We start from the raw sequence: 115,343 nt of genomic DNA, 5'->3' as shown, positions 1-115,343 counted from the left end.
TATAAAATAGTAGATCATCTGTTCAAAGAGCTTCAACTGGAGCCCAATCAAATGGATTCATCCCAATTTAAAAGCACTCTACAAGAACGTGATCCAGAGGAACTTGCAACTAAGCTGGACGTGGGTGTGCCAACGATGAAGGATATTATTGAAAGCTTGCAAAAACCAGGCAGAGACCCTCGTGAGGATCTCCCAGCTCCTATTTTAAGAACAGATGTCTTAAAGTTGGAGGATATCAAACCCGGAATGGAGCTCAAAGGAACAGTTAGAAATGTGATAGACTTTGGTGCATTTGTTGATATCGGTATTAAAAATGATGGGCTTGTGCATATTTCAGAGCTGAGCGATAAATTTGTTAAACATCCATTAGATGTCGTATCCGTTGGTGATGTTGTCACTGTATGGGTATTAAAAGTGGATGAGAAAAAAGGAAGAGTGAGCTTAACGATGAAGCAGAATGGTTAAGCTTCTATAGTGAAGTGTAAACTTATCCTAAAAATATTGATTGAATGAATAAAAACACCTGGTAACTATCGTGAAAAACGAATAGTTATCAGGTGTTTTTAAATGAAAGAATCCATATTATTCTGTTTTTTTCTCGAGTTGGTTGTAAAAAAACCAGCATTCATTCAACAGCTGAACTTTTCGTTTATCCTTATTTCGGTAAGCGCGTATTAATTGATTATAAAACCAATTTGGCATATCACAATCCACCTCCAAAAAGTTCTTATCCCGTAATAACTTACTTAAACTCTCTTTTTATTGGAGAAAATTTGAGTCAAAGGAAGAAATAGTGTATTAAAATTAATTTATGGGATCAGAGGCGGATTGTGCATGTCTGTATAATAAGTTTTAAGCTTCAACTTCTTCTTCATACCACTGTTCTAGCTGGGCTAGGAGAGCTCTTATTTCAGTAAGAAGAGAAATTAATGGATAGGAGGTTTCCTCTGTACTTGAAAACTCCTTTTCTAATCCAGACATATATGTTAAACCATCCGTAATCTTAATTCCTTCCTGAATGGATTCTAGGTTGTCACATTCAGCAATAGCGATAGGAAGTTTAGGTGCATTATCAGCTGTTAGCTTATCAAGTTCCTTATGTAGTCTACGATTTAATGCACTTAACTGATATGCATGAGTAGAAGGCATTTCTACAAATTCAATTTTTTCATCTAATTGCAAAATCACATATTTGAACTGAGTCATCAGTATTCCCCTCTCACGTTAAATCCTTTTACTTGACAGTTTAACTTAGTTATAAGTTAAAATTCAAGTATACACACTGAAAAAAAGTTGCAATAGTTTTGGGAGAATAGAATAACAAGCATTTGACTTCAAATCGGAGTATTTAATATTTCTTGTGTATAGTTAGCTAAGTATAGGTTGTATATAAATTGTAGGAAATTTTAGAAGCGGGGGAGATGTGTTGGACGATAAACAACTACAGAGCTGGATTGAGCAAATATCGCTTCAATTTTTTGGACGACCATTTTTACATAAAGCTACATTCAATCGTAGGCTGCGAGCTACTGGTGGCAGATACTTTATTAAATCTCACAATATAGATATTAGTTGGCAGTATTATCATCAATTTGGAAAAGAAGAGACTGAAAAAGTGATTAAACATGAACTTTGCCATTATCATCTGCATTTATTAAATAGAGGATACAAACATCGTGATGCTGATTTTAAACAATTATTAAAAGAAGTTGGAGGAACTAGATATTGCCGACCTTTAAATGATGCTCGGGCTAAAAAGGCTTACCGCTATCAATTAACCTGTTTAAAATGTGGGACAACCTACTTGAGAAAAAGAAAAATGGATGTCTCAAAATACGTCTGTGGAAAATGCAAAGGAAAATTGAAGTTAATCCCACTTGACTATAATCAAAAAACATGATAAATTATTTATTGTCCTTCCCTGATAGCTCAGTTGGTAGAGCACTCGGCTGTTAACCGAGTTGTCACAGGTTCGAGTCCTGTTCGGGGAGCCAAGGAGAGATACCCAAGTGGCTATAAGGGGCTCCTCTGCTAAGGGAGTAGTCGTGTAATGCGTGCGTGGGTTCGAATCCCACTCTCTCCGCCACTTATACATAAAGTAACCACTGACAAGTCAGTGGTTTTTTTGCGTTTATTTTTTGCAATATAAGATTTGAGATTAGTGCAACCTTTCTTGAAAAGATACCGTCTAGGATATGTCTAAATAAAATTTCTTGAAGGGAAGAAAAACATCATGAAACATGCAAAGCTGTTTAGTATCACTTTATTAGGTACACTTTTAACGATTGGAAATAGTACATATGCCAATACAGGAAACATAAATCCAATTTCTAATTTGAATGAAGAAGATTTTCAAATTGAACTTTATACAACTCAAAATATGCCATACAAGGTTGAAGTAAATGGAAGTTTTCTTTCTAATGAAGCAACTCCTTACTTAAACAAGAACAATATTTTGATGATTCCTTTAAGAGCTGTCGCCACTGCACTTGATTACGAGGTAATCTGGGATGATCAGCTAAAAACAGTAGAATTATTAAAAGAAAATAATAAGTTAGAGTTAATTATTGATCAAGAAATACAAAACTTCTCATACGAATTCAGATCAGGAATAGTTTATGTTGATATAGATTATATTAAGAGCAAACTGCTTGCTAGTCTTTCCATTTCTGATACAGGAATTGTATCAATTCAGGAGGTAGATCAAGATTCAGAACAAGATGTGAATACTGAAACAGGAGTAATTACTAGTATTTCAACTCAGAATGATCAAACGACCTTAGTTGAAATAAATGGGTTTGAATATGGTGTTTCGTTGGTCATTTCAGATCAAACTCAGATTATTTCTGAAGATGGAAAAAGATTAACTATCAACGACTTGTCTTTAGGTGCAGAAATTCAGGTAGAACATGATCTTATCATGACAATGAGTATACCTCCAATGACAAATGCACAAAAAATAATTGTGAATGGGACCGTGATAGATCAGCAGCAAGGTACAGTTGGAACGATTTCTGAAATGAAAATTGTAGATGAAGTACCTCAATTCACTGTATTAGGCCAAAAGATAGGGGAACATGGATATGATGAAATCAAACTAAATATTTCTGAAACTACAGTTATAATTAATTTAGAGGATCAGAAGGAACTCTCGTTTGATGAACTTAGTGAAGGTACAAAAGTATACGCTTTTTTTGGACCTAGAGTAACAAAAAGTTTACCTCCAATAGGAACAGCTGATGTCATTTTAATTGAAAGGTAAATTTATCACGAACACACTGTAAGACACAGCCTGATTTTTTTCCATGATATGCTCATCTAACTTTCAGTGGGAATATAAAAACGCCACTGAAAGTTAGGAATTTCTTTTTTAGTAAAGGATTTAACCATGTTACTAAATAATATAGTTAGACAAAGTTTAAAAAAAACAAAAAAAAATTTAAATTTTATCTAGACAAGATCTTTTGTATGAGTTATAATAATCCTTGTCGTCAAAAACATGGCCCGTTGGTCAAGCGGTTAAGACACCGCCCTTTCACGGCGGTAACACGGGTTCGAATCCCGTACGGGTCACCAACAAAATTGACATTAGGGATGAAGAATCCCAGGGTTCGTCGGAGTATAATCTTCAATAGAGATTACATCAAAGTCTCGAAATGAAATGGAGAGTATCCCGTACGGGTCACCAACAAAATTATCATCAGGCATATAATTTTCTAAAAGAGTACGGAAGGTTTATCGGATATATTCTTCGTCATCATGATTCAGTGAAACAAGAAGAATATTACCGTAAGATCACCGTTATTTTTTTTCTTATCAACCTTTTTATGCGGTCGTGGTGGAATGGCAGACACGCTACCTTGAGGGGGTAGTGGGCGTACGCCCGTGGAGGTTCGAGTCCTCTCGACCGCACCATACATATTAAACGTTAGAACCCTTTGTTTATAAGGGTTTTTTTGATGTTTTCTGTCGATGTTTCTTTTAGTGGTTTAATATATTCGAATGATAAAATACGGTAATGGGGACGAATTGGGAACCTCTTTTTTGTAAATGGATTTAACGAGTCGAATTTTTCCGCAGTTTGTCTGCTTATTTTTTTTGTAATATGAGCATAAGTATCTGTTGTTATTTTATAATTAGAGTGCCCAAGACGTTCTTGAATAAAAATTTAAAATCTAGGTTGATTTTTGGAGAGAATACTTTGAAATTTGGAATAGTAACTAAATTTGATACTCAGCTTAGAAAAATAAAATTAGAATCAGAAGATGATTCGAATGGATCAAGTTTAATGATATAGTGGGGTTTCATGATGCTTACCGACCTAGAGAGAAAAGGATTACGAATCTTATACAACTACTCAGATGCAAGACGCAGAATGCCAACCAGATTTTATTTATAGGTTAATTTTGACAAAGAAAGAACCACCAACCAAAGTCAGTGGTTAGGCTTCATCCCTAGTGAAACCATTTTCCATAAACAGCATACTAGTTTTGTCGTATAAAGTACTATTCTAGCATATTAAACTCCTAATATTTTACAAATTTATTTAACAGTAAGATAATAATTGCTCCATGTTTCTTTTTATTTTTAATTTTTTACATTTATTATTGCAAAAGTCTTGTTTCTTACTAAGCTTCTTTTTACAGTATAAACATTTCATTTATCATTTCCCCTTTTCATAAATTCCAAAATTGATAAGTTTTCATCCCCATAAATCTTTTTCTCTAACTTTAGGATCTATTTTCTTTGCATGCTTTATGACCTTATCCCTGGTTTTTTGTTGTGGCATGAAATCATCATCATTACATAAATTAGACATCGTATGTCTATGTATATTAGCCTCTTTGGAAAACTGAATTTGTGTGATCTTTTTTTTATCCAACCATTTCCCTAATCTTGTGCGTTTCCTACCTGTTTTTCCCCATGCTCCTAACATGCTATCACCTCTCTTATTTTTCATCATGGACAAAAACAAAAATTTTTATACTTTTTATGTACAAAAATTGTACATAATGGACAAGCCGTAACTCAGACACTGTTAACAAATGCGAAAAGATATTATCTATCTAATATGTAGGGAGCGAGTTAAATGGTTACGGTTGGTTTAGACATTGGAAGGACAAAACTAAAGTGAAATGGGAAGGAGGGTGGCATAAATCAAACCTAGTGATACAAATTAATCTAAAAGTTAGAACAAGAGGAGATCAATGTACATTTAACGGAAGAAGGGAGGGGACTACTAGAGGTTGAAGCCCTCCACCCCTACCGAACATAAACTAGTTGTTATGATGTCATGACATCTTCCAGTGTTGATACGTAAGTGGTTTTAATATAATGTAAGTGAGGTTACGTACATATTTAAGCCCTTTTTTAGACACCCATGGAAAAGTAAACTAACTTGTTGAAGTCATAGGAGGTCCTATGGCGTCTAACAAGCATGTAGAAGTTATAGCAAAGGGTGTGATTGGTATACCGTCGCCCATATCAATATTTTCTAATAAAACAATGCCTTCTCCAACATCTTTTACACCTGCTGATATAATGCCGTTAGGTCCTCCACCAGAAGGTATAGAGATGTTTGTTCCAATCTTACCTACTAACAAATTCGTCATCGGATCTTCACAACATGCGCATTCTCCACCGATGTCCTTTCGAACAGGTTTTAACTTAAAATTAGTTGGAAGAGTTTGAAAACCAACTGTAATTATTTTACATATTGCGATATCTATTTCCACACTCGTAGTTGCAATGAAATCTTTGATTTTTGTTAACGTAAAAGTTCCAAGGAGGATAGATATAGAACCAAGTGTAGTGACTATAACATTAATTTGAGTTTGCGGTTCGACCAACTGCTCTAAAACACTCTGCATCGGACAGGCGCAACAATCACAAATAGATTTGTTAAAGACTCCCATATTAACACGACCTTTTAGTTTTTAATAGTGTATTCAAATTGCAATTACGATGATTGGACGCGTGTACTGTATCGAGGAATATCCGCTAATGGGTACTTGAAATGTGACAGAGAATATCAAAAAAAACCTTATCAACAAGGGATATAACGCTACAAACGATTTTAAAATATTCTAATATTAGCGTACATTCATCTTAATTGGTGAGTATGTAAAATAAAAAAAAGCTTGACTGATAATCTAATATAGTATATATTTTTAATTGTCGCTTTTAGATTGCGATATGAAAATTTTACATATGGAGCTGTGGTGTAGAGGCCTAACATGCCTGCCTGTCACGCAGGAGATCGCGGGTTCGAATCCCGTCAGCTCCGCCACTAAAACAAGAACCAAGAAAGGTTCTTTTTTTGTTGCAAATGATGGGATGAAGAATCCAAGGGGTTCGTCAGAGCATAAGCTTCGAAAAGAAAACATCGCAGTCTCGAAACGAAGTGAAGAGTATCCCGTCAGCTCCGCCACTAAAACAAGAACCAAGAAAGGTTCTTTTTTTTTGTTCCTAAAAACCAAACAATGAATTGTGTTATTGCATATAGTCATGTACCTCTTATATAATAAGAACAAATGTTCTGAAAAAGGGTGATATGATGCTTACAGACTTAGAAAGAAAAGTATTAAGAATCCTCTATAATTTTTCCGCAACTAGAAGAAGAATGCCAACCATTCAAGAGTTAGAAATCAAAACAGGTAAAGGTGAAAAAACAGTTCGTTCAGTATTAAATGGACTTGTTAAAGATAAATATATAGAATGTCCAGATTCTAATACACAAAATATAAAAATTATAACAACTCGAGATTATGATTCTCCTTATTAAGAAGAAAATCAACATAGTAGATGATTTTTGATATGTTGAAGTCGATCTCTCATTACATTTGATCAATCATCTTCTAGACTAAAGTCTAGGAGATGATTTGGTCTTTAGCCCATATTGGAATCCAATGGAAAAAACTACAATAATAAAGTGAATAATGAAATATAAAATAAAAGGGTTGATTAACGACACTTATGTCGTTATAATTGAAAATGAAAAAGACAATAGTGTCGTTATTATTGGAGGGGAAGATCATTGGATGTACGTTTAGGGAAAAATAAAGGTTTTATCATTTTGATGATAGCTCAATTAATCTCTGGTCTTGGAGACTGGTTAAGTATTGTTGCGATCATTACTTTGGTAGGATTAAATTGGAATGCATCAGCTATGGAGATGTCTTTTATTATTTTGTGCTTGGCTGTGCCTATGGCTCTTTTAGGACCTATTGCGGGTACGGTTGCAGACCGAGTTAGTCGGAAAATGTTAATGATGATATCAGATTGGGTAAGAGCTGGACTTATTCTTTTACTTGCATTTGCTGATTCTATTTGGACAGTTTATGTTTGCTTGTTTTTAATTGGTATGTTATCGGCTGTATTTATTCCAGCCAAAAATGGAAAGCTGAAGGAATTGGTACATGAAAATCATATGAAAAGTGCAATGTCTATAACATCTATGATTGATTCGGGGACTAAGGTATTAGGACCTTTACTGAGCGGTTTGCTGGTAGCAGCTTTTGGAACAAAGCTCGTATTTTATATAGACTCAGCAACATTTATGATATCCGCGCTGCTCATCATCCTATTACCAAAAGGAGTTAATGTTATAAATGAGCAGAAGGATTTCAAAGAGTCTGGTACAACTTCTTTTAAAGAAGAGTTTTTAGAAGGGATGTCATTCATTAAAGGTAATCGTTTTTTTATGACTGGGATGTTGGTTTTAGGAATTAGCCTGCTTATTTTACAACTTTCAGATTCTCAAATTATCGTTTTAATCAGAGGATTATCTGATGTCTCTCCAGATTTGTTTGGGTATATTGTAACAGCAGCGGGACTGGGCATGTTCTTTTCTGGATTGTTATTGGCGAAAAAAACGGACTACAATACTCTTCAATTAATGTTTATTGGTGTTTGCGGAATTGGATTAGGATTTGGTATGATGGCTGTATTAACAGGACTAGATTTGGTACTATCTAGTATATGGGCACCAGCTATGGGGTTGATAGCAGGTTTTGCTGCTGGATTAGTATTTATCCCTTTTCAAGCGACTGTTCAAACTGATACACCTGTACATATGACAGGGAGAGTATTTGGTGTTATTAATAGTGTGACTACAACCGCGACTATCATTGGACCTTTATTAGGAGGTATGCTTGTGACTGTATTGGGTGTGATTCCAACATTTTTACTCACCGGATCTCTTTTAATCGCAACGTCAATTATTGGCTACACGTTTAAAAGTAAAATAGAGCGGGGGAAGATAGATGTCTCCGAAAGTCAGCAAGGAGCACAAGGAGCAGCGCCGAGCTAACATATTGAATGCAGCTAAGAACGTTTTTATTGAACTTGGTTATGAACATACAACAATGAAACACATCATGGATGAAACAGGTGTGAGCAGAGGTGGTTTATATCAATATTTTTCAAACAAAGAGGATGTGTTCGAATGCATTCTTGAAGAAGAATTAAACCATGAATCAATTGAAATCTCTGAGATATTAAAAGGGAGTGTTCAATCTTATTGGGATTTGTTGCTGGAATCCATTTATGGTGAAGAACGAAAACCAGATGATGAGATGGATCCTCTAGCCCCTTCAAAATTAGAGTTTTTCATAACGGGAAGAAATAATGACCGAAGAAAAGAATATTGTAAGAATCGTTATTACAATGGTTTTAAAATATATGCTGATATTATTGAGCAGGGACAACAAGATGGTGAATTCAGCGACAAGTTTGACAGCGAAGTGATAGCTAGATCCATTATTACGTTTATAGATGGATTATCTGTAGATCAATCTATATTATCAAAGGAAGATTTGAAATCGAAACAACAGTCTGTTTTGTTTTTGGAATATTTAAAAATGATCCTTGAAGTGAAATAAAAACTGTTAAACTATTTGTGAATGAAACAAACCAACACATCAAAAAAGTTGGTTTGTTTAGGTTCAGGTTTTCAATTTAATTAATAGTTAATATAACAACAAATCTATCAATTACAATTCATTGTTTAACCAATTCTCTAATTTTGGGGTCATATCTGAATATTGATTTATAGCATTTATTGTGCTAATGACTTGAGAAGTCCCTAATTGCTGTTCTTCTTCGTCTGAACATTCTATCCATAGAGATCTCTTTAAATTATATTCAAGCCATCCTAGTTTTCCCCAGAATCCATTTGCTAACACCATTTTCCAATTTGCTTCTAGTATTCCAGTTCTCTTTTTATATCCATTTATAAATGCAAAAAACCTTTTCTTATCAATGTCCCCTACTTTCATTTTCGACCAATATATTGCTGTTTCTATCAAGTCTTGCAATGGATTTATATGGCCGGCTGATTCCCAATCAATTAGAATAGGATTGTCAAAGTTCCACATCACATTTTTGGGATCTAAATCCCTGTGACTAATCACATGATTGGATGCAAGCAGCTTTACTGATTCATTTGTTATTTTAGTCCAAGATTTAAGTTTCTTCATGTTTTCAAGCAGTAGTTTAACCCATTCGGAATTACTTTCTTTTCCTTTATGTAAATAGTGATCCCAATCAGTTTGCATTTCATAATTTGATCTTTCATCCAATATATTTAACTCTGAAAAGTCAGCTTTATGTATATCAGCAAGAATAGTACCTATTTTTTCACAATGGTCAGTTTCGATTTCATTAGGTTTAAGACAATGGCCATCTATCCAATCGAATATTAGATAGAAAACATTTTCGAACTCTTGTATAAAAGTATGATTACATTTTTTTGCTGGTAGAGCAGGAATGGTGTTTGATAATAAATTGGCGATTTTTTCAGAATGGATATAGTTCTGCATCGCTTCGGCTCTCATCATGATTTGAGGGTTTAATATTTTTATTGCATATTTCCCCTGTGAAGTTTCTATGACATACATTTTGTGTAAAAGCCCGCCCGATACGGCTGCTGGAGAACTAATTATTTCACCAAGCTGCGATTTTCCACACAGTTTTTTAAATTGTATATTACTCATCTTTTACCTCATTATTGCTCTTCATCATTTTTCATGTTATGTGAACTGTACAAAGAGTATAACATAGTCTATTCTGAGCAAGACAACACTTCTTCTTTTAATAAAGGAAAAATAAAAAAACTTCTTCAATGATTAAAGAAGTTTTTTTGAACAACTTTAAATCTTAAGTTTTAGTTTTTCCTTCCTTCTGTTCCTCCCAAATTTCATCAAAAGATTCAACTTTACCATGAGGTTTTGGGTTTTGCTTTTTCATTTTAAATTCATTTTCTTTTGTGCGGTTTGTTTTAGCCATGATTTAATGTCTCCTTATTAATCTAAATATAATGAAACCCTGTTGTTAAACAAGATTCTCTTTATTGGAGCACCTTTATTATGGCAATTTTTAATTGAAATTATTATTGATGTGTTTTTCAATATACCGATTTAAATTTTATGTTTCTGGCATCTTTTACAAACCTTTAAATTCTCTCCATCTTCGTTCACAATATCATAAAGTAATTTAATGCGAGTGGAATTGCAGATAGGACAAGTGCCTCTACTTCTAGCAGGTGTTTTCCACAAAGCTTTACCTCGTTTAGATTTTGCCATTATTATTCCTTCCTTTCCGAATCTATTTTGAGATGAACTATAAATCTAGATCTACTTCATGTCTATGCTAATCTATTAATTTTTTATAACTAAAGAATTAAAAAATATAAGTTTTAATGAAAACAGCATAAAAAAAGAATCTCTCCAATCGGAGAAATTCTGCTTTATAGCTAAATAAGAGAACCTGCTGCCCCCTGCTTTTGAAAAACAGATGAAGCTACACTCACTGACAAAATAGCTGTAATAATTAATAAATACGAATGTAACAGATAGAGTGTATATATCGTAAATAAATGCTATGAGCTTTTTACCAAAGAAAAATCGTCTTTTTTTATGTTTGAAACTCCTATTATAGTTTTAGATTTTATGTTTTGTTTCTTATGTATAATTTGTGGGTCAAGTTGTGTTTCTAATAAGTTCTCTATTCCTTTGGATAATCCGTTCAATAGCAATATCGTTAATGCGAAGAAAAACATAGGACCTAAGAAAATCCAGGCTTTATTGTACAATTCTAAGTAATTGGTTCCCATGAAACCAGCCCACTCATTTACATATGGTGCAGGTGAACCTCCATATTCATGATCTACAGCTGTTCCTCCAAGGAATAAATTAAAAAAGCCTAAGTGTGCCAAGATCAATAGTACTTGAATGATAATTTTAGGATATATAATAAACAATCTTAATTTTAAGTGGGGTAATAGATGTTTTCGTAAAATAAAAAAACGACTCGCTCCTAAAACTTTAGCACTTGTAATATATTCTTTTTGTAGTAATTGTACAGCTTCATTAGAAATTAAAATGGCTGTAGTAGGAAGTGTTAGTATGGATAACACAACAATTTGCAATACAATTCTTTCCGTCAATGTTGTGGTGTAACCCCCTGGAGGCTCCCACAAAAATGGAAATAACAAATTATACGCAATGATGGATTGCGGAATGAAATAAAACGAAGTGAAGAGTGTTTGCGTGATATATTTTGACTTTGATTTAGTAAATGCTCCTATAATTCCAAAAACAAATGCAAGGGCAAAGCTAAGGCATGAAATAATAAGAGAAACACCTATAGTATACATAGCACCTTTTAAAATGACATAAAACATGTCGTTGCCATCTCTATCTGTTCCCATAGGAAACTGGAAGGAAGGTGGAAATGGTGCAATGGCAATCAAATTACCTGAATCATCATTTAAAACTCTGGTTTGTGGGATTTCTCCGTTAAATACAACATTAAAAATCAAACTGCCTACAACTAAGGATAGAATGATCGTAGAACATATGAATATGACAATAATATGTTTAGTTTTTGGATTCATAGATTGAGTTCACTCCCTATCTTCTGAGAAAAGGTAAACTGTAATGTTTTTAAAATTAAAAATAAAGGTACGAATAGTAAAATGCAGGTTACAGTAAAAATAGAAGATGTATTATATGAAAACAAAAATGAAGTAACACCGAACACATTAAATAGATACTCTAATACAAGTAAATTGGATAACATGAACCAAGTAATATGTTTTCCGTGAGTTGTTAAACTAATTAAAATGTTTCTCATCATATGGATAAATAAGATTCTATATTTTTTTAATCCTTTACTTTTAGCAAGCTCAACATAAGCCATTCCTTCTTCCTCTCGTAAAATAGAGATCATTAAGCTGAAAAAAAAGAAGGTAGGCAGCACACTCAATATGATAGCTGGAACAAGGACGATATGATTGTCCATCGTTGCAACAAAATCAAACACCAAAATACCTGTTTGTTTAAAAAACCAAACAACGAAAATTTGAGTGATCACGATAAGAAAAATGTCTGGCAAAGAGCTAATGATAAAACCAATTCTTTCTATTGATTTTTTCAAGCGATGACTTGCTGAAAAGTATAAAACGATCATCGATAAAGATATAAATAAGGATATGATTAAGGCTAGAAAAAATATTTGTGCACTACTAAAGTATGCATTTAAAATAATAGGGAAGAGATTTCGTTCAACATCAGATATTGGATTGATATAAACTAGATTTTGAGGGGAAATGATGTCAGTTGTAATTGTAACGAAATTATTCCCAAAAGTGAGTAGAGAGAAATCCTTCATTTGAAAGAGAGAGATCGTTGTACTAACAAGTATGATTCCTATTATAATTAATATCATTTCAAACATCGTTTTTGATACAAACCTCACCAAATCTTTCATCCTCCCTATTGAACCAAAATCGATGTTTTTTTATTCATAATAATTGAATATTTTAACATAAAAAAACAAAACTATAAAACCTTTTTTTACCAATGGTTAAAACAAAAAAAACTCCTACTGGAGTTTTTTTTGTTAAGGTGGGCTTATTTGTCTTTTTAAATCATGAGTCATGAATGATGGACTAAACCAAAATCATTTTTAGTTAAGTTTGAAGCCTCTTTTTCTTTTTTGGATGTATTTAAAATCTTCTTAGATTTCATTTGTGTCTTCGAATTTATATCCAGCAATCCTTCCATTCCTTTCGAGATTCCACTTAGCAACAGAATAGTAAGTGTTAAAAATAACATAGGACCTAAGAAAATCCACCAAGAATTGTGCAGATTTAAGTAATGCAAACCGATCATGCTAGCCCACTCTTCAATAAATGGCTTTGGTGGATCACACGGGAAATCATCATAACAAATATCTGTGCCTCCAAAGTAAAGCTTGAAATAACTTAAATGAGCGATTATAAGTAAAGACTGAATGACAATTTTAGGATAAATAATAAATAAACGCAGTTTTATGTGAGGCAGAAGGTGTTTGTAAAAAATATAGAACGTACTTCCCCCTAAAACCATAGTGCTTGTAATAAAATCTTTCTGAAGAATCTGCTTTGTTTCATTTGAAATTAGAATCGCTGTTGTTGGTGCAAGAATAAGAGCCATGATTACGATTTAAATACTGTAAAGATTAGACTTCCAATCATCATGAATAAGACCAAGGACGAACAGATTGAAATGATTAGAATACTTTTTGTTTTTTTACTCATAAGTTCATATCACTCCCTATTCTTCGTTCAAATGTAAATTCTAATATTTTTAGTAACATGAAGAATGGTAAAAAAATGAATATAGAAGTGACTGCAAAGATAGACGGTTCCCCATACGAAAATAAAAAGGGAGTAACTCCAAAAACATTATACAAATATTCCAACATTAATAAATTGGATAACATAAGCCACATAATATGTTTGCCGTGGTTGGTCAAGCTGATTAAAACATTTCTCATCATATGCATAAATAGAATTCTGTATTTTCTTAAACCTTTGCTTTTGGCAAGCTCAACATAAGACATTTCTTCCTCTTCTTTTAAAATGGTAACCATTAATATGAAGAAAAAGAAGGTAGGGAGTACACTTAGCGTGATGGCTGGGAGAAGGACGATTGGATTCCCCATGGTTGCAGCAACATCAAGGATCAATATTCCAGTTCTTTTAAAAAACCATACAATGAAGATTTGAAAAATACCGATAATGAATATATCAGGTAATGAACTAATTACATATCCTATACCTTCAATTGATTTCTTAATACGTTCACTTACAGAAAAATATAAGACTAATAAAAATACGGATATAAACAACGATATGATTAACGCTAGAAAAAAAATTTTCATACTATTGAAATAAGCCTCAAATATAATAGGGAATAGATTTCTTTCTTCACCAGACAATGGATTAATATAAATTAAATCATGTGGTGTAGCTAATTCCTTAGCGATTCCCCAAACGGTCTTTCCATAATTCAATAGAGAGATATCATTTAATTGAAAGAGGGGTATGGCTGCACTGACTAACATAATTCCTGCGATAATTAGTGAAATTTCAAAAAAAGTTCTTGTGAAAAATGTTTGCTTCATCTTTGTCATCCTCCCTTATAATATAAATAATGAACTTGCCCTCTTTAAGAACGATGGACTAAACCGAAGTCTTTTTTAGTTAGGTTAGAAGCCTTTTGTTCTTTTTTTGATGAATTTAAAACTTTACTTGATTTGACATGTTTTATTGGTTTTATATCCAGCAATCCTTCCATTCCTTTTGAAACTCCACTTAGAAGCAGTATAGTTAGTGTTAAAAATAACATTGGACCTAGGAATATCCACCAATAAATATGCAAGTCCGCGTAATACATACCTATCATACTTGCCCATTCCTCTATAAATGGTTTCGGTGGGTCGCATAAGAGATCATCATAACAAATATCTGTACCTCCAAAGTAAAGCCCGAAATAACTTAAGTGAGCGATAATTAGTAAAGACTGAATAACAATTTTAGGGAAAATGATAAATAAACGCAGTTTTAAGTGAGGCAGCAGGTGTTTGTAAAAAATATAGAACTTACCTCCCCCTAAAATGATCGTACTAGTAATAAAGTCTTTCTGAAGAATCTGCTTTGTTTCACTTGAAATTAGAATCGCTGTTGTTGGGGCTAGGATGCCTGCTAATATTATGATTTGTAAAAGTATTCTTTCAGTCAATGTTGTAGTAAAACCTTCATAAGGTTCCCATAGTAAAGGATGTAACATGTTATACGCAATGATGGATTGTGGAATGAAATAAAATGAAGTAAACAAGGTTTGCGTGATGTATTTTGATTTAGATTTTGAGAATCCAGCTAGAATTCCAAATACAAATGCAAACAAAAAGCTTAACACAGAGATTAGCAGGGCAACACCTAACGTAATTTGTGCACCTTCTAAAATACGATAAAACATATGATTTCCGTCTCGGTCTGTTCCAAATGGGATTTGTAATGATGGTGGAAATGGCATAGACCCAATAATTTGATCTGGATCATCCTTATCATATAATATGTTGGTTTTCGGAATTTCCCCATTAAACGAAAAGGTAAAAACTAGACTTCCAATGAGCAGCAATAATATGAGTGAGGAACAGATTGAAATTAGTAGAATGCTTTTTGTTTTTTTACTCATAAGCTCAACTCACTTCCTATGAATGCCTGAGATCATTAGTGAAAATTCAAAAAAAGTTTTAGTTAAAAATTGTTGCTTCATCTCTGTCACCCTTTCTTACATGATATCCAAATGTGAAATTTGGTTTTTTATTCATATCAAATGAATATTTTAACACATTAAGAAAGTTCTTCAAAAACTTTTTTTACCAGTGGTTGAGAATTTTGAGATTAAAATACAAAAAATCCTCTTCAATGAACTGAAGAGGATTCAAAGTAATGATGGTGTTTCATCATGCTTTTTTTAACAAATGTTTATAAGCTGAATAATCAATTTTATTTTTTTCAAGAAAAGTGATTAAACTTCGATAATCTCTTTTCGGTGTTGCTAATATATAACCTTCAATACAATGTTCTCGTGTAACCTCAGATGCATTATGTTCAAGTGCAACCTGTCCTATTTTAGCAGCAATAGTATGTTTTGCAATATCACGAAAGGCAGTAGGAACAGGAGAAACTAATTCTTCTAAAAAGTCCTTGGATTCCTCAGTCCATAAATGCCTGCTTTTTTCAACATAGTGGTTTTGCCAATCCAATTTGGATTTGCCATCAGCCTGTGGAAGTACTTTTAAAAATTTTCTAAACATGAAATATCCGCCAATTGACATAAAGCTGATCAGAATAAATACCCATACAAAAATAAACCATGAAAACCCTGTTGACATTAATTTTTTCACCTCATAACAAAAATACACTTGCTGATTAAAATTATATCTTATTTTTTCGCAAATTTCGAGCATAGCCTTTTTGATCATTCATCCTACGTTAACGATGTGTTACAATAAAGTGAATCTTGCTTTCAGTGGGAGTTTTATCTCCCGTTGAAAGTTAGATGGTCTTATCAGGTGAAAAGCAAGTTGTTATCTCCCTCTTGAAGAAGAGGGAGTTTTACAGCATGTAGAACGTGGTAAATTGAAAAAATGACATGTATCGTTGTGAAAGGGTAAACAAATGAGAAATGCAATCATCATAGCTTTATCTATTGGGTGTCTTGTGACAATGGTCATCTCTGCTTACTTTATTATTAATATGTATCAGGATAATTCAGTCCTTTATTCAGATCTTAATGAAAACGATTTAAATAAATATCGAATTGTGTTAATATCGGATCGCTTAGGTAACGTATCTTGGGATGAGCTTGTCGCCGGTGCTGAATTTATTGCAGAAAATAACAATACTGCTTTGGATGTTTGGGGAACATACCGTACCAATCAGAGTGAAGTCATCAAACAAATTGAAATTGCAATCGCTTCAAAAGTGGATGGGATTCTTGTACAAGGCATAGACCATCCAGATTTCACTGAGGTTGTAGATCAGGCCTCTATTAAAGGGATTCCGGTGATTACCATTGGATCAGATGCACCAGACAGTCTAAGAAGGACTTATGTGGGTGTTGATCATTATAAGGAAGGAATACAGATAGCGGAGTATATTGAGAACACTGTAAATACACCAGCTAAAGTATGTTTTGTGGCTGGAGAAGATTCGATAAACTTACAGAAAATGAGACAACATGGGGTTTTGGATACTTTATTAGAAAATGACGGAATTGATTTGGGAACACCTTATGCGTTTACTGACTCTATAAAATCTGATCAATATGAGGCTATTTCTGTTTTAAATGAGAATCCAAATTGCAAACATATTGTAGCACTAAATTCAAATGCAGCGAGCCAAATTGTTAAAACGATTAAGATGAGGTCGAGAATCGATAACTACTCTATTTATACTTTTGAAAATAATTCGGAAATAATAGATTTGTTAAAAGATGGGGTGATTAAGGCGACATTAGAACATCATCCAAAAGAGATCGGAGTCAATAGCATGGTGAAGATGCTGAAATGGTTAGAAGGGAAAGAAATACCGCTGGATAAATATTACTATACTCCTAGCAAAGTGATAACGGAGTCTGACTTATGAATACAATCCAAAAAAAAATCATATTATTGTCTCTATTTATATGGGTTATGATGTTGGGCATATGGCTGTTTATGAGCTATCATAATCAAAAAACGATTGAACAGTACAATCAAATATTGCAAAGATATTTGCTTATGAACCAAGCTTCACATTTAAGTGAAAATCTGATCGCTAATTTGCACCAGTATATTCTAGACCCTACAGATGAACAGCTTTATTTATATGAAAATAAAAAAATAGAAATGCAAATTACGAAGGGTCAATTGAAATCGTTGCGAAATGCAGATAATTACATGGAGTTAATGGATTATGAAAATATGATCGACAGTCAATTAGAGCTGACAGAGTTGGTGTTAGTCTCTCTTGAGAATGAACGTCAGGAATTAGCAGCATCACATCTAGATCAAGCAACTAAAATATCGGACTATATTTCTGAAATGACACTCACCATTTTGAACAAAGAGTTGAAAACATACAATCAGTTTTATCGCTCTATTATTGAACAAAGTTCCAATTTAGAAAAAATGGGGTTTTGGGTTTTATTAATGACCTCTTTTCTTCTGTTGCTGTTTTCGTATTTGTTCACAGGCAGTATCACACGTCCTATTTTAAAATTAACCTTAGCTTTCAAAGAGATTTCCAGAGGAAAATTTGATCGAAAAATTAACATAAACAGCAATGATGAAATTGGATTTTTAGCCAATGTATTTGAACACATGCGAAACGACATAAAAAAACTGATCGGAGAAATGAAGGAAAAGGCTAAAATTGAAAGAGATTTGAATGAACATAAACTGCTTTTAAAGGAAAGTGAATTAAAAAGCTTGCAAAGCCAGATTAATCCTCATTTCTTATTTAATACTTTGAATACGTTATCTAAAAAGGCTTATTTAGAGGAAGCGTATGAAACTAGTGATCTGATTACTTCTGTTTCGAATTTATTGAGATATAACTTAAGGCAAATGGGGACAACCGTAACTATACTCGAGGAAATGAAAGGCGTGCAGGAGTATTTGGCGATTCAAAAAGCGAGATTTTTTGATCGAGTGCAGTATGGCATTGATATAGACGGCAAATGTTTTTCTTTTGAGATACCCTCTTTAACGATTCAACCTTTTGTTGAGAATGCTTTTATCCATGCGATTGAACCCTCTGAGGAAGGTGGAGAAATTCACATTATCATCAAGGATCAACCAGAGCACGTTATGATTTGTATTGAAGATATAGGAAAAGGAATGTCGGAGGAACAAGTAAATGCGATATTAAAGGGTAACCTGTCTAATGAATATAAGGGACATTCTACTGGAATTGGGACTAGCAATGTGATTAACAGATTAAGGCTGCATTATGGAGTGCATGATGTTATACAAATTTCAAGCATTCCAGATAAAGGGACCAAAATCACACTCATGCTACCAAAGAGGAGGAAGGATGATACAAAATGAATAAAATCCTCATCGTAGATGATGAAGCAATAGAGAGAATGGCATTGCAAAAAATTCTAGAAAAGCATATTGATAATATCCAGATTGTTGGACAGGCTAGCAACGGTAAAAAAGCAATTGAAATGGCAGAGCAGTTAGAGCCAGATCTTATCATGATGGATATAAGAATGCCAGAGGTTGATGGATTGGATGCTGTAAGAAAAATTAAAGATTTTTCACCTTTTGTCCGATTTATAATGGTATCGGCATATGATACTTTTGAATATGCAAGGACTGCTCTTCGATTGCAGGTGAAAGATTACATACTTAAACCCAGCAGACCTGTTGACATTGTGAAGGCTGTAAAAAAAGTATTAGAGGAAATTAATTGTGAAAAAAAGGAAAGGGAGGTTCGACTGCAAAGTGAGGAGCGTCTTGAAAAGGTATTGCCTATAGTAGAAGCGGACTTGGTCACACAATTGTTGTTTGAGCATATGCAAGAAATACAATTGGATGAAATGCTAGAGTTGCTCGGCATGTCTGACATTGAAAATACATACGTGCTTTTGCTTGTCATTCAATCGGAAGCATCAGATTCAAGTCGCTTTTTGGAGTTATATCGAGAAATGAAACATTTTTTTCATCAAGAAGAGAACGGTTTCGTAGGTGCTTTGTCTGGTAAACATATACCGATTATTGTGATTCCAGATCAAGATAAAACTTATCGCTCTCATGCGTCTAGTTTAATTAGAAGATTGTTTAATTTTTCAAATCGCTTTGAAGGCATGCATTTTTTTATTGGTGTTGGGAAACCCTGCGTTCAAATTGAAAACATTCAAAGCTCCTATCATGAAGCGTTATTAGCGTCAGCAGATTTAGATTTACCTGCCAAACATTTATTTTACGAGGATTTGAATAAATTAAGTTCACATTCAAGTACTTTAGATCTAGATTTAGAAAAAAGCATTTTAGAAGAAACAAGAAAAGGTAGCGTAAATCAATTGCTTGAATTAATGAATCAGTTGATTATAAACTATGAATCGAGCAAAAGGCCTTTCATTGAAATCCAACAAAGAGTTTTACAAGTATTATGGTTGATTAGTCGAAATATGAATGAAATGGGTTTTGATGTTGAGAGTCCTCTTATTTTTTCTCATATTGAAAATGTGCAACAATTAAAAACAGAAGCCAATGTCATCTTAAGAAAAATGATTCAGCCATTTGAAGAGATGAGTGCACCTGTTGCACCAGATTTACTGTCAAGAATGAAGAACTACGTTTATGAAAATGCGAACCATGAAATATCCTTAGAAATGCTTGCAGACTATGTGAAATTAAGTCCTTATTATGTAAGCAAGCTTTTTAAAGAACAGTTTGGAACCAACTATATTGATTTCCTAACACAATGTCGGCTTGAACGTGCAATCCAATTAATGAAAGACCCACAAATCAGTTTGAAAGAAATTACATATGAAATTGGCTATAAAGATCCAAATTATTTCAGTAGGGTTTTTAAAAAGAAATACGGTGTTTCTCCTACGGAATATAGAAAAAATAAGTGACTGCACAATAGAATAGAATGAGAGGGGAAGGTTGTTTGAAGAATGATAAGATGAAAGCAAAGCTATCTATTCGAATTAAGCTAAGTATCGCATTTGGGTTGTTATGTCTCTTTATTATTTTCGGTGGACTGTTTTTCTTATTATCAGGCAATAAGTCTAATGAAAACACAAAGATTATCACAAACTTTTGGATGCCGACTGTTTCAGAAGCATATCAAATTAAATTAATTGCACAAGAGTATAGGGAGATAGAAGGATTATACCTTGCAAATCAGACCGCTGATGTAGTAAGTGGAATGGAGGAAAAACAACAAGAATTAACGGAAGCTGTTGACTCCTATTTATTACATTCGTTATCAGATGAGGGTAAAAAAACAGCTTCTGTGTTTCAGATGCAATTTGAAGCCTATCAAGCTACTCATATGAACATGATAGAGCAAGTTCAGAATGGGAATGCAGCGGGTGCACAATATATTTATGAGACAAATGCTTATCGTAATTATATGGATCTTCATGTACTTTTAGATGAATTAATTGAGATTAGCTTAGATGGCATGAATGGTGTGGTGCAAAGCAATCAGTCTCAATATGAGTTAAGCCGTAGCTTTACGTTGATTTCTATGATTGTAGTTATTGTTTTATCTGTTTTCCTTTCTATTTGGACAACTCGTTCCGTTATGAATCCGATTGGTAAAATAAATGAAGTGTTGAAGGATTTAAGTGAATCAAAAGGAGACCTTAGTGAACGTGTGAACATTCATTCTGGAGATGAAATTCAGGATACTGGGGATTATGTTAATAAAATTTTAGAAACGATCAACAATATGGTGTCTCAAATTCGCAATTCAACGGAACATGTTGTATCCTCTTCAAAACAAATCACGACTCATTGCCAGGAACTGTCACTTGCTTCCAACGAAATATCATCTGCGGCAGTTAACATGAGCGATCAATCGATTATACAGAGTGAAAAAACGCAAGATACTAAAACTTCATTACAACAATCTTACGACAAGTTAAGTTCTGTTGCTTCCTATGCAGAGGAAACTTATGGATTGGCTAAAAATGCGGATGGATACTCTGAAAAAGGGAATAAACAAGTTCAAGATTTATTAAATCAAATGGAGCAAATAAAGAAGCAAACAAATGTAACTAACCAATCCATCCAGTATTTCCAACAAACTTTACAGAAAATAGAGGAAATTAACACCATCATTGAGGAAGTGTCTCGTCAAACTAATTTATTATCAATTAATGCAGGCATAGAAGCTTCACGCGCTGGAGAGCATGGGAAGGGGTTTGCAGTAATCGCGAAAGAAATTAGGGGGCTGTCCAAACAAACGAGTCATTCATCCGTAAATATTGTAGCTTTAATTCAAGAAATACAGGAGAAGTTAATCGAAATTGTTCAGCAATCAGATCAAAGTACTGAAATTATACGACAAGGAAGCAAAAGCATGGAGGAGCTGCAAGATACGTTTAGTTTGATTTTTGAATTGAACAACAAGGTGAAAACGAATGGTGAATTAACGAAGGAAGAAGCAAGTTTTGTTTTGGAAAATGTGAGAGAAATTGTTGTTATTTTTGATAATATCAATGGTCTTGTGCAAGAACAGTCTGCTTCTAATGAAGAGGTTGCAGCTTCATCTCAGCAACAGCAAGCGAATACAGAACATATTTTAGATCAAACAAAACAACTGTCTCATGAGGCAGAATCTCTTAGAAAACTAGTAGCACAATTTAACAATAAATTGTAGTAGAAGAAATCCTAGAATTGATAATTACCCATCTGTCTTTTCTATCTTTGCCTATAAGGCTCGCCAATCGGCGAGTTTTCTTTATGTAATAGAAGTCTAATGGAGTGTTGATTCAGTACAAAACTTCATTGAAAGCAAGATTCTCTCTATATGAACTTAAAAAAATGCTGGATATACCAAAAAAGTACAGACGATTGAACATCACAAGAAAGCGATTTCTTGATAATCTTAATTGTGTAAATACTTATATTAAAAAGGAGAGGTACAAATGAGCACAAAGTTTAAAAAGTTTGGGGTATTGTTGCTTGCTTTAGTTTTTGTATTTTCATTAGCTGCTTGTGGTAACAGCGATGAAGGAACAGAAGGCGGAGGAAGTGACGATGGTGAATCAAGTGACGATAAGATTGTAATCGGTTTCTCAATGGATACATTACAAGAAGAGCGCTGGCAAAGAGACCGTGACTTCTTTGTTGAAAAAGCAGAGGCGTTAGGTGCTGAAGTATTAGTTCAATCTGCAAACAGTGACGATGCAAAACAAATTTCTCAAGCTGAGAATTTAATAAGCCAAGGGGTAGACGTATTAGTTGTTGTTCCTCATTCAGCTAAAGCAGCAGCAGCAATTGTTGAAAAAGCTCACGAAGCTGGAATCAAAGTTTTATCTTATGACCGTTTAATTAAAGAAGCGGATGTAGATCTATATGTTTCTTTTGATAACGAGCGTGTAGGTGAAATGCAAGCTACAGCAATCGTAGAAGCTGCACCAACTGGAAATTATGTATTAATCGAGGGTGCAGATACGGATAACAATGCACACTTATTTAAACAAGGTCAAATGAACATTCTTCAACCATTAGTTGATAAAGGTGATATTACAATCGTTTATGAGCAGTTTACTGAAGGTTGGGATCCTGCAAATGCATTAGCAAATATGGAAAATGCATTAACTGTAAACGAAAACAACATTGATGCAGTAGTTGCTGCAAACGATGGTACAGCTGGTGGAGTTATCCAAGCATTAGAGCAACAAGGATTAGCGGGTCAAGTTCCTGTATCTGGGCAAGATGCTGAGCTTGCTGGAATTCAAAGAATCGTTGAAGGCACACAAACAATGACTGTTTATAAGCCAATCAAAGATTTAGCTTATAATTCTGCTCAATTAGCAATTGACTTAGCAAACGGTAAAACTATTGAAACTGAAAAAGTTGTAAACAATGACTTTAAAGATGTTCCATCTATTCTTTTAGATCCAATCCCAGTTAGTAAAGATAACATTGATGAAACTGTTATAGCTGATGGGTTCCACTCTGAAGAGGATGTATACGCAGAATAATCTTTAATCTTTTAGCGGGGAAAATGAAGGATTAATTCCTTCACTTCCCCCCCTTTTTTAGAGGATAGGAAAGGAATAGGATAAAATGAACATGCCTTTTCCAATCAGAAGGATTCTTAGGATAGGTGGCTATTGTAAAAGATTCTATCCTCAAAAAAAGGCATGAAATGAATAAGAATATTATTACTGATCTTCTCGAGGTTAAAATCGAGTTTTTTGCAACAAGTACTATACAGAGGGGAGAACAAAAATGACAATTGCGTTGGAAATGAAACAAATCACCAAAGAATTTCCTGGTGTAAAAGCTTTGGATGAAGTGACATTTAAAGTAAGCAAAGGTGAGGTTCATGCATTATGTGGGGAGAACGGTGCAGGGAAATCAACCTTAATGAAAGTCTTAAGCGGCTTGTATCCAGAGGGAACCTATGAGGGTGAAATCCTCGTAGATGGGGAGAAAAAAGCCTTTACGAATATAAGAGATGCTGAAGAAGCTGGGATAGCGATTATTTATCAGGAATTGGCGATGGTAAGAGGGATGACGGTTGCAGAGAATTTATTTTTAGGAAATGAACCTCAAAAGCTAGGCGTCATTCAATGGGATTATGTGTACAGTGAGACAGAAAAATGGTTAGCTCAAGTAGGATTGGAAGGAATTAGACCTGACCAAATTACGGGTGAATTAGGAATTGGTCAGCAGCAGCTAATTGAAATTGCAAAGGCGCTATCGAAGAATGCAAATATTTTGATATTAGACGAGCCTACCGCAGCACTTACAGAAAAAGAAGTTGAGATATTATTAAATATACTAAGAGAGTTCAAGAAACGCGGTGTAACTTGCATATATATTTCTCACAAGTTAAATGAAGTATTTGATATTGCAGATTCCATTACGATTTTACGGGATGGGCAAACAGTAGCAACACATGACACAGCGGATATTGATGAAGACAAGGTGATTTCATTAATGGTTGGACGTGAATTAACGGAAAGATTCCCACGTGTAGAAGCCAATCCAGGGGATGTAGTACTATCAGTTAAAAATTATTCTGTGAAAGATCCCGATCAAGCAGGTAAATACTTGATAGACGATGTGTCCTTTGAAGTGAAAAAAGGGGAAATATTAGGTATCTCTGGTTTGATGGGAGCGGGTCGTACTGAATTAGTCATGAGTCTATTTGGAACCTACGCTGGTTTGACAAGTGGCGAGGTTGAAATTGATGGAGAGAAAGTAAAGATTAAAAATACCGAACATGCGATTAAAAAGGGTCTTGCATTAGTATCAGAGGATCGTAAGAAATATGGTTTGGTTTTAGGCATGAGTATTCAAAACAATATTACCCTTCCAAGCTTAAAATGGATTTCACCGTATGGTGTGATTAGTGAAAATGAAGAGATCAAGCATTCAAAATTATACCATCAATCATTGCGAATCAAAGCCCCATCTGTTGAAAGTATAGTCGGAAACTTAAGTGGTGGAAATCAACAGAAGGTCGTTTTAGGGAAATGGTTGATGACCGAACCTAAAGTGCTTATTGTGGATGAGCCTACACGTGGTATTGATGTTGGTGCTAAATTTGAGATTTATAATATCATGAATGAGCTGATCAAAAAGGGTGTAGCGATTATTATGATCTCATCTGAATTGCCAGAAGTACTAGGAATAAGCCATCGAGTTTTAGTATTAAATGAAGGAAAACTCACAGGTGAGTTTGATTATAAAGATGCAACGCAAGAGAAAATAATGGTAGCAGCAACAGGAGGTAAGTAGAATGAGTACAAATACAGAATTGGTACAAAACAAACAAAAAGTGAAGTGGATTGCATTTGATCTTAGGGCTTATACAATGATTGCAGCTCTAGTATTAATTTGGATATTATTCACATTCCTTAGTGGCGGTAGTTTTATAGAACCTCGAAATCTATCGAATTTATTCAATCAAATGTCTGTTACATCCGTACTAGCAGTTGGAATGGTTTTAATTATTGTCGCAGGTCATATTGATTTGTCTGTTGGTTCATTGGTTGGTTTAACAGGTGGAGTTGCGGCTATCTTAAATTCAACCTATGACTGGAACGCAATAGTTGTTTTTGCTGTAACCATTGCTTTTGGTGCATTAGTTGGATTATGGCAAGGTTGGTGGGTTGCTTATCGTGCTGTACCCGCTTTTATCGTAACATTAGGTGGTATGTTGATTTTTAGAGGTGTTTTATTAGGAATTAGTGATAGTAGAACGATCTCCGGATTGTCAGATGGATTTAAAACGGTAGGTACAGGTTATGTTCCTCAAGAATGGGGAATAGTTGTTGGAGTACTAGCTGTTGTTGTGTTTACTTTACTTCTAGTTTTAAAAAGAGTTTCTCGTAAGAAGTTTGGTTTTGACATTGAGCCGATGGTTCTTAGCTTGTTGAAAATTGTATTAGTATCTATCATTGTCTTTACTTTTGTGTTAGCGATGAATGACTATAAAGGAATCCCAATTCCAATTTTTGTTGTTATCTTCCTAGCGATCATCTTTACGTTTATTGCTAAAAATACAGTGTATGGAAGACAAATTTATGCAATAGGTGGAAATCCAGAAGCCGCTCGTTTATCAGGGATTAATATTAAAAGAAGAACATTGATGTTGTTCGTATTAGGAAATACGTTAGCTGCAATTGCAGGTATTTTATTGACAGCTAGGGTTGGTTCTGCAACGGTGAATGCTGGTACTATGTATGAGTTGGATGCAATCGCTGCTGCTGTAATTGGTGGAACGAGTTTACTAGGTGGAGCAGGTACGATTTCGGGTGCGATTATCGGTGCCTTAGTTATGGCAAGTTTAGATAATGGTATGAGTCTAATGAGTGTTGAAACGTTCTGGCAATACATCGTTAAGGGTGGTATCTTAATTCTTGCAGTCTGGATGGATATCTACAGCAGACAAAGAAAAAATAAAGGGTAGATTTACCCCAAAAAAGTGAAGTGATTTCATTGAAGGAGTTTCCTAATACTTTCCGGGGACCTCAGGTTTTAACAACCCTCGTAACATCCAATTGGAGATATGAAAAGTTATAAATATTAAAAGTAAAAGCATTGGGAAATTCTCCAATGCTTTATTTTTTTGAGAAATCATTTCCTATAATACACCTTGTGTTATACAATTGAAAAATACTAAAATTTCATATCTTCATTTCATATATTAGGATAGTTTTGAAGTGAATTTTTATAACATTCACACCATAAGGTAGGTGTTTTTTTGAGTCTTCTATTACAACGCTCTAAAAAATCTATGGCTACGATAAGTATGATCATAGCTATGTCTATTTTCGGTTCCATTGGGTTTATAGCAGTACAAACAGGACTTCAAGCATTTGAGTTGGTTTTTGTCCGTTGTGTTTTCGCCTCTTTATTTTTAGGTGCTTTTTGGTTGTTGACTGGGAAATTTAAAGATGAAAACTGGGACATGCAAGAGATAAAACGTGTGTTATTATGCGGTGTAATCCTCGTATTAAATTGGGTGTTTTTATTTAAGGCATTTGAAATGATGTCGATCACGGTGGCTATTTCCATCTACTATTTAGCACCTGTCATTGTTCTTCTCCTGGGAAGTTTATTTTATAAAGAAAAACTGACTTGGATAGCCATCAGTTCTATATTGATCTGCTTTATAGGAACGATGTTAATATCTGGTTTGGGCACAGATACACCGTTTCATCAATTGTTATCATCAGGACTTGTTTGGCCTTTTTTAGCAGCTATTCTTTATGCTTTGCTTACGCTCCTTAGTAAAGGTATTCAACAGTTGTCTCCATATGCTGTGACTGTGATTCAAACAACACTAGGTTCCATTTTGTTATTTCCTTTAGTTAGCTTTGGTGCTTTTTCTGGACTTCAATTTCATCATTGGATTGCGATTACGATTATAGGAGTCATACATACAGGTGTGGTATATTTATTGTTTTTTGGAAGTGTTCGATTCTTACCAACGAGATTGATCTCTGTACTTGTCTTTTTAGATCCTATAGTTGCTATTTTATTAGATACAATGATCATCGGTTTTCGTCCAAGCATATTACAAATGATTGGAATATTACTTACATTTACAGGAATGGGAGTCATAATAACTCGTAATCACCATTCAAATACAAAAACTTAAATTCAACTATGGTGTCGGTGTTAGCCACAAGGAAGTGGTGACTTAAAAATATATTTACGAGGCTAGTAACAAAATAAGCTAACCCTGGATATTATCATGGGTTAGCTTAAGTTTTTTAAAAGTTCCGGAATGCGATTTCACTATCCCAAGCTACATAAGCAATCGAAATATCATCTCCATCTACAGATTCCGCACCATCTGTCCAAGCTTCAACTAGATCAGCGTTTTCTGACACCCATTGTTCTGCTGCATCTTCAGGAGATGTTCCTTCTTGAATAGACACCATCACATTAGCCATATCATCAGATGTCCAATCAAACTGATCTAAAACTTGATATGCAGTTGGAAGATCTTCAGCTAGACCATTTCTCACAATCGTATGAATATTCTCATCCTCACCATATATACCTAATGGATCTTCCAAATATTTAAGGTCGAATTTAGAAAACATCCAGTGTGGTGTCCAACTTGTAACAATGATAGGTTCCTTTTTATCGTAAGCTTTTTTTAGTGCTGCAGCCATTGCCGCGCTGGAACCTTCGACTAATTTCCAATCCTCTAATTCATATTGATCGATTACATCAGCCGTTGCTTTCATCAGTCCCGCACCTGGATCAATACCTATAATTTGATAGTTTACACTTTCACCTACGGATTCGCTATCAGTCCCTGCACCTTCACCTGATTCTTCGTTAGATTGAGCACATGCAGATACAACTAGTGCTAAAACTAACATTAAACTTAAAACACTCATTTTTTTAAACATTACTTATTTCCCTCTGTTTTATTTCTTCCTATATTATGTGTTAATCGATCAAGAATGATCGCAATCACTACGATGGATATACCAGCCTCAAACCCAATGCCTATTTTCAGTTGTCCCACTGCGCGATATACATCTGCTCCTAAACCTGGAGCACCTACCATAGAGGCAATTACAACCATGGACAATGCTAACATGATGCATTGATTAATTCCTGCCAATATCGTTGGCATGGCCAAAGGTAGTTGAACTTTAATTAAGCGTTGAGCAGTTGTGGACCCGAAAGCTTCTGATGCTTCAATAAGATCCTCTGGTACTTGTTGGATCCCTAATATGGTTAAACGTATCACAGGTGGTATCGCAAAAATAATAGATGCTACTATACCTGGAACTTCACCAATATTAAAGAAAAAGATAGCAGGCAATAAATATACAAAAGCTGGTTTGCATAAAATCTAAAACTGGCATGGTAATATTTCTGAAAAGTGAACTTTGTGAAGCCCAAATTCCGATTGGAATACCTAATAGAATAGTAATAAATACGGCAGTTATGACTAATGCAAGTGTATTTAACATGGATTCCCAGTAACCCAGATTGTCAATGAACAGTAATCCTAACAATGTAAACAAACCCATTTTCCAATTGCGTCCACCAAGCCACCATGCTAGAATTGCAACGAACATAGCAAATGGAAATACATAAAACCAGTCCAATATATCTACCATTTTTTCAACGATGAATGATAATCCATTTGAAATGCCTTCAAAAAACTGATCAAATTGAATAATTAACCAATCTATAAGAAGTTCAACCCAATCTGATAAAGGGATTTTAGGAATATTCATACTTCAACTCCTTATTTTTTGTACAATTTTAAATATTAATATGTTCGTCATTACCAGCCAGTGCACCAAGTACGGCTCCCTTAATCAATGCGCCCTTTATTTTGTGTTCATCATCTATCACTGCAATTGGATGTTGGGTTTCTGCAATCATATTAAATATGTCTGTTAATATACGATCTCTTTTTACTGTAGGTATATCTATGATTAAAATATCCTCAATAGTTTTATTAGTTTCTATTGCATCTAATGCATCCTTAGCTGTTATAATGCCTAGTAAACTATTGTTTTTATCTACCACAAAAATAGAAGAAATGGCTCTCTCTTTCATTAACTGCAAAGCAACTCGAGGCCCTTTAGTCACTTGAACCGTCTCTGGAGATTTCATTACATGATTTGCAGTAAAACTTTGGATAAATCCACATCTTCAACAAATTTTTCTACATAACGATTTGCAGGATTCATTAGAATTTCCTCAGGTGTACCTATTTGGACGATCTTCCCATCTTTCATTAATGCAATACGATCTCCGATACGAAGTGCTTCATCCAAATCATGTGTAATAAAAATGATGGTTTTATTCATGGTGGACTGCAAGCTTAATAATTCATCCTGCATTTCTTTTCTTATTAATGGATCTAATGCACTAAATGCCTATCCGTTCCTTGTAGTTCTAGCCCATACTCTGTATTTTTCAAAACCGTTCGATGAGGGAAGAGTGCAAATTTTTGAAATACCATACTCATTTTTTGTCTGCGTACCTCTAGAAGTTTTGTTTTTGTCATATGGGTTAAATTTTCTCCATTGATAAGAATTTGACCACTGGTAGGTTCAATGAGTCGATTAAGTAACCTTATCAAGGTTGATTTACCACTGCCCGACAGCCCCATGATGACGAAAATCTCACCCTTCATGACTGAAAAATTCAATGTTAAACCCATAATTTGATAATTTTTCTACATTTTTTTATTAAAAAAGTGAGGTGTTTATTTTTAATGTTGTAAGAATCCCCATTTTCAATAAATTCAATATTACCTTCTAATTTTGAAAAACATTGATAAAAGAATCCATCACAGATGGTTTAGCTAAATGCTGAATCAATTTCAACAAATTGTATGAATGGAATTTCAAAAAAAACACCACTATTCTCTGGTTAATAATTATGGGGATTATGCTATTATTAGTGTTTTTTTAGTTTTATTTTTACGATTTTTTAATGTAGTAGCCAATATAAGAGGAGCCCCTTAATTAAAATCTGAATCTTAATATGGATATTATCCCTTTTTTTGTCCTTAATTATGAGTTGTATTCCTGTCTTATTGATGTAACAACGCTCAGTCCGTAAAGGAAATAATTCCAACTCTCATAAATAATAAGGTACAAGCCCTCCAAAAGTAATAGGAATTTCACTACCAATATTTCACTCACTTTTGTGGTTGTTGTATATTTTGCTAAATAATATACCTCCATGTAGATCATACGCCAGTATAACAGATCATATTGAAGGATATATAAGAATCACGTATATCAAATACGTATGACTGTATTCAATACAATGAGGACACCTGTAAACCATAGTTATGGTGTTTTTATAATGACAAGTTGTTCTGTACAATATATAAAGTAGCGTTATTCGGCAAGCAGAGTATATACAAATATATAAACAACAGGAGTGGAAAAAATTTATGTTACACAACAAAAAGGTGGCTTTTTTAGGTGCTGGATCCATGGCAGAAGCTATGATTTCAGGCATTATTCATGCAAACAAGCTGCCAAGTCATCACATCATTGTTACAAATCATAGTAATGAACAAAAACTACATTCGATGACAGCAAGGTATGGTATTCAAGGGAGAGTCAAAGAAGAAGTAGCTTTTGATGAAATAGATATACTGGTACTAGCAATGAAACCAAAAGATGCAGAGGCTGCACTTTTGTTTATCAAAGATAAAATAAGATCGGATCAAGTTGTCATTTCAGTCATGGCAGGCATTTCAACCTCCTATATAGAGGATCGTTTAAACAAAAAACAGCAGGTTGTTAGAGCTATGCCCAATACTTCAAGTATGGTAAGAGAATCAGCAACGGGGATGTCGATCGGAACCTATGTTAGTGAGACTATGGCTTACCTTTGTAAAGAATTACTTGGTTGTTTCGGTGAGGTTTATACAATAGAAGAGGATCAGATGGATCTTTTTACTGGGATTGCAGGTAGTGGGCCAGCTTATTTTTATTATTTAATAGAGCATATTGAACAAACTGCCATTGCTGGAGGCATAGATGAAGAGACAGCTCGACAAATCAGCATTCAAACAATGTTGGGAGCATCCAAAATGATGGATGAACAAGCAGAGTCACCATCAAAACTTAGAAAAAATGTAACCTCTCCAAATGGAACGACAGCAGCAGGTTTACAGGCTTTACAAAAATATGGTGGAGGGAAGGCAATTTCACAAGCCATTCAATCGGCAGCAAAACGCTCACGTGAATTAAATAAAGAAAAAATTCTGGAGGTCGCTGGCACATCATGAAAATAACAAAAAAATTAGTCAATTGGAGTGATTTATTTTGACTCCTTCTCAATCACAAAAAATTGTTGTTAAAATTGGAAGCAGTTCATTAACTAGTATGAACGGAGAAGTGAGTAGAAGAAAGTTGGAAAAAATAGTAAATGAGATTGTACAGCTAAAAGATGAGGGACATGAAGTTGTGGTTGTTTCTTCAGGAGCAGTGGCCGCTGGGTACCGCAAATTAGGGTGTTTTAAGCGTCCTGAATCATTACCAGAAAAACAAGCAGCGGCTTCCATCGGTCAAGGTCTATTAATGGAATCCTATTCAGACCTTTTCATATCACATGGTTACGTTGCTTCACAAATATTGATTACTAGAGATGATTTTTCAGATAAGAATCGATATGGCAATGTACAAAACACAATGAATGTACTGTTAGAACGAGGAATCATTCCCATTATTAATGAGAATGATACGTTAACTGTAGATAATTTGAAATTTGGCAACAACGACATATTGTCTGCGAAAGTAGCAGGTTTAATAGATGCGGATAAACTTATCATATTATCTGATATTGACGGCCTTTTTAATTCTGATCCAAAAAAGGATACAAATGCGAAGTTATTGAAAAATGTCCAGGAAATAACGTCAGACATTGAAGCCGTTGCAGGAGATGCAGGCAGTGCAGTGGGTACTGGGGGGATGAGGTCGAAGTTGGACGCAGTGAAGATCGCTATGGCATCAGGTATTCCAGTATTCCTGGGTAAAGCTGATAGTAAAAATATATTGTATGATGCTGTAAATAAAAAAGCGAAAGGCACTTATTTTGAACAAAAAAAGAGAAAAATTATTTTAAATAAAAAGAAGTGCTGGATTGCGTTCCATTCAGAGCCTGAAGGAGAACTAACGATTAGTAAAAGAGTGAAACAAGATATGGTAGAAAGTAAGAAAAACTTAGATATTAAAGATATTTATAACGTGAAGGGACCATTTTTAAAAGAGGACGTTGTGAGAATTGTGGATCCAGAAGGTGAGGAATTAGGATTAGGTGTAGTTAGTTTCTCTTCAGATCAATTGAAAGTGCTCAAACAGCAATCAATGGAGAAATTACAACAATATCCTGATTGTACTGTAGTGGATCGAAATGATTTTGTTTATTTTGATATATCGGTCCCTGCAAATTTATAAATGATGAACGAATAGAATAAATGAACGGCATGATTTATGAGCTAGATTGAATGTCACCTTAGATCCTACAGACATTACACTAAAGTCAGGAATTGCGATTATCCTTAAGGTAGGATCTTCAGTGATAAATTCAAATAAAGCCATTGTCGCAAATCATCCATCAGGATGAATATATTCTCAATTTTGAGTAGAATACTCTGTGCCTAAGTTTGTCGGTGCGGAGTATTTACTGTTATGCTTGATTTGTTTGTATACGAAAGTGAACGTCAATATGGCTATGAAAATCAATACAAATGGTGAAGAAAAGGATAAAAATATGAGCAAAACGATTAGCATTACACTTGTTAATATTTTTACAAGCCTTTGATTAAATAGCTTAATAGCAGCTAACATAGTGACAAAAACGTTACTAATAAAAAATCCATCTGCTATAGCAACAAGCTGAGTAACGTTGATCCAATCATAAAAGATCATGATAAATAGAAAGATCTGAAAACTGCTAAGTGTGATAATTCCGCCTAGTGGAATATTTCTTTTTGTCCGAAATCCTAATTTTTTCGGTAATATTCCTTCATCTGATAAAGATCGTATTAACCTTGCTGTTCCTCCAATAAATAGGATGATGGAAGTCAAACATAAACCAGGTACAATTAGACCCATAATCAGCCCGGTAAACCCTCCAAAAATAGGAGTTAAAATGCTAGCAACAGTCAACTGAGATGCTCCATTTACATTAGGGATGGCGGCCCATTGTATTGAGGCAGCTACCATTAAGCATACTAAAGTAATGATCAGTGCGCTGAAGCCAATCGCTTTCGGTATCGTCGAGCGCACATCTTTAACCTCATTACTGTAATTACCGATAACTTCCCATCCAACAATGGTCCAAAACAACAATAACAAACTGTAACCAAATGAGGATACATCAAAACTTGTTGTAATAAATTCTGCTTTAGGATACTGAATTATTGATGTCAGTCCTCCTGAGAATAGCAGCACTGCGGACACAGAAGACAAAATAAAAGCGATTTTTCCTATAAATGAAACGTTTAGTAATAGTATTAAAACCGTAATGATCAATAAAACAACAGCCATCCACTTTGTTGATAAAAATCCATCAAATTGAAGGAATTGAGCAGCGGTCATCAATACGGCGATAGGTCCAAAACAAACAGCACCGATTAAAAAGAAGGAAGTTAAGTACTTGATGTATTTGCCAAACACAATCTCAACTGCTTGCGTCACACCAGAATCACCGGGGAACTGTATACTCAATTGACCAAATAAATAAGCAAAGAACCAATTCATCAACATGATGGTTATCCATGAAAAAATCGCATAATCCCCGGCAACATTATAAATGATTGGTGGAAGTAGAATAATACCTGACCCCAATATAGGACCAATAATAAGACCGCTTAGTTGTACAGCATTCAGTTTTTTTTCAGTCACTAGATCATCTCTCCTAAGCTTCATATTTGCAGCAAGTAGTTAACTTCTCTTCCTCAATTTTTCTGAATAGTTTATTTTTAAAATTTAGAATGATTCTATTTGCTTGGAGAAATGATTTATAATTTATACGATTTTCCTGCACTGCTTTTTGCATTTCTTTCTGTTTCATTTTAGTTAACATTTCAAGTTCATAATCGTTGAATAACATAATAATAACCTCCTAATTAATCAAATAAAGTTGATATAAAGTGTAAAATATACAACTATATGATTGGATTCGTTATCATTTCGAACCCATAACTTACATTTGACATTTCAAGATTTTCAATGGATTGAATCTCTTGTTGAATACACTTTATCATAGACGCAAGCATCAATGTTAGCTATAATTGTTGATAGCAACTATCAAAAAAGGTGATGATTAAAATGGATACGGATTACTATCGTACTTTTATAGAAGTTGTAAAATGGAAAAACTATACGAAAGCAGCAGAAAGTTTAGGTTATGCACAGTCTAGTGTGACTACACAAATTAAAAAAATTGAAGCAGCTTATGGGGTTCGTATATTTGAGAGAATGGGTAGAGCTATGCAGCTAACTCAATCAGGAGAACATTTGTATAAATATGCATTGAAAATGATCTCTTTAGAAGATGAGGCGATGGAAAGATTAATTTCCAAAACCGAGCTAAATGGTTCACTTACCATAGGAACTGTGGAATCTTATGCTACATTTGAATTAGTGAAATACTTTCAGCAATTTAATAAGAAACATCCTCAAATCAAATTGCAAATTGAATCTAACATATGTTCTGAAATGTATTTAAAAGTTATTGATGGAACTTACGATATTGCTTTAGTAATGGATCAGACGCTAGAGCATGACGAATTAAATAAAGTGATTATAAGAAAAGAAGAAATGGTTCTGGTTGGGTGTGCGAATCACCAATTATCCAAAAGAAAAAGAGTGACTGTGAAGGATTTGAAGGGCGAGAAGATTATTTATACAGAGAAAGGATGCTCCTATCGTATGATGCTCGAGCAAGCATTAAAAAGAGAAGGAGTATGCTGTAATTCCTCATTAGAATTTAATGGGATTGAAATCATAAAAAGATGTGTTGACTCCGGTTTAGGAGTGGCATTGCTGCCAAAAATCACAGTAGAACAGGAATTAAAAGAAGGTACATTATCATTATTACCCTTGGATGAAGCAAGCATTGAAGTATACGTTCAGCTTGTTGTACACAAAAAAAAGTGGATGTCTCCTGCATTAAAGGAATTCATTCAATTATTAAATCCTCAATATTTTGACGAATTGCGACAAGAGGACAATAAGAGTAAAATAAGTTAATAGAAATAATTTGCTAAAATATGATTTTAAAATAGATTTAGGAGAAGATAAATATGTTAAAAATAGGCTCACATGTTTCATTTTCCAGCAAAGGATTATTGAATGCAGCACAAGAAGCAGAATCTTACGGCTCTTCCACTTTTATGATTTATACAGGAGCTCCACAAAATACTAGAAGAAAACCGATTGAAGAGCAATTTATTGGAGAAGGCAAGCAATTGATGGAGAAAAACAAAATTGATGAAATTGTTGTTCATGCTCCATATATTATAAATTTGGGGTCCTATAAATCCAATACGTTTCAACTAGCTGTAGATTTTCTACAGGAGGAAATGAAAAGAACCGATTATTTGGGTGTTAGAAATATTGTACTTCATCCTGGAGCATATACGGATAAAGATGCAGAGTACGGAATTTCTCGCATTGCAGAAGGATTAAATGAAGTTCTCGAAGGTACAAAAGGAACAAATGTAAATATCGCATTAGAAACTATGGCAGGAAAAGGAACTGAAATGGGTAGAAGCTTCGAGGAGATTGCTTCTATTATAGATAAAGTACAAAACAATGAGAGATTAACTGTATGTTTTGACACATGTCACGTTCATGATGCAGGTTATGACCTTGTAAATGATCTTGATGGTGTGTTAGAACAGTTTGATAAAACAGTTGGATTAGACCGCATAGCAGTATTGCATTTAAATGACAGCAAAAACCCTCGTGGAGCAGGAAAAGATAGACACGCTCCAGTAGGATCTGGATTTATTGGATTTAATGCCATGAACAACATTGTTCACCATGAAAAACTGACGCATCTTCCGATGATTTTAGAAACACCATGGATTGGAAAAGACAAGAAAAAACAAAGACCTATGTATGAGGCAGAAATTGCATTATTGCGTGGAGATTTAGAGAATAGATTTGGTGATGAGTTCCTAGAAGATGTGGAAAAACTTCAGCATTTTTTCAATAAAGAATCTATAAAACAAAGAGAATTTATATTAAACACATGGGAAATGTTAAAAAGTGATGCAAAATTAAGAAAACAAGATCCGCGTGAACCTATGGAAAGATTGTATGATCAAGTGATGGAAGCAGAGCTATTTTCAGGTTTATCTGAGGAGCAGATTAACCAACGTTTAACAGCAAGTTTTGCAAAAGAAGGAGCGTAATTTTAAAAGATGAAACCACTGACACCTACTTCGAATAAATGGGCAGATAAAGCAAACCATAATCGAGCTCGCATGTTGATCTCATGTCCTGATCAGCCTGGGATTGTAGCTGCTGTCTCAAAATTCTTGCATCAACATGATGCGAATATCGTACAATCTGATCAATATACGATGGATCCTGAGGGCGGCATGTTTTTTATTCGCATTGAATTTGACTTGCCTGAATTAGAATTTAAGCTAAATGCATTAAAAGAAGATTTTGCAGTTGTAGCTGATCAATTTCAAATGGACTGGAGAATTAGTTTAGCTCCTAAAAAACAAAAACTTGCAATCTTTGTATCTAAAGAGGACCATTGTTTACTTGAATTGTTGTGGCAGTGGCAGGCAGGGGATTTATATGCAGATATTGAAATGGTCATAAGCAATCATCCTGATATGAGGGAATTAGTAGAATCCTTTGGGATTCCATATCATCACATTCCAGTTACTGCAGACACAAAAGCAGAAGCTGAAGCAATGCAGCTTGAAGTGACCCATGGAAAAGTAGATACCATAATTTTAGCGAGATATATGCAAATTATCTCACCGAAGTTCCTTCAATTTTATAAAAATAGAATTATAAACATACATCATTCATTTTTGCCTGCTTTTGTAGGTGGGAAACCTTATGCACAGGCTTTTAATAGAGGAGTTAAAATCATTGGGGCAACTGCGCACTATGTAACGGAAGAGCTTGATGGAGGTCCGATTATTGAGCAAGATGTACAAAGAGTAAGTCATCGGGACACAGTGGATGAATTGAAACGAATTGGTAGACACATCGAAAGAATCGTTTTAGCGAGAGCTGTATCTTGGCATGTAGAAGATCGAATTTTAGTTCATGAAAATAAAACCGTTGTATTTAACTAGATCTTGCTTAAAGTAAATTAACAGTCCGTAACTCCTCTATAAAAGTGGCTAACGGACTGTTAACTTTTCTGTTGCATCAAGTTTTATTTGATATTAGGCTGAAAAATTTGAAAAAAAGGAATACTTTATCAATTTAAAGTGGAAAAGGTAGTTTCCAAGTGTTACAATACAATTAATTTTAACTTTGAATGATATAACTGCCAACGTTCTAAATCATAATTGTACGTGAGAGGTAGGCCCAACAGAAAAAATTAAACAACTCGCATTGATTGTTATTTGTTCTGAAAATTGGGGATTAATAACGAATGTAACTCGTTTTTTTTAAAAAAAGACCAAGCATTTTAAAGAGGTAGTACCGAGGTAGTTAAGTATTTTCAAGTGTATAAACGATAATCATACTAGGAGGTTTTAATGATGAATCAAAATATAGAAACATTAAGTGTAAATACAATTCGTACTTTAGCCATTGATGCTATTGAAAAAGCGAATTCAGGACATCCGGGGATGCCAATGGGAGCTGCGCCGATGGCTTATGAATTATGGGCAAAATTTATGCAACATAATCCTGACAATCCGAACTGGATCAATCGAGACCGTTTCGTTCTTTCCGCAGGTCATGGTTCAATGTTATTATACAGCTTGCTTCATTTAAGTGGATATGATCTTCCTATGGAGGAAATTAAAAATTTCCGTCAATGGGGCAGTAAAACACCAGGACATCCAGAGTTTGGACATACAGCAGGTGTAGATGCAACAACAGGACCACTTGGACAAGGGGTTGCAATGGCGGTAGGTATGGCAATTGCAGAAGCTTATCTTTCAGCGACATACAACAAGGATGATTACAACGTAATGGACCATTTTACATATGCAATCTGTGGTGATGGAGATTTAATGGAAGGGATTTCTAGTGAAGCAGCTTCCTTAGCTGGACATTTAAAATTAGGAAAACTAATTATGTTATACGATTCCAACGATATTTCTTTAGATGGTGAACTTAACCTTTCCTTCTCTGAAGGTGTTACAGCTCGCTTTGAAGGTCATGGCTGGCAGGTGCTGCGTGTTGAAGACGGTAATAACTTAGAGGAAATTAATCAAGCGATTGCACAGGCTAAGGCGGAGTTAAATAAACCTACGATTATTGAAGTGAAAACAGTGATTGGATATGGTAGTCCAAACAAACAAGGTAAGGGTGGCAAGGTTGGACCTCATGGTTCTCCACTTGGAAAGGATGAGGTTGTTCTTACTAAAGAGACTTATGGATGGCCAAATGAACCTGACTTCCATGTGCCAGATGAAGTAAGGGAACATTTTGCAGCGCTAAAAAACGATGGAATTGAAGCAGAAAAAGCTTGGAATAGCATGTTTGAAAATTACAAGCAACAATATCCGCAGTTAGCACAACAGTTTGAACAAGCAGTGAACAATGAGCTTCCTGAAGGATGGGATGCAGATTTACCATCCTATACACCTGAGGATAAAGCAATTGCTACTCGAGTTGCTTCTGGAAATGCATTAAATGGTCTAGCTAAAAAAGTTCCTACAATATTCGGTGGTTCTGCGGACTTAGAGTCTTCTACAAATACACATATGAAGGATTTAGGTGTGTATACTGCAGCAGACTACAGCGGAAGAAATATTTATTATGGTGTTCGTGAATTTGCGATGGCAGCAGCTATGAACGGTATTTTATTGCATGGAGGAGTTAGAGCATATGGTGGTACGTTCTTTGTTTTTTCTGATTATCTTCGCCCTGCTGTTCGTTTAGCTGCTTTGATGAACTTGCCGGCTATTTATGTACTAACTCATGATAGTATTGCTGTAGGTGAGGATGGACCAACACATGAACCGATTGAGCAATTGCCAGCTTTAAGAGTGATTCCAAATTTAACAGTAATTCGTCCTGCAGATGGAAATGAAACAAGTGCAGCTTGGCGTTATGCAGTTGAAAATACAGGTGCTCCAGTAGCATTAGTGTTAACTCGTCAGAATCTTCCGCAATTAGCAGGTACTAATAATGCTAATGAAGACCTAACTAAGGGAGCTTATGTTGTATCTGATGCATCGGATGGAAAACCGCAAGCTCAATTGATTGCCACTGGTTCTGAGGTTTCTCTAGCAGTGGAGGCTCAAAAATCACTTGCTGATGAAGGCATCCAAGTTCGTGTTGTTAGTATGCCTAGCTGGGAGTTGTTTGAACAACAAGATCAAGCTTATAAGGATTCTGTAATCTTACCTGATGTAAAAGCTCGTTTATCGTTAGAAATGGCTCAATCACTTGGTTGGGAACGTTATGTAGGGGATCAAGGAGATATTCTTGGGATAGATATCTTTGGTGCATCTGCTCCAGGGCCAAAAGTGATTGAGGAATATGGCTTCACAGTAGAGAATGTTATATCTAAAGTAAAGGCATTGTTGAAATAGAAGTACAAATAGCACCACTTAATAAAGCAGGCAACTGGATATTAATCCTAGTTGCTTGCTTTATTTCTGTTTAAATTTTTTACAAAAAGAACAATGCTGACCAATAAAGTGATTATACCTGTGATAAAAAAGCCATTAGCATACGAAGGAATTTGTTCTGTTCTTACTCTGTCATTGATTTCTATACCTAGAAAGTATATTCCAATACCTGCTCCGTCAACATGCATCCCTATAGACCGCAAAGCGATTCCTTTATTTAAAAGTAAACCTGTAAACAAAACAAAAATAATTGGCATTATCCATTGCAAATATTTCATGATTCCCTCCTTCTAATAGCATAAATTTCCTTTTCTGTTGATTCTAATATATAGTATAGAATAACTCTATTTACAGGGGGAGGAATAATGACTATATTTTGCGAGACCAATAGATTGTTTTTAAGATCTGTGCAATTAGAGGATAGTGCTTTAATAGCCAAGTGGAAAAGTGATGAATTATTAAAAAAAATGTCTATAGGATTGAATACAGTAATAACAGAACAAAATCAACAGGAGGATATACATAAGAGTATTGAATTGAAACAACCGTATTATATTATTACTATAAAAAATCTTAACAAGTCAATTGGATATGTAAGACTTAATTGGATGGATGATACGAATTATTTTGGATGGTTGAGATTTGGGTTAGGGGAAGAAAGAGGGCATGGTTACGCGAAAGAAGCCTTATATTCGTATATTGAAAAGGTTTTTAAAAGTGGTACAAAAAGAATAGATGCAGAGGTCTATGAATTTAATAAAATCAGCTTTAACCTTCTTCAATCAATTGGTTTTATGCATGAAGGAACAAGGAGAAAGGCGTACTATTCAAATAATGTTTTTTCTGATGTACATACTTTAGGATTATTACAAAGTGATTTGAAATAAAAATAAATACTAGACCTATTCCCCAATGAAGTGACAAGAGTAAGTTATGAGAAATTAGGTGATTACTTTGATAAAGAAGATTGATATTACTACTAAGGATGTAGCAGAGCAAGTGCTGAGAGTGCAAATTCCTTCTTACAAAGTTGAAGCGGATATGATCAATTTTTATGATATTCCACCGTTAAAAGATTCCGCAGCTTCTTTACAAAGAAGTGAAGAAACATTTTGTGGTTATTATGTTGGCGAGGAGTTAGCTGGAGTTATATCTTATGAAATTGAGACTTCCATTCTCACGATATGCCGTATGATTGTCCATCCTGATTTTTTTCGTAAAGGGATAGCGTCAGCATTACTGCATTCACTTTTTGAATCGAGTCTAAATGTGAAAAAAATGGTGGTATCTACAGGTCGAGATAATGAACCTGCTAAGAAACTATATAAAAAGCATGGGTTTCATGAAGTGAGAGATGTTGAATTATCACATGATGTATTTATAACAAGACTGCAGAAAATGATGGATTAATGTGCGATTTGTTTTGATAATTAATTCATGAATTACGTCAGAAGGTGACATATTAGTCCTATATACTTTTACAGTAAATAATGAAAGGGTGAGTCTGATATGAAACCATTAAGTGGAAAAGTAGCTGTTGTAGCAGGGGCCACACGAGGAGCTGGACGTGGGATTGCAACTATGCTGGGTGAAGCTGGTGCAACGGTATATGCAACTGGAAGAAGTACACGAGGGAATTTGTCATCTATGGGGCGAACCGAAACGATTGAGGAAACAGCTGAACTTGTAACTGAAGCGGGAGGTTTAGGAATTTCCCATAGAGTTGATCATACAGTTGATGAAGATATAAAAGGATTGTTTGATAGAGTGAAAGAAGAGCAGAAAGGACAACTAGATATTTTAGTTAATGATGTCTGGGGAGGTGATCCTCTGACAGAATGGGAAGTTCCTTTTTGGAAACACAACTTAGAGAACGGTTTGTTGATACAGGAACGTGCGGTTCACTCTCATATCAAAACAAGCTATTATGGAGTTCCACTAATGGTAGAAAATAAAAAAGGTCTTGTCATTGAGATCACCGACGGTGTGAGTTATGACTATCGTGGGAATTTATTTTATAGCTTGGCTAAAATATCTGCGATTCATTTGGCTCAAGCAATGGCCCAGGACTTAAAAGAATACAACATTACTTCATTAGCAGTAACTCCAGGGTTTTTACGATCAGAAGCGATGTTGGATTGGTTTGAGGTCACAGAGGAAAATTGGCAAGAAGGTGCGAAGAAAGATCCTCACTTTATTGCTTCAGAAACTCCATTTTTTGTAGGCAGGGCGATTGCAGCTCTTGCAAGTGACCCAAACGTAAATGTGAAAAGTGGAAAATCACTTAGCTCCTGGGAGCTTTCAAGGGAATATGGTTTTAAGGATATAGATGGTAGACAACCCGACTGGGGTAAGTATTTTGATGAAAATGTACTAAAAAAATAATATTAATAAATGCTTCTTCAGAATCGTAAGAAGCATTTATTTTGAAAAAAGGTTATACGCTTCATGTATTTTGGTTAAATAAAAAACGCTGCACTTAAAACAATGAGTAAAAGGATAAAAATGAGTAAAAATAAGGTTAAACCTCCAAAACCAAATCCACCAAATGCGCTCATTTATGCACCTACCCCAAATTTCCTTAATATAATTTATGTCAATCACCTATTTATTCTCTAGACATATAACTAATTCATTCTAAAATAGTGATTCGTCTATAGTCACTTATACATGGCTTTTTATTTTTTTTACTAAATAAGTTCTTCATGATCAGTAAAAAATTTAGAAATTGCTAATGTTGAAGCTCCTAATGTGGTAGATTTCGTTCTAAGATCAGAGAAAATGACTTCAGTCTTTTGATTATGATAAGTTAAAGCTCGTTGCTCCACGGTAGAAAGGATCGTATCCTTTATCCATTGCTCAGCAGTGCTTAGTCGACCTCCAACAATAATTAATTCTGGATTAAATATGTTAATGATATTAGAGATTCCGATTCCTAAATAAACACCAACCTGACTGAAATTCTGCATGACTGATTCATCTCCTTTGGCAGCTAGATGAATATATTGTTGAAGTTTATTTTCATCATGAGATATAGCTTCACTTTGTTTTAGTAATGCTTTTTCTGATGCATATAACTCCCAACATCCTACATTTCCACAACGGCACTGCTCTCCATCGGCTTTTATCGTCATATGACCTAATTCACCAGCATATCCAGAAACACCTCGGTAAATCTTGTTTCTTAGTATCATGCCTACTCCTATTCCAATACCTGCGCTAATATAAATTAAATTTTCTGCGTTTTGACCTCGTCCAAATTGGTTTTCTCCTAATGTACCAGCATTGGCTTCATTATCGATCACAACAGATACTTTAAATTCATCATTTAGTGCCTGTTTAAGTTTGACGTTCTTCCACCCTAAATTTGGAGCGTGCAATATAGTTCCTTTTTCATTTACAATCCCAGGCACACCAATGCCAATTCCGATAATACCGTAAGGACTTTTTGGTGTTTTTTGAAATAATTCTCGTATTGTCTTGATTAATGTGGATAAAATAGCTACTGTAGAGTGGTCGTGAATAGACTCTTTTTGTTCATAAATGATATCCCCACTTAAATCTGTAATCACATAAAGAATATAGTTTACACCAAGGTCAATTCCTATTGAGTAACCTGCTTGATGATTAAATAACAACATGACTGGTTTTCTTCCACCACTTGATTTTCCAGTTCCTGCTTCATACACAAATTGGCTTTCTATTAATTCATTCACAAGAGACGAGACAGTACCTTTGTTTAATCCTGTTTTTTCTGAAATTGCAGCCCGGGATACCAGTTCCAGTTTTTTTATCTCATCTAAAACAATGGTTTTATTCATTTTTTTGATTAAGTTTTGATCTCCTGTAATCGTCATAAAAACACCTCAATATTTAAGTTAAATTTATATTAGCATGTTATGATAGAAAAATATATATACTTTGTTTATTCAATAGACAAAGTGGATTGTTGATGCTATGATTTACTTATTATGTACTTTAAATTCAACTTAAAAGACAAGTTTTTTAAGTTTAATAATAATGCGATGGAGGGGTATTGAATGAGCGTATTTAATAACGTCCCAAAAATTCAATTTGAAGGAAAGGAATCTACGAATCCACTTGCCTTTAAACACTACAATGCTTCTGAAGTTGTGTTAGGCAAAACGATGGAAGAGCACCTAAGATTTGCCTGCTCATATTGGCATACATTCACAGGCACAGGTGCAGATCCATTTGGTGCGGAAACAATGGTTCGTCCTTGGAATGGTCAAAATGGAGTGAGTTTGGCTAAAGCAAGGGTAGAAGCTGCATTTGAGTTTTTTGAAAAGCTAAATATGCCTTATTTTTGCTTTCATGACCGAGATATTGCTCCTGAAGGAAATAGTTTAAAAGAAACGAACGAAATTTTAGATCAGATTGTTACTGAAATTCAAGCTGGGATGAAAACGAGTCACGTGAAGTTATTATGGAATACAGCTAATATGTTTACAAATCCAAGATTTGTGCATGGTGCAGCTACTACAAATAATGCAGATGTATATGCTTATGCAGCAGCACAAGTGAAAAAAGGGCTGGAAACAGCAGTACAGCTTGATGCTGAAAATTATGTATTCTGGGGTGGACGTGAAGGTTATGAATCCTTGTTATATACAGACATGGAGTTTGAATTGGATAACCTAGCGAGATTTTATCATATGACCATTGATTATGCTAAGGAAATTGGTTTTACTGGACAGTTTTTAATTGAACCTAAACCGAAAGAACCTACTAAACATCAGTATGATTTTGATGCGGCGACAACAATTGCTTTTTTACAAAAGTATAACTTGCAAGATCATTTCAAATTAAATTTAGAAGCCAATCATGCTACTTTAGCTGGACATACCTTTGAACATGAGCTAAGAACAGCTCGTATCAATGGAATGCTTGGGTCTATCGATGCGAATCAAGGTGATTTATTGCTTGGATGGGACACAGATGAATTTCCTACTGATCTATACTCTGTAACGCTAGCAATGTATGAAATTCTTAAGAACAATGGATTAGGGTCAGGCGGCGTAAATTTTGACGCAAAAGTTAGAAGAGCTTCAATGGATGCTGAAGATTTATTTTATGCACATATCGCAGGTATGGACAGCTTTGCAAGAGGGCTTAAATCCGCAGCAAAACTAATCGAAGATCGAGTTTTGGATGATGTTATAGAAAATAGATATGACAGCTTTAAAAGTGGTGTTGGTTTAGACATCGTTTCTGGAAAAGCGAATTTCCATACACTTGAACAACATGCACTTGAAAGTACTGATATTAAGAATAAATCTGGTCGTTTAGAGCAGCTTCGTTCCATTTTAAATGAATATATTTTTTAGGCTCATATCATAAAGTGTTTTTGATCGTAGATTTCAGTGAAAGGGGATACCTCCAGTCGCTGTTAAAATCGTAAATCTGAATTATATTATAAGGTGAATTTGCGATTTTAAAGGCGAACGTTCCACTCTTTTGGCATCCCTCTTTCACTTCCATTACCCAATGGAGTATATCAAGTACACTTTTTGTGTTATTGAGCTTTTTACTTTTTAGAGGTAAAGGGGGATAACTGATGAAGTATGTGATTGGAGTTGACTTAGGTACTAGTGCAGTAAAAGTTTTACTTGCGAATCAAAAAGGTGAGGTTTGCGCAGAGAGAGCACAGGACTATCCGCTTATACAAGAAAAATCAGGTTATAGTGAGCAAAATCCTGAGGAATGGGTAGTACAAACGATTCTAGCTTTAAAGGAGCTAGTAGGCACAGCAAAAGTAAATACAAACGATATTGAAGGGATCAGCTTTTCAGGTCAAATGCATGGCTTAGTTTTATTAGATGAAGGGCATCAAGTCATCCGAAATGCGATCCTTTGGAATGATACTCGAACTACTGAACAATGTGATGAGATAAAAAGTGAATTAGGAGAATCTTTATTAAAAATCACCAAAAATCCAGCTTTGGAAGGTTTCACGCTGCCTAAAATTTTATGGGTAAAAGAAAATGAACCTGAATTATATCATAAAGCTAGTGTGTTTTTATTGCCTAAAGATTATTTGAGATATCGTTTAACTGGACAAATTCATATGGATTATTCCGATGCCGCAGGAACTTTATTATTGGATGTTGTGAATAAAGAGTGGAGTAAAGAGATTTGTGAGTTATTTCAAATAGATGATGATTTATGTCCTCAACTAGTAGAATCTCATGCCTTTGTTGGTAATTTACTACCTGAAATTGCAGAGCAAACTGGACTGAATCCACTTACGAAAATATTTGCTGGTGGGGCAGATAATGCTTGTGGAGCAATAGGGGCGGGAATATTAACTTCTGGTGTAGGTTTGTGCAGTATTGGAACCTCTGGGGTCATTTTATCTTATGAAGAAGATCATAGCAAGGATTTTGAAGGTAAGGTACACTTTTTTAATCATGGAAAACAAAATGCATATTATGTTATGGGGGTTACTCTCTCAGCAGGACATAGCTTAAGTTGGTTTAAAGATACGTTTGCCACAGCAGATAGCTTTGAAGAAATAGTAGAAAAAGTGAATGAAGTACCAATTGGTGCTAAAGGCATGTTGTTTACACCTTATTTGGTTGGTGAACGTACTCCTCATGCAGATGCAGTCATTAGAGCAAGTTTTATCGGTATGGACAGCTCACATGAAAGGGATGATTTTGTTCGTTCAGTGATGGAAGGGATTACTTTTTCCTTAAATGAATCACTAGTAATGTTTAGAGATGCAGGGATCAACATTGATCAAATGATTTCCATTGGTGGTGGAGCGAAAAATGACACTTGGCTTCAAATGCAAGCAGACATATTTAATGCCGAAATCCTTAAACTAGATAATGAGCAAGGTCCTGGTATGGGGGCAGCAATGTTGGCTGCACTTGGCTGTGGATGGTTCACTTCACTTGAGGAATGCTCAAAACAGTTTATCCAAATAACAAAAAGCTTTCAACCAATTCAAGATCATGTAGAAAAATACGAGCAGCTCTATTCAGTATATAAAGATGTATATCTTCAAACAAAAGGGTTAAATGAAAAGCTCAAGGCATTTCGAGATTAGTTGAATATTCACTTCACTTTATTGGTGTATACTCTTGCAATAAGTTGCGTATTTAAAGTATGCTTAAAGGTAGTAAATAGAGAGAAGCTAAATTAAAAAAAAGCTAAAAATAAGTAGGAGGAGAAGACTTTGAAAAAGTTTCAATTTGATTACAGTAACGCACAACCATACTTGCAACAACATGAAGTCGATTATTTAGAAAACGCAGTGCAACTTGCACACAATCAGCTGCATGAAAAAACAGGTGCTGGATCTGATTACTTAGGTTGGGTTGATTTACCAACCAATTATGATAAAGAAGAATTTTCACGAATTGGGAAAGCGGCAGCAAAAATTCAGTCCGATTCTGAAGTGCTTGTAGTGATTGGTATTGGTGGTTCTTACCTAGGTGCTAGAGCCGCTATTGAAATGTTATCACATAGCTTTTATAACAACCTGACAAAAGAAGCGCGTAAAACACCAGAGGTTTATTTTGCAGGAAACAATATTAGTTCTACATATATTACTCACTTATTGGAGCTCATTGGAGATCGTGATTTTTCAGTTAATGTTATTTCTAAATCAGGAACAACAACAGAACCAGCGATCGCATTCCGTATTTTTAGAGAAGTGTTAGAAAATAAATATGGTAAAGAAGAAGCACGTAAACGTATTTATGCAACAACGGATCAAGCTAAAGGTGCTTTGAATAAACTGTCTACTGAAGAAGGTTATGAAACGTTTGTTATTCCTGATGATGTAGGTGGAAGATATTCTGTATTAACTGCTGTAGGTTTACTACCAATTGCTACGGCTGGTATTGATATCGATGCCATGATGAAAGGTGCAGCAGATGCTCAGCAGGAATTCAGCAATCCAAATTTAAAGGAAAACTTAAGCTACCAATATGCGGCTGTTAGAAATGCTTTATATCGCAAAGGAAAAGCAATTGAAATTTTAGTGAATTACGAGCCATCATTACATTATGTTTCTGAATGGTGGAAACAGCTATATGGGGAGAGTGAAGGAAAAGACCACAAAGGAATTTATCCTGCATCCGTAGATTTTTCTGCTGATCTTCACTCCATGGGCCAATTTATTCAAGAAGGAACTAGAAACCTTTTTGAAACTGTGATTCAAGTAGAGAAGCCAACTGCTGAAATTGAAATCAAATCAGATAAAGACAACTTGGACGGTTTGAACTTCTTAACTGGTAAAACAATTGATTTTGTAAATAAAAAAGCGTTCCAAGGGACGATGCTTGCTCATACAGATGGTGGAGTGCCTAACTTAATCGTAACGATTCCTGAAATTTCACCTTATTGGTTTGGATACCTTGCATATTTCTTTGAAAAAGCATGCGGAATCAGTGGATATCTAATGGGTGTAAATCCATTTGATCAGCCGGGTGTGGAAGCATATAAGAAAAATATGTTTGCCCTATTAGGGAAACCTGGATTTGAAAAAGAAAAAGAAGAATTAGAATCTCGTTTATCTGAGTAATTCGTTCATAAATATTATAGAAAATCCAATAAAAGCAGTTCACGCATGTGGACTGCTTTTTACACAGCATAATTTATCCTCTATAGAATGATTCACTTTTATTTGATTCCACATGTTAAAGAATTTGGTTAGACGAGTTCACTTGGAGGTTGTGTACATGGAATTAGATTCATTTAAAACATTAAATCAATCCGGAGAAGCAGAGGTTGTCATCAAAAAATCAAGATTTATTGGTCATGCGAAACCTGTTACATCTGAGGATGAAGCGCTTGAGTTTATAGCCAAGATAAGAAAAGACCATTCTGCTGCCACGCACAACTGTTTTGCTTATATGGTTGGTGAGAGAGATCAATTTCAAAAGCAATCAGATGATGGGGAACCTAGTGGTACGGCCGGTAAACCCATTTTAGAAGTGATCAAAAACCAAGGTTTGAAAAATGTTGCAGTAGTCGTGACACGATATTATGGAGGTATCATGCTGGGTGCAGGCGGTCTTATTCGTGCTTATACAGAAGGAGCAGTTGTAGGGATTGAAGCGGCACAGCTTATTTATAAAAAACTTCATCAAGAAGTCAGCGTTGAGGTTGATTATACTTGGCATGGGAAAGTTGAAAATGAACTTAGAAATCGGGATGTGATGATAGATGATATTTTATTTTCGGATAAAGTCACCCTTGTTTGTTTACCACTTGCTGCTGAAGCGGAAAAGTTCATTGAGAATATGGTTGATTTTACGCAAGGACAAGGCAAAGTAACACAAGGTGAAACACGTTATATTGATCATGTGATATAATGAAAGGAAATTTTTAAAAGGCAGGGATTTTTATGTAATCGCTTATCGAAACCGTTCGCCCCCAAGAACATTCCAAGATTCTAACATGATTTTTTAAAAAATGGAGGCGAATTATAAAATGAGTTTTAATATTTGGGAAGGTAAAGTCGTTAAATTAAGACCAATTGAAACATCAGATTGGGAGGAATTCCATAAAGATGGTTTGGATTCTGAAATCGCAAGATTAAATGATACAATCTATGGTCCAAGGACCCAAGAAGGGACTAGGAAATGGACTGAAGATGAGTCTAATAAAGGTTGGGATGGACATCATTTTAGACTTGCTATAGAAAATCATGATGGTGATTTAGTAGGTAGTATTAATACATTCGATTGTGATTCACGTAACGGAACATTTTATTACGGAGTTAGTATTTTTAGGGAGTATTGGAAAAAAGGATATGCTAGTGATGCGGTTAAGATCATATTGCGATATTTTTTTGATGAGCTTCGCTATCAAAAAGCCAATGCCCTAGTTTATAATTTTAATGAAGGCTCCATTCACCTGCATAACCATTTAGGATTTACTAAAGAGGGATGTTTACGCAACATGGTTTATACAAATGGAGAATATCACGATATTTTGACAAAAGAAGAGTTTCAATCATTTTGAATGAAATCATCTTGATTTCAAAATAGGGGGAAATGAGGTCTTATTCATCATTTTCCTCTATTTCTTCCTCGAGCCTGACTCTAAAAGCTGGTTTCTTTATATTTTTAAATTTGCTTTTTCCTCTCCACAACTTCTAATACGGCTTCATCACTTAAATGAAATTTCTTCGCAATTTTACCAATAGGCTGACCATTATTATACATTCTTATTATTTTTTTCTGATATTCTTCTCTTATCATCACTTCCATATAATGATTTACACAATGATGAATTTTCTTTTTCACTATAAACACCCTTTCAAGTTTACTTGTGAATAAGCTAGTTTCGCAAACTTTGCTTGTAAAAATAAAGAATACGGTTACTATTACTCTTTATATCATAATGCAATAAGCTCACAAAAGTGAAGTAATATCTCAGATGGAAGGACTCGACGACATCTCTGTAAGACTCTAATAAGATTTTTGCGCTCAAATCTTTTTACTTTTTTCATAAAAAACAATTATAATAGTTAGGGACAAATACTACTTAACATAAAAGAGGACTTACTAATGAACTTTCGTTTTTGGATACTTATAGGCATTGTTGCTATATCAGGTTTTAATCAAGGATTACTCCTTCCTTTAATTGCTATTATATTTGAGAATGACGGTGTTGCCTCTTCAGTTAATGGACTGAATGCAGCTGCATTGTATATAGGTATTTTATTTATAACACCATTTATGGAGCCTCCATTAAGGAAGTACGGGTATAAACCCATCATTATTTTTGGAGGAGCACTTATTATCTTATCCTTAGTTTTATTTCCTCTTTGGAAATCATTTTGGTTTTGGTTTGTATTACGTTTTTTCATTGGGATCGGTGATCATGCATTGCATTTTTCTACTCAAACATGGATTACGACAACATCTGAATCAAACAAAAGAGGGCGGAATATCTCATTATATGGGTTATCTTTTGGTATAGGTTTGGCAGCGGGACCTTTATTAACACCACTTGTTGAAATTAATGAAGCACTACCCTTTATGCTGTCGTCTCTATTATGCTTTATAGCATGGATATTTATATTCGCCTTAAAAAATGATTATCCAGAGCAAACAAGCGATTATTCTGATTCATTTAAAGAAATGCTCAAACGATTTTCAAAAGCATGGAAATATGGTTGGGTTGCGATTCTGCCTCCACTTGGATACGGATTTTTAGAGGCATCATTAAATGGAAGTTTCCCTGTGTATGGGTTGCGAATTGGCTTTAATGTAGAGAATATTTCCTTTTTACTATTTGCATTTGCTTTGGGAGCGATTGTATTTCAGCTGCCTTTAGGAATGATAAGCGACAAATATGGTAGAAGAAATGTGCTGATTGCAATTCTTTCGATTGGGATGATTAGTTTTTCAGTCGCTAGTTTAATAGAGAATTCTTTCTCAGCTCTATCGATTTGTTTATTTATAGCGGGAATGGTAGTTGGTTCAACCTTCTCACTAGGAATTAGTTATATGACAGATTTACTGCCTAAAAATTTGTTGCCTGCGGGCAATTTGCTTTGTGGAGTAGCTTATAGCGTTGGAAGTTTAATTGGACCTTACTTTGGTGGAGTGTTCATTCAATATTTTAAATCTATTAGTTTCTTTCATATCGTGGCTTTTGTCTTACTGTTATTATTAATAGCAGTTGCTTCTTTTAGGCAAGAGGCAGTTCAAAAAGGACATGTTTAAGGTTTAAAGTCCTATTCAAAACATTCCTATTGCCATCACTTTCCGAGAGAGTTTATATATCTGCCCAATAATATTAGTAATATTTAATAATAAGCAGTCGTGTTATAACGACTGCTTATTGGTGTATAAACTTAACTATACAGGTTCGGTGTCTAGGTCCATCAAATTCACAGAAGTAGATTCCTTGCCACTGACCTAATAGTAACCGATTATTTTCAACAATCACGGTTTGAGATGAACCGGTTGTGATGGTTTTTAAATGAGCAGCAGTATTTCCTTCCATGTGGCGATATTTTTCATGCTCCCATGGATATACTTCATCTAGCGCCATAAGCACATCATGTTTCACATCTGGGTCTGCATTTTCATTAATAGTGATGCCGGCTGTAGTATGGGGAGAGTAGATGATGCATATTCCATTATCCATCTTATCTTCATTAAGCTTTTGTTGAACTTGGGAAGTGATATCAATCATTTGATCTCTTGTATTCGTTTTGATTGATAGAGTGTAACTCAAGTCGCACATCTCCTTTTAGCAGTTATTTAGATATCATTTTCTATTGTAATAAAAATAAGCCTATTATGATACATACTCATTGTTAAATTGTTATGAAGTTAATTATTGATCATGATCATCACACATTAGCAAATATTATAAAATATTTCATTTTTTATGCATATTTTTCATATCCACTCACTATAAGTTACTGTATAACATATAAAATCTAACATACTTTGCAAGCGACGATCTCAAAAATATAGTGCTGAGTGTTCTAATAATAGAGAAACCTGCTAAATTACTTAACAGGAAGAGGTGATTTACTTAAAATAATACTGAAATCGATTTCATTGTTTGGTATGTATGTCTTATACTTATATTTTTGGGAGGTATACTTTTGAAAAAATTTAGTTTAATTTTATTGTCACTAGCTTTAATTTTGGTTGTTTTCCCTCTAACATCATTAGGTTTTAATGGAGAAGTGAATGTAGGGCAGGGGAGTTATTCAGAAACCCTTCCACCAGGAGCAACCAACATACAATCTGCAATCTATAGAACATCAAACGTAACGGGGCCAATGCCTACAAATGATTGGTGGAGTTCAACCGCTTTTCAAGCATATTCTGAAAGACAATACCCTCACCCTCTTGCAGTTTGGAACAGATCAAACGGTATTAGGATCTTTAATCCCTCTCCTGAAATTGAAGGCTTGAATGGATTTATTAAAGGCTGGATGGGAGAAACAGATGGTAATGATTTTACAGTTGGGCATAGCAATGTAGGTTCATTTCCAGATACTAAAGTAGATGGTTATAGTGATTGGTTTGTTACAAATTTATTTGCAAGTGGTTCAAACAGTATGGAAGTATCATATGGTCATGGCTCACCATATGTTTATTTTACTTACTCTGGAGGAAATCCAAGATTAACCTTCCCAGGAACTCCAACGGTATGGTCTGGAGATGCAAACAGTCCAGTTTTAGGAATTACGATGAATAATAGACATTATGCATTGTTTGGTCCATCCGGCTCTACTTGGTCAGGGATTGGCAGCTCAACATTAACGAACAACTTAAATGGAAGCGATTACTTTTCTGTTGCTGCCCTTCCGGATAATTCATCAGCGACATTGAACAAATTTACACAATATGCTTATTCTCATGTTACAGATACATTCGTTTCTTGGTCCTACAATGAAAATACAAGTCAGGTCACCACCACGTATACTTACACAACAAATCAGAAAGAAGGAAATCAAACTGGAACGATCTTTGCGTTATATCCTCATCAATGGAAAAATACAGCGAAATCACTTTTAAATTACACTTATGATTCAGTTCGTGGAGAGATGAAGGTAGCGGAGGGGAGTTCATTCCAAACGAATATGGCGTTTACGGGTGTGATACCTGCTATTCCTGATTTAGGAACTTATGATAAGTCCGTATTAGCAGGATATGTTGATGAAGCTGAAGGCGAGGTGTACTCTGGACTTATTGATACTTACTGGATTGGTAAACGATTGGGTAAGATTACAACATTAGCGACTATAGCGGATCAAGTAGGCGATGGAAATGCAGCCAACCAATTTAGAAATGAGATTAAATCAAGGTTGGAAGATTGGTTTAAAGCTAGTGAATCTAATGGGAACTTAGGGAGTACTGAAGTATTTTATTATAACGACAATTGGGGCACAATGTTTGGTTATCCAGATAGCTATGGATCTGTCACTGATTTAAATGATCATCATTTCCATTACGGGTATTTTATTCGTTCTGCTGCTGAAATTGCTCGAGTTGATTCAAATTGGGCTTCATCTTCAAATTGGGGAGGTATGGTTGATTTATTAATTCGAGATATCGCGAGTGATAATCGCAACGATAATATGTTTCCTTTTCTTAGAAATTTTGATATCTACGCAGGTCATTCATGGGCTTCAGGTAACGCTAACTTCGGAGACGGCAATAATAATGAATCTTCATCAGAAGGGATGAATGCTTGGACAGGTATGATTCTTTGGGGTGAAGCGACAGGGGATACTTCACTTCGAGATCTTGGTATCTATTTATATACAACCGAAATGAATGCCATTAACGAATATTGGTTTGATGTTTCTGGTCAAAATCATCATGCAGGTTTTAATCGGGAAACTGCGAGTATGTTATGGGGTGGTAAAACTGTTGGTGATGGTGTTTGGTGGACAGGAAATCCTGAAGAGATTCATGGCATCAATTGGCTTCCTTTCCAGTCTGGTTCCTTATATTTGACTCAATTTCCTGCCTATACGGAATTGAATTATAATGCATTGATTAATGAAAATGGGGGTACGAATTGGGATTCTTGGGAAGATCTCATATGGATGTATCGAGCGATAGAAGATCCTGCGGATGCGATAAGTCAATACAATGCAAGAGCAAATGTATTCTCACCTGAGGAAGGCAATTCCAAAGCCAATACGTATCATTGGATTCATGTCTTAAATGCAATAGGAACAGTAGACACATCGATTACAGCAGATTATCCTTTATATGCAGTCTTTAAAAAAGGAAATACAAATACTTATATTGCGTACAATATGTCAAATAGTGTGAAGACCGTAAACTTCTCCGATGGTACTTCCATTGTAGTTCAGCCGAATAGTTTTAATACTGGAAACGGGCAGGCGGATACATCTCCTCCAAGTGAACCAACGAATGTAGCTGTAACAGGCACCACTTCAAGTAGTATCAGTTTATCGTGGAATGCATCAACTGATAATGTAGGAGTTACAAGTTATGAAGTTTACCGTAATAGCAACTTGGCTGGAACTACAAATTCAACATCTTTCACCGATAGTGGCTTAACTGCAAATACAACATACACTTATACTATTGTCGCAAAGGACGGCGCTGGGAATGCATCTACTTCTAGCAGTTCAGTGCAAGGAACAACGGATCAATCTAATGATCAGTCACCCCCTAGTCAACCTAGTAACGTATCAGTAACAGGGGCGACTTCAAATAGTATCAGTTTATCATGGAATGCATCGACAGATAATGTAGGTGTTACAGAATATGAAGTATATCGAGATGGGGCTTTAACTGGAACAACAACTGCCACAAATTATACCGACAATGGTTTATCAGCAAATATAACATATAGTTATACTATAGTAGCTAAGGATGCTGCAGGAAATTCGTCAATTGCAAGTAGCGCTGTTCAAGGGACCACCACTGATGCTGGCTCTGGAAACGTCATTGTTGAAAATGATTATACAATAGAAATGGTAGAATCAAGTTCCACTGATGCTTTATTTAAATTCACACCTACATCTGGAACCTCCAGTTTTGTTGATTTCCATTATAAAGTCAACAATAGCGGACAAATCAATGTAGGGACAGTAAATAATGGAGGAATTTGGGAGTATACAATTACTGGCCTTAATCAAGGAGATGTCATTGACTTCTGGTACACTTATACAATTGGTACGCCAGCTTATAATTCACCCGATTATCAATTTACATTTGGTGGATCAGGAGGAGGTGGTCAGCCGGATACAACTTCACCAACAGCACCGTCACTTAATGCATCAGGTCAAACAGAAACAACTGTGGATCTGTCCTGGTCAGGTTCAACGGATGATGTAGGTGTAACAGGATATAAAATATATCGTGATGGATCTGAGATAGGAACCACATCATCAACATCTTTTCAAGATACGGGTCTTAGTTCCTCTACTACCTATAGTTATACTGTGAGAGCTCTGGACGCTGCTGGAAATGAGTCGAATTCAAGTAATACAGTTACAGTTACTACAGACGCTCCAACAGGAAATACGATTATAGTCGCAGATGATTATACGATTGAAATAGAAAAGTTGAATCCAACCAAAGCCTTGTTTAAATTCACTCCAAATGTGAGTTCAACTTTTGTAGACTTACATTACACAGTGGATACTGGAGGTCAACTAAATGTAGCTGCTACAAATAATGGCGGGACATGGGAGTACACAGTCAAGAACTTAGATGATGGAAGTCACGTTGAATTTTTCTATACATTTACAATTGGAACCCCGGCGCATGACACACCTCCATATGGATATGATCATTAGAATGAAGATTAATACTTAAGTTATTAAGTGAAAAGAGGGGAGGATTTATAATCCTTCTCTCTTTTTGTGTAAAGAAAGTTTGATATGATCACCTAAATGATACATTATTAAGAAGAATTTATAATTATAAGGAAATAAAAGATAAATAAAGGAAAATAGTTGAAAAACAGGAATGTATACGCTTCACTCAGTTAATACAGCAGAAAACTAAGTTTTACTATATTTATACATGTGAACTATAATTACATTGGAAATAACAAGAAAGTACTGGCCAGCTTTCAAATATTAAAAATTACTAGGAGGATTCACATGTTTACTTCTTTATTTAAGAAAAAAATGATTTTATTGTTTGCTGTAATGATGATAGTTGCTAGTATTTCACCTTCCTTTGCTAATGAAAGTTCTGAGTTAGAAGCACCTACTAATTTGTATGCGAGTGTATCTACAGATTTAGAATATTCTAAAGTTGTTTTAAACTGGGATTATTCAGATTTATCTAATATCGATCATTTTAAAGTTTATTCAAGTGTTGATCCTAATGCAATCAAATTGCATGCTGCTTATCCAACAACTACAGAATTTATTGATCCTCAAGGGGTATATGCAAATACAACTCGTTATTATTATGTGACAGCAGTAGATGTAAATGGAAATGAATCTGAGCCTTCTAATATTGCAACATTTAACGCTGGAGATTATACAAATATAGGTTACTATATTGGCTGGAGCAAAGTAGATCCAAATGCAGGAGCATATTGGGTAACTCAAGGTTTTCAAGCTGATTATGTAATTATGCACTATACTAAAGATGGAGTTCAGCAAAATGTAAAAATGTCTGATATAGGCGGTGGTTCTTGGATGCTTCCTTTTAGTGACATTCGTGAATTATCTGACATCAGTTTTACATGGCACTATTTAGGATTCCAGTACGATAGTGAATAGTTTGTAATAACAGTATAAAGTACATAGAAAAGGATTGGGATGGATGGTTCTCGATCCTTTTTTTGCTCCCTTAAATATCCTCACTTTTTAACTTCACATAACAAATTGAATAAATCCAAAAAGAGAATCTATTAGAAAATATTGACTATTCTTTCTTTGTTTATAGTATAATTATACAAGAAAAAAATTCCATATCATTTTAACTGTTAAATTAAATAAGACACAGCTGTAGTCTATCAGTGGTAGGATAGTGTTTAAAATTATCTCAATGGAAGGGGATAAGACCATGGAAAATGCAATTATACTAATCCTAGTTACTAAAATATTTGAGGGAGAGTAAAAAATATGCAGAAACATTTTAAATATGGATTTATAATCATTGGTATATTTCTATTTATTGGTATATTCATGATTTTTTTAAACGATTCACCAGAATCAACCAGCTACAGCATAGATCTTGAGCTTGATGAACAGGGAACCTTTCATGTGAAGGCTGAAATAGCTGTTACTAACAACTCAGAAGAAGCTTGGACAGATATTGGATTTTACTTTGTTCCGAATGCATTAACTGAAAAATATAAACCAGATTTCATGGTAGATTCAGCGGAGTTAAAAATTAATAAGATAACTGTTAATGACAAAGAACAGCCCTATTCATTAAATAATAACATCATGCTTGTTTCATTAGATAAAGATTTAAAAACAAAACAAACTTCAAAGGTGATGGTAGATTACACATTAAACTTGCCAATTAAAGGGAATCGATTGTCAAAATTTTTTGGGAATTATTATCTAGCACAATGGTATCCAATGCTAGGGGATTATAACAGCGGATGGGTCATTTATGATTACGATGCGCGTGGAGAATCATATTTTACTGGTTATGGCGATTACGAGATAAGTTATATGCTTCCTAAGGAATATTTTGTAGCTAGCTCAGGGAAAGATGGAGAGATTTTGCCTTCTCAATCAGGAATAATAAAGGGAGATAAGATTAAAGATTTTTATTTAGCTTTATTAGATCCATTAGAATGGGAAAGCCAAACAGAAGTTGTTCAAGATACTGAACTACGAGTGTTTATGCCTGCAGGGAAAGAGGATATGTTAGTTAACACTAGCAGAGAAGCAAAGAATATATTCAAGTTTTTTGAAGAAAGAATTGGTGATAATCCAAATGCTGAAATAGATTTGGTTGGAAATAACGGCAATATGGAATATCCGAATGTAATGGAGATTTCCGATAACGAAGAAATTTACGAGCATATACTAACGCATGAGTTAGCACACCAGTGGTTTTATTATTTAGTTTCAAATGATCCTTATAGTGAAGCTTGGTTAGACGAAGGTATTGCAGAGTTTGCAGCGAGCCTTTATCTGACAGAGAAGTATAATGAACAGGTTGGTTTTGAATTTGCGAATCGTTTGGATAATATGAGAGAGCCAGATGACATCGTAAATAAACAACTTCATGAATTTGAAAATTATATTACAACTGTTTATAGCAGGGCGCCAATGAAATTATGGTCTTATTTTAGAGAGCTTGGTGGTACCGAGGAAGCATTAAACTTTTTATCAGCATATTATAATGATAATCAATATAAGGTGGTTGATTCCGAAGTGTTTATTGATTACTTTAATGAATATTTTGAACAAGATCATAGTTCATTTTTTGAAGAGTGGATTGATCTCAACGTTCAATAGGTATGAAAAAATCCCCAATATGATGATGTATTGGGGATTAATGTTTTATAAACTACTTTCATTGTTGAACACTTATATTCATTTCTTTACTGCACGCCTGCTCTTTCCATTGCTTGATCCCAGTTTGGAAAGTAGTAGAGTGCATTTTTCATTAAATCTGGATGCGCTTTTTTAACACTTTTTTTAGCTAATGTTTCTCCGTTATTATGTAATTCCACAATTTGAGTAAGCACCTCTTCAGGACTCATATTTGTATCCAATACATCTTTCACATCCTTTTTTTAAAAAATTAAATGTTATATTACCTATCATTTCTAAAATAGAAATGATTTATTCATTTTTCTGGTTTATAAATCTTGCAGAAATAAAATGGACAACATAAATTCAAACGGTGTTTGAATTTATGTTGGAATAATAGTATAATGAACACAAATCCATTATTTGTTAAGGGTGAGTTGATGAAAACTAAGGATAAAATATTGAGTTATACTAAGCAGCTCATATTAGAAAATGGAGTAGATGCTGTATCTGGAAGGAAGTTATGTGATGATCTCGGCATTAATATAAGTTCGATCAGTTATCACTTTGGATCTAAAGATAATCTAATTCAAATCGCTTTAATAGAGCTGACCGATGAGGAAATTTCATTTAGCAACATTCTGTATGAGGATATATTATCACTAGATGAAAGGTTGTATTCCTTTTTCAAAAAACTATTTGTAACACTAACGAGAAGACCAGAACTAGCACATCAACTTATCGTAGGTAAATCAAAGTATACAAGGGACAACGCGTTGTCTAATGAGTTGTTGCTTTATATTCATTCTCAGTTGGAATCTATAAATATTTTTTTATCCCCAGAAGAAATACGTTTAAGAATATATCAAATCATTTCTTCCATTGCTTTTTCTGCAGAATCAGGTGTATTCAATCATGCTGCCGAGGAAACACAAGCACATTATATTGAAACGTTGGTGGATCAACTATTATTAAAGGAGTGAGTGAAATGCAAGAAATAGAGTTATTATTTGGCGCACTTATATTCATAATCGGTGTATCTCATGTATGTTTGGCTAAGGAATGGGCTGAGTTATTTAAAGACTTGCAAAAATATTCTTATGCTGCTCCAATGATTGGTTTATTAACGATCGTTTCAGGTCTTCCTATTGTATTGTTTCATAATGTTTGGGTTATTGATCTATCTGTTATTACTACAATAGTTGGGTGGTTCTGGACGCTGAAATCTATCAAATATTTAGTGGTTCCAAATAGCTATAAGTATAAATATAACGAGAACTCATATAAATCTTTCATTGTTGTAGGAGTTGGAATGGTGATTGTAGGTGGACTAATGATTGTTGGTTATTTTTGTTGATTTCATATCTAGTTCACAATTCCGTCTTTCACGATATATTCATTGCTCCAAGCTTTTTCTTTATCATATTGATCAAAATGTACAATATCATCTAAATCTCTCGTGTATTTTCATGTCTTCAGGTCTTATATTGACGATCTCTTGTTGGAATGGCGTAATTAAAGTGGATTGGTAGTTATTAAACAAAAACCATGAAATTATCCTGAAATTTCATGGTTCATGGATTATTTAGCAATGATATTTAAAAAATCCATTACTTTTCGCAGACTTGTTTTATTTATAGAATAAAATTTTGTATTCCCTTCTTGTCGTATGGAAATTAAATTTGATTCTTGGAGTTGTCTCAAATGGCGTGAAACCATACTTTGGTTCATACTAAGAGCTTTTACAATTTGTTGAGCAAATAATTCTCTGTTTTGAGATAATAATAATAAAATTTGTAACCTAGTTTTATCCCCAAGCCCCTCAAAAGCTGGATAAGCATCTACCAGAATTTTATTTTCGCTTTTTTGATTATGATTTGATCTTGTTTTTATTTCACTTAAAGTTTCTAGAGGTTCAAACAGAACATACAGTGTATTATTTTCATTAAATAGGGAAAGTGATCTTTCCAAATTTAAAGTAGGTATGAATATGATTTTTTGTGCTCGATTGATCATTGAAATATCAGTTGTATCTGGAAATAGATTTGTAATTGAATAAATAGCATCTTCATTTTTTTTGAATTTTCGAGATATATCAGTTGAATCTAAATTTGTGATGAGCTCTTTACTTTTATTCCAAAATTCCTCGAATCCATTATTCCAACTCCCCTCAAATAGTTCAATGCATTTTTCCTGTATTAACTTAGGGTTTTTGAAGAAAACGATGTGCTTTTCTACATCTTCAACGGACCAGCTCTCTAATACGGCTTTAAGAGCAGTATTGTTAGTATTAGTATCTTCTTCTTCAATATTTAGCTTAGAGCGATTTAACCCTTTCAATCTTTTCTCAACTTTAGGTATGGGTGCTAGATTTTCATAATAATAATTTAAATTCTCTTGTATTCCATAAGTGATAAGCTTTGTGATTTCATCAAGAGTTAAATCTCTCCACCAATTGATAAACTCATTCCAATCAGAATGGTTCTCGGAAGCTTTCATCATGTAAAATTCTCTTAGTATGGCTCCATGTGCAAAGACAGTCCTTAATAGTTCTAGGTTTTGTTTAACTTTGTTAGGGAGCTTCTTTGAAAAATCCTGTACCCATTCTGACATCACTGCTAAATCATGAATGGCATAATCCACTAAGAAGATATTAGTTATGAAATTCACTCCAAAAGAAGTTTGGATATCTAACTTTGTATTTGGGTAAGTCCGAGTAATATATTCACGGCTCATTTATATTTCCTCCATTTTTTATATGTAAATATTTAATATTTACATATTAAATATTTGGATATATACTGATTATACAAGAAATTAATACAACTTTCAAACAACTTATCAAATTCATTTAGGAGTGATATATATGTTAACTATTCAAAAAGCAACAGAAAACCATGTTCAAGGGATTGGGAAGAAGAGAAGGGATCGGTTCAAAGATTTTAAATGTTTTGTCAGAAGAACAAAGAAAACTAGGGGCTAAGGTACAGTGGGTGTCTGTAGCCAAAGATAAATAAAAAGGGATTCCTTTTTATTTAGCAAAAGGATTTATAGAGCAATCAACGATGGAATCTTATGCAAATCATACAGATGAGAATTATCAAAGTCTTCGATATAAAAGAATAATATAGAAGAAGTGGGGGAGAAGGTTATATGTATAAACAGGTTCTTTCAAATAAAAACTTTTTATATTACTTAGTCGGTGGCAGTGTTTCCAGACTTGGAGATATCTTAACTGGTTTAGCTTTTCTATTTGTGGCCTATGATTTAACTGGCTCTAAATTACACACTACAGGTGTTGTTATAGCAGAAACCTTACCTTACTTATTTTTTGGATTATTGGGGGGTGTCATTGCTGATTGGGTGAATAAAAAAAGGCTGATGATCTTTATTGACATAATCAGAGTTCCATTAATTTTATCAACAGTGGTTTTATTTCATTTTGATTTCCTAAATTATACTTATCTTCTGCTGATCAGTTTTGCTGTACAAACTTTAGGTTGTTTTTTTAATCCAAGTTTTCGTGCGATGCTTCCAATAATTATTACTTCCTCGGAGCAAAGAAATATTGCCAACAGTTTGTATGATTCTTTGACCAGAGGGATTACTGTGCTAAGCCCGATCATTACGGTCCTCCTTATTCAAACTGTAGGTGAGATTCACTTTTTTACGCTGGATGCATTCACTTATGTTATCAGTGTGATTGCCATTTCAATGATTACGGTGAAAACAAAACAAATGAATACAGATGATAAAAAAGACTTGAAAAATGCTTTTCGATCATTGATTGAATTTGCCCAGTGGGTGAAGAAGCAGCATACAGTTCGCTCCTTATTTTTATTAACCTTTGTTATGGTTTTTTTAAATACTTGGTTGTGGGAAGTTGGTTTATTATTGTCCCTGTTGGATATGTCAGATGAGGGGAAATCTTTGTTCAGCATCTTACAAGGGGGATATGGGGCTGTTGTCATTATCACTAACTTATTGATTCCATTGATATGGAAAAAGCTATCCTTAAAGACATATTTAATAGGTTCAATAATTTGGGGTATAGGTCTAGTTTTCCTAGGTTTTGCGATGAACATTCCAATGTATTTTGTTGGAGCTGCCGTTGTCGGAATAGGTATTCCTATCACAGGTTTAACCCGTGTTTACATTATTCAAAACTACATTCCAGAAGACATGCATGGGAAGGGGTTTAGCTTAAATGCTGTATTATTATACCTGGCAGATACAATATCCCTCATCATTTTTGGTGTTCTATCTACGTTTGTATCGTTAAATTTATTATTTGTAGTGAATGGGTTCGCAATCGTTGTAATAGTAGGAGTGATTTTTATCATCAGATATAGGGTTTACAAACCAGAAAAGAAACATAGAATGACTCATTAGAATGCAGAAAGAGTTAATTGTAAAAAAAGCATAAAGAAAGACCATGAAGCTAATTTCCTCGTCTTCATGATCTTTCATATAGTTAAAATTTATTTTTTGATAAACACAGCTACACTTTCAATTTGTGATGTGTTCGGAAACATATCTACTGGCTGAATCCATTTTAAATGATATCCATTTCTTAAAAGGTATGAGCTGTCTTTAGCTAAAGTTGATGGGTTGCAAGAAACATAAATGAATTTTTTTGTCTTCGCTCTTACAACTGCTTGCAGTAGTTTATAGTCACATCCAGTACGAGGTGGATCAACTACAATGACATCAGGACGGAAACCTTGATTCATCCACTTTGGCAGTAAGTTTTCAGACTTTCCTACATAAAATTGTGCGTTGTTAATTCCACTTAGTTTTGCATTTTTTTTAGCATCATTGATGGCTTCAGGAATTTCTTCAATGCCGCGAACTTCTTTCACATAAGGAGCCAACCATAAGCTGATTGTTCCTGTTCCACAATAAGCATCTACAATTTTTTCATGCCCTCTAATATCAGCTGCTTTTTTCACTGTGTTGTATAGATTAATGGTTTGATCAGGATTCAACTGGAAAAAGGCTCTTGGTGATAATGAGAAGTTGACATTCCCTAATGATTCTTTAATTTGTCTTCTTCCCCAAAGGATATTTGTCTTTTTACCAAAAACAATGGATGTCTTTTCAGCGTTAATATTTTGAGCAATTGTAGACACCTCTGGTATATTTTCACGAATTAAATCAATAAGCTGATCCAACTTAGGGACTTGTTCTTTTGCTGTGACCAAAGTTAATTGATTTTCATTAGATTTAAAGCCAGTGCGTACTACGATTGTTTTTAAGATTCCTTTATTATTTTTTTCATCATATATAGGAATGCGCAGCTCTTGCACTATTTTTTTCGTTTCTTCAATAATATGATTGATTGTTGGGTGATGAATAGGACATCCAGAGATATCCACTAATTTGTGAGATCTTGTTGAATAAAGCCCTGTTTGTACCGATCCTTTATGAAAACCTACTTGATATTGAGCTTTATTTCGGTATCCCCAAGGATCATCCATGCCGATCACGGGTCTAATATTAATTTTTGTTTTGTCTGTATAGCGGTTAAAAGATTCACGTATAATGTCCTCTTTTACACGTAATTGCTCCTTGTAATCCAAATGCTGTAGCTGACAGCCTCCACACACGTCATAAACAGAGCAATGTGGTTTCACACGATGAGGTGATTCTTGCTCGATTTCTACTAGATCAGCTCTGATAAAATTCGGTTGTATATGAACTACTTCTGCTTTTACAACCTCATCGGGAAGAGCCCCTTCAATAAATACGGCTTTTCTTTTGTAATATCCAACGCCTTCACCGTTAATGCCGATTCGTTTTATAGTAATAACTAGCAGCTCGCCTGTTTTCAATTCTTGAGCTGCAGAGGTTGTAATGTAATTTTTCTTTTTCTTTTCCATGATATTTCGCTCCGTTTTACACTTTATTTGAAATTGAATTGTATTCAATTAATGATTCTGTTTTACATCATAACAGTGATAGGGAGGAAAAACAATGGAAGGAGGTAAGGGTTGGATAAGGGATATATTAAATATTTATTTTTATCCATTTTCCACCCATTCGTGGTAAGTCTCAACACTTAACCCTCTGATTATATCTTTTTTAATGTTTGTTTGAATTCTGTCTAATTATTTGTGCTTTTTAATGCTGAAGAAGAGTTTAATAATGTTATAGGTAAATGAAATAATCTTTATAGATACTATATATTTTAACTATTGGTAAATTGCTGATATGATGAAATCAAACTCAATATTAGGAGGGGAAGGAATGGAATCCTTAACAAAAATATTAGAACCAACAAAAGGGAACTTCGAACTAGCTGCAAATTGTGTGAAAGATGGAGGAGTAATTGTTACTCCAAGTGATACAAATCTTGCTTTGACTTTAAACCCATGGTGTGAAGATTCGATTGATCGTGTTTTTAAAATAAAAAATAGACCAGCAACATCTCCATTAACGTTATTTTTATTAAATCCGGAAGAGTGGCAGGACTACGCTGATGTCGATGACATTGGAATGATCCAAACTTTAGTTGAAGCTTTCTGGCCAGGTCCATTGAATATCATATTACGCAAAAAGGAAACTGTTCCTAGCAAAATGGTGTGCGGTGGGGAAACAATAGCCATGGGATGTTTGAGCAATCCGATTTGGAAAGGATTTATGAAACAACTGAAAACTCCTGTAGCTATGACATCTGCTAATCTGTCTGGTAAAGCTAATGGTGTTCTAGTAGATTTAAAGATCGTAATGAAACAAATTGGTCATAAAGTGGACTATATATTAGACGGTGAACCTCAGGGAACAACGAAGTCCAGCACTATTATAGATTTATCAGGTAATGACCCAATAATAACTAGATACGGGGATATTTCTCTTCATCAAATAAATAAAGTATTGAATTTTTAAAAATTATCACTCCTTATATTTAAGTAGGAGTGATAATTTCTTTAGTACAACGAATAACTAGGTTTATCATTTGGATTCTAATTTTGCCTCATCCATAATCATCATAAAATCGATATTATAATCTCTATTTGAATATCCATTACCATTCACAGAGTTTCCTGGAAACGTTTGATTGCCATACTGATCATAAGAAGTCCAACCATAATATATGTAATATTGAGAGAAACCATAATGATTAAAAAAACTAAATGATTGAACAGGTTCAATATTCCTATAAGATTTGATGATTTGAGTCCAATCTTCTGGTATTGATATAGCTCCATATGAATTTTCTTTCAGGGAGATGGTTTCTTCCATTTGAACTTTAGGATGATATCTTTCGACTCCATCTGCAATTCGATATCCTCTATCCTTTAGTAGATGGAATTTGATTGTTTCCAATTGGTCGTCTGGATGTATATTCCATACAATAAAATGCGTAGAGGGGTTTTTCTCTTTTATGTTCCAGACTTCAGGAGAACCAGTTGTATTAATATTTACTAATTCCCATTTATGTTTCGTCCAAATCCAATAACTTACTCCATATTCATCTTTACTAGATATAAAGGGAATAAATATATGTTTTTCATCCAGTCTGATTTTGTCTTGAATATGAGCTACATTTGCTGCTGGAAAAACACGGTTCATTTTCTCTACTAATTGTTTATTGGATGGGATATCATCAGGATTGGCTAAATAAAACCAATAATATAGGGATATCATCATGAATATGCTAATAACAACCAGGATGGGAGTGATTTTATTTCGATTCAGCGCGATTTCCCTCCTTTAAAAATGAATGTTCCGAACGAAAATAGAATTGTTTGTTTTCTGTCTGCAGTATTAAACCTTTTCCATCGTTTTCAATATATATAACTGCATGAGAGCCACTTCCCCATTTTGGTAAAGTTTCAATTAATAAGTATGGAAATCTTTCCTCTTTTTTCAATAAAATAACATCCTCATACCATTGAGCGCTATCGATATTTACTTGTTTTATTGCATCTAGTTGCTCTAAAAGCTTATCTTTATTTAAACTAACGTTTTCTGCTGAAGGATGACTGTGAATAATCTCTGCATGATCTATATTTGAAACAAAAGTTGAAATATCATTTGTAGGATATAAGGTTTGGTAGATCGGGATGTAGATTAGTGTACAAAGAATAAATACAAAATTACTCAAAAAACCGATCCAAGCAAAAGAGCGATAAGTCTGCCAACTTGTCTGTTTTCTTTTGAAAATCAAGTACAAGACCCAAACTCCGAGTGGTAGTAAGGGGATCTTTAATAAAGAATCTGTTATAATCCAATCGATAGATAAAGAAAATAAGCCAACATATGTAATCACGATTACTTTCCATACTTTTGGTTTATGTTGTGACTTTTTATATGTACGAAATACGAGAAAAGCAATCATACTCCAACCTATACTAGTTGTTAATAAAGAAATGAGATTCATAGTATGAATAGAGAAGTCCATTTTTAAATTGCAATCTCCTTTAATAATATAAAATCAAAAATATTAAGATAACTATACTAAAAATCTAAAAAAATTCATATAAAAATGATTAGGATAGAAAAAGGTTAATTCATTTACATATGTAAGCTCAAGCAGTTTTTTGCTTGAGCTTAAAAATATTATTAATTGGTAAAATTGCTTATGTTTTTAAAACGAGGATTAGTTTTATACGATGAGGATCATCTCGCTCTTCGTAGCTGAAAAACTTCCTTTCCGTTTTTAATAATAGCTTGAAACAATGAAAACCAAATAGAATAGTTTGGTCTCACATGTTTACCTAAACCGATTCTTTCTAGCTGTTGGGCATACCAAGTGGATTCCAACAAAGAACTATCATCGATTGCTCGAATCCCAGTTTGTTTAGGTGTAATTTCTACTTTTTGTACTTTATTCTGTTTCATTTGATTTGGTAATTCAGGACAGACAGCAAAAGGGCGGGCTAAACCAATGAAATCAGTTGCGTTGGTGTGAATCGCTTCTTCCATTCCTGTTTTGGTTCGAAATCCCCCAGTGACCATGATTGGGAAATTTACGGATAAACGAAGCTTTTCTGCAAAATCGAGGAAATAAGCTTCCCGCTTTTTCGTACTTTCTTTAACATTTCGTCCTGTCATTTGAGGACTCTCATAAGATCCTCCCGAAATTTCCAGCAAGTCAACACCTTCTTTTTCCAGATGCTCAGCTACATAGATGCACTCTTCTTCAGTAAAACCTGCTTTCATGAAATCGGCAGAATTCATTTTCACAGCTATAGAAAAATCTCCTATTGTTTGATTGCGTATTTCTCGATAGACTTCAAGCAAAAACTTCATTCTTCCCTTGATATCTCCACCCCATTCATCTTTTCTTTGATTATGTCTTGGGGATAAGAACTGACTAATCAAATAACCGTGTGCAGCATGGATTTGAACACCAGTAAAACCCGCTTTTTGAGCAAGCTTTGCACTGTAACCGAATCGTTGTATGATTTTGAGAATTTCTTCATGTCTTAATTCTCTGGGTGGTGCAACAAACCGACTGATGTCTCCTTCAAGTGGAATAGCAGAAGGGGCAACGGATTCATCTACAATGCCTTTAAAGGTTTGTTTCCCTGGATGGTTTAATTGCATCCAGAGATGTGTATTGTTTTTCGTGCCTCTTTTAGCCCAGGTTTCTAAAAAAGGAAGAACTGCCTCATTGTCTACAACTATATTCCTCGGCTCTGCAAGGGCACTTCGATCTACCATTACATGTCCAGAAATAACAACACCTGCTCCGCCATCTGCCCACTTTTCATATAGTTTAAATATTTTTTCACTTGGTTGATTTTGTGCATTTGCAAGTGCTTCACTCATCGCGGCTTTAATAAAACGATTTTTGATGACTGTGCCATTTTTTAATGTGAATTCGTTAAATAAAGGTGAATTCATTTTTTCTCACTCTCCTTCACAGCTTGATTTTCACCTAATTAGGTCCATGTTAATAGTTCATATTACTTGTTTGAATGTTCATTCAAATTGAATCTAAAAAAAATTACTCTTTTTTTGTCAAGTATGTCTCTAGCATCTTAGCAAAGGTTTCATATGCCAAATCCGCTTCAAATTCTGGATCGACCATCATTTGCAATGATAATCCATCCATCACAGCTGTTATGATTCTTGCCAATCCTTGTATATTGTGATCTTCAGTAATATGAAGTCTAGATAGTTCATTTATCGTTTGCTCGCGATCCATTTTTGAACTTCTTGTAATTTCTTGAGCTCCTCTTTCGGAACGCAGGCCAATTGCAAATAACTCAAATCTTAAACGGTGCCATTCGGGTTGATCCAGTACTAGCTTTTTAGGAACCTGCAGCGCTTCTTGAATAAATTTTTGAGACATAGGAATGTCTGAAAGCTTCGATAGCTCTTCGCTATACCTACAGCTTTCTTCATGGAATAATGCAAACAACAAATCTTCTTTACTCTCGAAATAGTAGTTGATCAATCCTTGAGCGACTCCTGCTTCTTTGGCTATTTGCTTCATAGAGGTTTTATCATAACCTTGCTCTGCTAAAACTTTATAGGCAGCATCCACTATTTTCTGCTTTGTATCACTGTCTTGTTTTTTCATTGGTTCTGCTACACCCTCTTTGTTTGAACGTTCATTCAAAAATATCAAATCGCATGAATATTGTCAAGAACTGTACCATTTTTTACATGTTGAAAAAAACACAGGGACATTGCTTTTGCTTCAAAGAATGGTACCATATGTTTTAGGTGAAAATAATATGAAGTACCCTAGAAGAATTTAAATTGTGAATTCATGTAAACACCTGTATTTTAACTGACAATAATTTAGAAATTGAGGTATTTATATAGATGAAAGTGGTAGTATCTACGTTAAATGCAAAATATATCCATACCTGTCTAGCATTGCGTTACTTAAAAGCATTTAGTGAAAAAGATTTTGATATACAAATGGCAGAGTATACGATTAAAGATCCTGTGATGAACATTGTGTCTGATCTTTATCAGAAAGATGCTGACGTGATTGGGTTTTCATGTTATATCTGGAACATTGAAGAGACGATCACCGTGATCGAGATGTTAAAGAAAATAAAACCAGAGTTGAAAATTGTATTAGGTGGACCTGAAGTATCTTATGACACAGATTATTGGATGAAGCGGATACCTGAGGTTGATTTTATCGTGATGGGAGAAGGAGAGGAGACCTTCCACCATCTTTTAACAGAAATTAAAAAGGATCAAAAATATCATTTTGTTTACGGTGTAGCTTACAGAAAAGAAGAGGAAGTCATCATCAATCCACCTCGACCAAAATTAGATTTAAATGAAATTCCAACGCCTTATCGTTTTAAAGAAGATTTACCTGATGTAACAAATCGAATCGTTTATTTTGAAACGAGCAGAGGTTGTCCTTTCAGCTGCCAGTTTTGTTTATCTAGTATTGAAGTAGGTGTTCGTTATTTTGATATGGAAAGAACAAAGGCGGATTTGTTATTTTTGATTGAATCAGGTGCAAAGCTGATTAAATTCGTAGATCGAACGTTTAACATTAAAAGAGCTTACGCGATGGAGGTCTTTGAATTTTTAATTGATAATCATCAAGGATGTGTATTTCAATTTGAGATTACTGCAGACATTATGCGCCCAGAAGTGCTTGATTATTTATCTGAAAATGCACCAGAAGGTATCTTCCGTTTTGAAATTGGTGTGCAGTCTACAAATGATGAAACAAACGATTTAATTCAGAGACGTCAAAATTTTGAGAAGCTATCCAGAACCGTAACAAAGGTGAAAGAAAGTAAAAAAATAGATCAGCATTTAGACTTAATCGCTGGATTGCCTAAAGAAGATTATAGTTCTTTTAGAAAAACCTTCAATGATGTGTTTGAACTACGACCTGAGGAATTGCAATTAGGGTTTTTAAAAATGCTTCGTGGAACAGGGATGCGTAATACAGCTCATAAACATGGATATAAGTATATGGATCGAGCCCCATATGAAATGCTGGAAAATGATATTATGTCTTTTTCAGACATCGTTCGGATTAAAAGGGTAGAGGACGTATTAGAAAAGTACTGGAATGCGCATCGCATGGATCACACCTTAGAATATTTAATACAACATGAATTTGAGTCTGCGTTTGATTTTTTCCAAGAGTTTGGGGACTATTGGGAAGCACAAGGATGGCAAAAAATTGGTCACCAGCTCGAAAGCTTATTTTCAAGATTAATGTCATTTTTGAAACATAGAAGGACAGAGCGTTTAGCTGTAATAGAAGGTCTTATGAAACTTGACTATTTTCTAAATCATAAATATAAACCTCGTAAAATCTGGTGGGAGCAGACACTAGATAAAAAACAGCATGCACATTACATGAAGTGGATCGCTGAACAACCTGAGGTTGTTTCTGAATCCTTTGCCCAGCTGAATATGAGTGAAAAGGAAATGTTTAAACATGTTGTGCTTGAGGTCTTGCCATTCGATTATCAAACTTTTTCGGAGAAGGGCATCATTGATACTGAATCCAGTACGTTGCTTATTGTAACTTATCAAACTGGTGTGAATAAACAGACAAAGACCTATATTATTAAACTACACAATGAGCTGAAATTGCATGTATAAAGTGAGCCAATAGACTGCTTTTCACCTGATAAGATCATCTAACTTTCAGTTGGAGAAATAAAAACTCCCACTGAAGTTGGATTCTCTTTATAGAAAGCTATTTAATAAGTTTAATTTAATGTTTGTAATAATGATACTCACCTCGAAGATAACATGCCACATTTGCCATAGGATCTTCGCAACAAGCGCATTCCCCTTTCTTTCAGTATTATTTTTTGTTAACACATCTGTACTTCTATTTACTTTTTAATTCCTTAAATCTTGTGATAAAGTTTGTATTGCTAGAACTATTAGAAGGACTAATCCTAGTCATGGCACAAGTTGAAAAGAACATAGGTGTGTTCTCCACTACTAATCCGAATACAATGCCCTCTCCAACTTGTTGAATTAAAACTCCTGGTGCGGGAACTGCTTCTGGGCTAGAGATGAATTCTATATCAAAAGGCTGCCCTTCCCTCATTCTAGAACGTGCCACGTTTGTCATAGGCTCTTCGCAACAAGCACATAGTCCCTTGTTGTTTGTTTGAATCGGTTTTAAAGGAAATGGAGTAAAAGCGGAGGGAGCTATTGAAACGGCAGTAATGTTACAAATCGCAAATTTCCCTCCTTCTTCTGTAAATACAATAAAGTCTTCTACTCTTGAAATTGTTACTCCTATAAAACCTTCTGAGCGGGTGAAAAGTTCAACCTCTTGCCTCTCTAATGCTTTTAATACACATTGCATCGGACAGACGCAACAATCGCAAATGGTTTTGTCGAAAACGCTCATATTATTCACTTCCTTTCAAATTGGTAGTTAACACAATATTTTATGAACAAATAGGATCATTTGCTTGGATATTTACAACTAATGTTATGAATTCCGCATAAGTGTATGATGAAAGCAGGGTTTCCATATTTTTCTTGACAAATAATATAACCATCGGTTATATTATAACCAACGGTTAGTAACCAGTGGTTATAAAATAATGATAAGGATGACATTTTTAAATGACAAAAAAAATAGAGCTTCGTTCAGAAGAAACAAAAAGATCTATTCTAGCTGCATCAAGTAAATTATTTACCGAAAAAGGATTTAGTGCGGTTAGTATAAGAGAAATTGCTAAACAAGCGGGCTGTTCACATACGACGATATATATTTACTTTAAAGATAAGGAGGCGTTATTACATGCTATATCTATGCCGCTGCTAGAGGAATTAAAACAAAAGTTTCAACATATTTTAAATCATTTAGAACAACCATCCGAAGCTAAGCTTTATGAAATTAGCATTGAATTTATCCATTTTTGTTTAATTCATCAAAGCATGTACAAAATCTTGTTTCAAACACAAACAACGAGAGTGGATGAGAAAGAACCAGAATCAAATTTAAATAAACTCAGAAATGAATTGTTTGAACTGTTAATGCAATCTCTTCAAAAGAGTCTTGGACTAAAAACAGAGAGTGAGGAGTTGTTAGAATACACTCGTATTTATTATTACACATTGCAGGGGATTGTTACTACGTACTCTTTTTCTAATGAACCTTTGAATCAGATTATGAAAAGATTAAATACAACCTTTGAATCTGCTTTTGAGGTGTTGTTGCTAGGTTTTAAACAAAAATTAAATATTGGAGTTGATTGAAATATGAAAGTAACTAAAGTTTCAGAGCATATCTATAGTTTGAAAACATGGTTAGGGTTTCCAATCCACGTATGGATTGTTGTAGAAGAGGATGGAGTCACTTTAGTAGATGCAGGCATGCCTGTGATGTCAAAGGGAATTTTAAACTTCATTGATGAATTAAAAGCAGGTCCGCTAAAAAGAATCGTATTGACTCATGGTCATGGAGATCATGTGGGAGCGATTGAAAAAATCCTCAAAGTAAATTCAGTTCCTGTTTTTGCTCACTCCTCAGAATTTCCATATATGGAGGGTGATATGCCTTATCCTAGAAGAAAAAAAGCTGCAGAAAGTGTAAAAAAAGGAGTAGCTCAACCACTACCAACTAACGACAAAGGAGAATTGCTTGCAATGGGTCAATTAGTGCCTTATCATACACCTGGTCACGCACCAGGGCATGTTGTTTATTATCATAAACAGGACCAGGTTATATTAGCTGGAGATTTATTCACTTCAAAAAACGGCAAATTGCATAGACCCATTCCAATGTTCACAGCTGATATGCAGGAGGCTGTTAGGAGCAGTGAAGTTGTACGTCAATTGAAACCTGTTCGATTGGAAGTATGTCATGGGAATCCAGTGTTTAATCCTGTAGATCATTTAGATGAGTATATTGCAAAAACAACAGAGGCCGTTTCATAATATTGTGATATTAGGTACTATATTTTTTGGCGTACTTTTTAAAGAAGAGCGCCTTTCTTTTCTCCCTCTTTTCGCTGACTAGGAGCACATTATTGATAGATATAAATTTCCTTTCCCTGTTTTTAGTTTTGATGAGTTATTTTTGGAATATCGAAATGTTTTATTTTTTGAAGTGAACCATGTGATAAATACGTCTAAATTGAATCTTCAGGGAGGGTAGCCTTTTCTGCCTTTTAAAGATCTCTTAGAAGCTGAAAAACAGCTTTTACATATTATAAATCAATCAATTTATCCTTCAAGTGAATTAAGATCACCAAAACGTTTATAAAGTACTGTTTCACCTTTGAAGAAAATTAGGTGTTCGTAGGATCTCCATAGTGCTGTTGCTATTTTTTGAGCTGTAAAGGAATCTATATTATCCTTGAATTTTTTTGTAGTGGTTTAACGTCTGCATGAAATGAGTATTCATTAAGATTATATTCATTTCGCAAATCATTAAGATTTTTTTGCCAAATTGACATTTAAATCTTTGATTTTAAGTAGAGATTCTTGATATTTTTTTGTTTTAATCATTTTTTTATAACGTTCTTGAGTTATATTTATTAATGAATTGTAAATTTTTCTTCCAATTTCAAAACGTTGTTTAGAATATCCTTTTGATATAGTTCTGGTTTTAAAGGGAAAGTTAAACAAAAATTGCTCAATTGAAATACACCTCGTTTACTATTCATGTTTTTCAGTTGCTTTCAGCATATCTTACATTTGATTTATGATTGTGTAGATGATTAGCTCTATGATAATAATAATTAATGTTCCAAAACCTACTAATCCCATTTTCTTTTGAATCTCATTCTCTTTATCTCCTATTTTACAGACCGATGTTCCTAATGCTACCCTAGATGGATTAACCATTGTCATAAGAGATGAACTTGTATTTTGAGTAGTAGCCAATAAAACAGGTGATAGACCAATTTGTACAGCAGTTTGAGTTTGTAACCTAATAAACATTGAGTTCGAAGCGGTGTTACTTCCTGTAAGGAAACCCCCAATCGCTCCTATAAATGGTGATATGTAAACAAAAAAGTATCCAAATGATTCTGCTGCTAAATTAGAAAGTACTTGAAACATTGTGGCTTCTGTCATGATTTCAGATACACTAACGAACAAAAATGTAGTTATAATGACCGGGAGACATTTTTTTATGGTTAGATTTACACTATCCACAATTTCCTTTTTGTTTAATCTAAATAAGAAAATTGCAAATAAACAACTAAGTATTAGAAAAAAGCCAGGTGAATAGAGTAAAGGAAGTTCAAAATTGTATTTTGAAATTGATATATTTAAATAACGATTTAAATACTCATTAACTGGTGATATGATTCTGGAAGCGAATAAAGATATGATTAAAAATAAATATGGAGTTATATGTTTAATAAAAATAAGTTTTCCGTTTTTTTCTTCAATATTCTTTGTTGTTATTGCTTTATATTGATTTCTATTTCTAATTTTTCTAATTTGAACGAAAGAATAAACAGCTAACATTACGGTTAATGAACCAAATAAACCAGCAAGTTCAACACTTGCAAAATTATTACTTATCCAAACAGAAATACCTAGTAATAATCCTATAGTTACTACTTCAGCAATTCTTTTTATTAATTCTTTTTTACCTACAGCAATATAAGATACTAATATAGAAAAGTATACAAATAATGGTATCATCATGATTGAGGTACCTACACCCATTGCTTCTAAAGAGACTCCACCTAATGTCGCTCCAATGATGGTCCCCATCGCTAAAGTACCCCATGGAATAATAACTAGACTTATTAAAGAAATAAGAGTTGATTGTACAGCATTAAATCCTAATGCTAATAATATAGGTGCAATGACTACTACTGCTAAACCAAATCCACTTACTGCTTCTACTAAAGGAGATAAACCTAATGCTAATATGAGGACTTGATAAATACGATCATCTGTTGAAGAAGCAATGGATGATGCGATACCTTTTATGGCTCCAGCTTTCTCCATGATGTGAAACAGCAGAATACCGAAAAATAAAATATAGACTATAATGGATGTAGTGAGGGAACTTTTTATGATTGGTTCAGGAAGTAATATTATGCTAGTATTAAATTTGGGTGAAATGGCGATGATCGCTGTGATTATACAAGAGACGATTCCTGTATAAATGGATGATTTTTTTAAAACAAAAATCATAAATAGAATGATGATGATTGGGAATAAGGACAAAATAATTTCTAACAAAAAAAAACACCTCTTTTTTTAAACTGTAGTATAAATATAAATTTCACTATAGCGATTTAAATTCACTATAGTGAAATATTCTAAACTATAGTTGATTTTTTTTCCACTATTTTTTAAAAAATTATTAAAAGGGAGGTTGAGTATGGTATTTGGAAAAAAAGTGAAAACGCTTAGAAAAAGCCGTGACATGACTTTAAAAGAACTTTCGATCTTGAGTAATGTTAGTTCATCAATGTTGTCTCAAATTGAACGTGAGGAAAAAAATCCAACAATACAAGTTGCTTGTCAAATTGCTGAGGCTTTGAATACAACATTATCCTACTTACTAGATGAGCAAGAGGATAAGGATATAATTCTTTTGAAGAAAGCTCAACGTCCTATTTATGTTGACGAGAAATCAGGATTTCAAAGGCATTTATTATCTCCGTCTTTAAGTTCACAAGGAATTGAATTTATATTGAATATTATTCCTCCATTCAGTGAGTCAGGAGTTTTCCCTGCTCATAAAGTTGGTGTAAAAGAAAATATATATATTTCTAAAGGTAGATTAGATGTTGAATTAGGGGGAGGCAGTTTTAGCGTGGAACTTGTTGAGGGAGATTCGTTTTATTTTGCAGCTGATACCGAACATCGATTTATTAATTTAAGTAATGAAGAATGTCACTATTTCTTAGTCATTGATTCAACACATTACAGAGGAGGCAGTTCTACATTACCAAAGGACAATAAATAAAAAAATGATTTTAAATAAACCCTGCCATTATTTTATTAAATAAATGGCAGGGTTTATTTAGTTATACATTAATTTTAATATTGAAGTACAACTGCAACTCTGGAATAAAATAGGGAAAAGGTTTGGATTTAACCTCCACCTTTGAGATGGTGGAGGTATTGTTTTTTTAGAAGGTTGAATTGTGTTTGTATTTTAATCTTAATAAATAAACGATCACATCATCTTTTCAAAATAGCAATTAAATAAGGTGGATTATTTTTCTGATTCAAAAATTGATAGCTCAACACTTGATAATACTGCTGAGGTAAATTTTGAACCCACGTCAGTACTGCATCAGCCTCTTCTTCACCGCCTGGATGTCCAGAATATACAACTATGGTGATGATTCCATCCTTTTCTAAAAATAATAGTGAGTGCTGTAGAGCCCGAATAGTTGAATCTTGCTGTGTGATGATACTGTGGTCGCCACCAGGCAAGTAACCCAAATTAAACGTGATAGCAGATACTTTTTCATGCATAGAAGGGGGCAATACCTCTAGCATTTTATCGTGACTATTATTAATTAAGTGAACATGCTCTAAAGATAAATTTGCTTCAGATAATCGTTTTAACGTGTTTTCGATTGCAGTACTCTGAACATCAAACCCACAAACAATTCCGTTGTCACCGACTAATTTTCTAAGAAATAATGTATCATTCCCATTTCCAACTGTAGCGTCAATAACAATATCTCCAGGTTTAACTCGATCCTGTATTAATTTATGTGTCTGACCTAATATTGATAAAAAGCCCACGATGATTCCCCCATTTTCCCGAAGTTGCAATCCATTTTAAAAATATTACTAAGCCCCTTAATCGGTCCAATATTTCCCTTGCCAAGTATTCCGATTCTTTAATTCTGCATCAATGGCATTGAGTACTTCCCATTTTTTTAAGCTCCACTTTGGTCCAATTAATAAATCTCTAGGCGCATCACCTGTAAGTCGATGAACAATCATCTCAGGAGGAAGAATTTCTAAAGTATCAACGATTAGTTTGATATATTCATCTTTCTCAAGAAAACGAAGCAAACCAGCTTCCCATTGTTTTACCATTGGTGTTTTTTTCATTAAATGGAGCAGATGAATTTTAATCCCTTGGACATCCATCTCTGCAACAGCTTTACCAGTCCCCAACATCATCTCATGTGTTTCCTCAGGAAGGCCATAAATAATATGAGCACAAACACGAATATTGTGTTTTCTTAATTTTTCAACTGCTTCCAAATAACACTGGGTATCATGTGCACGATTAATGAGAGTTGATGTGCTTTCATGTACAGTTTGCAATCCCATCTCGACCCAAAGATAAGTTCGCTCATTCAATTCGGCTAAGTATTCAATAACATCATCCGGCAGACAATCAGGTCGGGTTGCAATGGATAAACCAACAACACCTGGTTGCTTTAAAATGACTTCATAGTACTCTCGAAGCTCTTCTACAGGGGCGTAGGTGTTCGTGTAGGCTTGAAAATAACCAATGTATTTAGCATTAGGCCATTTTTGATGTTGTTTGTCTCGTATTGTATCAAATTGAGTGACTAAATCATCTCTACGGCTTCCAGCAAAATCCCCCGATCCTCTAGCACTGCAAAAAGTACAGCCCCCGGTTGCAATCTTTCCATCTCTATTAGGACAAGTAAAACCAGCATCCAACATGACCTTAAAAACTTTTTCGTTAAAAGTATTTCGCATTTCAACATTCCATGTATGAAAACGTTTCTCTCCCCAGAGGAGAGGCGTGTTTTGTTCGATTGATTCCATGATAATCTCCTTTGTTTCGTATGACCAATATTTAAATATATATGAATATTACGATTAATGATATCTTATCATTCGATCTGCGGGTATGAAACCTACTTCGATTAGCAATAATTGTAATATGCGCCAACGCATAAACTTAAGCCCCACACCCTTGCAGTAAAGGTCTGAGTGAATAATCAAATTCATTCATGCGCTGACAACTTATGATTCTGCTAACAATAAAGTATATTATGTTTTCTATATAAAAACTTTGATGAAATAATCGTATCTAGAAGATGACCCAAGCTTATCTTTCTTGAATTAAGCATATATGGTCATTCATGTAGGTATAAAGTCTATTGTAGCTGAAAAAATGGCTTTTGCAAAATACAAAAGGTAGAGTCAAAAAAGGATAGAAAAAGAGTGAAAAAAAACTTAAAAATAATTCAAATTTACACTTGTAAAACCTTACATAGTGTGTTAAATTAAAAAGTGTAAGGATCCTTTAATACCAATTGATTTAGCTGATTCGCATCATGGATGTAAACGCTTTTATTTGTTTTGCTTTCAGTATGAATTTGCTGAAAGAAAATCTTTGTGAGGTGATCCAAATGAATGAAGTTAAAGTCCCTAATGGGAACGAGAAAATTAAGATTGAATTAACGATGAAGGAAGCTATAGCATTGACAGGCATTCGTTTTAATCAACAACCAGAATTGTTGATAGAGGCTAAGAAAAAGTTAATGCATACAATTGAAGAAAATAAAAAAATGAATATACATTAATTAATGGAAAGCTCCCGAGGGGGCTTTTTTTTATAACATACATCTCCGAATAGTGGCTGATAGGGGATTTTGTTATAACACAATGTTTTTTTCACTTATTCGAATGTAAAACTGACTTCACTGCTTCTTCAATTTCTTTATAGCCAGTACATCTGCAAATATTGGATTCAAGCCATTCTTCAATGACCTCATCGCTTGCATTAGGGTGTTTTTGAATTAGAGCATTACAATTCATGATAAAGCCTGGTGTGCAATAACCGCATTGAAAAGCAAAATGCTCAACAAAGCTTTTTTGAATAGGTGTATCTTTTAAACCTTCGATGGTAGTAATATTCTTATCAATGGCTTCAATAGCCAACATCAAACAAGATTTTATGGGTGTACCATTAATATCAATGGTGCAAGCACCACAATCCCCGTTATAACAACCAGGTTTGGATCCCGTTAATCCGAGTTGTTCTCTTAGAACGGATAAGAGGATATCCGAGGGACTAATAACTACAGATCGCTCCTCTTGATTTACATTCAAATAAAACTGATGTTTCATGCCTTCGGATAGACTCATATTATTGAACCTCCAGTGTACTTAATACATGTTGCAATGTGTTTTTCATTACAAACTTTCTATATTGTGCTGACCCTTCAAAATCGTCTAGGATGGGTTCTGGTAGATGTGATGTAGCTAGATCAACTTTTTGTTCAAGAGACAGATGCTGTTGGTTTAAATCTCTTTCAATTTCTTCAGAGCGATAAGGAAACGGGTTTAAACCACTAAATGCAATTTGGATACGTTCATAGTTGGTTAATGATTGGTTTGAGGAATTTTCAATGAAGGAAGAAGATGGCTTTTTAGCAGCTGTAACGGTAATTAGAGGATAACCTGTATCCCATTGTTGCCTTTTTTTTATACTGATGAATGGCAAGTGAAGGTCCGCTTTTTCTGTGATCATTTGAACTAGGAACTCTCCTTTTTTTAAATGAAGATGTTGGTGAAAAACTTGTTGTATAGGCATTGTTTTTATTCCATGAATCCCTGCTATAACAACTTGACTGTTTGAAATTAAAAAAGGTAATATTGCCTCGCGATAAAAGATTTGACCGCAAATGTTTCCACCAATTGTGATTTTGTTTCGAGCAGTACGATCTGCAATTTCTTGAATGGTTTTAGTTAAAAGCGGATAAAAGTTGGATTCTTCAATTTCAGTTAAGGGAAGACAAGCTCCCAAGACCAATTGATCCTTTTCGAGATGTAGAACATTACATTCTGGAATGGATTTGATATCAATAATGGCTTTTGTATACAGTATATTGATGCGTGCAAGGGAGATGATTTCTGTGCCTCCTGAATAATAAATTGGCTGTTTTTCCTCAGTGTCCAACCTTTGGAATAATTGGACTGCCTCATGTATAGAAGAGGGTTTATAATATTCAAAATTAAAGGGAATCATCTACAGCACCTTCTTTCGTTTTCCAAATTAATTCTGGAATAAGGGGCAGTTGATTCAAATCTACTTCTGCAGCTGCAGATAAACTATTTGCCAAAGCGGCGGGCATACCTATTAAACCGTGTTCTCCTGCACTACGGGCACCGTAGGGTCCATCAATGACAGGAGTTTCAACAAACTCTACTTCATACTTTGGATGTTCACCATATCGAAGTGGTCGATAGGTTCTTAGTTGGGGATTAAGGATTCTTCCAGCTTGATCAAATTGGAATGTTTCTCTTCCCGCAAAACTAATCCCCATGCTCATTCCGCCGATGATTTGACCTAAAGCTGTTTTTTCATTTAATACTTTTCCAACATCTACAACAGTTGCTGCTCGAATGACGTTATAGGTGTAATCTAATAGATCGAATTCCAACTCTATGCCTTGTGCCGCAACAGTCCATTCTGGACCAGGATTTCCAGCTCCTGTTTCTGGATCTAAATAAGTTACACGTCTTTGAATATATGTTCCTCTCCCAATGATTTGACCGCCAATGGCATTTCCATTAGGATACATATATCCATAACAAATGTCCTTTATATTTAAAAATATATCAGGGGTATCTTTTAAATAAACTTTCCCTAATCCAACCTCTAAATCTACTTTGGAGCATCTTAATATACATGCGGTCAGATCTTTTAATTGCCTAATAATATCATCCGCAGCATTAAGAAGAGCCCTTCCAGCCATAAAACTACCTCGGCTTGATACCGTTTTCCAATGATCAGGAGTGGACTTAGTATTCACTTCCATCTGAACATAAATTTGACGAACGTCCATTTTCAATTTTTCCGCCAACATTTGAGCGAGAACGGATTTGGTCCCTGTTCCGATTTCTACAACCCCAGAAATGATGTTGATGCTACCGTCTGGATTAAAAGTAAGAGTAACACCAGAACTCGCATCAGGATCTATTGTTGAGTTTTTCCATGTGCAGCAGATTCCTTTAGATCGAACTTTTGTATTGCTGACCTGCTTGATACTACCTTCATCCCAATTCATGATTTTTTTTAATTTTAAAATGCACTCAGATACATTTCCTACGTTGCTTTTATTCACGGCTAGTTGTGTAGGTGTTGTATCTCCAGGTTTAATTGCATTGATCAACCTAAGTTCAATTGGATCCATTTTCAATTTTTTTGCCAACATATCCATCGTTCTTTCGAATACAAACATCACCTCTGAATGTCCAAATCCTCTAAAAGGTGCAGCATAAGGATGGTTTGTATACATACATAGAGCGTCGCATTGAATATTGTTGATACGATAAGGTCCTGTACAATCCACAGCGCCTGCACGACTGATGTCAACTGCTTTATCAGAATATGCTCCGCCATCAAATAAATATAATATTTCAGCAGCTTGGAGTACTCCATCCCTTGAGCATCCGAGTTTTATGGTTGCATCTAATCCTATATGTACAGGAGAAGTAATTAAATCTTCTTCTCTTGAGTTTAAAATTTTGACTTTTCTGCCATGGACGGCTTTTGAAGCTAAATAAGCTATAAGTTCTAATTGAACAGAAGCTTTTCCCCCATAAGCACCGCCTACTAACGGTACATTTACAACGATCTTTCCTATATCAATATGGAAATAAACATGCAATAATTTTTTTATCATAAAAGGAGATTGGGATGAGGAGGTGATTACAACGGTTTCATCCTCACGAATTTCTGCAATCACACACCTTGTTTCCATCGCAGCATGATCGGACGGGGAAAAGGAGAAATCAGCCTCAACAACAATTTCAGTCCGCTGCCAACCTAACTCCATATCACCTTTACGGATCTTTGTGCGATTTGCTATGTTTGTATTTACTTCTGGATATACGTTTTTAATACGTTCATATGAATCTATATTTTCATGAACTACAGGAGCATTGTTCTCATATGCTTGATTAGGAGAATTCACAACAGGAAGAGGTTCGTAGTTGACTTTGATTAAGCTTGAGGCTCTTTTAGCAATAGCTGGACTGTCAGCCACAATAACAGCAACAACTTCTCCACAATAACGGACTTTATCATAGGCAATGGGAGGACGATCGCGAATTTCTTCTCCAGTGAGAGGGAATTTTTCTCCTGCCAGTATAGCCCGCACACCAGGTATTTTCCATGCTTCAGATAGATCAATGTGCGTTATATTTGCATGCGCGTAGGGGCTGATTACCATTTTTGCATGAAGCATAGGCAAGGAGAGATGATCAGAGGTATACTTGGCTGTGCCAGTAACTTTATCCAAAGCTTCTTTACGAATGATACTCTTTCCAATCGTCTCCATCCATTTTCCCCCTTTAAAAGGTTCACCTGATAAGGTCATCTAACTTTAACGTTTACACCCTTGCTAAAACTACCATGTCCATGTGGTAATAGCAGGGTCAGTGCATCCGGTACTAGTCTGAGAGTTAGATTCTCTTTATTATTAATGTATTAGGGGAGATAATGGTTTAATACTTTATCGGAATGCAATTAAATGAAATAATATAAGATCAAGTTAGTAAAGATTTCGTCACATTTATGAATTTTTGTGTACTCACACTAAGCGTATCATTTTTTCTAGTACAAATTGAAATGGGGTTTTTCAAGAGGATTCCCTCTACATGAACCTTTGCTAGATCTCCTCGTTGAATATGTTCTGCAACCTCAAGAGATGAAACAAATGTAATGCCAAAACCTTCAAGTACAGCTCTGATCGTTTCATTTATACCATTCATTTGCAATCCAATAGTAGGTTGACCAACATTGTACACATTGCATATTGAAAGAAGTTTTTCTCTTGCCCAGCTTCCTTTTTCTCTAAAAACAAACGGTTCATGAATAATTTCTCCCAAAGAAACGGATTTAGAAGCGAGTTTATGATCTTTATGCACTACAAACCACATTTCATCTTCAAACAGTACGGTTCTGTTGACAAGTGGGTGAAGTTCTTCTTGTCCTCCTATAAAGGCCACTTCTGTTTCATAATTGATTAAGTGTATTAATGCATGGTGTGAATTAGTTGTGGTTAATTCAATTTGAATATGAGGAAATTTACGTTTATACTCTGCGATCCATTTTGGGAGTAAAAAGTTTGCAGGAAGATAGGTGGCTGCGATGTGTAATTTCCCAACTAAACCTTCTTTCATTTGTTTAACCTGTGTTTCAATTTCCGATTCAAGTGAATACAGTCTTTTAGCTTGTTTTGCAATCTGTTTTCCCTCTTCAGTCAGTAAGATCCCACGCCCTTTTGGAGCAATTAAAGTGAACCCAATTTCCTGTTCTAGTTTTTTAATTTGTGATGTTACAGCGGGTTGACTGATATTGAGCTCCTGTGCAGCGAGAGTAACACTCTTATGTTCTGAAACCATATAAAACAACCTTAATCCATGAAGGTTCATTTCCTCACCTCTATTCATAAGTAAAAGTTATTAATAGTAAAGAAAGATATATTATATTTATCTGATTTTAGTTGTTATTGTAATATTGTAGCGGTTCTTATGCAATAACATTTATATATAGAGAGGTGAGAGGGATTAAGTTCATATCCCGAAAAAATGAAGATACGTTGTATTGATTGTGAGAAGCAATTCTTTTTCGACCGATCTCAATATCGATGTTCATGCGGAGGTTTGTTTGATATTATGCAAGATTTTAAAAATGTTGATGTTGATGCATTGAAGAATTTATTTCATCAACGACTTTCAGAGCGGATGACCTGTTATACAAGTGGAGTTTGGAGATATAAAGAACTTATTTATCCTGAATTACCTGATCATTTCATTGTTTCTAAAAATGAAGGTAATACAGGTTTGTATACTTCAGAATTGGTCAATCAGTACACTGGACTTAGGAAGGTTTGGTTAAAAGCTCAAAGTGAAAATCCTAGTGGTTCATTTAAGGATAACGGGATGACTGTTGCAGTTTCACACGGTAGATCATTAGGATATAAGAAATATGCGTGCAGTTCTACTGGGAATACCTCTTCTTCATTAGCGATGTATGCTGCGATGTCTAATGTTGAATCGTATGTATTTGTTCCAAATCAACATATCTCAATGAATAAAGTTTTACAAACGTTAGCTTATGGTGCAAAAGTTTATTCTTTTGAAGGAACTTATGATGATGGTATTCAATTTTTAGAGAAAAATAGTGAACATCTTGGTCTATATGTTTGTAATTCAATTAACCCTTTTAGAATTGAAGGTCAAAAAAGCATCGTATATGAAGCAGCACAATATTTGAATTGGGAATTGCCTGAATGGATTATTGTCCCTGGAGGAGCATTAAGCAATGCATCAGCTTTAGGGAAAGGACTTTATGATTTATTTACACTTGGATTTATAAATAAATTACCTCGAATAGCTATAATACAAGCGGAAGGTGCAAGTCCTTTTCATAAAATGTTCATCGGTCATGAAAATGAGATAGAGCCAGAATCGTCACCTTACACCCTTGCTTCTGCATTAAATATTGGTAACCCTCCTAGCTGGAAAAAAGCACTGCAATCTCTTATTGATACAAACGGGGTCTCCATTTCAGTAACAGATGAAGAGATTCTTGATGCAAAGGCGATTGTTGATAAGAGTGGTGTAGGATGTGAACCAGCATCAGCTGCGACCATTGCAGGTATACATAAACTGATTTCAGAAAGAGTGCTACATAAAGATGAGACTGCATTGTGCATATTGACAGGGAATATCTTAAAGGATACTGAGATATTGAATGACTATCACTTAACAGATCAAGTGCATGCTGCTTTTCAAAACAAGGTGCAGCCATATGATTTGACTACAGAAAGTTACAAAAGTCTATTCTAAAGTTCCTTTTATATTGTTAGCGTATAAATAATCCTCTATTGTATCCACATCTAAAAAGGGAATTGGGTTTTCAAAATGAAGGACAATTCCTTTTTCTCTCCATTCTTTTTTTCTTAATATGTACCGTGCACCTTTATCACCTTCTAAGTGCATAAGTAGCCTAAACATTTTATGTGAACATAGGATAGGTGGTCTTATTGTATTTTGATAAGAAGAAGCAATAAAATAAGCTGACTTTTGATTCATGTACTCATCGATGATGCTATTGATCATTTCTACAGTGATGAAAGGTTGATCAGCTAGCATGATCATAATAGCTTCTGGTTTTAATTCCAATGCCTTATGCAGACCGCATTTGATTGAACCTGATTGACCTTCAGCTGAAGATTTACAACGAAGATGAGTCCATTTGCTTCGATATGGAGCTGAAAGAAAAGTAGGTGAACTCCATCCAAGTGAATCTTCTTCATTTGTTACAACGATAAGGTGGTCCAGTGAAGAGTGCAAAGCGACTTTAAAAGCTATACTACCAAGAGTTTCGTTATAGTTGTCTAATGGTAATTTTAATTTGTTGCATCCCATCCGGCTGCTTTTTCCTGCGGCAAGATAAATTCCTATAACCTGCTTGTTCTTCATCTGCTTACCTCAGGATTTGGAGAGGGATGATTCAAACATTGAATTAACTCAGCAAGAATACTAATGGCAATTTCATGGGGTCCATTTGCTCCTATTGAGAGCCCAATAGGGGAGTGGAGATGTGATGGGATATTAGCATGACCTAATAATTTTCCAGTACGATAACGGGGTCCAAGAATCCCCAAATATCGAAGGTTTTTATGAATAAGGGAAGACAAGATTTCTTGATCTTTTTGAAAATGGTGGGTCATGATAATAATAAAATCATGTGAAGTGAGGTTTAATTGTTCTATTGCTTTTTTGGGAGTTTCTGTGAGGAATTGACTTCCATTAGGAAAGTGGTACTTGTTGCATATTTCAACATTCGAGTCACATACGGTTACGGAATATCCTGTTTGTGCAGCAAAATCAACAAGTGGTTTTACATCGGGTCCTGCTCCAAAAATCACTAATCGGGGTTTGGGTAAAAAAAGATGCGTGTAAATGGGGAGTGGGAAATGATTACTTTTATAAACACCGCTTTGATTTCTTTTTTTAACCTGCATAATAGCAGCTGGCAAATCAACATGCCAATCTCTAAATCTATTTATATAAGAGGAGTAAAAAAAGTTAGAAATTAGCTCTAAATCCTTAGTCAGTGTTTTAATGTGTTGGACAGGAACACCTTCCTCTAGACATTTCTTTAATGTAAGTAGATTTGCCTTAAGTTTTTGATCCACAAGCTCTATGGTAATATATAAATTCCCATTGCACCCTGTTCCTTGTCCCCAAGAGATATCCGTTTCATCACTCATATCATATAGCATTGTGCGAGGATTGCCATCAATAAAAACATCTTTGACTCTGATCGAAAGGTCGCTCTCGAGACAACCTGCACTTAACATCCCTATTTGTGTGCCGTCATCTTGAAAAAGCATCGTGGTTCCTTCTTTTAGATAAGCTGTACCTTCAACATGAATAATAGTGGCCAATACATGACTATTTGATGTGTTCTGAATGGCATTTAAAATTTGATGAATATTTTCCATATTTGACTCGCTCCAATGAAAGAAGATACTTATTTATATTATTGGCAATAGAAGAAAATCACTCAATCCTTTCAGATGTTTATTGGCATATCGAAGTTTTCTTCGCTTCTGTTGATATTATAATAAGCAAGCATGTGAATTCCTTCTTAAACTCACATGCTTTATGTGTGTGCTTGATTTTTTTTAAATTATTTAATTTTATCACGTTCTCAGGCTGTAAGACTCCCTCTTCTTCAAGGGGGAGTCTTACAGCCTATTTTCACCTGATAAGGTCATCTACTTTCAGCGGGTGATATAAAAACTCCCACTGAAAGCAAGATTCTCTTTATTATAGTACTTGAGATGTTGGGCGAACGATGATTTCGTTCACATCCACATGATCAGGTTGAGAAATAGCATAAACGATTGCTTTTGCAATATCTTCACCTTGTAAAGTTTGCGCATCTTTGTATCTCTCTTGAAGATCTTTAATAATATTTTCGTCAGTGATGGTATGCGTTAATTCTGTTGCTACTGCGCCAGGACAAATAATGGTTGTACGAATATTTTGACCTGCTTTTACCTCTTGACGTAATCCTTCTGTGATTGCTCTAACTGCAAATTTAGTACCACTGTAAACAGAGCTTGAAGGCATGACTTTATGACCAGCTACAGATGAGATGTTAATAATATGTCCAGACTTTTGCTCCTCCATGTACGGGAGAACAGCGCCAATTCCATACAGAACTCCTTTAATATTTACATCGACCATAAGATCCCATTCATCCACTTTTCTACTGCTTAAAAATGATAATGGCATAACGCCAGCATTGTTGATCAAGATATCAATTTGACCAAATTGTTCAACTGTAGCTTTTGCTAGAGCTTCCATTTCTGCATAAGAGGTTACATCCGTAACATAGTAAGCAGCTTCGCCTCCATTTTCAATGACTTCAGATTGCAGCTGTTTTAATCTGTCTTCTCTTCTAGCAGCCAACATCACTCGGAATCCCTGTTTAGATAACTCAAGTGCTGTTGATTGACCAATTCCACTGCTTGCCCCTGTAATAATGGCTACTTTTTTTGTCATTATAATCACTCCATTTATACTATTTTAGACTTTTTAAGTTTAATTAGTCTAATTTGTTTCCTGAAATAACTATAACATCAATCTTGAACATTGTAAACTAAAAATATATTTTTTGTCTAAAATGTATATGATAAGAACTAAATATGATATAATATTTGAATGAGGAGGGAATGAGATGCGGAAGATTGAACCAGAATTAAGAGAAGAAATGAAAAAAACCTATGTCGGGAAGTTGATGAATGTAATCCGAATAAAAGGGTTTAATTCCTTGAAGATACAGGACATGGCTAAATATATGCAAATCAGCAAAGCCTCCCTTTATAACTATTTTTCATCTAAAGAAGAAATCATACAGGAGATTACTCAGACCTATATTGTTTATTTCGAAGAGGTTGATCAAGCCATTTTAAATAATGAGCTTACTTATATAGATCGTTTTCAAAAAGTATTTGAGCAGGAAGTACTCACATTCATCTATATTTCAGAATTGTTTTTAGAAGAACTTAAAGTCGGATTTCCTGATTTATATGACGGAATTATTTCAGCACGTCGAAAAAGAAAAGAGAACATTAGGCAATTTTATGAGGTTGGATTGAAGGAAGGCGTGTTTAATGAGTTAAACCCCAGTATATTCATTGTGCAGGATGAAGTTATGTTAAGAAAATTGCTTGATCCAGCTTTTCTCTTAGCAGAAGGACTCACAATTAAACAAGTATTGAAGGATTATTATCAAGCAAAAAAAATACAAGTGTTCAAAGCAGATAAGCTAACAACAATGAATGATGATTCAAAAATAATGGAAAAGATTGAGTACCTTACTCGCAAGTTATCTAATTCGTATTCATAAGACACCATACAGGAAAGGATATACAACTGATTTGTCCTTGAAACAAAAGTACAACAGATGATAAGATATCAATGGTTGAATTACGAGAACATAAAGGATAAGCGGGGGTAATCATGGGCAGATTGAGACGCCGATCAGATACATTGGAATTTTTAGCTAATGCTAAAGATGTGGTTGTGCTTGAACCACAGATTCACAAAGGGAAATGGAGAAAAGTTTTTGGAAATGACAACCCAATTCATGTAGAGTTAGGAATGGGAAAAGGGAAGTTCATTTCGGAAATGAGTTTGAAGTATCCTGAAATTAATTTTATAGGTATTGATTTATATGATGAATTAGTTAGAAAAGCGAGCGAGAAGTCCTATGCATTAAGAGAAGAGCATGGGGTATCCGACATAGATAATCTTAGATTATTATTAATGAATATTGAGAAAATTGAAGAGGTTTTTGACGAGAATGAGATTGATCAAATTTATTTGAATTTCAGCGATCCATGGCCTAAAAAAAGACATGCATCACGCAGATTGACTCATTCCAATTTCTTGAAAAAATACAGACAAGTACTCAAAGTCGAGGGAGAAATTCATTTAAAAACAGATTCCGTTTCTCTTTTTGAATTTTCTTTAAACTCTTTTGCGGATATGGATCTAAAGATGAAAAATATCTCATTGGATTTGCATAGAGAAGAAACGCCAGAGAATCATGTATTTACAGAGTACGAAGAAAAGTTTGTAGAGCAGGGTGTAAGAATACACCGCTGTGAAGTGATTTTGTAGTGTAAACCCCCCTTAATGGATATTTCAAAAATCTATTAGGGGGTTTTAAATATAATGTAATTCATCATGGATGAATTAATTTGGCTGAATAGTAAATACATTTCCTTCGGCTGGAACATTATCTAGTTTATCCACGCTAAGAAGATCGCACAAAGGAATATAACTTGTTGACTCCGTACCAGGGATATTAAAGATATTTCTAGCCACTAATACTTCGTCTCTTACTGCAATAAATGTTCCTACAGCAACTAAAAGTACATCTGTTCCAACAAATGTGAGACCTATTGGGTCAAATTCATCAAAATTTTCTTCTATTTGTTTTTTTAAGGATATTATACAGCAGTCACAAGTTTGGATTTTTTTACAGCATGTTTTTCTATTCTTTTTTTTATGTGACAATTTAACTTATACCTCCATTCATTAATTATTAATATATGAGACCATAAAAAAGTTTCATATATTAATAGTTTATGTAGCAATCTCAGAATGGATTGTACGAATGGACTAGTTTCATTGTCTTAATTTTAAATTACAAAAAAGCAAGCAGAATAAATCGGCTTGCTTTTTCAAATAAAGACTTAGAGATTAAACCAGACAATCAATGATATCTACTGAGTATTTATATCTAGATAATGGCTTAGAAGTAAATTGAACTTTCTCATGTTTCACTAGCTGATCTAACCAAAATTTCAACTCATCGATTGAAGTGAGTTTTTTTGCCAATTGGTGATTTAAGAAAAATTGACAATTATTCTCCTCATGACCTGGAATAGGATTGTAAAATAACATAGGTAAACCTTTTACTAATCCTTCAGTACAGGTAACTCCACCTGGCTTTGTGATTAACAAATCTGAAGCATCCATTAATTCATCAACATTCTTTGTGAATCCAAGAACATGGATATTCTCATGCTGGAATAATGGGTCTGTATCCATTTTTTTTCGAGCTTTATCATTGTTTCCCATGCAAATGATAATTTGGATTTTTTCTTTCCACGATAATAAATATTCTAAAAGCTGACTGTAATTTAGCATCCCCCAACCGCCCCCCATAACGAGTAAAGTAGGTTTATTTTTAAGCTGGAACTTTTCACGTATCAGTTTCTTTTCACTTTTTTTCCAAAATTTAGGATGAACAGGAATGCCAGAAACTATAATTTTCTTTTCTGGTATATTTTTATTCATTAATTTTTGCTTTATTTCCTCTGTTGGTATAAGATATTTATCGGTTTCTGTCGTCATCCAAGCTCCATGAATATCATAATCGGTCACAATAGTATATAGAGGAATGGAAAGCCCTAACCTTTTCAATCTGGCAATGACTGCATTTGGAAAAGGATGCGTGCATAGAATGATATCTGGATTGAACTGATGGATGAGCTGGGTTGTTTTAGCGTAAAAAACACGATGGAGAATCATTTGAGTGATGGGTCCTGGTGAATTTTTATATTTTGAATAATAAAGTTTAGCATAAATTTTTGGCTGAACATTTAAAGTTTTTCGATACACATTAAAAAAATGTGGTGCTAAATATGGATGTAGAGAGGATCCTAACTCAATCACCTTCGTATGAATTTGAGTAGATTGATTTTTTAAACCTTCTGAAATGGCATAAGCGGCTTGCGTATGGCCTGTACCAAATCCTTCAGATAAAATGAGTATATTTTTTCGATGTAAAATATGGCTCACCCACTTTTAATCATTGTTTTATTTAAGAAACATATAAAATTTATTTTTTCCTGATTAGCGTAAACAATTCAGAACAATGATTGTCAGAGGATGAACCAAAAAGTGGTCGCAGTTTATTTAGTTAAAATATGAATGTACTGGGCAAAATTAGCTACATTGTTATGCTAATAAGTTAGTTACAGAAAAAGCTGTTAATGTGCCAATAATTAGACCAGCGAATACATCTGATGGATAGTGCAGACCTAAATAAATTCTAGACAACGCTACTGTAAGACCTATTGGCAATAAGATCATGCCCAATACAGGTATGGTGACAACAAAAGGGATAATGATGGAAAAAATGGCGGTAGTATGACCAGATGGAAATGAATGATCCTGTAATGGATTTTTATAAGTGTTAGCTTGTTTGAGAACTAAATAAGGTCTGAGTCTCTTGTAGGTTTTTTTAATAACCGCCACTGGAATATGGCTTAAGCTTAATGAAACTAAACTCATGAATGCAGCATGTTTCCATGGTGCCGATGCGAAAAGAGATAAGGCTAAAGTTGTACATATTGTAAATAATGCCCCGCCTAAATGAGTAATATTGGTCATGATTAAATCTAAAATTCTATTTTTAAGTTTTACATTTATAAAGAAAAATATTTGATTTTCGATGTTTCTCAATCTGTACAACATCGTGCATCCCTACCTTTTAACAGAACGTTTGAAAAGAAAGTATTGTATCGTAATTTTAAAGGAAGTTTGCGTATTTTTCCACTTTTAATTTATGACATCGTTCTAGATTAGTTATAGAATACAGAATAAAGTTAAACGGAGTATAAAATATATATCAAATTAATATTAAAATAATCCATTATTTAAATAAAGTGAAAGAAAGTTTGACATTGGTTAAAACATATGGTATCTTTTTGTAGTTAGCACAATACAACAAAGCAGGAGCGCCCGCTTCTCACCTGACTAACAGACTGTTAGCTGGTTAAATGATAAATCTTATCTCTTGTATTATAGAGATGAAATAAATGATGTGGGCGAATATATCTGCTCACATCTTTTTTGTTTTATATTATTAGCGGAGGTGACACGTTATTAAAGAACATATCATTAACGAATCTATAAGAGCCAGAGAGGTTCGTTTAATTGGAGCCCAAGGAGACCAGCTTGGAATCAAACCCATTAAAGAAGCATTACGCTTAGCATACGATGCGAATTTGGATTTAGTCGCTGTTGCTCCAACTGCAAAACCGCCAGTATGTCGTATCATAGATTACGGTAAATATCGCTATGAAGCTCAAAAGAAAGAGAAAGAAGCGCGCAAGAACCAAAAAATTGTGGATATTAAGGAAGTGCGTTTCAGTTCAAAAATCGAGGAACATGATTATCAGACTAAGCTGCGTAATGTTGTAAAATTCCTTAAGGCAGAAGATAAGGTGAAGTGTTCGATTCGTTTTCGGGGTCGTGAGATTACACATGCTGAGATCGGTAAAAAAGTACTTCAGCGTGTGATTGAAGATACTAAAGAGTATGCTGAAATAGAACGTAGACCAAGACTTGATGGTCGAAGCATGATCATGGTGCTTGCTCCGATTGCAAAAAAATAGATGTCCACAGCTGATTCAGGAAATATACTTAAATTCATAGGAGGATTCAATTATGCCTAAAATGAAAACTCACAGCAGTTTAAAAGGTCGTTTTAAAGTAACAGGCACTGGAAAAATCAAAAGACATAAACGTGGTAAAAACCACTTGTTATCTAAAAAGTCAGGAAGACAGAAGAAATTAATGAAAACTCAACCAATCATGGCACAAGGTGACGTTAAACGTTTAGCTCAACAATTATCAAATCTTAAATAATGTATACACAGGAGGTAGAATAAGATGGCAAGAGTAAAAGGTGGATTTGTAGCCCGTCGTCGTCGTAAAAAAATATTAAAACTTGCTAAAGGTTACTTTGGCTCTAAACATAGAATATTTAAAACAGCTAATGAACAGGTCATGAAGTCATTGCTTTATGCATACCGTGACCGTCGTCAGCGTAAGCGTGATTTCCGTAAATTATGGATTGTTCGCATCAATGCAGCAGCTCGTATCAACGGATTAAGCTATAGTAAATTAATGCACGGATTAAAGCTTGCAGGTGTGGATATTAATCGTAAAATGTTAGCTGATCTTGCGGTAAATGATTCTGAAGGTTTCTCAAACCTTGCAAATGTTGCAAAAGAAAAAATTAATGCCTAAATTTTTTCTATAAGATGAAAAGCGGTTGACTTCATCTCATGTAATATATATAATAATTAAAAATCATTACCCAATCACATACGGATCATCGGCAATGAAAAGGATAAAGTGATAAGGGCAATTATGAACAGAGAGCGAAGGAATTGCTGAAACCTTTGCCATAACCCCTTATATACGAGCTCGCCTTGGAGCTGTTTTCCTGAAAGGTTTAACCTAGTAGGGGGAATCGGTAGGCATACGTTATTATGCTGTAAGTAACAGATTTTTCTTAAATTCGCGTTTAAGCGTTACTTTCTGAGGTTGCGTATTGCGAAGTATGTAACAAAGTTGGGTGGTACCACGGAAGAAAATCCTTTCGTCCCATTTCTTGCTTTAGTAGAGCAGTGGGATGAAAGGATTTTTTGGTATTTAAAAATAACTTTTTTAAAGGGTTGGGAAGTATAAAGATGGTTATACTTTCTACCTCAAGAAAATCTACCTCAGAGTTCGACGACATCTTCGAGAGGTCACCGTAAGGAGATTTTCTTATTATTTTGAGAGGAGGATGTAAGATGAGCACCCAAACATTTAAAGAGACAAATGAAGAACTTTATAACAAATTAATGCAGCCTGACGTAATCAGTGGATCAGAAATATTGCTTCGTTCACTACTTTTAGAAGGTGTTGACTGCGTCTTTGGTTATCCAGGAGGAGCGGTGTTATATATTTATGATGCCATGCATGGCAATCCTGACTTTAATCATTTGTTGACAAGACATGAACAAGGAGCTATACATGCTGCGGATGGATATGCAAGATCAACTGGAAAGGTTGGTGTGTGTATCGCAACCTCTGGCCCAGGAGCTACCAATCTTGTTACAGGTATTGCAACAGCCTATATGGATTCGGTACCGCTTGTTGTGATAACAGGGAATGTAATGAGCACAGCAATAGGAACAGATGCTTTTCAGGAAGCGGATATCACTGGGATTACAATGCCAATTACCAAACATAGTTATTTAGTTAGAGATGTGAAGGATTTATCCAAAACTGTACATGAGGCATTTCATATCGCTTCAACAGGTAGAAAAGGCCCCGTCCTTATTGATATTCCTAAAGATGTATCTGCACATAAAACACAGTTTACGTATGATAAAAAAATAAATATACGCGGGTATAACCCTACTGTAACGCCGAATAAACTACAGGTGGACCGATTAGTAAAGGCAATAGAAGAAGCAAAGAAGCCAGTCATTCTAGCAGGTGGCGGAGTCGTATATGCTGGAGCACATGAAGAATTGTTAGAATTCGTAAACAAAACGAAAATTCCGACAATTACAACCTTGCTTGGGATCGGAGGCTTTCCTAGCTCTAATGACTTATGGTTGGGGATGCCAGGTATGCATGGAACGTATACGGCAAACAAAGCGATTCAAAATTGTGATTTGTTGATTGGTATCGGCGCGAGATTTGATGATCGGGTAACGATGAAGGTTGAGGGGTTTGCGCCAAATGCAAAAATAGCACATATAGATGTAGACCCTGCTGAAGTAGGTAAAGTAGTAGAAACGGCGATTCCTTGTGTAGGAGATGTAAAAAAGGTTCTTGAGATGGCAAATCAGAAAGCTAAAGCAGCACAATCCGAAGAGTGGATCGAGGAATTACAGCAAATGAAAAGAGACTTTCCACTAAAGTACAAGGACAGCGACAACCTAAAACCACAATTTGTTATTGAAATGATTCATGAAACAACTAATGGTGAAGCTATCGTAACTACAGATGTTGGTCAGCATCAAATGTGGTCTGCTCAGTTCTACAGATTTAATCATCCTCGTTCTTGGATTACTTCAGGTGGATTGGGTACGATGGGTTTTGGTTTCCCTGCAGCAATCGGAGCTCAAAAGGGGAATCCTGATCGGTTAGTAGTTTCCATAAATGGTGATGGCGGTATGCAAATGTGTTCTCAGGAATTAGCGATTTGTGCCATAAATAATATTCCAGTTAAAATCGTTGTTATCAATAATCAAGTGTTAGGAATGGTTCGACAATGGCAGGAGATTATTTATGATCATCGTTATAGTCACATTGATTTATCGGGAAGTCCAGATTTCGTGAAGCTAGCGGAAGCATATGGAGTGAAGGGGCTGAGAGCAACGAATAAAGAGGAAGCCCGCCAAGTATGGCAGGAAGCCTTGGATACACCAGGTCCAGTATTAATTGATTTTGTAGTTGAAAAGCATGAAAATGTATTTCCTATGGTAACTCAAGGAAGCACAATTGATGATATGTTAATGGGGGATTCGTAATATGGATGCGAAAAAACATACCATTTCAATACTGGTGAACAATCAACCTGGGGTACTGCAGCGCGTAGCCAGTTTGTTTGGACGAAGAGGATTCAATATTGAAAGCATAACGGTAGGAAAATCTGAAGAAGAAGGCCTTTCCAGAATGATCATCGTAACAACAGGCGATAACTCTAAGTTAGAACAAATTTCTAAGCAGTTGTACAAAGTTGTTGATGTGATCAAGGTGATCGACATTAGTGCCAACCCAATGGTTGAGCGTGAATTAGCTTTAATTAAAGTGAATGCGGAACCTTCTATACGTCCAGAAATTATTGGTGTTGTAGAAACATTCAGAGCGACTATTGTAGATATTGGTCCAAAAAGCATTATGGTTCAGGTTGTTGGAGATTCTGAAAAAGTTAAGGCAATGGTTGAATTGTTAAAACCATATGGTGTCATTCAACTTACTCGTACTGGTGTAGCAGCAATGATAAGAGGAGTTTAGAGTCATTATTAAAAAGTTTAAAACATGGGTAAAATCCTTTGAGTGGGTATAGATAGTCTAAGAAGGTGTCCTTTAAAAAGATTCTCTTTATAGAGATGGACTTCACTCGTCTAACAAAACACCACGTTCATGTGGTTAAACGTCTGCATCAGTTCATCCATGAACAAGCTATGGGTTCCCCGAAAAGTATTCGGAATATTCAACAGAGGTTGCTTCACTTTTTGTTGTAATGTTTTTCTGGCTAATGGGGCCCCCGAAAAGTATTCGGACTAATCCACAGAGCTTAACTTCACTTTTTGGGGTATCTATTACCCACTCAAGGGGCATATAAAAGGAGGATATTATTCAATGGCAGTTACAATGTATTATGAAAACGACGCAGATTTAAACTTATTATCAGGAAAAACAATCGCAGTAATCGGATATGGAAGTCAAGGGCATGCACAAGCTCAAAATCTTAGAGATAGTGGAATTAATGTCATTATTGGTTTGCGTAAAGGTCGTTCATGGGATCAAGCAACTAACGATGGCTTTGAGGTATATACAGTTGATGAGGCAACGAAAAAAGCAGATATCATTCAAATTTTAATGCCGGATGAAACGCAAGGAACAGTATACAGAGAATCTATAGCTCCAAACTTGAAAAAGGGTGCAGCAATTATGTTCTCACACGGTTTCAATATTAACTTTGGACAAATTGTACCTCCATCAGACGTGGATGTATTTATGATTGCTCCAAAATCACCAGGGCATTTAGTACGCCGTACTTATGTTGAAGGATTTGGTGTTCCAGGCTTAATCGCGGTTGAACAAGATGCAACGGGTCAAGCAAAAGAACTTGGTTTAGCTTATGCTAAGGGGATTGGCTGTACTCGTGCTGGGGTTATTGAAACTACGATCCGTGAAGAAACTGAAACAGATTTATTTGGTGAGCAAGCTGTTTTATGTGGTGGTGTTAGTGCTCTAGTAAAAGCTGGATTTGAAACATTAACTGAAGCAGGTTACCAACCTGAGGTTGCATATTTTGAATGTTTACATGAATTAAAATTGATCGTTGATTTAATGTACGAAGGTGGATTGGAGCGCATGCGTTATTCCATCAGTGACACAGCAGAATATGGAGATTATGTAACAGGTCCTCGTATCGTAACTGAAGAAACGAAAAAAGAAATGAAGAGAGTGCTTGAAGATATTCAGCAAGGTAAATTTGCTCGTGACTTTATTTTAGAAAATCAATCTAACCGTGCTTTCTTTACAGCTACTCGTCGTAAAGAGTCTGAGCACCCAATTGAAGAAGTAGGTTCAAAATTGCGTGAAATGATGCATTGGATTAAGAAATAAACAAAACAGGATGTTTTGATGTCGACGTTACTACATGGACGTGGCTGATTTTAGTCGACGTACATCAGTATATTTTAATGAATGTTATTACTCTTGTGAGGGACTTTGCAGAACAGGATGTTCTGGTACATCGTTATCCAGCTCACGGATGTGCTGGTGTCGGGATTGGCAAAGGACGTGCCAGTTTATTCTCGACCCTCAGGGATGAGGATGAACTTAAATGTAATCATTAATATTTTGTGGAGCGAATAAGAGTAATAACGTGAATTTCATATTAGGAGGTGGAATTGGGATGAGAAAGATATATGTATTTGATACAACATTAAGAGATGGTGAACAATCTCCGGGAGTTAACTTAAATACCCAAGAAAAGGTGGAGATTGCCTTACAATTAGAAAGGCTCGGGGTAGATCGTATTGAAGCAGGCTTTCCTGCGGCATCCCCAGGTGATTTGAAAAGTGTAAGTGAAGTAGCTGAGGCTGTTAAAAATTCATCCATTATTGGGCTTTCTCGCTCCCGCGAGCAAGATATTGAAGCAGCGAGGGAAGCGTTGAAAAAAGCAGAAGATCCTTGTTTGCATTTATTTCTTGCTACCTCTCCTATACATCGTCAATATAAGCTGCGTATGGAAAAACAACAAGTACTTGAAACAGCGGAAGCTGCTATTCGATATGCAAAAAAATATTTTAGTAAAATTGAATTTTCACCTGAAGATGCGGCTAGGACTGAGTTGGACTTTTTGTGTGAAGTAACTGAAATGGCTGTGCGTGCTGGTGCAACTGTTGTTAATATTCCTGATACAGTTGGATTTATGACGCCAGATGAATTTGGAAATATATTTAAGACATTAAGAGAAAATGTTCCTGGAATTGAAAAAATTCAATTAAGTGCACATTGTCATGATGACTTAGGTATGGCTACTGCAAATGCACTAGCAGCCATACGCAATGGTGCAGAACAAATTGAAGGAACACTTAATGGTATAGGTGAGCGTGCTGGAAATACTTCGATTGAAGAAGTTGCAATGGCACTTGAAACTAGAAAAGACTATTATCAAGCGGCAACATCTTTAAAATTAAATGAGATTTATCGAACAAGTCGATTAGTCAGTAAATTGACAGGTATGGTTGTACCTGGAAATAAAGCCATTGTAGGGGCAAATGCCTTTGCTCATGAATCAGGGATCCATCAAGATGGTATGTTGAAGGAGAAAACAACTTATGAAATTATGTCTCCTGAAACGATTGGTTTAAAAGAAAGTAAGCTAGTACTAGGAAAACTTTCTGGTAAACATGCATTTAGTGAAAAATTGGTTGATTTGGGTTATGACGATTTAAACGAAGACCAGATTAAAGAAGCGTTTAAAAAGTTTAAAAACCTAGCGGATAAAAAGAAGAATGTTAGTGATGAAGATATTCGAGCCATGTTGGAAGAAAAGCTTGTAAACACACCAGAAGTTTTTACATTAGAACGAATTGATTTATCTTACGGTAACCAATCTATTCCTAATGCAACGATTCGAATCAAAACGTATGAGGATGCTATCGTTGAAGAAACGCAGGAAGGAAATGGTTCCGTTGATGCAATCTATAATGCGATTGATAAAGCAACACAAGAGAAAGTCAAATTAGAAGATTACACAATTAAATCCGTCACACACGGAAAAGATGCATTAGGTGAAGTGCATGTTGTGTTGAAGCAGGATGATGTAACAGTAACTGGGCGTGGAGTTAGTACAGATATTCTCGATGCAAGTGCACGTGCTTACGTAGATGCAATCAATCGGTTAATAGATAAAAGGAACACAGGTAGTGTGAACAAGAGAGGGAATATTACATTAATATAAAAATGAAATCATTCCAAGATGGAGTATCCGAATACCTTTGTGGAGCCCTTAGCTAAACGATAATTAAAAAAATAAATAACCTGCCTCATCCAACATAGGCAGGTTATTTTTTAAATAAGGAGAGAAAGTATATGTCTGAAGTGAAAAAGATTGCCGTTATTGCAGGTGATGGTATTGGACCAGAAGTTGTTGCTGAAGCTGAGAAGGTCCTTAAAAAAACAGAAGAGTTATTTGGTTATAAGTTTGAAAAGGAACATGGTTTATTTGGCGGTATTGCAATTGATGAAAAAGGTACTCCTCTTCCACAGGATACGTTGGAAATGTGTAAAAACTCAGATGCAGTTTTATTAGGTGCTGTTGGAGGACCAAAATGGGACAATAACTCCAAAGAACTTCGACCTGAAACTGGATTATTAGGGATTAGAAAAGAATTAGGTCTATTTTCTAATATTAGACCCGCTTTTGTTTTTGACTGTTTGAAGGAAGCTTCAACAATTAAACCAGAAGTATTAGATGGAACCGACCTAGTGGTAGTTCGTGAGTTGACTGGTGGTATTTACTTTGGTGAAAAGTTCCGTCGCGAATCAGAATTTGGTGAAGAAGCAGTGGATACATGTGCATACAATGTGATGGAAGTTGAACGTATTGTAAAACAAGCGTTTGAAATTGCCCGTACTAGAAGTAAGAAGCTTGCATCAGTAGATAAAGCTAATGTTTTGGAAAGCTCTCGTTTATGGAGAGAGACAGTGAATCGAATTGCTCCTGATTATCCAGATGTAGAGCTTGAACACGTATTAGTGGATAACTGTGCAATGCAATTATTACGTAGACCATCTAGCTTTGATGTCATTGTAACTGAAAATATGTTTGGTGATATATTAAGTGATGAAGCAGCAATGTTAACCGGATCTATTGGTATGTTATCTTCTGCTTCTTTAGGTGAAGGCAGTTTTGGATTGTACGAGCCTGTGCATGGTTCAGCACCTGATATTGCAGGACAAGGTAAAGCAAATCCAATAGCAACAATCTTGTCTGTTGCTTTGATGTTTAAATTATCCTTTGGATATCAAGAAGCTGGTGATTTAATTGAAAAAGCCGTAAAGGATGTATTGGATGCAGGACATCGTACTGGGGATATATCTACAGACCCTAGCAAAGCGTTAAGTACTGCTGAAATGGGAGATTTAATTATTGCTGCAATGGAAAAGTAGTCCCTTAATTATAATAATTATTAAAAAAAAATCAATCTAGTTATTGACTTTGTTTTTGTGGAGTGATAACATTTCTAATGTGAACACATCACTTAGTATAAATGTCGGTATAACCTTGAAATAAGTACATAAATATTTATTTTTTGGTGCCTTCATTTTACCTTAAAATATTATATTCTCTAGGAGGGGCTATTAAAATGGCAGAACGTTTAGTAGGAAAACCAGCACCAGATTTTACAATGGAAACAGCACTAGGTAATGGAGATGATTTCAGTACAGTATCACTTTCTGATTACAGAGGAAAATGGTTAGTATTATTCTTCTATCCACTAGATTTTACTTTTGTATGTCCAACTGAAATTACAGCTTTAAGCGAAGCAAGTGGAATTTTTGCTGACCTTGACACAGAAGTTTTAGGTGTAAGTACAGACAGCAAGTACTCTCACCGTGCTTGGATTAATACTCCAGTTGATGAAAATGGACTAGGAAAGCTAAACTTCCCATTAGCAGCAGACTTAACTAAATCCGTTGCTCGTGACTATGGAGTTCTAATTGAAGAAGAGGGTATTGCACTTCGTGGATTATTTATTATCGACCCTGATGGCGAATTAAAATATCAAGTAGTGAACCATAATGATGTAGGTAGAAGTGTAGAGGAAACAGTTCGTATACTACAAGCTCTTCAATCTGGTGGTTTATGTCCAGCTAACTGGAAACCAGGGGAACAACAATTAACTGCTAAGTAATTTTAAAATTACATTCAATAAACATATTTGAAAAGACCCTCTGTCTGCACTCGTAGGTAAGAGGGCTTTTCTTCTATATATGGGTATATATCCAGAAGAAAATAAATAAAGAGGTGAAAGAAAATGCCAATGCGTTTGCGTTCAGAGTTGCCAGATTTTGAAGGAGTAACGGAATGGGTCAATGGAAGTTTGTCCAAAGCAGATTTAGCTGGAAAACCAGTTTTAATTCATTTTTGGGCGGTTAGCTGTCATATGTGCAAGGAAAGTTTGCCTCAAATTAATGAATGGAGAACCAAGTATGAGGAAGAATTTAACCTAAAGGTTCTCGGTGTTCATATGCCTCGTTCTGAGAAAGATACGGATATTCCTGTAGCGAAAGAAACGATTGAGAAATACGAATTAGAACATCCGGTTATGATTGATAATCAGCACGCTATAACGGATAAATTCCAAAATGAGTATGTTCCTGCATATTATTTATTTGATGAAAATCATCAACTGCGTCACTTCCAAGCAGGTGAAAAAGGTCTGAAAATGGTTGAACAACGGATTAATAAAATCCTAACTCCAAAAGAATAATTATAAGGATAAAATAATATTTATTAGACTAATTCAAGATTTAGATTGAGAAAATAATGGAAAAATATTAAACTAGAGAATAAACGATATAAAAATTGTTTTTTCTCTAGTTTTTTTTATTAGGCAACAACTTAGATTTCTAGTGTATATGTTTTTTACTTAGAGAAGAAAATAAGATTTTAAAGAAATATAAGTTATGGATGGAAGATGGAGGGAAATATTATCATGGAGCAACATACTACTGAATTAACTTCTTTAATGATCGTTGTTACAATTGCTTTTCTCGTTCCGATTCTGCTTCATCGTTTACATTTAAAAATAATTCCTGTTGTTGTAGCAGAAATTATAGCAGGTTTAATTATAGGTAAAAGTGGATTGAATTTGATTACTGAAGATCCCTGGCTCGAGTTGTTGTCATTATTTGGGTTTATATATTTATTGTTTTTAAGTGGTCTCGAGATCGACTTCGCTTCATTTAAGAAGAAGAAGTCAGCAGAAGACAACAATGTAAACCCTCTTATATTGTCGGTTATTATATTGATTGGGGTTTTTGCTGTATCTCTAGGCTTGTCCTATGTATTATTATGGATCAATTTGATCGAAGATCCTTTGTTAATGACGTTGATCATTGCAACAATATCATTAGGTGTTGTTGTTCCAGTCCTTAAAGAAAAGAAAATTATGGATACACCGTTGGGGCAAATCATTTTACTTGTTGCAGTGTTATCTGATTTTGCCACGATGATTTTACTTGCTGTTTACATAAGTTATCAGTCTCAAAATATAGAACAGATGCTGCTGCTTTTAGTCTTTTTTGCACTAGTTGTCTTTACATATTTATTTTTAAAGAATTTCGTAAGAGGGAAGCTTTTTGATGTGTTAAGAAAAAGCACAGCTCAAATGGGAACAAGAGCTGTATTTGCATTAATATTATTGTTTGTTGTTTTATCAGAAACCTTTGAAATTGAAAATATTTTAGGTGCTTTTTTAGCAGGTGTTGTAGTTTCTTTATTAGCACCAGATAAAAAGTTTGTTCATCAGCTTGAATCCTTCGGTTACGGATTTTTAATACCGATCTTTTTTGTTATGCTTGGTGTTAATTTAAATTTATGGGATTTACTTACTGACTTAAGAATACTAATACTCATACCAATGCTTCTAGCAGCTATTTTCTTATCAAAAATAATCCCTATTTTGATATTGAAAAGGTATTTCCCTTGGCGTCATGTGATTGGTTCAGGTCTATTGTTATCATCCACATTAAGTTTAGTAATTGCAGCGGCAGCTTTAGCTTTGCAAATTGGAGCGATTGATGAAACGATGCATGGAGCACTGATTTTAGTTGCAGTTATAAGCTGTCTAATTGCACCTATATTGTTTAATCAAATTTTCCCACAGGTCACTAAAAAACCTAAATCGATCTCCATTATTGGTGCAAATCATGTGACTTTACCAATTTCACAGGACCTTATAAAAGAGGGATATGAAGTAAAGCTCTTTAGCGCTGAATCCAATCATGCTGATTCTAAAGAAGAAACATTTAGCCAATTTCCATTGATTGAAATTCCAAATCTAGATGAGAAATCTTTGGAAGATCAGGATGCTTTTAAAACAGATATTATCGTATTTGGAACTATGGATGATGAAATCAACTTAGCGTTAGGAAAATATGCGAAAACGTTAGATATAAGCAATATCATCGTTCGAATTGAAAAACCCGATTTGTTTGAAGAAGCACAGGATGAAGAGGGTTTGTCATTATTTTCTACATTGTATGCCTCTAGAACTTTGTTAAAAGCTTTGATTGAACATCCAAGTGCATTACGATTAATTACTCATCATGATGGTTCCATTGGAGAAGTTACAATGAACAATCAAACTTATCATGATGAATATTTGCACAACTTGCCGCTACTAGGAAATATGTTGATTTTGCGTATTTACCGTGGAGATTCATTTATTATTCCACATGGAAATACACAGATTGAGCTAGGGGATCGATTGCTTGTAAGTGGAGATGTAGAGAGTATTTTAGAGATGAAATCTGAATTAGAGTAATATTGAACGTTTGTATATTAAACCTATAAAAACATCAACCTCCTTAAAAAGGAGGTTTTTTTCTGTATGAACAATATGAATAAAATAAGCATTATAGTTTTATATTTTAATATTCACACAATATTCACTTTTTTCACAATCTCACTTAAACTCTTAACTGTAAGCGATTTCAAAAAAGAGGGGAAGATTCAAATGAAAAATAGAAAAGTTTGGTTTGCATTACTGTTCTCATTTATTCTTATTTTTGCAACTGCATGTGGATCTGGGGGAGAAGCTGAACCTGAAGCTAAAGAAAAAGAAGAACCACAAACAGAAGAAGCATCTGCAACAGTAGATGGTTGGTCACCAAATGAAACAATTGAAGTAGTTGCACCTGGAGGAGCTGGAGGAGGCTGGGATACTACAGCTAGAACAGTTGCTCAAGTACTGACTGAAGAGAGTCTTGTTAGTGAGAGCATGCCTGTTGTCAATAAATCAGGTAGTGGTGGTGCTATTGGATGGTCTTATGTAGATGGAAAACAAGGAGATAATCATACGTTATTCGTAACTTCTTCACCGATTTTATTAGTACCTTTAAATGGAGGATCAGAACTAGGACATAATGATTTTGAACCTATTGCTGGAGTGATAGCTGACTTTGGTGCATTTGTAACAAACGCAGATTCAGAGTACCAAAACATCAATGATGTGGTAGAAGCTTTAAAAGCAGATCCAAGTTCAGTTACAGTTACGGGTGATTCAGCCCCTGGAAGTATGGATCATATTCAATTTGTAAAAGCGATGAAAGCTGCAGGAGTTGATATTACCAAAATTGATTATGTTCCTGCTGGAGATATTGGTGGAATGACGCTTGTGCTTGGTGGGGATGCAGATGTTTATTCTACTGGTCTGGCTGAAGCTGCAGAACAAGCGAAAGCGGGAAATGTAAGAGTGTTAGCGATTACTTCTCCTGAACCTTTAGAAGGGGATGTCATTTCAGAATTTCAAACTTTAAGGCAACAAGGAATAGAAGATGAATTTATTAATTGGCGTGGATTTATGGCTCCTAAAGGTATGGAAGCAGAAGCTGTGAAATATTATGAAAATGCCATTGAGTCAATGTATGAAACAGCGTTATGGCAGGAAAGAAGAGATAACTTTGGATGGAAAGACAACTTTATGTCGAGTGAAGAGTTTGGCAAGTTCTTAGATGAGCAATATGCTGTATATGAAGCACTTATGGGAGAATTAGGATTATAGTATAAACATGAATCAATGCTGAAGTAAATAAGGATAAGACATTTAAGAAGGGTGGTAAGATTCATCCTTCTTATTCTTAAAAGTGATTTCAAATTTGAGTAGTAGGTGACTAAAATGCTAAACTCCATGAATCGTAAAGTATCCATCGTGATATTTTTATTTTCAATGTTCTATTTGTTATTTAGCTATCAAATAGAACCCTCACCCTTTGCAAAAATAGATGCAGATATTATGCCAAAGGGGTTAGGTTATTTATTGTTAGTATTATCTGTTTTATTATTTATTGAAAATAAAGAGGAAACAGAACAAGAGAAGGCTAAAAGAAACATATCCAAAAAGGAAATAAGTTTGTTGTTACTCATTGTTTTATTTGTACTTTTATATATTTTATTACTAGAAGCCATTGGCTTTATTATTGTTACTATTTTATTTTTAACAGCTACTTCAAGATTGCTAGGTTATACAAACTGGATTAGAATGCTCATTGTTTTTGTTACATTTACCCTCGTTATTTATTTTTCCTTTAATGAATTACTAGGTCTATCTTTACCATCAGGAATTTTACCATTTTAAGAGGAGGAGGGGAACGTAATGGAAGTGATTGAAAATATATTAAACGGATTTGCAGTGGCATTAAGTTTAAAAAACATGTTGTTTGTTTTTATTGGTGTTTTATCTGGAACAGTCATTGGTATGCTTCCAGGTTTGGGTCCAATATCTGCAATTGCTATCATGATTCCTTTGAGTTATGGAATGGAACCTGCCTCTGCTTTAATATTAATGGCAGGAGTATATTATGGAGCAATATTCGGAGGTTCAACCTCATCTATTCTATTAAACGCACCAGGGGTTTCAGGAACAGTTGCTACATCATTTGATGGTTATCCATTAGCTAAACAAGGCAAAGCAGGGAAAGCATTAGCCATTGCTGCAATATCATCATTTGGTGGAGGTACAATTAGTGTTTTTGCATTAATGTTGGTAGCGCCAATGATGGCAAGTTTCGCAACACAATTTGGACCAACTGAATATTTTGCATTAATGTTTTTAGGGTTGTCAGCCATTTCAAGTTTGTCGGAAGGGTCAACGATAAAAGCATTAATCTCAGCAGTCATAGGTCTTATGATTGCAACAGTAGGTAGGGATTTATTAACTGGTACGGCAAGGTTTACATTTGGCTCAGTAAATTTGTTAGACGGAATTGATTTTTTGGTGATCGCTTTAGGATTATTTGCATTAGCAGAAGTAACAAATTTAGTATTAACTAGGAATAAAGAGAATAATAGTGGTTCAGAAGTTGGAAGCTTAAGAGTGACAAAACAAGAGGCAAAAGAAATTTCAGGTCCAATCGCAAGACATTCTGTATTAGGATTTATCATTGGAGTTCTTCCAGGGGCCGGAGCAACCATAGCATCATTTTTGTCTTATATTACAGAAAAGAGAATTTCTAAGAATCCAGAGACCTTCGGTAAAGGGAATATTAAAGGTTTAGCAGCACCAGAAGCATCGAATAATGCGGCTACTAGTGGTGCGTTTGTTCCATTGTTAACGTTAGGTATTCCAGGTTCCGGTACAACAGCAGTTTTACTAGGAGCATTGCTCGTTGCTGGAGTTACTCCAGGTCCCTTACTGATGCAGGATGAACCTAATGTATTCTGGGGAGTCATTGCCAGTATGTATTTTGGAAATATCTTTTTATTGATTTTAAATTTACCGTTAATTCCATTGATTGCGAAAATTTTATATATTCCTAAGCGATTATTAATATCCTTAGTTATCGTATTCTGTCTTATAGGAGTATATGGTATTAGTTTTAATACATTTGATTTGTATTTATTATTGGGGTTTGGTGTATTAGGGTATGTAATGAGATTATTGTCTTTCCCAGCTGCTCCACTTATCTTAGCTTTTATTTTAGGTGGTATGATGGAAACATCTTTCCGACAAGCTTTAATTATTTCTAAAGGAGATTACCTAACCTTTGTACAAAGTCCAATATCTGCAATATTGATTGGAGTTTCTATTCTTTCTCTAGTACTACCAATGATAAGAAAAAGATTAAGTAAAAATAAACAAGAAGTTTGAGTTTTAAATAATAACATAGCAAAGTAACGTTTATGTTTACTTTGCTATGTTATATATAATATCTGCGTTCAGGACGACCTACACTTCCATAAGTTAATTCTGCGCGAATATCCCCCATAGAAACCATAAACTCTAAATATCTGCGTGAAGTAGTACGGCTAACTCCGATTTCATTTCCCAGCTGTTCAGCTGTTATTCCATCTTCTTTGTTATTCATATGATTTTTAATTTTATCTAAAGTGATTGGATCAATACCTTTTGGAATAAGTGTTTCAGAGAGTTTAGTTTGTTTATGGACCGTATCAAATAAATGGTCCACTTGTTGCTGATCTACATGACTCATCGATGCAATTTGCTGCTTATAATTTTTATATTTTTCTAGGGTTTGTTGAAATCTTTGAAAAATGATAGGTTTAATAATATAATCAATAGCGCCTCCTCGAATGGCGCTTTGTACCCGATCTACTTCCTTTGCAGCAGTAATCATGATAACATCTGTATTTTTATACTTTTGACGAATGAACCACAATAAATCTATGCCATTTCCATCAGCAAAATAAATATCCAATAAAACTAAATCTGGATTTAATATGTCTATCATTTCTTTAGCCTCAGTTAAATTTGTTGAAATGCCACAGACTTCGTATCCAGGGATTTTTTCTGTGAAACGACGATTGATTTCTGCAATTTTAAGGTCATCTTCTACAATAAATACTTGAATGTTTTTCATTTTAGTCCCTCCTTGCTTTGCTTCATTTATTTTGAAATATTAAGGCTATGGGGTCCCCGGAAAGTAATAGGAGTTTTCACCTTGGATTAAGCCTCACTTTTTGGGGTGCGTTTGGGTATGGCTACTGTAAATACTGCCCCCCCAAGATCACTTTGGGATACCGTAATATAACCATTTAAATATTTGACTGCTTTATCAACTAAGTATAATCCGATTCCTCGGTCTTCACCTTGCTTTTTACTAAATCCTTTTTGGAAAATATATTGAATATCTTCTTCTTGTACACCAGATCCAGAATCCTCAATTTCAAATATGAGATCATTACCGATGTCTGTCATAAATATTTTTACAATTTTGTTTTTATCTGTAGATAAAGTAGCCTCAAAAGCATTATCAATTAAATTACCTATAATTGTAACTATTTTTTCTTGATTTAATTCATCAGGAATATCTTTCATACTGCTTTCATTGTCAATGATCATTTCAGTTTTAAGCTCGTGAGCTCGATTATATTTTCCTAGCAATAAGGCTGCAATCATCGTATCTGGTATGGCTGACATCAGAAATTCAACTAAATTTTGATAATCTGTTGTTTCTTTATTTATAAAATCTATAGCCTCCTGATAGGATGCCAGTTGAATCAAACCTGAAATTGTGTAAAGCTTGTTTGAATATTCGTGTGTTTGTGCTCTTAATGCTTCAGCATATGACTGCACTTGTGAGAGTTCTTTTGTTAATTGATCGATTTCTGTTTTGTTCCGAAAACTAGAAACAACGCCCACAATTTGTTTTTTATCAAAAATAGGGACTCGATTAGCAATGATTTCGTTATCTCCGATCTTTAGTTCCTGATTAAATTGACTCTCTTTTGAGTGTAAAACATCAAGCATTTTAGTATGAGGCAAAATTTCCAATATGTTTTTGCCAATGATATTTTCTGAAGGATGTTTATTAATGATTTGATATGCCTTTTGATTTACTAAAGTAATGTTTCCTTCAACATTGATAGCAATGATTCCTTCATGAATGGACTCTAAAATTGCATTTTTTTCTATAAACAAACTAGCAATTTCTCTAGGTTCTAAACCGAAAATTGCTTTTTTAAACCCTTTAGCAATATATAGAGCACCAATAATTCCTATCACAGAAACAAGAATGGTAAGAAATAAAACTTTACGTTGATATGAATCTAGAATAAGTTCTATATCCTCAATTAAGAAACCAACAGATACAATGCCAATAATTTCGCCAGATTCATCAAAAATTGGTGTCTTACCTCGCAAGGAAGGACCTAATGTACCAGTGGCTTTGGAAGTATATGATTCTCCTTGAAGTAAAGCCCGATCGTTGTCTCCTCCCACCATCGTTTGACCAATTCTCTCTGTTACTGGGTGTGAGTATCTTACGGAATCAATATTTCCTACTACAACAAATTCAGCACCCGTTTGAATACGAACTTCTTCTGCTAAAGGTTGAATAATAGTAGAAGGATCTTCTAATTTAAACCCTCTGTTCACTTCTGGCATAATAGCTACTGTTTTAGCGATGTTTAAAGCACGGTTGCCTATTTGATCTTCTAAGCTGTTAGATATAAAATAGGCAAACACACTGCTTAGAATCAAGATGACAAAAACGAGTAGAGTTAATATTAATAATGCCATTTTAGTTTGCAATTTTAGAGGTTTCATAGTATGAGTCCTTACTTCTGACAAATGTCAAAGAGATTTGTACTTATATTGTATCAAACAATAATCAGAAACGCTTACATTTTGTCCTACATTCTTTTTTTTATAATGCTGGTCGATGTTATGATATGTTTTAAAGTATTATAGGGGAAGTGATAAAAAATAATGAAATATGCAAAACTATTTATTATCTTTGTCTATCATCAGGCAATGTCTTGTATTTTCCCAGTGAGTATATTCCTAACGCTTGCCATTTCAAAATTAGTTCAAATATCATACTTACCTCGATATGATTTCATATTAATCAGTTGTCTCGTTATCCAATGGTTAATGTTAAAAAGCGGTCTAGAATCCAGGGATGAGTTAAAAGTAATTGCAGTGTTCCATTTGATTGGATTAGCTTTGGAACTCTACAAAGTAAATATAGGATCGTGGAGTTACCCTGAGGAGGCTCATACAAAAATCTTTGGTGTCCCATTATATAGTGGATTCATGTATGCGAGTGTGGCAAGTTATATGTGTCAGTCATGGCGAAGATTAAATCTTAGACTTATATACTGGCCAAATCGTATGTTGGTCTGGAGTTTAGGGGGACTCATTTATTTAAATTTTTATACAAATTTTATTCTGCCTGATATAAGATGGTTTCTAATTATATTTATGTTTATTCTTTTTTACCGTACTCGAGTTCTGTACACATTGATGAATAAAGTGTTCTATATGCCTATAGTATTGTCTTTTCTTTTCATTGGTTTTTTTATTTGGATTGCAGAGAATATATCAACCTTTTTAGGAGCCTGGCAATATCCTAATCAATCAAATTACTGGCAGTTGGTTCATTTTAGTAAAATTACTTCATGGTTTTTATTAGTAGTCATATCATTTTTGATTGTTTCGGAGTTGAAATATGTTAAAAGGCAATTAAAATCCTAATGCCAAGAATGGAAGTATAAGGACGATCTCTGCATACATATCTATATAAAGATTTTAACGATGGAGGAGTGATATGTATTGTCAATAAAAAAAGATCGATTACTTTTGCTCATTACAGCAATTCTTATCTCTATACTAATGTTAGTACAGCCATTCACTGTGATGGCTTCCACAAACGATGATATTTATTTAGAACTTGAAGGAGTTAAGGGAGCTGGTGAGGTCAAGGGTTTTGAAGGTGCAATTGGTGTTTCAGATTTCCAAATGAGTATGTTTAACAATGTGTCTACTGATTCATTAAAAACAACTAGTAAATTAGGTGTGAATGGAATCACCTTTACTAAACCAATTGACGTCGCTTCTTCTTCAATACTTCAACAACTTGCTACGAATAGTGAAGTGAATGCTGTATTTAATTTTGTTAGGCAATCAGATATTAAGGCTAACTTATTTGTATATTACACTGTTGAAGTTAGTAAAGGAAAATTTACTAACTATGTACAGGAAAATGGGAATGAAACAATCACATTAATTCCTGGCCAAATCATAGTTACGTATTACAGTAATGATGGAATTACTAAGAATAACATATCTTTTGGGTGGGATTTTATAAGAAATCAACCTATTAAGTAGTATTATGGAAAGGTTATCTATGAAAATAATAATATGATAGCAACCATCAATCATATCATCATGATTGATGGTTGCTATGTTTTTATAACATATGCGAGAGACTTCGATAATAATTTTTGTTCTAAACATTCGATCAAATACGCAAGTGCCCAAATAAAAAAAATTATCAAAAGTATCTTTCATTGCATGGTATAATGAGCCTGAATAATAATTTTTTTTAGTAGAGGAGCAAACGTATGAAAGATACGGTTTCACTTTTTCGTTATTTATTGAGAACAATCATATTGATTATTTTCGGTGGTCTCTTTTTGGGATGTGCTATTGGATTTATGATTGATCTGCAAGGGAAGTTATTTTGGATGAATACGATTGGTATCACACTTGGCGGAGTGCTCATAGGTTCTACAATTACAATACTAAACTTTAGAAGATTTATTATGCCTATGAAGGATATTATTGGTGGAGTAAATCAAATAGCTGCTGGTGATTTGACTTCTAAAATAGATGTGAATAAAGTAGGGGAACTGCAGCCTATTGCATCAGCAATGAATGAAATGGCAAATCGTTGGAAAGACCTTTTACATAAAATGAATGAAGTTTCTACTCAAGTTACTGATCAATCTAATGAATTATCAGCGATTACAGAACAAAGTTATCAATCTATAGATCAAATCACGAATGTGATCCAAGAAGTAGCCTTTGGATCAGAAAAGCAAGTTTCTAAAATGAATCATACTTATCAATCTGTAAACGACATATCGCAAGGGATTCATCAGATTAATGAAACGGTTCAATCCGTATTTGATATGACAAAAACAACAAATGACAAAGCAGTAGATGGCAATCAGGTTGTTCAAGCTGGAATGAAGCAAATGACGAATTTAGAAGAAAGAGTAGCGTATACTTCCAATATCGTAAATTCATTTGATGAAAAGTCACAGGAGATTGGGAAGATCATTACAATGATTACTGAGATTTCACAGCAAACGAACCTTCTATCTCTAAATGCCTCGATTGAAGCGGCACGCGCAGGTGAACATGGAAGAGGTTTTGCAGTGGTAGCAGGCGAAGTAAGAAAGCTTGCTGAACAGTCAGCAAAAGCATCTGAGGACATTAGCAAGTTGATTCAAGAAATACAAGCTGAAGCAGGACAAGCTGTAGCAGCTATACAAGAAGGGAAAGCTTCATTTGATCATAGTTATGCCTTAGTTGGACAAACAGGGGAAACCTTTAATGAAATTGTAAAAATGATTCAAGAAGTATCGTATGAATTTCAAGGTGTTTCTGCAACAATGGAACAGGTACATAGTGGTTTTGATGGTATGTTAGATTTAGCAAAGGAAGTTGTAGAAGTATCTGATCACTCTTCTGCAAAATCCCAGCACATCGCAGCACTGACTGAAGAACAGAATGCATCAACAGAAGAAATAGCTGCATCGTCAAATCAATTGAACAAATTGGCTTATGATCTTCAGGAAATGATACAGAAGTTTAAAGTGTAGTTATGATATCTAAATAAAATAAAAAGGTCGTCTTAATAAGTGTACTTTCACTTTAAGGCGACCTATAATTTAAAATCAATATTTAGCCTTCAACCGTATTTTTTAAAACCCCAATTTTTTCAACTTCAATCTCAATCTCATCTCCTGGCTGCAATAAACGAGGTGGATTAAATCCTTTTCCAACACCAGCAGGTGTACCTGTCGCAATGATATCCCCTGGTTCTAATGTTAATCCCTTGGAAAGAATAGAAATAATCGTTTCCACATCAAAAATAAATAAATCCGTTTTCGCGTTTTGCCTTACTTCTCCATTTACTTTTGTTTGGATGTTTAGGTTATTAGGACTATCAATTTCTTTTTTATGAACGATCACAGGTCCCATAGGGCAGGAAGAATCTAAACTTTTTCCAATGAAAAACTGTTTGTGTTTCTTTTGGAGGTCTCTAGCTGTAATATCGTTAATAATCGTATATCCAAATACATAGTCAAGAGCTTGCTCTGGGGAGATATTTGTTCCTTTTTTGCCAATGACAACTGCAAGTTCCCCTTCATAATCTAATTCATCCGTTACCTGCTTGTGATTCAGTATGATATCCTTCTGTCCTATGACAGCCGTCGGTGGTTTTGTAAACACAATGGGATCTGTTGGTAGGTCTGCTGAACTACCCATTTCAAGCACATGATCTTTATAGTTTTTTCCAATACAAAATATATTTTTTGTAGGTCTAGGAATCGGTGCCAACAATTTAATTTGGTTTAAGGGATATGTATATTTGTCTGAATCCGTTTCATCTTTGATCCATTGTTGTAGAGAAGTTGATAAATCTAGAAAGTCCTCTCCTAATGTTATACACTCGATCATAGTTTCAGGTAACTGAGGTGTTTGATGTTTGGCTTTATCTGCTAAGGAAAGATCGAATGCCAAGTTCATCTGTTCATCTGTAATTCCTATAAACGTTCTGTTCTCCTTTTGAGCTGTAATATATCTCATCTTTCATTCTCCTAATCATTTAACTTGATATTTATCTTTATTTTAACATATCAATTCTAAGATATCAGAGAACGTATATATGATTTTACTTCATCCAATCCTCTGCTAACATACTATAAACGGTGTGATCAACATAATGGTCATATAACCACTCCGCTCTTCTGATGCATCCTTCTTGAACAAAGTCCAACCTTTCTGGTACAGCCCTGCTTTTTTTATTTTCTTTTGCGACACGAATTTCTACACGGTTCATGTTCATCTCATGGATTGCGTAATCTGTTAATGATTTGACCACTTTTGTAATAATGCCCTTTCCCTGATATTCATTACCTAACCAATATGCAAGTGTCACCTGCTTTATTGATGGATCGATTTTATTAAAGGCTGCTTTACCTACGTATTTATCTTTATATATGATGACTGTATCAATACTTTTGTTTTCTGCAAATTGAACTAATGACTGCTCTACAATCCTTTTATAATCATCCTCAAAGATTGTCATGTCAACCCATCCAAGCCATTTCCTTAAGTGATCTCTTGATTGATCAATTAAATGGAATATCTTTTCAGCATCTTTCAACTCTATTAATTTTAAATATAAATCATCCTCTATTTTATATGAAAACATAGAATCCACCTTTCATTTTTTAATGAGTATTACTTTGAAAATATACTCTAATCTGAACTAGAGTCAGCA

General features: G+C 34.7%; 106 protein-coding genes, 5 tRNA genes, 2 pseudogenes and 2 other annotated features (1 of these 115 running past the window's edge). Of the genes and pseudogenes, 66 read left to right on the top strand and 47 right to left on the bottom strand.

What is annotated here, in order from left to right:
• A protein-coding gene (locus tag Q5Y73_RS19695; protein ID WP_371320242.1) for a Tex family protein crosses the window boundary here: on the top strand, window positions 1-465 show its final stretch. Its footprint begins 1,767 nt before the window's first position; only the last 465 of its 2,232 coding nucleotides appear in the window; its start codon lies beyond the left edge, outside the window; the stop codon is at window positions 463-465.
• A 117-nt stretch (window positions 466-582) separates the two neighbouring features.
• On the opposite strand, the gene cmpA is transcribed toward Q5Y73_RS19695, so the two are convergent.
• Entirely contained in the window at window positions 583-702 is a 120-nt protein-coding gene (gene cmpA, locus Q5Y73_RS19690) for a cortex morphogenetic protein CmpA (RefSeq protein ID WP_305993627.1), read from the bottom strand.
• A gap of 150 nt (window positions 703-852) precedes the next feature.
• On the bottom strand, window positions 853-1,206 hold the full coding sequence (locus tag Q5Y73_RS19685; protein WP_305993626.1) for a hydrolase/acyltransferase: 354 nt from the start codon (window positions 1,204-1,206) through the stop codon (window positions 853-855).
• 220 nt (window positions 1,207-1,426) lie between these two features.
• Here Q5Y73_RS19685 and Q5Y73_RS19680 point away from each other — a divergent pair, with 220 nt between their 5' ends.
• The 6 genes from Q5Y73_RS19680 (at window position 1,427) to Q5Y73_RS19655 (ending at window position 3,915) form a co-directional block, all read left to right on the top strand.
• Window positions 1,427-1,900 carry a SprT family protein gene (locus tag Q5Y73_RS19680; protein ID WP_305993625.1) on the top strand — a complete coding sequence of 158 codons (474 nt, stop codon included), beginning with the start codon at window positions 1,427-1,429 and terminating at the stop codon, window positions 1,898-1,900.
• An 18-nt stretch (window positions 1,901-1,918) separates the two neighbouring features.
• Window positions 1,919-1,994, top strand: a tRNA-Asn gene (locus Q5Y73_RS19675).
• A gap of 1 nt (window position 1,995) precedes the next feature.
• A tRNA-Ser gene (locus Q5Y73_RS19670) sits at window positions 1,996-2,086 on the top strand.
• A 147-nt stretch (window positions 2,087-2,233) separates the two neighbouring features.
• Window positions 2,234-3,262: a stalk domain-containing protein gene (locus Q5Y73_RS19665; RefSeq protein ID WP_305993624.1), complete on the top strand. Its 1,029-nt coding sequence runs from the start codon at window positions 2,234-2,236 to the stop codon at window positions 3,260-3,262.
• Between the two features lie 239 nt (window positions 3,263-3,501).
• Window positions 3,502-3,576: transfer RNA gene (locus Q5Y73_RS19660), tRNA-Glu, on the top strand.
• A 253-nt stretch (window positions 3,577-3,829) separates the two neighbouring features.
• Window positions 3,830-3,915: transfer RNA gene (locus tag Q5Y73_RS19655), tRNA-Leu, on the top strand.
• Window positions 3,916-4,702: 787 nt separating this feature from the next.
• Here Q5Y73_RS19655 and Q5Y73_RS19650 read toward each other — a convergent pair.
• Together Q5Y73_RS19650 and Q5Y73_RS19645 are read right to left on the bottom strand one after the other, a co-directional pair.
• On the bottom strand, window positions 4,703-4,936 hold the full coding sequence (locus Q5Y73_RS19650) for a helix-turn-helix domain-containing protein (RefSeq protein WP_305993623.1): 234 nt from the start codon (window positions 4,934-4,936) through the stop codon (window positions 4,703-4,705).
• A gap of 457 nt (window positions 4,937-5,393) precedes the next feature.
• Window positions 5,394-5,915, bottom strand: coding sequence for a hypothetical protein (locus tag Q5Y73_RS19645; protein ID WP_305993622.1), 522 nt, complete (start codon window positions 5,913-5,915; stop codon window positions 5,394-5,396).
• A 297-nt stretch (window positions 5,916-6,212) separates the two neighbouring features.
• On the opposite strand from Q5Y73_RS19645, the gene Q5Y73_RS19640 reads away from it, so the two are divergent.
• The 4 genes from Q5Y73_RS19640 to Q5Y73_RS19625 all read left to right on the top strand — a co-directional run bounded on the left by Q5Y73_RS19640 (window position 6,213) and on the right by Q5Y73_RS19625 (window position 8,882).
• Window positions 6,213-6,289 (top strand) — tRNA-Asp (locus tag Q5Y73_RS19640).
• A gap of 267 nt (window positions 6,290-6,556) precedes the next feature.
• The gene (locus tag Q5Y73_RS19635; protein WP_305993621.1) at window positions 6,557-6,784 is read left to right on the top strand and encodes a hypothetical protein; all 228 of its coding nucleotides are present in this window, start codon (window positions 6,557-6,559) and stop codon (window positions 6,782-6,784) included.
• Window positions 6,785-7,036: 252 nt separating this feature from the next.
• Window positions 7,037-8,311, top strand: coding sequence for an MFS transporter (locus Q5Y73_RS19630; protein ID WP_305993620.1), 1,275 nt, complete (start codon window positions 7,037-7,039; stop codon window positions 8,309-8,311).
• Complete coding sequence (locus Q5Y73_RS19625) at window positions 8,265-8,882, top strand: TetR/AcrR family transcriptional regulator (RefSeq protein ID WP_305993619.1); 618 nt, start codon at window positions 8,265-8,267, stop codon at window positions 8,880-8,882. The genes Q5Y73_RS19630 and Q5Y73_RS19625 overlap by 47 nt, the downstream gene beginning before the upstream one ends.
• Before the next feature lie 111 nt (window positions 8,883-8,993).
• Here the strand turns inward: Q5Y73_RS19625 and Q5Y73_RS19620 are convergent, their stop codons facing one another.
• The 9 genes from Q5Y73_RS19620 to Q5Y73_RS19580 all read right to left on the bottom strand — a co-directional run bounded on the left by Q5Y73_RS19620 (window position 8,994) and on the right by Q5Y73_RS19580 (window position 16,227).
• On the bottom strand, window positions 8,994-9,995 hold the full coding sequence (locus Q5Y73_RS19620; RefSeq protein WP_305993618.1) for a phosphotransferase: 1,002 nt from the start codon (window positions 9,993-9,995) through the stop codon (window positions 8,994-8,996).
• Window positions 9,996-10,158: 163 nt separating this feature from the next.
• Window positions 10,159-10,287 (bottom strand): DUF6254 family protein, encoded by a 129-nt coding sequence (locus Q5Y73_RS19615; RefSeq protein ID WP_305993617.1) that lies wholly within the window; start codon window positions 10,285-10,287, stop codon window positions 10,159-10,161.
• A gap of 131 nt (window positions 10,288-10,418) precedes the next feature.
• Complete coding sequence (locus Q5Y73_RS19610; RefSeq protein ID WP_305993616.1) at window positions 10,419-10,583, bottom strand: hypothetical protein; 165 nt, start codon at window positions 10,581-10,583, stop codon at window positions 10,419-10,421.
• A 296-nt stretch (window positions 10,584-10,879) separates the two neighbouring features.
• Window positions 10,880-11,896: an ABC transporter permease gene (locus tag Q5Y73_RS19605; protein ID WP_305993615.1), complete on the bottom strand. Its 1,017-nt coding sequence runs from the start codon at window positions 11,894-11,896 to the stop codon at window positions 10,880-10,882.
• Window positions 11,893-12,759: an ABC transporter permease subunit gene (locus Q5Y73_RS19600; RefSeq protein ID WP_305993614.1), complete on the bottom strand. Its 867-nt coding sequence runs from the start codon at window positions 12,757-12,759 to the stop codon at window positions 11,893-11,895. The genes Q5Y73_RS19605 and Q5Y73_RS19600 overlap by 4 nt, the downstream gene beginning before the upstream one ends.
• 179 nt (window positions 12,760-12,938) lie before the next feature.
• The gene (locus Q5Y73_RS19595; protein WP_305993613.1) at window positions 12,939-13,478 is read right to left on the bottom strand and encodes a hypothetical protein; all 540 of its coding nucleotides are present in this window, start codon (window positions 13,476-13,478) and stop codon (window positions 12,939-12,941) included.
• A gap of 100 nt (window positions 13,479-13,578) precedes the next feature.
• Window positions 13,579-14,451 carry an ABC transporter permease subunit gene (locus Q5Y73_RS19590; protein ID WP_305993612.1) on the bottom strand — a complete coding sequence of 291 codons (873 nt, stop codon included), beginning with the start codon at window positions 14,449-14,451 and terminating at the stop codon, window positions 13,579-13,581.
• A gap of 44 nt (window positions 14,452-14,495) precedes the next feature.
• Entirely contained in the window at window positions 14,496-15,524 is a 1,029-nt protein-coding gene (locus Q5Y73_RS19585) for an ABC transporter permease (RefSeq protein ID WP_305993611.1), read from the bottom strand.
• 271 nt (window positions 15,525-15,795) lie between these two features.
• Window positions 15,796-16,227, bottom strand: a complete 432-nt coding sequence (locus Q5Y73_RS19580) for a DUF2621 domain-containing protein (RefSeq protein ID WP_305993610.1) — start codon at window positions 16,225-16,227, stop codon at window positions 15,796-15,798.
• 286 nt (window positions 16,228-16,513) lie between these two features.
• On the opposite strand from Q5Y73_RS19580, the gene Q5Y73_RS19575 reads away from it, so the two are divergent.
• The 8 genes from Q5Y73_RS19575 to Q5Y73_RS19540 all read left to right on the top strand — a co-directional run bounded on the left by Q5Y73_RS19575 (window position 16,514) and on the right by Q5Y73_RS19540 (window position 27,691).
• Complete coding sequence (locus Q5Y73_RS19575) at window positions 16,514-17,482, top strand: substrate-binding domain-containing protein (RefSeq protein ID WP_305993609.1); 969 nt, start codon at window positions 16,514-16,516, stop codon at window positions 17,480-17,482.
• Window positions 17,479-18,927 (top strand): sensor histidine kinase, encoded by a 1,449-nt coding sequence (locus Q5Y73_RS19570; RefSeq protein WP_305993608.1) that lies wholly within the window; start codon window positions 17,479-17,481, stop codon window positions 18,925-18,927. The genes Q5Y73_RS19575 and Q5Y73_RS19570 overlap by 4 nt, the downstream gene beginning before the upstream one ends.
• Window positions 18,924-20,468: a response regulator gene (locus tag Q5Y73_RS19565; RefSeq protein ID WP_305993607.1), complete on the top strand. Its 1,545-nt coding sequence runs from the start codon at window positions 18,924-18,926 to the stop codon at window positions 20,466-20,468. Before Q5Y73_RS19570 ends, Q5Y73_RS19565 begins: the two co-directional genes overlap by 4 nt.
• A gap of 35 nt (window positions 20,469-20,503) precedes the next feature.
• Window positions 20,504-22,225 (top strand): methyl-accepting chemotaxis protein, encoded by a 1,722-nt coding sequence (locus Q5Y73_RS19560; RefSeq protein WP_305993606.1) that lies wholly within the window; start codon window positions 20,504-20,506, stop codon window positions 22,223-22,225.
• Window positions 22,226-22,493: 268 nt separating this feature from the next.
• Complete coding sequence (gene xylF / locus Q5Y73_RS19555; RefSeq protein WP_305993605.1) at window positions 22,494-23,555, top strand: D-xylose ABC transporter substrate-binding protein; 1,062 nt, start codon at window positions 22,494-22,496, stop codon at window positions 23,553-23,555.
• A gap of 250 nt (window positions 23,556-23,805) precedes the next feature.
• The gene (locus Q5Y73_RS19550; RefSeq protein WP_305993604.1) at window positions 23,806-25,323 is read left to right on the top strand and encodes a xylose ABC transporter ATP-binding protein; all 1,518 of its coding nucleotides are present in this window, start codon (window positions 23,806-23,808) and stop codon (window positions 25,321-25,323) included.
• A gap of 1 nt (window position 25,324) precedes the next feature.
• Window positions 25,325-26,497 (top strand): sugar ABC transporter permease, encoded by a 1,173-nt coding sequence (locus tag Q5Y73_RS19545; protein WP_305993603.1) that lies wholly within the window; start codon window positions 25,325-25,327, stop codon window positions 26,495-26,497.
• A 327-nt stretch (window positions 26,498-26,824) separates the two neighbouring features.
• On the top strand, window positions 26,825-27,691 hold the full coding sequence (locus Q5Y73_RS19540) for a DMT family transporter (RefSeq protein WP_305993670.1): 867 nt from the start codon (window positions 26,825-26,827) through the stop codon (window positions 27,689-27,691).
• A 115-nt stretch (window positions 27,692-27,806) separates the two neighbouring features.
• On the opposite strand, the gene Q5Y73_RS19535 is transcribed toward Q5Y73_RS19540, so the two are convergent.
• The 3 genes and pseudogenes from Q5Y73_RS19535 to Q5Y73_RS19525 all read right to left on the bottom strand — a co-directional run.
• Window positions 27,807-28,457 carry a glycine betaine ABC transporter substrate-binding protein gene (locus Q5Y73_RS19535; protein ID WP_305993602.1) on the bottom strand — a complete coding sequence of 217 codons (651 nt, stop codon included), beginning with the start codon at window positions 28,455-28,457 and terminating at the stop codon, window positions 27,807-27,809.
• Window positions 28,457-29,300, bottom strand: a pseudogene (locus tag Q5Y73_RS19530) (ABC transporter permease). Before Q5Y73_RS19530 ends, Q5Y73_RS19535 begins: the two are co-directional and overlap by 1 nt.
• Window positions 29,301-29,328: 28 nt before the next feature.
• Window positions 29,329-30,223: pseudogene (locus Q5Y73_RS19525) on the bottom strand (quaternary amine ABC transporter ATP-binding protein); the annotation flags it as partial.
• Window positions 30,224-30,982: 759 nt separating this feature from the next.
• Between Q5Y73_RS19525 and proC the strand changes: the two are divergent.
• Together proC and proB are read left to right on the top strand one after the other, a co-directional pair.
• The gene (gene proC / locus Q5Y73_RS19520) at window positions 30,983-31,828 is read left to right on the top strand and encodes a pyrroline-5-carboxylate reductase (RefSeq protein WP_305993601.1); all 846 of its coding nucleotides are present in this window, start codon (window positions 30,983-30,985) and stop codon (window positions 31,826-31,828) included.
• A 97-nt stretch (window positions 31,829-31,925) separates the two neighbouring features.
• Window positions 31,926-32,996, top strand: a complete 1,071-nt coding sequence (gene proB / locus Q5Y73_RS19515; RefSeq protein ID WP_371320244.1) for a glutamate 5-kinase — start codon at window positions 31,926-31,928, stop codon at window positions 32,994-32,996.
• A gap of 177 nt (window positions 32,997-33,173) precedes the next feature.
• Here the strand turns inward: proB and Q5Y73_RS19510 are convergent, their stop codons facing one another.
• Together Q5Y73_RS19510 and Q5Y73_RS19505 are read right to left on the bottom strand one after the other, a co-directional pair.
• The gene (locus Q5Y73_RS19510) at window positions 33,174-34,448 is read right to left on the bottom strand and encodes an APC family permease (RefSeq protein WP_305993599.1); all 1,275 of its coding nucleotides are present in this window, start codon (window positions 34,446-34,448) and stop codon (window positions 33,174-33,176) included.
• A gap of 13 nt (window positions 34,449-34,461) precedes the next feature.
• Entirely contained in the window at window positions 34,462-34,656 is a 195-nt protein-coding gene (locus Q5Y73_RS19505) for a hypothetical protein (protein WP_305993598.1), read from the bottom strand.
• Window positions 34,657-34,874: 218 nt separating this feature from the next.
• Here Q5Y73_RS19505 and Q5Y73_RS19500 point away from each other — a divergent pair, with 218 nt between their 5' ends.
• The 4 genes from Q5Y73_RS19500 to tkt all read left to right on the top strand — a co-directional run bounded on the left by Q5Y73_RS19500 (window position 34,875) and on the right by tkt (window position 40,300).
• Window positions 34,875-35,798: a LysR family transcriptional regulator gene (locus Q5Y73_RS19500; protein ID WP_305993597.1), complete on the top strand. Its 924-nt coding sequence runs from the start codon at window positions 34,875-34,877 to the stop codon at window positions 35,796-35,798.
• Between the two features lie 53 nt (window positions 35,799-35,851).
• The gene (locus Q5Y73_RS19495; protein ID WP_305993596.1) at window positions 35,852-36,967 is read left to right on the top strand and encodes a deoxyribonuclease IV; all 1,116 of its coding nucleotides are present in this window, start codon (window positions 35,852-35,854) and stop codon (window positions 36,965-36,967) included.
• Between the two features lie 9 nt (window positions 36,968-36,976).
• The gene (purU, locus tag Q5Y73_RS19490; protein WP_305993595.1) at window positions 36,977-37,876 is read left to right on the top strand and encodes a formyltetrahydrofolate deformylase; all 900 of its coding nucleotides are present in this window, start codon (window positions 36,977-36,979) and stop codon (window positions 37,874-37,876) included.
• Window positions 37,877-38,290: 414 nt separating this feature from the next.
• Complete coding sequence (gene tkt / locus Q5Y73_RS19485) at window positions 38,291-40,300, top strand: transketolase (protein WP_305993594.1); 2,010 nt, start codon at window positions 38,291-38,293, stop codon at window positions 40,298-40,300.
• A 47-nt stretch (window positions 40,301-40,347) separates the two neighbouring features.
• On the opposite strand, the gene Q5Y73_RS19480 is transcribed toward tkt, so the two are convergent.
• Window positions 40,348-40,617 (bottom strand): hypothetical protein, encoded by a 270-nt coding sequence (locus Q5Y73_RS19480; protein WP_305993593.1) that lies wholly within the window; start codon window positions 40,615-40,617, stop codon window positions 40,348-40,350.
• 87 nt (window positions 40,618-40,704) lie between these two features.
• On the opposite strand from Q5Y73_RS19480, the gene Q5Y73_RS19475 reads away from it, so the two are divergent.
• From Q5Y73_RS19475 to Q5Y73_RS19465, 3 genes are all read left to right on the top strand, one after another.
• On the top strand, window positions 40,705-41,226 hold the full coding sequence (locus Q5Y73_RS19475; RefSeq protein ID WP_305993592.1) for a GNAT family N-acetyltransferase: 522 nt from the start codon (window positions 40,705-40,707) through the stop codon (window positions 41,224-41,226).
• Between the two features lie 67 nt (window positions 41,227-41,293).
• A complete protein-coding gene (locus Q5Y73_RS19470) occupies window positions 41,294-41,749 on the top strand; it encodes a GNAT family N-acetyltransferase (protein ID WP_305993591.1) in 456 nt (151 codons plus the stop codon).
• A 99-nt stretch (window positions 41,750-41,848) separates the two neighbouring features.
• Window positions 41,849-42,724, top strand: a complete 876-nt coding sequence (locus tag Q5Y73_RS19465) for an SDR family oxidoreductase (protein WP_305993590.1) — start codon at window positions 41,849-41,851, stop codon at window positions 42,722-42,724.
• 305 nt (window positions 42,725-43,029) lie between these two features.
• Here Q5Y73_RS19465 and Q5Y73_RS19460 read toward each other — a convergent pair whose 3' ends face one another.
• On the bottom strand, window positions 43,030-44,196 hold the full coding sequence (locus Q5Y73_RS19460) for an ROK family transcriptional regulator (protein ID WP_305993589.1): 1,167 nt from the start codon (window positions 44,194-44,196) through the stop codon (window positions 43,030-43,032).
• A 183-nt stretch (window positions 44,197-44,379) separates the two neighbouring features.
• Between Q5Y73_RS19460 and xylA the strand changes: the two genes are divergently transcribed.
• From xylA to Q5Y73_RS19435, 5 genes are all read left to right on the top strand, one after another.
• Window positions 44,380-45,687 carry a xylose isomerase gene (xylA, locus tag Q5Y73_RS19455; RefSeq protein ID WP_305993588.1) on the top strand — a complete coding sequence of 436 codons (1,308 nt, stop codon included), beginning with the start codon at window positions 44,380-44,382 and terminating at the stop codon, window positions 45,685-45,687.
• A 230-nt stretch (window positions 45,688-45,917) separates the two neighbouring features.
• Complete coding sequence (gene xylB, locus Q5Y73_RS19450; protein WP_305993587.1) at window positions 45,918-47,414, top strand: xylulokinase; 1,497 nt, start codon at window positions 45,918-45,920, stop codon at window positions 47,412-47,414.
• A gap of 129 nt (window positions 47,415-47,543) precedes the next feature.
• Window positions 47,544-48,896, top strand: coding sequence for a glucose-6-phosphate isomerase (locus Q5Y73_RS19445; protein WP_305993586.1), 1,353 nt, complete (start codon window positions 47,544-47,546; stop codon window positions 48,894-48,896).
• Window positions 48,897-49,053: 157 nt separating this feature from the next.
• On the top strand, window positions 49,054-49,689 hold the full coding sequence (locus Q5Y73_RS19440; RefSeq protein ID WP_305993585.1) for a YigZ family protein: 636 nt from the start codon (window positions 49,054-49,056) through the stop codon (window positions 49,687-49,689).
• 118 nt (window positions 49,690-49,807) lie between these two features.
• Complete coding sequence (locus Q5Y73_RS19435) at window positions 49,808-50,341, top strand: GNAT family N-acetyltransferase (protein WP_305993584.1); 534 nt, start codon at window positions 49,808-49,810, stop codon at window positions 50,339-50,341.
• A 104-nt stretch (window positions 50,342-50,445) separates the two neighbouring features.
• Here the strand turns inward: Q5Y73_RS19435 and Q5Y73_RS19430 are convergent, their stop codons facing one another.
• A complete protein-coding gene (locus Q5Y73_RS19430; RefSeq protein WP_305993583.1) occupies window positions 50,446-50,625 on the bottom strand; it encodes a helix-turn-helix domain-containing protein in 180 nt (59 codons plus the stop codon).
• 264 nt (window positions 50,626-50,889) lie between these two features.
• Between Q5Y73_RS19430 and Q5Y73_RS19425 the strand changes: the two genes are divergently transcribed.
• A complete protein-coding gene (locus Q5Y73_RS19425) occupies window positions 50,890-52,053 on the top strand; it encodes an MFS transporter (RefSeq protein WP_305993582.1) in 1,164 nt (387 codons plus the stop codon).
• A 115-nt stretch (window positions 52,054-52,168) separates the two neighbouring features.
• On the opposite strand, the gene Q5Y73_RS19420 is transcribed toward Q5Y73_RS19425, so the two are convergent.
• A complete protein-coding gene (locus Q5Y73_RS19420) occupies window positions 52,169-52,579 on the bottom strand; it encodes a secondary thiamine-phosphate synthase enzyme YjbQ (protein WP_371320241.1) in 411 nt (136 codons plus the stop codon).
• Window positions 52,580-52,949: 370 nt separating this feature from the next.
• On the opposite strand from Q5Y73_RS19420, the gene Q5Y73_RS19415 reads away from it, so the two are divergent.
• The 3 genes from Q5Y73_RS19415 to Q5Y73_RS19405 all read left to right on the top strand — a co-directional run bounded on the left by Q5Y73_RS19415 (window position 52,950) and on the right by Q5Y73_RS19405 (window position 59,282).
• Complete coding sequence (locus Q5Y73_RS19415) at window positions 52,950-56,639, top strand: glycosyl hydrolase (protein WP_371320240.1); 3,690 nt, start codon at window positions 52,950-52,952, stop codon at window positions 56,637-56,639.
• Window positions 56,640-56,948: 309 nt separating this feature from the next.
• Window positions 56,949-57,581 (top strand): hypothetical protein, encoded by a 633-nt coding sequence (locus tag Q5Y73_RS19410; protein WP_305993580.1) that lies wholly within the window; start codon window positions 56,949-56,951, stop codon window positions 57,579-57,581.
• Window positions 57,582-57,926: 345 nt separating this feature from the next.
• The gene (locus tag Q5Y73_RS19405) at window positions 57,927-59,282 is read left to right on the top strand and encodes a M1 family metallopeptidase (RefSeq protein ID WP_305993579.1); all 1,356 of its coding nucleotides are present in this window, start codon (window positions 57,927-57,929) and stop codon (window positions 59,280-59,282) included.
• A gap of 86 nt (window positions 59,283-59,368) precedes the next feature.
• Here Q5Y73_RS19405 and Q5Y73_RS19400 read toward each other — a convergent pair whose 3' ends face one another.
• A complete protein-coding gene (locus Q5Y73_RS19400; protein ID WP_305993578.1) occupies window positions 59,369-59,542 on the bottom strand; it encodes a hypothetical protein in 174 nt (57 codons plus the stop codon).
• 198 nt (window positions 59,543-59,740) lie between these two features.
• Here Q5Y73_RS19400 and Q5Y73_RS19395 point away from each other — a divergent pair, with 198 nt between their 5' ends.
• Both Q5Y73_RS19395 and Q5Y73_RS19390 read left to right on the top strand, forming a co-directional pair.
• The gene (locus tag Q5Y73_RS19395; RefSeq protein ID WP_305993577.1) at window positions 59,741-60,283 is read left to right on the top strand and encodes a TetR/AcrR family transcriptional regulator; all 543 of its coding nucleotides are present in this window, start codon (window positions 59,741-59,743) and stop codon (window positions 60,281-60,283) included.
• 5 nt (window positions 60,284-60,288) lie between these two features.
• Complete coding sequence (locus tag Q5Y73_RS19390; RefSeq protein ID WP_305993576.1) at window positions 60,289-60,657, top strand: hypothetical protein; 369 nt, start codon at window positions 60,289-60,291, stop codon at window positions 60,655-60,657.
• A gap of 224 nt (window positions 60,658-60,881) precedes the next feature.
• On the opposite strand, the gene Q5Y73_RS19385 is transcribed toward Q5Y73_RS19390, so the two are convergent.
• Window positions 60,882-62,036, bottom strand: a complete 1,155-nt coding sequence (locus Q5Y73_RS19385) for an ArsR/SmtB family transcription factor (RefSeq protein WP_305993575.1) — start codon at window positions 62,034-62,036, stop codon at window positions 60,882-60,884.
• A gap of 417 nt (window positions 62,037-62,453) precedes the next feature.
• Between Q5Y73_RS19385 and Q5Y73_RS19380 the strand changes: the two genes are divergently transcribed.
• The gene (locus Q5Y73_RS19380) at window positions 62,454-63,692 is read left to right on the top strand and encodes an MFS transporter (RefSeq protein WP_305993574.1); all 1,239 of its coding nucleotides are present in this window, start codon (window positions 62,454-62,456) and stop codon (window positions 63,690-63,692) included.
• Between the two features lie 89 nt (window positions 63,693-63,781).
• On the opposite strand, the gene rlmD is transcribed toward Q5Y73_RS19380, so the two are convergent.
• Window positions 63,782-65,182, bottom strand: a complete 1,401-nt coding sequence (gene rlmD, locus Q5Y73_RS19375) for a 23S rRNA (uracil(1939)-C(5))-methyltransferase RlmD (RefSeq protein ID WP_305993573.1) — start codon at window positions 65,180-65,182, stop codon at window positions 63,782-63,784.
• A gap of 367 nt (window positions 65,183-65,549) precedes the next feature.
• Here rlmD and Q5Y73_RS19370 point away from each other — a divergent pair, with 367 nt between their 5' ends.
• Window positions 65,550-66,188, top strand: a complete 639-nt coding sequence (locus Q5Y73_RS19370; RefSeq protein ID WP_305993572.1) for an L-threonylcarbamoyladenylate synthase — start codon at window positions 65,550-65,552, stop codon at window positions 66,186-66,188.
• A 66-nt stretch (window positions 66,189-66,254) separates the two neighbouring features.
• On the opposite strand, the gene Q5Y73_RS19365 is transcribed toward Q5Y73_RS19370, so the two are convergent.
• From Q5Y73_RS19365 to Q5Y73_RS19350, 4 genes are all read right to left on the bottom strand, one after another.
• A complete protein-coding gene (locus Q5Y73_RS19365; protein ID WP_305993571.1) occupies window positions 66,255-66,953 on the bottom strand; it encodes a hypothetical protein in 699 nt (232 codons plus the stop codon).
• Between the two features lie 34 nt (window positions 66,954-66,987).
• Window positions 66,988-67,707 carry a hypothetical protein gene (locus tag Q5Y73_RS19360; protein WP_305993570.1) on the bottom strand — a complete coding sequence of 240 codons (720 nt, stop codon included), beginning with the start codon at window positions 67,705-67,707 and terminating at the stop codon, window positions 66,988-66,990.
• Between the two features lie 218 nt (window positions 67,708-67,925).
• A complete protein-coding gene (locus Q5Y73_RS19355; protein ID WP_305993569.1) occupies window positions 67,926-69,155 on the bottom strand; it encodes an NADH:flavin oxidoreductase/NADH oxidase family protein in 1,230 nt (409 codons plus the stop codon).
• Between the two features lie 103 nt (window positions 69,156-69,258).
• Window positions 69,259-69,837 (bottom strand): TetR/AcrR family transcriptional regulator, encoded by a 579-nt coding sequence (locus Q5Y73_RS19350; protein ID WP_305993568.1) that lies wholly within the window; start codon window positions 69,835-69,837, stop codon window positions 69,259-69,261.
• A 248-nt stretch (window positions 69,838-70,085) separates the two neighbouring features.
• Here Q5Y73_RS19350 and Q5Y73_RS19345 point away from each other — a divergent pair, with 248 nt between their 5' ends.
• Entirely contained in the window at window positions 70,086-71,855 is a 1,770-nt protein-coding gene (locus Q5Y73_RS19345; protein ID WP_305993567.1) for a B12-binding domain-containing radical SAM protein, read from the top strand.
• 235 nt (window positions 71,856-72,090) lie between these two features.
• Here Q5Y73_RS19345 and Q5Y73_RS19340 read toward each other — a convergent pair whose 3' ends face one another.
• On the bottom strand, window positions 72,091-72,624 hold the full coding sequence (locus Q5Y73_RS19340; RefSeq protein WP_305993566.1) for a hypothetical protein: 534 nt from the start codon (window positions 72,622-72,624) through the stop codon (window positions 72,091-72,093).
• A gap of 221 nt (window positions 72,625-72,845) precedes the next feature.
• Here Q5Y73_RS19340 and Q5Y73_RS19335 point away from each other — a divergent pair, with 221 nt between their 5' ends.
• Entirely contained in the window at window positions 72,846-73,481 is a 636-nt protein-coding gene (locus Q5Y73_RS19335; protein ID WP_305993565.1) for a TetR/AcrR family transcriptional regulator, read from the top strand.
• 3 nt (window positions 73,482-73,484) lie between these two features.
• Window positions 73,485-74,162: an MBL fold metallo-hydrolase gene (locus Q5Y73_RS19330; protein WP_305993564.1), complete on the top strand. Its 678-nt coding sequence runs from the start codon at window positions 73,485-73,487 to the stop codon at window positions 74,160-74,162.
• Window positions 74,163-74,918: 756 nt separating this feature from the next.
• On the opposite strand, the gene Q5Y73_RS19325 is transcribed toward Q5Y73_RS19330, so the two are convergent.
• Window positions 74,919-76,433: an L-lactate permease gene (locus Q5Y73_RS19325; protein ID WP_305993563.1), complete on the bottom strand. Its 1,515-nt coding sequence runs from the start codon at window positions 76,431-76,433 to the stop codon at window positions 74,919-74,921.
• A 142-nt stretch (window positions 76,434-76,575) separates the two neighbouring features.
• Between Q5Y73_RS19325 and Q5Y73_RS19320 the strand changes: the two genes are divergently transcribed.
• Entirely contained in the window at window positions 76,576-77,166 is a 591-nt protein-coding gene (locus Q5Y73_RS19320; RefSeq protein ID WP_305993562.1) for a helix-turn-helix domain-containing protein, read from the top strand.
• Window positions 77,167-77,384: 218 nt separating this feature from the next.
• Here the strand turns inward: Q5Y73_RS19320 and mnmM are convergent, their stop codons facing one another.
• The gene (mnmM, locus tag Q5Y73_RS19315; protein WP_305993561.1) at window positions 77,385-77,960 is read right to left on the bottom strand and encodes a tRNA 5-(aminomethyl)-2-thiouridylate-methyltransferase MnmM; all 576 of its coding nucleotides are present in this window, start codon (window positions 77,958-77,960) and stop codon (window positions 77,385-77,387) included.
• Window positions 77,961-78,017: 57 nt separating this feature from the next.
• Window positions 78,018-78,968 carry a tRNA modification radical SAM protein MnmL/YtqA gene (gene mnmL / locus Q5Y73_RS19310; protein ID WP_305993560.1) on the bottom strand — a complete coding sequence of 317 codons (951 nt, stop codon included), beginning with the start codon at window positions 78,966-78,968 and terminating at the stop codon, window positions 78,018-78,020.
• Window positions 78,969-79,558: 590 nt separating this feature from the next.
• Here mnmL and Q5Y73_RS19305 point away from each other — a divergent pair.
• The gene (locus Q5Y73_RS19305) at window positions 79,559-79,732 is read left to right on the top strand and encodes a hypothetical protein (RefSeq protein ID WP_305993559.1); all 174 of its coding nucleotides are present in this window, start codon (window positions 79,559-79,561) and stop codon (window positions 79,730-79,732) included.
• Between the two features lie 91 nt (window positions 79,733-79,823).
• On the opposite strand, the gene Q5Y73_RS19300 is transcribed toward Q5Y73_RS19305, so the two are convergent.
• The 4 genes from Q5Y73_RS19300 to Q5Y73_RS19285 all read right to left on the bottom strand — a co-directional run bounded on the left by Q5Y73_RS19300 (window position 79,824) and on the right by Q5Y73_RS19285 (window position 84,593).
• Complete coding sequence (locus Q5Y73_RS19300; protein ID WP_305993558.1) at window positions 79,824-80,297, bottom strand: (2Fe-2S)-binding protein; 474 nt, start codon at window positions 80,295-80,297, stop codon at window positions 79,824-79,826.
• A 1-nt stretch (window position 80,298) separates the two neighbouring features.
• Window positions 80,299-81,180: an FAD binding domain-containing protein gene (locus tag Q5Y73_RS19295; RefSeq protein WP_305993557.1), complete on the bottom strand. Its 882-nt coding sequence runs from the start codon at window positions 81,178-81,180 to the stop codon at window positions 80,299-80,301.
• A complete protein-coding gene (locus Q5Y73_RS19290) occupies window positions 81,167-83,497 on the bottom strand; it encodes a xanthine dehydrogenase family protein molybdopterin-binding subunit (protein ID WP_305993556.1) in 2,331 nt (776 codons plus the stop codon). Before Q5Y73_RS19290 ends, Q5Y73_RS19295 begins: the two co-directional genes overlap by 14 nt.
• A gap of 208 nt (window positions 83,498-83,705) precedes the next feature.
• On the bottom strand, window positions 83,706-84,593 hold the full coding sequence (locus Q5Y73_RS19285; protein ID WP_305993555.1) for a LysR family transcriptional regulator: 888 nt from the start codon (window positions 84,591-84,593) through the stop codon (window positions 83,706-83,708).
• Between the two features lie 156 nt (window positions 84,594-84,749).
• On the opposite strand from Q5Y73_RS19285, the gene thrC reads away from it, so the two are divergent.
• Entirely contained in the window at window positions 84,750-86,012 is a 1,263-nt protein-coding gene (gene thrC, locus Q5Y73_RS19280) for a threonine synthase (protein ID WP_305993554.1), read from the top strand.
• Here thrC and Q5Y73_RS19275 read toward each other — a convergent pair.
• From Q5Y73_RS19275 to Q5Y73_RS19265, 3 genes are all read right to left on the bottom strand, one after another.
• Complete coding sequence (locus Q5Y73_RS19275; protein WP_305993553.1) at window positions 86,004-86,648, bottom strand: NTP transferase domain-containing protein; 645 nt, start codon at window positions 86,646-86,648, stop codon at window positions 86,004-86,006. The genes thrC and Q5Y73_RS19275 overlap by 9 nt on opposite strands.
• Window positions 86,645-87,676 carry an XdhC family protein gene (locus Q5Y73_RS19270; protein ID WP_305993552.1) on the bottom strand — a complete coding sequence of 344 codons (1,032 nt, stop codon included), beginning with the start codon at window positions 87,674-87,676 and terminating at the stop codon, window positions 86,645-86,647. Before Q5Y73_RS19270 ends, Q5Y73_RS19275 begins: the two co-directional genes overlap by 4 nt.
• Window positions 87,677-88,004: 328 nt before the next feature.
• Entirely contained in the window at window positions 88,005-88,745 is a 741-nt protein-coding gene (locus tag Q5Y73_RS19265) for an SDR family oxidoreductase (RefSeq protein WP_305993551.1), read from the bottom strand.
• A 175-nt stretch (window positions 88,746-88,920) separates the two neighbouring features.
• On the opposite strand from Q5Y73_RS19265, the gene Q5Y73_RS19260 reads away from it, so the two are divergent.
• A complete protein-coding gene (locus Q5Y73_RS19260; protein ID WP_305993550.1) occupies window positions 88,921-89,592 on the top strand; it encodes a TetR/AcrR family transcriptional regulator in 672 nt (223 codons plus the stop codon).
• Window positions 89,593-89,705: 113 nt separating this feature from the next.
• Window positions 89,706-90,368, top strand: coding sequence for a tRNA (guanosine(46)-N7)-methyltransferase TrmB (gene trmB, locus Q5Y73_RS19255; protein ID WP_305993549.1), 663 nt, complete (start codon window positions 89,706-89,708; stop codon window positions 90,366-90,368).
• 75 nt (window positions 90,369-90,443) lie between these two features.
• On the opposite strand, the gene Q5Y73_RS19250 is transcribed toward trmB, so the two are convergent.
• From Q5Y73_RS19250 to Q5Y73_RS19240, 3 genes are all read right to left on the bottom strand, one after another.
• A complete protein-coding gene (locus Q5Y73_RS19250) occupies window positions 90,444-90,767 on the bottom strand; it encodes a hypothetical protein (RefSeq protein ID WP_305993548.1) in 324 nt (107 codons plus the stop codon).
• A gap of 186 nt (window positions 90,768-90,953) precedes the next feature.
• A complete protein-coding gene (locus Q5Y73_RS19245; protein ID WP_305993547.1) occupies window positions 90,954-92,057 on the bottom strand; it encodes an MGDG synthase family glycosyltransferase in 1,104 nt (367 codons plus the stop codon).
• Between the two features lie 159 nt (window positions 92,058-92,216).
• Window positions 92,217-92,735 (bottom strand): phosphatase PAP2 family protein, encoded by a 519-nt coding sequence (locus tag Q5Y73_RS19240; protein ID WP_305993546.1) that lies wholly within the window; start codon window positions 92,733-92,735, stop codon window positions 92,217-92,219.
• A gap of 249 nt (window positions 92,736-92,984) precedes the next feature.
• Window positions 92,985-93,120: a sequence feature (ribosomal protein L20 leader region), on the top strand.
• A gap of 37 nt (window positions 93,121-93,157) precedes the next feature.
• Between Q5Y73_RS19240 and infC the strand changes: the two genes are divergently transcribed.
• The 14 genes from infC (at window position 93,158) to Q5Y73_RS19170 (ending at window position 108,172) form a co-directional block, all read left to right on the top strand.
• Window positions 93,158-93,658, top strand: a complete 501-nt coding sequence (gene infC, locus Q5Y73_RS19235) for a translation initiation factor IF-3 (protein ID WP_305993669.1) — start codon at window positions 93,158-93,160, stop codon at window positions 93,656-93,658.
• Between the two features lie 52 nt (window positions 93,659-93,710).
• Window positions 93,711-93,911: a 50S ribosomal protein L35 gene (rpmI, locus tag Q5Y73_RS19230; RefSeq protein WP_305993545.1), complete on the top strand. Its 201-nt coding sequence runs from the start codon at window positions 93,711-93,713 to the stop codon at window positions 93,909-93,911.
• Window positions 93,912-93,935: 24 nt separating this feature from the next.
• Window positions 93,936-94,295, top strand: coding sequence for a 50S ribosomal protein L20 (gene rplT, locus Q5Y73_RS19225; RefSeq protein WP_305993544.1), 360 nt, complete (start codon window positions 93,936-93,938; stop codon window positions 94,293-94,295).
• An 85-nt stretch (window positions 94,296-94,380) separates the two neighbouring features.
• Window positions 94,381-94,661, top strand: a binding site (T-box leader).
• Between the two features lie 185 nt (window positions 94,662-94,846).
• Window positions 94,847-96,580, top strand: a complete 1,734-nt coding sequence (ilvB, locus tag Q5Y73_RS19220; protein WP_305993543.1) for a biosynthetic-type acetolactate synthase large subunit — start codon at window positions 94,847-94,849, stop codon at window positions 96,578-96,580.
• A gap of 1 nt (window position 96,581) precedes the next feature.
• Window positions 96,582-97,067 carry an acetolactate synthase small subunit gene (gene ilvN / locus Q5Y73_RS19215; protein WP_305993542.1) on the top strand — a complete coding sequence of 162 codons (486 nt, stop codon included), beginning with the start codon at window positions 96,582-96,584 and terminating at the stop codon, window positions 97,065-97,067.
• A gap of 348 nt (window positions 97,068-97,415) precedes the next feature.
• Window positions 97,416-98,408: a ketol-acid reductoisomerase gene (ilvC, locus tag Q5Y73_RS19210; protein ID WP_305993541.1), complete on the top strand. Its 993-nt coding sequence runs from the start codon at window positions 97,416-97,418 to the stop codon at window positions 98,406-98,408.
• Between the two features lie 292 nt (window positions 98,409-98,700).
• On the top strand, window positions 98,701-100,254 hold the full coding sequence (locus Q5Y73_RS19205; RefSeq protein WP_305993540.1) for a 2-isopropylmalate synthase: 1,554 nt from the start codon (window positions 98,701-98,703) through the stop codon (window positions 100,252-100,254).
• Between the two features lie 131 nt (window positions 100,255-100,385).
• Window positions 100,386-101,465 carry a 3-isopropylmalate dehydrogenase gene (gene leuB, locus Q5Y73_RS19200; protein ID WP_305993539.1) on the top strand — a complete coding sequence of 360 codons (1,080 nt, stop codon included), beginning with the start codon at window positions 100,386-100,388 and terminating at the stop codon, window positions 101,463-101,465.
• A gap of 197 nt (window positions 101,466-101,662) precedes the next feature.
• Window positions 101,663-102,211, top strand: a complete 549-nt coding sequence (locus Q5Y73_RS19195) for a peroxiredoxin (RefSeq protein WP_305993538.1) — start codon at window positions 101,663-101,665, stop codon at window positions 102,209-102,211.
• 129 nt (window positions 102,212-102,340) lie between these two features.
• Window positions 102,341-102,790 (top strand): redoxin domain-containing protein, encoded by a 450-nt coding sequence (locus Q5Y73_RS19190; RefSeq protein WP_305993668.1) that lies wholly within the window; start codon window positions 102,341-102,343, stop codon window positions 102,788-102,790.
• 225 nt (window positions 102,791-103,015) lie between these two features.
• The gene (locus tag Q5Y73_RS19185) at window positions 103,016-104,848 is read left to right on the top strand and encodes a cation:proton antiporter family protein (protein WP_305993537.1); all 1,833 of its coding nucleotides are present in this window, start codon (window positions 103,016-103,018) and stop codon (window positions 104,846-104,848) included.
• A 192-nt stretch (window positions 104,849-105,040) separates the two neighbouring features.
• Window positions 105,041-106,087, top strand: coding sequence for a tripartite tricarboxylate transporter substrate binding protein (locus tag Q5Y73_RS19180; RefSeq protein ID WP_305993536.1), 1,047 nt, complete (start codon window positions 105,041-105,043; stop codon window positions 106,085-106,087).
• Window positions 106,088-106,201: 114 nt separating this feature from the next.
• The gene (locus tag Q5Y73_RS19175; RefSeq protein WP_305993535.1) at window positions 106,202-106,660 is read left to right on the top strand and encodes a tripartite tricarboxylate transporter TctB family protein; all 459 of its coding nucleotides are present in this window, start codon (window positions 106,202-106,204) and stop codon (window positions 106,658-106,660) included.
• Between the two features lie 18 nt (window positions 106,661-106,678).
• Window positions 106,679-108,172, top strand: a complete 1,494-nt coding sequence (locus Q5Y73_RS19170; RefSeq protein ID WP_305993534.1) for a tripartite tricarboxylate transporter permease — start codon at window positions 106,679-106,681, stop codon at window positions 108,170-108,172.
• A 49-nt stretch (window positions 108,173-108,221) separates the two neighbouring features.
• Here the strand turns inward: Q5Y73_RS19170 and Q5Y73_RS19165 are convergent, their stop codons facing one another.
• Both Q5Y73_RS19165 and Q5Y73_RS19160 read right to left on the bottom strand, forming a co-directional pair.
• Window positions 108,222-108,902 (bottom strand): response regulator, encoded by a 681-nt coding sequence (locus tag Q5Y73_RS19165; RefSeq protein ID WP_305993533.1) that lies wholly within the window; start codon window positions 108,900-108,902, stop codon window positions 108,222-108,224.
• Between the two features lie 86 nt (window positions 108,903-108,988).
• The gene (locus tag Q5Y73_RS19160) at window positions 108,989-110,590 is read right to left on the bottom strand and encodes an ATP-binding protein (protein ID WP_305993532.1); all 1,602 of its coding nucleotides are present in this window, start codon (window positions 110,588-110,590) and stop codon (window positions 108,989-108,991) included.
• A gap of 162 nt (window positions 110,591-110,752) precedes the next feature.
• On the opposite strand from Q5Y73_RS19160, the gene Q5Y73_RS19155 reads away from it, so the two are divergent.
• From Q5Y73_RS19155 to Q5Y73_RS19145, 3 genes are all read left to right on the top strand, one after another.
• The gene (locus tag Q5Y73_RS19155; protein WP_305993531.1) at window positions 110,753-111,520 is read left to right on the top strand and encodes a DUF817 domain-containing protein; all 768 of its coding nucleotides are present in this window, start codon (window positions 110,753-110,755) and stop codon (window positions 111,518-111,520) included.
• A gap of 78 nt (window positions 111,521-111,598) precedes the next feature.
• Window positions 111,599-112,153, top strand: coding sequence for a type VI secretion system tube protein Hcp (locus Q5Y73_RS19150; RefSeq protein ID WP_305993530.1), 555 nt, complete (start codon window positions 111,599-111,601; stop codon window positions 112,151-112,153).
• 236 nt (window positions 112,154-112,389) lie between these two features.
• The gene (locus Q5Y73_RS19145) at window positions 112,390-113,655 is read left to right on the top strand and encodes a methyl-accepting chemotaxis protein (RefSeq protein ID WP_305993529.1); all 1,266 of its coding nucleotides are present in this window, start codon (window positions 112,390-112,392) and stop codon (window positions 113,653-113,655) included.
• An 82-nt stretch (window positions 113,656-113,737) separates the two neighbouring features.
• On the opposite strand, the gene Q5Y73_RS19140 is transcribed toward Q5Y73_RS19145, so the two are convergent.
• Both Q5Y73_RS19140 and Q5Y73_RS19135 read right to left on the bottom strand, forming a co-directional pair.
• Window positions 113,738-114,646: a fumarylacetoacetate hydrolase family protein gene (locus tag Q5Y73_RS19140; RefSeq protein WP_305993528.1), complete on the bottom strand. Its 909-nt coding sequence runs from the start codon at window positions 114,644-114,646 to the stop codon at window positions 113,738-113,740.
• A gap of 85 nt (window positions 114,647-114,731) precedes the next feature.
• Window positions 114,732-115,274, bottom strand: a complete 543-nt coding sequence (locus Q5Y73_RS19135) for a GNAT family N-acetyltransferase (protein ID WP_305993527.1) — start codon at window positions 115,272-115,274, stop codon at window positions 114,732-114,734.
• Between the last annotated feature and the right edge of the window lie 69 nt (window positions 115,275-115,343).

Source organism: Chengkuizengella axinellae (assembly GCF_030730905.1).
Classification (GTDB): Bacteria; Bacillota; Bacilli; order Paenibacillales; family KCTC-33759; genus Chengkuizengella; species Chengkuizengella axinellae.
This window is presented reverse-complemented; position numbering and strand designations above follow the sequence as displayed.

Excerpts from the sequence above, each read along its gene's own strand:
- Q5Y73_RS19385 (WP_305993575.1), bottom strand. The coding sequence starts at position 62,036 with ATGAGCCGTGAATATATTACTCGGACTTACCCAAATACAAAGTTAGAT.
- ilvC (WP_305993541.1), top strand. The coding sequence starts at position 97,416 with ATGGCAGTTACAATGTATTATGAAAACGACGCAGATTTAAACTTATTA.
- Q5Y73_RS19320 (WP_305993562.1), top strand. The coding sequence starts at position 76,576 with ATGGTATTTGGAAAAAAAGTGAAAACGCTTAGAAAAAGCCGTGACATG.
- Q5Y73_RS19590 (WP_305993612.1), bottom strand. The coding sequence starts at position 14,451 with ATGAAGCAAACATTTTTCACAAGAACTTTTTTTGAAATTTCACTAATT.
- Q5Y73_RS19410 (WP_305993580.1), top strand. The coding sequence starts at position 56,949 with ATGTTTACTTCTTTATTTAAGAAAAAAATGATTTTATTGTTTGCTGTA.
- proC (WP_305993601.1), top strand. The coding sequence starts at position 30,983 with ATGTTACACAACAAAAAGGTGGCTTTTTTAGGTGCTGGATCCATGGCA.
- Q5Y73_RS19665 (WP_305993624.1), top strand. The coding sequence starts at position 2,234 with ATGAAACATGCAAAGCTGTTTAGTATCACTTTATTAGGTACACTTTTA.
- xylB (WP_305993587.1), top strand. The coding sequence starts at position 45,918 with ATGAAGTATGTGATTGGAGTTGACTTAGGTACTAGTGCAGTAAAAGTT.
- xylF (WP_305993605.1), top strand. The coding sequence starts at position 22,494 with ATGAGCACAAAGTTTAAAAAGTTTGGGGTATTGTTGCTTGCTTTAGTT.
- Q5Y73_RS19300 (WP_305993558.1), bottom strand. The coding sequence starts at position 80,297 with ATGAGTCTATCCGAAGGCATGAAACATCAGTTTTATTTGAATGTAAAT.
- ilvN (WP_305993542.1), top strand. The coding sequence starts at position 96,582 with ATGGATGCGAAAAAACATACCATTTCAATACTGGTGAACAATCAACCT.
- Q5Y73_RS19645 (WP_305993622.1), bottom strand. The coding sequence starts at position 5,915 with ATGGGAGTCTTTAACAAATCTATTTGTGATTGTTGCGCCTGTCCGATG.
- rpmI (WP_305993545.1), top strand. The coding sequence starts at position 93,711 with ATGCCTAAAATGAAAACTCACAGCAGTTTAAAAGGTCGTTTTAAAGTA.
- Q5Y73_RS19405 (WP_305993579.1), top strand. The coding sequence starts at position 57,927 with ATGCAGAAACATTTTAAATATGGATTTATAATCATTGGTATATTTCTA.
- ilvB (WP_305993543.1), top strand. The coding sequence starts at position 94,847 with ATGAGCACCCAAACATTTAAAGAGACAAATGAAGAACTTTATAACAAA.
- Q5Y73_RS19270 (WP_305993552.1), bottom strand. The coding sequence starts at position 87,676 with ATGGAAAATATTCATCAAATTTTAAATGCCATTCAGAACACATCAAAT.
- mnmL (WP_305993560.1), bottom strand. The coding sequence starts at position 78,968 with ATGGAATCAATCGAACAAAACACGCCTCTCCTCTGGGGAGAGAAACGT.
- Q5Y73_RS19580 (WP_305993610.1), bottom strand. The coding sequence starts at position 16,227 with ATGTCAACAGGGTTTTCATGGTTTATTTTTGTATGGGTATTTATTCTG.
- Q5Y73_RS19355 (WP_305993569.1), bottom strand. The coding sequence starts at position 69,155 with ATGAATTCACCTTTATTTAACGAATTCACATTAAAAAATGGCACAGTC.
- Q5Y73_RS19540 (WP_305993670.1), top strand. The coding sequence starts at position 26,825 with ATGGCTACGATAAGTATGATCATAGCTATGTCTATTTTCGGTTCCATT.
- Q5Y73_RS19605 (WP_305993615.1), bottom strand. The coding sequence starts at position 11,896 with ATGAATCCAAAAACTAAACATATTATTGTCATATTCATATGTTCTACG.
- Q5Y73_RS19595 (WP_305993613.1), bottom strand. The coding sequence starts at position 13,478 with ATGGCTCTTATTCTTGCACCAACAACAGCGATTCTAATTTCAAATGAA.
- xylA (WP_305993588.1), top strand. The coding sequence starts at position 44,380 with ATGAGCGTATTTAATAACGTCCCAAAAATTCAATTTGAAGGAAAGGAA.
- Q5Y73_RS19305 (WP_305993559.1), top strand. The coding sequence starts at position 79,559 with ATGAATGAAGTTAAAGTCCCTAATGGGAACGAGAAAATTAAGATTGAA.
- Q5Y73_RS19505 (WP_305993598.1), bottom strand. The coding sequence starts at position 34,656 with ATGTTATTCAACGATTATGAACTTGAAATGTTAACTAAAATGAAACAG.
- Q5Y73_RS19260 (WP_305993550.1), top strand. The coding sequence starts at position 88,921 with ATGCGGAAGATTGAACCAGAATTAAGAGAAGAAATGAAAAAAACCTAT.
- Q5Y73_RS19500 (WP_305993597.1), top strand. The coding sequence starts at position 34,875 with ATGGATACGGATTACTATCGTACTTTTATAGAAGTTGTAAAATGGAAA.
- Q5Y73_RS19330 (WP_305993564.1), top strand. The coding sequence starts at position 73,485 with ATGAAAGTAACTAAAGTTTCAGAGCATATCTATAGTTTGAAAACATGG.
- Q5Y73_RS19240 (WP_305993546.1), bottom strand. The coding sequence starts at position 92,735 with ATGTTGTACAGATTGAGAAACATCGAAAATCAAATATTTTTCTTTATA.
- Q5Y73_RS19360 (WP_305993570.1), bottom strand. The coding sequence starts at position 67,707 with ATGGACTTCTCTATTCATACTATGAATCTCATTTCTTTATTAACAACT.
- Q5Y73_RS19175 (WP_305993535.1), top strand. The coding sequence starts at position 106,202 with ATGCTAAACTCCATGAATCGTAAAGTATCCATCGTGATATTTTTATTT.
- Q5Y73_RS19615 (WP_305993617.1), bottom strand. The coding sequence starts at position 10,287 with ATGGCTAAAACAAACCGCACAAAAGAAAATGAATTTAAAATGAAAAAG.
- Q5Y73_RS19165 (WP_305993533.1), bottom strand. The coding sequence starts at position 108,902 with ATGAAAAACATTCAAGTATTTATTGTAGAAGATGACCTTAAAATTGCA.
- leuB (WP_305993539.1), top strand. The coding sequence starts at position 100,386 with ATGTCTGAAGTGAAAAAGATTGCCGTTATTGCAGGTGATGGTATTGGA.
- Q5Y73_RS19265 (WP_305993551.1), bottom strand. The coding sequence starts at position 88,745 with ATGACAAAAAAAGTAGCCATTATTACAGGGGCAAGCAGTGGAATTGGT.
- Q5Y73_RS19575 (WP_305993609.1), top strand. The coding sequence starts at position 16,514 with ATGAGAAATGCAATCATCATAGCTTTATCTATTGGGTGTCTTGTGACA.
- proB (WP_371320244.1), top strand. The coding sequence starts at position 31,926 with ATGAACGGAGAAGTGAGTAGAAGAAAGTTGGAAAAAATAGTAAATGAG.
- tkt (WP_305993594.1), top strand. The coding sequence starts at position 38,291 with ATGAATCAAAATATAGAAACATTAAGTGTAAATACAATTCGTACTTTA.
- Q5Y73_RS19650 (WP_305993623.1), bottom strand. The coding sequence starts at position 4,936 with ATGTTAGGAGCATGGGGAAAAACAGGTAGGAAACGCACAAGATTAGGG.
- Q5Y73_RS19460 (WP_305993589.1), bottom strand. The coding sequence starts at position 44,196 with ATGACGATTACAGGAGATCAAAACTTAATCAAAAAAATGAATAAAACC.
- Q5Y73_RS19625 (WP_305993619.1), top strand. The coding sequence starts at position 8,265 with ATGTCTCCGAAAGTCAGCAAGGAGCACAAGGAGCAGCGCCGAGCTAAC.
- Q5Y73_RS19340 (WP_305993566.1), bottom strand. The coding sequence starts at position 72,624 with ATGAGCGTTTTCGACAAAACCATTTGCGATTGTTGCGTCTGTCCGATG.
- Q5Y73_RS19155 (WP_305993531.1), top strand. The coding sequence starts at position 110,753 with ATGAAATATGCAAAACTATTTATTATCTTTGTCTATCATCAGGCAATG.
- Q5Y73_RS19545 (WP_305993603.1), top strand. The coding sequence starts at position 25,325 with ATGAGTACAAATACAGAATTGGTACAAAACAAACAAAAAGTGAAGTGG.
- Q5Y73_RS19350 (WP_305993568.1), bottom strand. The coding sequence starts at position 69,837 with ATGAAAAAACAAGACAGTGATACAAAGCAGAAAATAGTGGATGCTGCC.
- Q5Y73_RS19390 (WP_305993576.1), top strand. The coding sequence starts at position 60,289 with ATGCAAGAAATAGAGTTATTATTTGGCGCACTTATATTCATAATCGGT.
- Q5Y73_RS19475 (WP_305993592.1), top strand. The coding sequence starts at position 40,705 with ATGACTATATTTTGCGAGACCAATAGATTGTTTTTAAGATCTGTGCAA.
- Q5Y73_RS19195 (WP_305993538.1), top strand. The coding sequence starts at position 101,663 with ATGGCAGAACGTTTAGTAGGAAAACCAGCACCAGATTTTACAATGGAA.
- Q5Y73_RS19420 (WP_371320241.1), bottom strand. The coding sequence starts at position 52,579 with ATGTGCGACTTGAGTTACACTCTATCAATCAAAACGAATACAAGAGAT.
- Q5Y73_RS19435 (WP_305993584.1), top strand. The coding sequence starts at position 49,808 with ATGAGTTTTAATATTTGGGAAGGTAAAGTCGTTAAATTAAGACCAATT.
- Q5Y73_RS19465 (WP_305993590.1), top strand. The coding sequence starts at position 41,849 with ATGAAACCATTAAGTGGAAAAGTAGCTGTTGTAGCAGGGGCCACACGA.
- Q5Y73_RS19425 (WP_305993582.1), top strand. The coding sequence starts at position 50,890 with ATGAACTTTCGTTTTTGGATACTTATAGGCATTGTTGCTATATCAGGT.
- Q5Y73_RS19185 (WP_305993537.1), top strand. The coding sequence starts at position 103,016 with ATGGAGCAACATACTACTGAATTAACTTCTTTAATGATCGTTGTTACA.
- Q5Y73_RS19290 (WP_305993556.1), bottom strand. The coding sequence starts at position 83,497 with ATGGAGACGATTGGAAAGAGTATCATTCGTAAAGAAGCTTTGGATAAA.
- trmB (WP_305993549.1), top strand. The coding sequence starts at position 89,706 with ATGGGCAGATTGAGACGCCGATCAGATACATTGGAATTTTTAGCTAAT.
- Q5Y73_RS19535 (WP_305993602.1), bottom strand. The coding sequence starts at position 28,457 with ATGTTTAAAAAAATGAGTGTTTTAAGTTTAATGTTAGTTTTAGCACTA.
- Q5Y73_RS19570 (WP_305993608.1), top strand. The coding sequence starts at position 17,479 with ATGAATACAATCCAAAAAAAAATCATATTATTGTCTCTATTTATATGG.
- Q5Y73_RS19635 (WP_305993621.1), top strand. The coding sequence starts at position 6,557 with ATGCTTACAGACTTAGAAAGAAAAGTATTAAGAATCCTCTATAATTTT.
- Q5Y73_RS19685 (WP_305993626.1), bottom strand. The coding sequence starts at position 1,206 with ATGACTCAGTTCAAATATGTGATTTTGCAATTAGATGAAAAAATTGAA.
- Q5Y73_RS19550 (WP_305993604.1), top strand. The coding sequence starts at position 23,806 with ATGACAATTGCGTTGGAAATGAAACAAATCACCAAAGAATTTCCTGGT.
- Q5Y73_RS19335 (WP_305993565.1), top strand. The coding sequence starts at position 72,846 with ATGACAAAAAAAATAGAGCTTCGTTCAGAAGAAACAAAAAGATCTATT.
- Q5Y73_RS19160 (WP_305993532.1), bottom strand. The coding sequence starts at position 110,590 with ATGAAACCTCTAAAATTGCAAACTAAAATGGCATTATTAATATTAACT.
- Q5Y73_RS19565 (WP_305993607.1), top strand. The coding sequence starts at position 18,924 with ATGAATAAAATCCTCATCGTAGATGATGAAGCAATAGAGAGAATGGCA.
- Q5Y73_RS19205 (WP_305993540.1), top strand. The coding sequence starts at position 98,701 with ATGAGAAAGATATATGTATTTGATACAACATTAAGAGATGGTGAACAA.
- Q5Y73_RS19620 (WP_305993618.1), bottom strand. The coding sequence starts at position 9,995 with ATGAGTAATATACAATTTAAAAAACTGTGTGGAAAATCGCAGCTTGGT.
- Q5Y73_RS19170 (WP_305993534.1), top strand. The coding sequence starts at position 106,679 with ATGGAAGTGATTGAAAATATATTAAACGGATTTGCAGTGGCATTAAGT.
- Q5Y73_RS19610 (WP_305993616.1), bottom strand. The coding sequence starts at position 10,583 with ATGGCAAAATCTAAACGAGGTAAAGCTTTGTGGAAAACACCTGCTAGA.
- Q5Y73_RS19370 (WP_305993572.1), top strand. The coding sequence starts at position 65,550 with ATGGAATCCTTAACAAAAATATTAGAACCAACAAAAGGGAACTTCGAA.
- Q5Y73_RS19395 (WP_305993577.1), top strand. The coding sequence starts at position 59,741 with ATGAAAACTAAGGATAAAATATTGAGTTATACTAAGCAGCTCATATTA.
- Q5Y73_RS19480 (WP_305993593.1), bottom strand. The coding sequence starts at position 40,617 with ATGAAATATTTGCAATGGATAATGCCAATTATTTTTGTTTTGTTTACA.
- Q5Y73_RS19140 (WP_305993528.1), bottom strand. The coding sequence starts at position 114,646 with ATGAGATATATTACAGCTCAAAAGGAGAACAGAACGTTTATAGGAATT.
- rplT (WP_305993544.1), top strand. The coding sequence starts at position 93,936 with ATGGCAAGAGTAAAAGGTGGATTTGTAGCCCGTCGTCGTCGTAAAAAA.
- Q5Y73_RS19295 (WP_305993557.1), bottom strand. The coding sequence starts at position 81,180 with ATGATTCCCTTTAATTTTGAATATTATAAACCCTCTTCTATACATGAG.
- Q5Y73_RS19440 (WP_305993585.1), top strand. The coding sequence starts at position 49,054 with ATGGAATTAGATTCATTTAAAACATTAAATCAATCCGGAGAAGCAGAG.
- Q5Y73_RS19275 (WP_305993553.1), bottom strand. The coding sequence starts at position 86,648 with ATGAAGAACAAGCAGGTTATAGGAATTTATCTTGCCGCAGGAAAAAGC.
- Q5Y73_RS19380 (WP_305993574.1), top strand. The coding sequence starts at position 62,454 with ATGTATAAACAGGTTCTTTCAAATAAAAACTTTTTATATTACTTAGTC.
- Q5Y73_RS19585 (WP_305993611.1), bottom strand. The coding sequence starts at position 15,524 with ATGAGTAAAAAAACAAAAAGCATTCTACTAATTTCAATCTGTTCCTCA.
- rlmD (WP_305993573.1), bottom strand. The coding sequence starts at position 65,182 with ATGGAAAAGAAAAAGAAAAATTACATTACAACCTCTGCAGCTCAAGAA.
- Q5Y73_RS19190 (WP_305993668.1), top strand. The coding sequence starts at position 102,341 with ATGCGTTTGCGTTCAGAGTTGCCAGATTTTGAAGGAGTAACGGAATGG.
- Q5Y73_RS19145 (WP_305993529.1), top strand. The coding sequence starts at position 112,390 with ATGAAAGATACGGTTTCACTTTTTCGTTATTTATTGAGAACAATCATA.
- cmpA (WP_305993627.1), bottom strand. The coding sequence starts at position 702 with ATGCCAAATTGGTTTTATAATCAATTAATACGCGCTTACCGAAATAAG.
- Q5Y73_RS19365 (WP_305993571.1), bottom strand. The coding sequence starts at position 66,953 with ATGATGATATCCCTATATTATTGGTTTTATTTAGCCAATCCTGATGAT.
- Q5Y73_RS19345 (WP_305993567.1), top strand. The coding sequence starts at position 70,086 with ATGAAAGTGGTAGTATCTACGTTAAATGCAAAATATATCCATACCTGT.
- Q5Y73_RS19180 (WP_305993536.1), top strand. The coding sequence starts at position 105,041 with ATGAAAAATAGAAAAGTTTGGTTTGCATTACTGTTCTCATTTATTCTT.
- thrC (WP_305993554.1), top strand. The coding sequence starts at position 84,750 with ATGAAGATACGTTGTATTGATTGTGAGAAGCAATTCTTTTTCGACCGA.
- Q5Y73_RS19135 (WP_305993527.1), bottom strand. The coding sequence starts at position 115,274 with ATGTTTTCATATAAAATAGAGGATGATTTATATTTAAAATTAATAGAG.
- Q5Y73_RS19495 (WP_305993596.1), top strand. The coding sequence starts at position 35,852 with ATGTTAAAAATAGGCTCACATGTTTCATTTTCCAGCAAAGGATTATTG.
- purU (WP_305993595.1), top strand. The coding sequence starts at position 36,977 with ATGAAACCACTGACACCTACTTCGAATAAATGGGCAGATAAAGCAAAC.
- Q5Y73_RS19285 (WP_305993555.1), bottom strand. The coding sequence starts at position 84,593 with ATGAACCTTCATGGATTAAGGTTGTTTTATATGGTTTCAGAACATAAG.